The sequence below is a fragment of the Ureibacillus sp. GCM10028918 genome, from assembly GCF_042666115.1.
Taxonomy (GTDB): domain Bacteria; phylum Bacillota; class Bacilli; order Bacillales_A; family Planococcaceae; genus Ureibacillus.
In genome coordinates this window covers 173,015-288,357 of sequence record NZ_JBHTFK010000005.1, presented here as the reverse complement: position 1 = coordinate 288,357, position 115,343 = coordinate 173,015, and the positions used below count along the sequence as shown (strand labels likewise).

113 protein-coding genes and 2 riboswitches (1 of these 115 cut by a window edge) are annotated in these 115,343 nt (G+C 38.0%); of the genes, 86 read left to right on the top strand and 27 right to left on the bottom strand.

Annotated elements, in window-relative coordinates; translation table 11 throughout:
• Positions 1-27: 27 nt before the first annotated feature.
• Positions 28-294 carry a stage V sporulation protein S gene (locus ACFQU5_RS04710; protein ID WP_390285259.1) on the top strand — a complete coding sequence of 89 codons (267 nt, stop codon included), beginning with the start codon at positions 28-30 and terminating at the stop codon, positions 292-294.
• Between the two features lie 721 nt (positions 295-1,015).
• Here ACFQU5_RS04710 and ACFQU5_RS04705 read toward each other — a convergent pair.
• Positions 1,016-1,861: a nuclease-related domain-containing protein gene (locus tag ACFQU5_RS04705; RefSeq protein ID WP_390285257.1), complete on the bottom strand. Its 846-nt coding sequence runs from the start codon at positions 1,859-1,861 to the stop codon at positions 1,016-1,018.
• 410 nt (positions 1,862-2,271) lie between these two features.
• Here ACFQU5_RS04705 and ACFQU5_RS04700 point away from each other — a divergent pair, with 410 nt between their 5' ends.
• The 5 genes from ACFQU5_RS04700 to ACFQU5_RS04680 all read left to right on the top strand — a co-directional run bounded on the left by ACFQU5_RS04700 (position 2,272) and on the right by ACFQU5_RS04680 (position 8,266).
• Positions 2,272-4,011 carry a 2-oxoacid:acceptor oxidoreductase subunit alpha gene (locus ACFQU5_RS04700; protein WP_390285255.1) on the top strand — a complete coding sequence of 580 codons (1,740 nt, stop codon included), beginning with the start codon at positions 2,272-2,274 and terminating at the stop codon, positions 4,009-4,011.
• Positions 4,011-4,877: a 2-oxoacid:ferredoxin oxidoreductase subunit beta gene (locus tag ACFQU5_RS04695; protein WP_390285253.1), complete on the top strand. Its 867-nt coding sequence runs from the start codon at positions 4,011-4,013 to the stop codon at positions 4,875-4,877. The genes ACFQU5_RS04700 and ACFQU5_RS04695 overlap by 1 nt, the downstream gene beginning before the upstream one ends.
• Before the next feature lie 338 nt (positions 4,878-5,215).
• Entirely contained in the window at positions 5,216-5,914 is a 699-nt protein-coding gene (locus tag ACFQU5_RS04690) for an RraA family protein (protein WP_390285251.1), read from the top strand.
• Positions 5,915-5,930: 16 nt separating this feature from the next.
• Entirely contained in the window at positions 5,931-6,800 is an 870-nt protein-coding gene (locus tag ACFQU5_RS04685) for an NAD(P)-binding domain-containing protein (protein ID WP_390285249.1), read from the top strand.
• Positions 6,801-6,907: 107 nt separating this feature from the next.
• The gene (locus ACFQU5_RS04680; protein WP_390285247.1) at positions 6,908-8,266 is read left to right on the top strand and encodes a CitMHS family transporter; all 1,359 of its coding nucleotides are present in this window, start codon (positions 6,908-6,910) and stop codon (positions 8,264-8,266) included.
• Positions 8,267-8,380: 114 nt separating this feature from the next.
• Here ACFQU5_RS04680 and ACFQU5_RS04675 read toward each other — a convergent pair whose 3' ends face one another.
• On the bottom strand, positions 8,381-9,244 hold the full coding sequence (locus ACFQU5_RS04675) for a MurR/RpiR family transcriptional regulator (RefSeq protein WP_390285245.1): 864 nt from the start codon (positions 9,242-9,244) through the stop codon (positions 8,381-8,383).
• Between the two features lie 421 nt (positions 9,245-9,665).
• Between ACFQU5_RS04675 and ACFQU5_RS04670 the strand changes: the two genes are divergently transcribed.
• The 19 genes from ACFQU5_RS04670 (at position 9,666) to ACFQU5_RS04580 (ending at position 29,388) form a co-directional block, all read left to right on the top strand.
• Positions 9,666-10,340 carry a GntR family transcriptional regulator gene (locus ACFQU5_RS04670; protein WP_390285243.1) on the top strand — a complete coding sequence of 225 codons (675 nt, stop codon included), beginning with the start codon at positions 9,666-9,668 and terminating at the stop codon, positions 10,338-10,340.
• On the top strand, positions 10,337-11,512 hold the full coding sequence (locus ACFQU5_RS04665; protein WP_390285241.1) for an iron-containing alcohol dehydrogenase family protein: 1,176 nt from the start codon (positions 10,337-10,339) through the stop codon (positions 11,510-11,512). Before ACFQU5_RS04670 ends, ACFQU5_RS04665 begins: the two co-directional genes overlap by 4 nt.
• 4 nt (positions 11,513-11,516) lie before the next feature.
• On the top strand, positions 11,517-12,992 hold the full coding sequence (locus ACFQU5_RS04660) for an aldehyde dehydrogenase family protein (protein WP_390285239.1): 1,476 nt from the start codon (positions 11,517-11,519) through the stop codon (positions 12,990-12,992).
• Positions 12,993-13,027: 35 nt separating this feature from the next.
• Positions 13,028-14,179 carry a CaiB/BaiF CoA transferase family protein gene (locus ACFQU5_RS04655; protein ID WP_390285237.1) on the top strand — a complete coding sequence of 384 codons (1,152 nt, stop codon included), beginning with the start codon at positions 13,028-13,030 and terminating at the stop codon, positions 14,177-14,179.
• A gap of 13 nt (positions 14,180-14,192) precedes the next feature.
• Positions 14,193-15,206, top strand: a complete 1,014-nt coding sequence (locus tag ACFQU5_RS04650) for a DctP family TRAP transporter solute-binding subunit (RefSeq protein WP_390285234.1) — start codon at positions 14,193-14,195, stop codon at positions 15,204-15,206.
• A 61-nt stretch (positions 15,207-15,267) separates the two neighbouring features.
• Positions 15,268-15,783 carry a TRAP transporter small permease gene (locus tag ACFQU5_RS04645; protein WP_390285232.1) on the top strand — a complete coding sequence of 172 codons (516 nt, stop codon included), beginning with the start codon at positions 15,268-15,270 and terminating at the stop codon, positions 15,781-15,783.
• Positions 15,783-17,060 carry a TRAP transporter large permease gene (locus ACFQU5_RS04640; protein ID WP_390285230.1) on the top strand — a complete coding sequence of 426 codons (1,278 nt, stop codon included), beginning with the start codon at positions 15,783-15,785 and terminating at the stop codon, positions 17,058-17,060. The genes ACFQU5_RS04645 and ACFQU5_RS04640 overlap by 1 nt, the downstream gene beginning before the upstream one ends.
• Before the next feature lie 11 nt (positions 17,061-17,071).
• Positions 17,072-17,947, top strand: a complete 876-nt coding sequence (locus ACFQU5_RS04635) for a hydroxymethylglutaryl-CoA lyase (protein WP_390285228.1) — start codon at positions 17,072-17,074, stop codon at positions 17,945-17,947.
• A gap of 224 nt (positions 17,948-18,171) precedes the next feature.
• Positions 18,172-19,722, top strand: a complete 1,551-nt coding sequence (locus tag ACFQU5_RS04630; RefSeq protein ID WP_390285226.1) for a methyl-accepting chemotaxis protein — start codon at positions 18,172-18,174, stop codon at positions 19,720-19,722.
• Positions 19,723-19,871: 149 nt separating this feature from the next.
• Positions 19,872-20,486 (top strand): pyroglutamyl-peptidase I, encoded by a 615-nt coding sequence (locus ACFQU5_RS04625; protein WP_390285224.1) that lies wholly within the window; start codon positions 19,872-19,874, stop codon positions 20,484-20,486.
• Complete coding sequence (gene pxpB, locus ACFQU5_RS04620) at positions 20,479-21,183, top strand: 5-oxoprolinase subunit PxpB (protein WP_390285222.1); 705 nt, start codon at positions 20,479-20,481, stop codon at positions 21,181-21,183. Before ACFQU5_RS04625 ends, pxpB begins: the two co-directional genes overlap by 8 nt.
• On the top strand, positions 21,180-22,043 hold the full coding sequence (locus ACFQU5_RS04615) for a 5-oxoprolinase subunit C family protein (RefSeq protein WP_390286511.1): 864 nt from the start codon (positions 21,180-21,182) through the stop codon (positions 22,041-22,043). The genes pxpB and ACFQU5_RS04615 overlap by 4 nt, the downstream gene beginning before the upstream one ends.
• 2 nt (positions 22,044-22,045) lie before the next feature.
• Positions 22,046-22,768: a 5-oxoprolinase subunit PxpA gene (locus ACFQU5_RS04610; protein WP_390285220.1), complete on the top strand. Its 723-nt coding sequence runs from the start codon at positions 22,046-22,048 to the stop codon at positions 22,766-22,768.
• 228 nt (positions 22,769-22,996) lie between these two features.
• A complete protein-coding gene (locus tag ACFQU5_RS04605; RefSeq protein WP_390285218.1) occupies positions 22,997-23,743 on the top strand; it encodes a nuclease-related domain-containing protein in 747 nt (248 codons plus the stop codon).
• Between the two features lie 326 nt (positions 23,744-24,069).
• Complete coding sequence (locus ACFQU5_RS04600; protein WP_390285216.1) at positions 24,070-24,426, top strand: hypothetical protein; 357 nt, start codon at positions 24,070-24,072, stop codon at positions 24,424-24,426.
• A gap of 259 nt (positions 24,427-24,685) precedes the next feature.
• On the top strand, positions 24,686-26,233 hold the full coding sequence (miaB, locus tag ACFQU5_RS04595; RefSeq protein WP_390285214.1) for a tRNA (N6-isopentenyl adenosine(37)-C2)-methylthiotransferase MiaB: 1,548 nt from the start codon (positions 24,686-24,688) through the stop codon (positions 26,231-26,233).
• A complete protein-coding gene (locus ACFQU5_RS04590) occupies positions 26,233-26,670 on the top strand; it encodes a YlbF/YmcA family competence regulator (protein WP_390285212.1) in 438 nt (145 codons plus the stop codon). Before miaB ends, ACFQU5_RS04590 begins: the two co-directional genes overlap by 1 nt.
• A 280-nt stretch (positions 26,671-26,950) precedes the next feature.
• Complete coding sequence (locus tag ACFQU5_RS04585; protein ID WP_390285210.1) at positions 26,951-27,994, top strand: M14 family zinc carboxypeptidase; 1,044 nt, start codon at positions 26,951-26,953, stop codon at positions 27,992-27,994.
• 83 nt (positions 27,995-28,077) lie between these two features.
• On the top strand, positions 28,078-29,388 hold the full coding sequence (locus tag ACFQU5_RS04580) for a M14 family zinc carboxypeptidase (RefSeq protein ID WP_390285208.1): 1,311 nt from the start codon (positions 28,078-28,080) through the stop codon (positions 29,386-29,388).
• Between the two features lie 94 nt (positions 29,389-29,482).
• Here the strand turns inward: ACFQU5_RS04580 and ACFQU5_RS04575 are convergent, their stop codons facing one another.
• On the bottom strand, positions 29,483-30,037 hold the full coding sequence (locus ACFQU5_RS04575; RefSeq protein WP_390285206.1) for a hypothetical protein: 555 nt from the start codon (positions 30,035-30,037) through the stop codon (positions 29,483-29,485).
• Positions 30,038-30,386: 349 nt separating this feature from the next.
• On the opposite strand from ACFQU5_RS04575, the gene cotE reads away from it, so the two are divergent.
• From cotE to ACFQU5_RS04535, 8 genes are all read left to right on the top strand, one after another.
• Entirely contained in the window at positions 30,387-30,992 is a 606-nt protein-coding gene (gene cotE, locus ACFQU5_RS04570) for an outer spore coat protein CotE (RefSeq protein ID WP_390285204.1), read from the top strand.
• Positions 30,993-31,282: 290 nt separating this feature from the next.
• Entirely contained in the window at positions 31,283-33,895 is a 2,613-nt protein-coding gene (gene mutS, locus ACFQU5_RS04565; protein WP_390286509.1) for a DNA mismatch repair protein MutS, read from the top strand.
• A 159-nt stretch (positions 33,896-34,054) separates the two neighbouring features.
• Positions 34,055-35,944 (top strand): DNA mismatch repair endonuclease MutL, encoded by a 1,890-nt coding sequence (gene mutL / locus ACFQU5_RS04560; protein ID WP_390285202.1) that lies wholly within the window; start codon positions 34,055-34,057, stop codon positions 35,942-35,944.
• 236 nt (positions 35,945-36,180) lie between these two features.
• Complete coding sequence (locus tag ACFQU5_RS04555) at positions 36,181-37,818, top strand: glycerol-3-phosphate dehydrogenase/oxidase (protein ID WP_390285200.1); 1,638 nt, start codon at positions 36,181-36,183, stop codon at positions 37,816-37,818.
• Between the two features lie 38 nt (positions 37,819-37,856).
• Entirely contained in the window at positions 37,857-38,744 is an 888-nt protein-coding gene (locus ACFQU5_RS04550; protein ID WP_390285198.1) for an alpha/beta hydrolase, read from the top strand.
• Positions 38,741-39,658 carry a tRNA (adenosine(37)-N6)-dimethylallyltransferase MiaA gene (gene miaA, locus ACFQU5_RS04545; protein WP_390285196.1) on the top strand — a complete coding sequence of 306 codons (918 nt, stop codon included), beginning with the start codon at positions 38,741-38,743 and terminating at the stop codon, positions 39,656-39,658. Before ACFQU5_RS04550 ends, miaA begins: the two co-directional genes overlap by 4 nt.
• 65 nt (positions 39,659-39,723) lie before the next feature.
• Positions 39,724-39,957 carry an RNA chaperone Hfq gene (gene hfq / locus ACFQU5_RS04540; RefSeq protein ID WP_390285194.1) on the top strand — a complete coding sequence of 78 codons (234 nt, stop codon included), beginning with the start codon at positions 39,724-39,726 and terminating at the stop codon, positions 39,955-39,957.
• A 189-nt stretch (positions 39,958-40,146) separates the two neighbouring features.
• Positions 40,147-40,449, top strand: coding sequence for a rhodanese-like domain-containing protein (locus ACFQU5_RS04535; RefSeq protein WP_390285192.1), 303 nt, complete (start codon positions 40,147-40,149; stop codon positions 40,447-40,449).
• Between the two features lie 114 nt (positions 40,450-40,563).
• On the opposite strand, the gene ACFQU5_RS04530 is transcribed toward ACFQU5_RS04535, so the two are convergent.
• The gene (locus ACFQU5_RS04530; RefSeq protein WP_390285190.1) at positions 40,564-41,220 is read right to left on the bottom strand and encodes a trimeric intracellular cation channel family protein; all 657 of its coding nucleotides are present in this window, start codon (positions 41,218-41,220) and stop codon (positions 40,564-40,566) included.
• Between the two features lie 217 nt (positions 41,221-41,437).
• Here ACFQU5_RS04530 and ACFQU5_RS04525 point away from each other — a divergent pair, with 217 nt between their 5' ends.
• From ACFQU5_RS04525 to glnA (ACFQU5_RS04510), 4 genes are all read left to right on the top strand, one after another.
• Entirely contained in the window at positions 41,438-42,685 is a 1,248-nt protein-coding gene (locus ACFQU5_RS04525) for a methionine gamma-lyase family protein (protein WP_390285188.1), read from the top strand.
• 452 nt (positions 42,686-43,137) lie between these two features.
• On the top strand, positions 43,138-43,683 hold the full coding sequence (locus tag ACFQU5_RS04520) for a hypothetical protein (protein ID WP_390285186.1): 546 nt from the start codon (positions 43,138-43,140) through the stop codon (positions 43,681-43,683).
• Between the two features lie 364 nt (positions 43,684-44,047).
• A complete protein-coding gene (locus ACFQU5_RS04515; RefSeq protein WP_390285184.1) occupies positions 44,048-44,449 on the top strand; it encodes a MerR family transcriptional regulator in 402 nt (133 codons plus the stop codon).
• Positions 44,450-44,531: 82 nt separating this feature from the next.
• The gene (glnA, locus tag ACFQU5_RS04510; protein WP_390285182.1) at positions 44,532-45,866 is read left to right on the top strand and encodes a type I glutamate--ammonia ligase; all 1,335 of its coding nucleotides are present in this window, start codon (positions 44,532-44,534) and stop codon (positions 45,864-45,866) included.
• A gap of 86 nt (positions 45,867-45,952) precedes the next feature.
• Here glnA (ACFQU5_RS04510) and ACFQU5_RS04505 read toward each other — a convergent pair whose 3' ends face one another.
• The 4 genes from ACFQU5_RS04505 to ACFQU5_RS04490 all read right to left on the bottom strand — a co-directional run bounded on the left by ACFQU5_RS04505 (position 45,953) and on the right by ACFQU5_RS04490 (position 49,131).
• The gene (locus ACFQU5_RS04505) at positions 45,953-46,345 is read right to left on the bottom strand and encodes a coiled-coil domain-containing protein (RefSeq protein ID WP_390285180.1); all 393 of its coding nucleotides are present in this window, start codon (positions 46,343-46,345) and stop codon (positions 45,953-45,955) included.
• A 700-nt stretch (positions 46,346-47,045) separates the two neighbouring features.
• A complete protein-coding gene (locus tag ACFQU5_RS04500) occupies positions 47,046-48,170 on the bottom strand; it encodes a PulJ/GspJ family protein (RefSeq protein ID WP_390285178.1) in 1,125 nt (374 codons plus the stop codon).
• 8 nt (positions 48,171-48,178) lie between these two features.
• Positions 48,179-48,670 carry a PilW family protein gene (locus ACFQU5_RS04495; RefSeq protein WP_390285176.1) on the bottom strand — a complete coding sequence of 164 codons (492 nt, stop codon included), beginning with the start codon at positions 48,668-48,670 and terminating at the stop codon, positions 48,179-48,181.
• Entirely contained in the window at positions 48,670-49,131 is a 462-nt protein-coding gene (locus ACFQU5_RS04490; protein ID WP_390285174.1) for a type IV pilus modification PilV family protein, read from the bottom strand. The genes ACFQU5_RS04495 and ACFQU5_RS04490 overlap by 1 nt, the downstream gene beginning before the upstream one ends.
• 673 nt (positions 49,132-49,804) lie before the next feature.
• On the opposite strand from ACFQU5_RS04490, the gene ACFQU5_RS04485 reads away from it, so the two are divergent.
• The 10 genes from ACFQU5_RS04485 to ACFQU5_RS04440 all read left to right on the top strand — a co-directional run bounded on the left by ACFQU5_RS04485 (position 49,805) and on the right by ACFQU5_RS04440 (position 59,830).
• Positions 49,805-51,184, top strand: a complete 1,380-nt coding sequence (locus ACFQU5_RS04485) for a VanW family protein (protein ID WP_390285172.1) — start codon at positions 49,805-49,807, stop codon at positions 51,182-51,184.
• A gap of 16 nt (positions 51,185-51,200) precedes the next feature.
• Positions 51,201-52,865: a GspE/PulE family protein gene (locus tag ACFQU5_RS04480; RefSeq protein WP_390285170.1), complete on the top strand. Its 1,665-nt coding sequence runs from the start codon at positions 51,201-51,203 to the stop codon at positions 52,863-52,865.
• Positions 52,866-52,876: 11 nt separating this feature from the next.
• On the top strand, positions 52,877-53,920 hold the full coding sequence (locus ACFQU5_RS04475) for a type IV pilus twitching motility protein PilT (protein ID WP_390285168.1): 1,044 nt from the start codon (positions 52,877-52,879) through the stop codon (positions 53,918-53,920).
• Positions 53,921-53,935: 15 nt separating this feature from the next.
• A complete protein-coding gene (locus tag ACFQU5_RS04470; protein WP_390285166.1) occupies positions 53,936-55,144 on the top strand; it encodes a type II secretion system F family protein in 1,209 nt (402 codons plus the stop codon).
• 115 nt (positions 55,145-55,259) lie between these two features.
• The gene (locus ACFQU5_RS04465; RefSeq protein ID WP_390285164.1) at positions 55,260-55,691 is read left to right on the top strand and encodes a prepilin-type N-terminal cleavage/methylation domain-containing protein; all 432 of its coding nucleotides are present in this window, start codon (positions 55,260-55,262) and stop codon (positions 55,689-55,691) included.
• A gap of 111 nt (positions 55,692-55,802) precedes the next feature.
• A complete protein-coding gene (gene pilM, locus ACFQU5_RS04460) occupies positions 55,803-56,783 on the top strand; it encodes a type IV pilus biogenesis protein PilM (RefSeq protein ID WP_390285162.1) in 981 nt (326 codons plus the stop codon).
• Positions 56,780-57,367, top strand: a complete 588-nt coding sequence (locus tag ACFQU5_RS04455; RefSeq protein ID WP_390285160.1) for a malate synthase — start codon at positions 56,780-56,782, stop codon at positions 57,365-57,367. Before pilM ends, ACFQU5_RS04455 begins: the two co-directional genes overlap by 4 nt.
• Complete coding sequence (locus ACFQU5_RS04450) at positions 57,367-58,110, top strand: potassium transporter (protein WP_390285158.1); 744 nt, start codon at positions 57,367-57,369, stop codon at positions 58,108-58,110. Before ACFQU5_RS04455 ends, ACFQU5_RS04450 begins: the two co-directional genes overlap by 1 nt.
• Positions 58,111-58,212: 102 nt before the next feature.
• Positions 58,213-58,965 (top strand): prepilin peptidase, encoded by a 753-nt coding sequence (locus tag ACFQU5_RS04445; protein ID WP_390285156.1) that lies wholly within the window; start codon positions 58,213-58,215, stop codon positions 58,963-58,965.
• Positions 58,966-59,098: 133 nt separating this feature from the next.
• Positions 59,099-59,830, top strand: coding sequence for a gamma-glutamyl-gamma-aminobutyrate hydrolase family protein (locus ACFQU5_RS04440; RefSeq protein ID WP_390285154.1), 732 nt, complete (start codon positions 59,099-59,101; stop codon positions 59,828-59,830).
• A 131-nt stretch (positions 59,831-59,961) separates the two neighbouring features.
• On the opposite strand, the gene lexA is transcribed toward ACFQU5_RS04440, so the two are convergent.
• Positions 59,962-60,582, bottom strand: a complete 621-nt coding sequence (lexA, locus tag ACFQU5_RS04435) for a transcriptional repressor LexA (protein ID WP_390285152.1) — start codon at positions 60,580-60,582, stop codon at positions 59,962-59,964.
• Between the two features lie 170 nt (positions 60,583-60,752).
• Here lexA and yneA point away from each other — a divergent pair, with 170 nt between their 5' ends.
• Both yneA and ACFQU5_RS04425 read left to right on the top strand, forming a co-directional pair.
• On the top strand, positions 60,753-61,091 hold the full coding sequence (gene yneA, locus ACFQU5_RS04430) for a cell division suppressor protein YneA (protein ID WP_390285150.1): 339 nt from the start codon (positions 60,753-60,755) through the stop codon (positions 61,089-61,091).
• Positions 61,088-61,747, top strand: a complete 660-nt coding sequence (locus ACFQU5_RS04425) for a YneB family resolvase-like protein (RefSeq protein ID WP_390285148.1) — start codon at positions 61,088-61,090, stop codon at positions 61,745-61,747. Before yneA ends, ACFQU5_RS04425 begins: the two co-directional genes overlap by 4 nt.
• Before the next feature lie 72 nt (positions 61,748-61,819).
• On the opposite strand, the gene ACFQU5_RS04420 is transcribed toward ACFQU5_RS04425, so the two are convergent.
• Positions 61,820-62,224, bottom strand: coding sequence for a MerR family transcriptional regulator (locus tag ACFQU5_RS04420; RefSeq protein ID WP_390286507.1), 405 nt, complete (start codon positions 62,222-62,224; stop codon positions 61,820-61,822).
• Positions 62,225-62,567: 343 nt separating this feature from the next.
• On the opposite strand from ACFQU5_RS04420, the gene ACFQU5_RS04415 reads away from it, so the two are divergent.
• The 4 genes from ACFQU5_RS04415 (at position 62,568) to ACFQU5_RS04400 (ending at position 67,049) form a co-directional block, all read left to right on the top strand.
• Positions 62,568-63,608 (top strand): NAD(P)-dependent alcohol dehydrogenase, encoded by a 1,041-nt coding sequence (locus ACFQU5_RS04415; protein WP_390285146.1) that lies wholly within the window; start codon positions 62,568-62,570, stop codon positions 63,606-63,608.
• A gap of 250 nt (positions 63,609-63,858) precedes the next feature.
• Positions 63,859-64,089 carry a DUF896 domain-containing protein gene (locus ACFQU5_RS04410; RefSeq protein WP_390285144.1) on the top strand — a complete coding sequence of 77 codons (231 nt, stop codon included), beginning with the start codon at positions 63,859-63,861 and terminating at the stop codon, positions 64,087-64,089.
• A 126-nt stretch (positions 64,090-64,215) separates the two neighbouring features.
• On the top strand, positions 64,216-66,210 hold the full coding sequence (tkt, locus tag ACFQU5_RS04405) for a transketolase (protein ID WP_390285142.1): 1,995 nt from the start codon (positions 64,216-64,218) through the stop codon (positions 66,208-66,210).
• 620 nt (positions 66,211-66,830) lie between these two features.
• On the top strand, positions 66,831-67,049 hold the full coding sequence (locus ACFQU5_RS04400; protein ID WP_390285140.1) for a hypothetical protein: 219 nt from the start codon (positions 66,831-66,833) through the stop codon (positions 67,047-67,049).
• A 286-nt stretch (positions 67,050-67,335) separates the two neighbouring features.
• On the opposite strand, the gene ACFQU5_RS04395 is transcribed toward ACFQU5_RS04400, so the two are convergent.
• From ACFQU5_RS04395 to ACFQU5_RS04375, 5 genes are all read right to left on the bottom strand, one after another.
• Positions 67,336-67,968, bottom strand: coding sequence for a response regulator transcription factor (locus ACFQU5_RS04395; protein WP_390285138.1), 633 nt, complete (start codon positions 67,966-67,968; stop codon positions 67,336-67,338).
• A gap of 43 nt (positions 67,969-68,011) precedes the next feature.
• A complete protein-coding gene (locus ACFQU5_RS04390) occupies positions 68,012-69,100 on the bottom strand; it encodes a sensor histidine kinase (protein ID WP_390285136.1) in 1,089 nt (362 codons plus the stop codon).
• Complete coding sequence (liaF, locus tag ACFQU5_RS04385) at positions 69,097-69,777, bottom strand: cell wall-active antibiotics response protein LiaF (RefSeq protein ID WP_390285134.1); 681 nt, start codon at positions 69,775-69,777, stop codon at positions 69,097-69,099. Before liaF ends, ACFQU5_RS04390 begins: the two co-directional genes overlap by 4 nt.
• Before the next feature lie 155 nt (positions 69,778-69,932).
• The gene (locus tag ACFQU5_RS04380) at positions 69,933-70,586 is read right to left on the bottom strand and encodes a PspA/IM30 family protein (RefSeq protein ID WP_390285132.1); all 654 of its coding nucleotides are present in this window, start codon (positions 70,584-70,586) and stop codon (positions 69,933-69,935) included.
• Positions 70,587-70,681: 95 nt separating this feature from the next.
• The gene (locus tag ACFQU5_RS04375) at positions 70,682-71,047 is read right to left on the bottom strand and encodes a lmo0954 family membrane protein (RefSeq protein ID WP_390285130.1); all 366 of its coding nucleotides are present in this window, start codon (positions 71,045-71,047) and stop codon (positions 70,682-70,684) included.
• A gap of 229 nt (positions 71,048-71,276) precedes the next feature.
• On the opposite strand from ACFQU5_RS04375, the gene sirA reads away from it, so the two are divergent.
• Together sirA and ACFQU5_RS04365 are read left to right on the top strand one after the other, a co-directional pair.
• Positions 71,277-71,705 (top strand): sporulation inhibitor of replication protein SirA, encoded by a 429-nt coding sequence (gene sirA, locus ACFQU5_RS04370; protein WP_390285128.1) that lies wholly within the window; start codon positions 71,277-71,279, stop codon positions 71,703-71,705.
• Positions 71,706-71,848: 143 nt separating this feature from the next.
• Positions 71,849-72,070, top strand: coding sequence for a YneF family protein (locus tag ACFQU5_RS04365; RefSeq protein WP_390285126.1), 222 nt, complete (start codon positions 71,849-71,851; stop codon positions 72,068-72,070).
• 107 nt (positions 72,071-72,177) lie between these two features.
• Here ACFQU5_RS04365 and ACFQU5_RS04360 read toward each other — a convergent pair whose 3' ends face one another.
• From ACFQU5_RS04360 to ACFQU5_RS04335, 6 genes are all read right to left on the bottom strand, one after another.
• Positions 72,178-73,224 (bottom strand): alpha/beta hydrolase, encoded by a 1,047-nt coding sequence (locus tag ACFQU5_RS04360; protein ID WP_390285124.1) that lies wholly within the window; start codon positions 73,222-73,224, stop codon positions 72,178-72,180.
• Between the two features lie 615 nt (positions 73,225-73,839).
• A complete protein-coding gene (locus ACFQU5_RS04355) occupies positions 73,840-74,607 on the bottom strand; it encodes a 3-hydroxybutyrate dehydrogenase (protein ID WP_390285122.1) in 768 nt (255 codons plus the stop codon).
• A 55-nt stretch (positions 74,608-74,662) separates the two neighbouring features.
• On the bottom strand, positions 74,663-76,000 hold the full coding sequence (locus tag ACFQU5_RS04350) for a GntP family permease (RefSeq protein WP_390285120.1): 1,338 nt from the start codon (positions 75,998-76,000) through the stop codon (positions 74,663-74,665).
• A gap of 270 nt (positions 76,001-76,270) precedes the next feature.
• A complete protein-coding gene (locus ACFQU5_RS04345; protein ID WP_390285118.1) occupies positions 76,271-76,930 on the bottom strand; it encodes a 3-oxoacid CoA-transferase subunit B in 660 nt (219 codons plus the stop codon).
• Positions 76,931-76,943: 13 nt separating this feature from the next.
• Entirely contained in the window at positions 76,944-77,636 is a 693-nt protein-coding gene (locus ACFQU5_RS04340; protein WP_390285116.1) for a CoA transferase subunit A, read from the bottom strand.
• Between the two features lie 243 nt (positions 77,637-77,879).
• The gene (locus ACFQU5_RS04335) at positions 77,880-79,220 is read right to left on the bottom strand and encodes a sigma-54 interaction domain-containing protein (RefSeq protein WP_390285114.1); all 1,341 of its coding nucleotides are present in this window, start codon (positions 79,218-79,220) and stop codon (positions 77,880-77,882) included.
• Between the two features lie 248 nt (positions 79,221-79,468).
• Between ACFQU5_RS04335 and ACFQU5_RS04330 the strand changes: the two genes are divergently transcribed.
• A complete protein-coding gene (locus ACFQU5_RS04330; RefSeq protein ID WP_390285112.1) occupies positions 79,469-79,732 on the top strand; it encodes a YqkE family protein in 264 nt (87 codons plus the stop codon).
• Between the two features lie 405 nt (positions 79,733-80,137).
• Here ACFQU5_RS04330 and ACFQU5_RS04325 read toward each other — a convergent pair whose 3' ends face one another.
• The 3 genes from ACFQU5_RS04325 to ACFQU5_RS04315 form a co-directional block, all read right to left on the bottom strand.
• Complete coding sequence (locus ACFQU5_RS04325) at positions 80,138-81,478, bottom strand: amino acid permease (RefSeq protein WP_390285110.1); 1,341 nt, start codon at positions 81,476-81,478, stop codon at positions 80,138-80,140.
• A gap of 405 nt (positions 81,479-81,883) precedes the next feature.
• A riboswitch (glycine riboswitch) is annotated at positions 81,884-81,961 on the bottom strand.
• Between the two features lie 236 nt (positions 81,962-82,197).
• Complete coding sequence (locus ACFQU5_RS04320) at positions 82,198-82,704, bottom strand: VanZ family protein (protein WP_390285108.1); 507 nt, start codon at positions 82,702-82,704, stop codon at positions 82,198-82,200.
• Positions 82,701-83,600 carry an aldo/keto reductase gene (locus ACFQU5_RS04315; RefSeq protein WP_390285106.1) on the bottom strand — a complete coding sequence of 300 codons (900 nt, stop codon included), beginning with the start codon at positions 83,598-83,600 and terminating at the stop codon, positions 82,701-82,703. Before ACFQU5_RS04315 ends, ACFQU5_RS04320 begins: the two co-directional genes overlap by 4 nt.
• Positions 83,601-83,681: 81 nt before the next feature.
• Here ACFQU5_RS04315 and ACFQU5_RS04310 point away from each other — a divergent pair, with 81 nt between their 5' ends.
• The 12 genes from ACFQU5_RS04310 (at position 83,682) to ACFQU5_RS04255 (ending at position 95,774) form a co-directional block, all read left to right on the top strand.
• Positions 83,682-84,221, top strand: a complete 540-nt coding sequence (locus ACFQU5_RS04310; protein WP_390285104.1) for an NUDIX hydrolase — start codon at positions 83,682-83,684, stop codon at positions 84,219-84,221.
• A gap of 120 nt (positions 84,222-84,341) precedes the next feature.
• The gene (locus ACFQU5_RS04305; protein WP_390285101.1) at positions 84,342-84,860 is read left to right on the top strand and encodes a hypothetical protein; all 519 of its coding nucleotides are present in this window, start codon (positions 84,342-84,344) and stop codon (positions 84,858-84,860) included.
• Between the two features lie 156 nt (positions 84,861-85,016).
• The gene (gene fur / locus ACFQU5_RS04300) at positions 85,017-85,469 is read left to right on the top strand and encodes a ferric iron uptake transcriptional regulator (protein ID WP_390285098.1); all 453 of its coding nucleotides are present in this window, start codon (positions 85,017-85,019) and stop codon (positions 85,467-85,469) included.
• A gap of 210 nt (positions 85,470-85,679) precedes the next feature.
• Entirely contained in the window at positions 85,680-86,582 is a 903-nt protein-coding gene (gene xerD / locus ACFQU5_RS04295; RefSeq protein ID WP_390285095.1) for a site-specific tyrosine recombinase XerD, read from the top strand.
• A gap of 286 nt (positions 86,583-86,868) precedes the next feature.
• Positions 86,869-88,047 carry a phosphopentomutase gene (deoB, locus tag ACFQU5_RS04290; protein WP_390285093.1) on the top strand — a complete coding sequence of 393 codons (1,179 nt, stop codon included), beginning with the start codon at positions 86,869-86,871 and terminating at the stop codon, positions 88,045-88,047.
• A gap of 12 nt (positions 88,048-88,059) precedes the next feature.
• Entirely contained in the window at positions 88,060-89,364 is a 1,305-nt protein-coding gene (locus ACFQU5_RS04285) for a pyrimidine-nucleoside phosphorylase (RefSeq protein WP_390285091.1), read from the top strand.
• 1,221 nt (positions 89,365-90,585) lie between these two features.
• Positions 90,586-90,939, top strand: a complete 354-nt coding sequence (locus ACFQU5_RS04280; protein WP_390285088.1) for an STAS domain-containing protein — start codon at positions 90,586-90,588, stop codon at positions 90,937-90,939.
• Entirely contained in the window at positions 90,932-91,375 is a 444-nt protein-coding gene (gene spoIIAB / locus ACFQU5_RS04275; RefSeq protein ID WP_390285085.1) for an anti-sigma F factor, read from the top strand. The genes ACFQU5_RS04280 and spoIIAB overlap by 8 nt, the downstream gene beginning before the upstream one ends.
• Before the next feature lie 131 nt (positions 91,376-91,506).
• On the top strand, positions 91,507-92,298 hold the full coding sequence (locus ACFQU5_RS04270) for a SigF/SigG family RNA polymerase sporulation sigma factor (RefSeq protein ID WP_390285083.1): 792 nt from the start codon (positions 91,507-91,509) through the stop codon (positions 92,296-92,298).
• The gene (locus tag ACFQU5_RS04265) at positions 92,295-93,755 is read left to right on the top strand and encodes a spore germination protein (RefSeq protein WP_390285081.1); all 1,461 of its coding nucleotides are present in this window, start codon (positions 92,295-92,297) and stop codon (positions 93,753-93,755) included. Before ACFQU5_RS04270 ends, ACFQU5_RS04265 begins: the two co-directional genes overlap by 4 nt.
• Before the next feature lie 108 nt (positions 93,756-93,863).
• Positions 93,864-95,180, top strand: coding sequence for a diaminopimelate decarboxylase (gene lysA / locus ACFQU5_RS04260; RefSeq protein ID WP_390285078.1), 1,317 nt, complete (start codon positions 93,864-93,866; stop codon positions 95,178-95,180).
• 222 nt (positions 95,181-95,402) lie between these two features.
• Positions 95,403-95,774, top strand: a complete 372-nt coding sequence (locus tag ACFQU5_RS04255) for a GNAT family N-acetyltransferase (protein WP_390285076.1) — start codon at positions 95,403-95,405, stop codon at positions 95,772-95,774.
• Between the two features lie 232 nt (positions 95,775-96,006).
• Here the strand turns inward: ACFQU5_RS04255 and ACFQU5_RS04250 are convergent, their stop codons facing one another.
• Positions 96,007-96,531: a DUF309 domain-containing protein gene (locus tag ACFQU5_RS04250; protein ID WP_390285074.1), complete on the bottom strand. Its 525-nt coding sequence runs from the start codon at positions 96,529-96,531 to the stop codon at positions 96,007-96,009.
• A 102-nt stretch (positions 96,532-96,633) separates the two neighbouring features.
• On the opposite strand from ACFQU5_RS04250, the gene ACFQU5_RS04245 reads away from it, so the two are divergent.
• From ACFQU5_RS04245 to ACFQU5_RS04175, 15 genes are all read left to right on the top strand, one after another.
• A complete protein-coding gene (locus tag ACFQU5_RS04245) occupies positions 96,634-97,407 on the top strand; it encodes a segregation/condensation protein A (RefSeq protein ID WP_390285072.1) in 774 nt (257 codons plus the stop codon).
• Positions 97,382-97,972: an SMC-Scp complex subunit ScpB gene (gene scpB, locus ACFQU5_RS04240; RefSeq protein ID WP_390285070.1), complete on the top strand. Its 591-nt coding sequence runs from the start codon at positions 97,382-97,384 to the stop codon at positions 97,970-97,972. Before ACFQU5_RS04245 ends, scpB begins: the two co-directional genes overlap by 26 nt.
• 117 nt (positions 97,973-98,089) lie before the next feature.
• The gene (locus ACFQU5_RS04235; RefSeq protein ID WP_390286505.1) at positions 98,090-99,040 is read left to right on the top strand and encodes a D-alanyl-D-alanine carboxypeptidase family protein; all 951 of its coding nucleotides are present in this window, start codon (positions 98,090-98,092) and stop codon (positions 99,038-99,040) included.
• A gap of 439 nt (positions 99,041-99,479) precedes the next feature.
• Positions 99,480-100,214, top strand: coding sequence for a pseudouridine synthase (locus ACFQU5_RS04230; protein ID WP_390286503.1), 735 nt, complete (start codon positions 99,480-99,482; stop codon positions 100,212-100,214).
• Between the two features lie 108 nt (positions 100,215-100,322).
• Entirely contained in the window at positions 100,323-100,868 is a 546-nt protein-coding gene (resA, locus tag ACFQU5_RS04225; protein WP_390285068.1) for a thiol-disulfide oxidoreductase ResA, read from the top strand.
• 5 nt (positions 100,869-100,873) lie between these two features.
• Positions 100,874-102,529 (top strand): cytochrome c biogenesis ResB family protein, encoded by a 1,656-nt coding sequence (locus tag ACFQU5_RS04220; protein ID WP_390285066.1) that lies wholly within the window; start codon positions 100,874-100,876, stop codon positions 102,527-102,529.
• Entirely contained in the window at positions 102,526-103,716 is a 1,191-nt protein-coding gene (gene ccsB / locus ACFQU5_RS04215; RefSeq protein ID WP_390285064.1) for a c-type cytochrome biogenesis protein CcsB, read from the top strand. The genes ACFQU5_RS04220 and ccsB overlap by 4 nt, the downstream gene beginning before the upstream one ends.
• Before the next feature lie 187 nt (positions 103,717-103,903).
• Entirely contained in the window at positions 103,904-104,620 is a 717-nt protein-coding gene (locus tag ACFQU5_RS04210; RefSeq protein WP_390285062.1) for a response regulator transcription factor, read from the top strand.
• Complete coding sequence (locus ACFQU5_RS04205; RefSeq protein WP_390285060.1) at positions 104,613-106,391, top strand: ATP-binding protein; 1,779 nt, start codon at positions 104,613-104,615, stop codon at positions 106,389-106,391. Before ACFQU5_RS04210 ends, ACFQU5_RS04205 begins: the two co-directional genes overlap by 8 nt.
• 290 nt (positions 106,392-106,681) lie before the next feature.
• Complete coding sequence (locus tag ACFQU5_RS04200) at positions 106,682-107,218, top strand: RNA polymerase sigma factor SigX (RefSeq protein ID WP_390285058.1); 537 nt, start codon at positions 106,682-106,684, stop codon at positions 107,216-107,218.
• Positions 107,218-108,477, top strand: a complete 1,260-nt coding sequence (locus ACFQU5_RS04195) for a hypothetical protein (protein ID WP_390285056.1) — start codon at positions 107,218-107,220, stop codon at positions 108,475-108,477. The genes ACFQU5_RS04200 and ACFQU5_RS04195 overlap by 1 nt, the downstream gene beginning before the upstream one ends.
• A 112-nt stretch (positions 108,478-108,589) precedes the next feature.
• Positions 108,590-108,761: riboswitch (FMN riboswitch) on the top strand.
• 273 nt (positions 108,762-109,034) lie between these two features.
• Positions 109,035-109,613 carry an ECF transporter S component gene (locus tag ACFQU5_RS04190; RefSeq protein ID WP_390285054.1) on the top strand — a complete coding sequence of 193 codons (579 nt, stop codon included), beginning with the start codon at positions 109,035-109,037 and terminating at the stop codon, positions 109,611-109,613.
• A gap of 426 nt (positions 109,614-110,039) precedes the next feature.
• Positions 110,040-110,441 (top strand): MerR family transcriptional regulator, encoded by a 402-nt coding sequence (locus ACFQU5_RS04185; protein ID WP_390285052.1) that lies wholly within the window; start codon positions 110,040-110,042, stop codon positions 110,439-110,441.
• Positions 110,442-110,491: 50 nt separating this feature from the next.
• Positions 110,492-111,826, top strand: a complete 1,335-nt coding sequence (gene glnA / locus ACFQU5_RS04180; protein ID WP_390285050.1) for a type I glutamate--ammonia ligase — start codon at positions 110,492-110,494, stop codon at positions 111,824-111,826.
• A 150-nt stretch (positions 111,827-111,976) separates the two neighbouring features.
• The gene (locus tag ACFQU5_RS04175; RefSeq protein ID WP_390285048.1) at positions 111,977-112,678 is read left to right on the top strand and encodes a peroxiredoxin family protein; all 702 of its coding nucleotides are present in this window, start codon (positions 111,977-111,979) and stop codon (positions 112,676-112,678) included.
• A 71-nt stretch (positions 112,679-112,749) separates the two neighbouring features.
• Here the strand turns inward: ACFQU5_RS04175 and ACFQU5_RS04170 are convergent, their stop codons facing one another.
• Positions 112,750-113,526: an enoyl-ACP reductase FabI gene (locus ACFQU5_RS04170; RefSeq protein WP_390285046.1), complete on the bottom strand. Its 777-nt coding sequence runs from the start codon at positions 113,524-113,526 to the stop codon at positions 112,750-112,752.
• Between the two features lie 288 nt (positions 113,527-113,814).
• Between ACFQU5_RS04170 and ACFQU5_RS04165 the strand changes: the two genes are divergently transcribed.
• Complete coding sequence (locus ACFQU5_RS04165) at positions 113,815-114,156, top strand: PadR family transcriptional regulator (RefSeq protein WP_390285044.1); 342 nt, start codon at positions 113,815-113,817, stop codon at positions 114,154-114,156.
• Positions 114,140-114,811, top strand: a complete 672-nt coding sequence (locus ACFQU5_RS04160) for a DUF1129 family protein (RefSeq protein WP_390285042.1) — start codon at positions 114,140-114,142, stop codon at positions 114,809-114,811. Before ACFQU5_RS04165 ends, ACFQU5_RS04160 begins: the two co-directional genes overlap by 17 nt.
• A 38-nt stretch (positions 114,812-114,849) precedes the next feature.
• Here ACFQU5_RS04160 and ACFQU5_RS04155 read toward each other — a convergent pair whose 3' ends face one another.
• Complete coding sequence (locus ACFQU5_RS04155) at positions 114,850-115,098, bottom strand: ferredoxin (RefSeq protein ID WP_390285040.1); 249 nt, start codon at positions 115,096-115,098, stop codon at positions 114,850-114,852.
• Positions 115,099-115,203: 105 nt separating this feature from the next.
• Between ACFQU5_RS04155 and ACFQU5_RS04150 the strand changes: the two genes are divergently transcribed.
• On the top strand, positions 115,204-115,343 hold the beginning of the coding sequence (locus tag ACFQU5_RS04150; RefSeq protein WP_390285038.1) for a YpbB family protein. 904 nt of this gene lie beyond the right edge of the window; 140 of the gene's 1,044 nt are visible here — the first part of the coding sequence; its start codon is at positions 115,204-115,206; its stop codon lies off the right edge, out of view.

Here is a 115,343-nt window from a genome sequence, read left to right as displayed (position 1 = left end):
ATCTAGCAAATATGGGGAGGAATAAATGTGGATTCATTAAAAGTATCGTCTCGCTCTAATCCAAATTCTGTTGCAGGTGCACTGGTTGCTGTTATTCGGGAGCAAGGGTATGCAGAAATGCAAGCTGTAGGTGCAGGTGCATTAAATCAGGCAGTAAAGGCAGTTGCAATTGCACGCGGTTTCGTGGCACCAAGTGGCACGGACTTAATTTGTGCACCAGCGTTCGCAGATATTACCATCGCGGGTGAAGATCGTACGGCATTAAAGCTAGTCGTTGAAAAAAGAAGTCGATAATTGAGTTAAGCTCTTATTAACTGGCAGAGATGCCGGTTAGTAAGGGCTTTTTTTGGTTTGGTGTGGGTGGTTTTACGATATGGTGGTTGGTTCGGGAAAAGGATGAAAGACATTTGAGTTGAAGCTATGGAAGAAAATGTCTTTTGCAAGGTAAATGAAGGACGTTTCGGTGGAAGCAACGAAGGAAACTGTCTATTAGAAGGCGGATGAAGGACATTTCAGCAGGAGCAACCAAAGAAACTGTCTTTCATAAGGAGGATGAAGGACATTTCGGCAGAAGCAACGAAGGAAACTGTCTTTCATGAGGAGGATGAAGGACATTTTGGTAGAAGCAACGAAGGAAACTGTCTTTCATGAGGAGGATGAAGGACATTTTGGCAGAAGCAACGAAGGAAAATGTCTTTCAAAAAGCGGATGAAGGACGTTTCGGCAGGAGCAACGAAGGAAACTGTCTTTCATAAGGCGGATGAAGGACATTTCGGCAGAAGCAACGAAGGAAACTGTCTTTCATGAGGAGGATGAAGGACATTGCGGCAGAAGCAACGAAAGAAACTGTCTTTCATAAGACGGATGAAAGACGTTTCGGTGGAAGCAACAAAGGAAAATGTCTTTCATAAGACCAATGAAGGACATTTCAGAAAAAGCTACAAAGAAAATGTCTTTCAGCAGTATCCTCTACTTTATAGAGAATCCCCATTCTAAGTACTACTACGTGGAGTTTTTATTGATAATAAAGCCACTGACGAACACCAACTTTTGTGTAATGGTTGTCTAAAATTCGATGTATTCTCTTTTTAAAGTCTACTATTTTACACCATTCAGATATTTTGTTAGTTGTGATTTTTTCATTTGGAAAGAGTAGTTTAAATTCCTCAACACTTCGCAGTACGGCCGCTATTACCTTTTCCTCGTATTTGCAATTGGTACAGATACATTTATGGCGTTGGATGATGACTGAAAAAGAATGACACGTACCACAGGTAATACCTTTCCGTAAACTCTGATATTCATAAGATGGGAACTGTTGATAAGGATTTTCGTTGATATTTACGGATATTAATTGTTCTGCTAGCTTTTTATGTTTTTCATGAATTTTGCTTTGTACGTTATTAAGTTTTTCAATAAAACGATTAATCTGGTTTGGGAAAAGAAAGGGTTTATCTGGAGGGGCTTGAAACAAAGTGAATTCAGGGTTAATAAATACGACAAACGATTGAATCTGCATGGCATGATTAAATTTCTGTAAAAGTTGACGGAGCAAAGAATCCGTTCGAGCTAATTGGAGCAAGGGATTGGATATCTCTTTATCAGGTTTACTTTTCTGAACAAGACGATCATCTTTGAATATATAATCCCCTTCATAATTCTTTATCTCAAAAACATAAATTTGATTGTTCATAATTAAAAGAGAGTCAATTTGAAATGTTTGATTGTTTACCTTCAGAAGTAAATCATTCAAAACTAAACAATCACATTTGAGGGTTTCAAGCCACTTATCGAATAGTAACTCTCCTTCATATCCCTTTTTAAGGCTATAGTAAGTTTGATTCGTTTTGGGCAACTGCATCCGGTTGTTTAGATACTTTATGATCGTCAGCTCTTGAGGTTCCTCACGAGTTCTGTAAAACAGTTTTTCTCATGCTTTCATCTTCTCAATTTAATTATATTTTAATAGAAATAAATCTAAAAATCCTACATCGACTAGAAAATAAATTTTTGCCATTATCTTTCACTGTGAAATTATAAAATTATCACGTAAAGTAGTGTAGGATTGAAGATTTAAAATTGAAATCACGGAAACTTACTAGCATAGTGATTACATGACTGTTACTACAGTGTCAACAATCTCGTGAACAATGTTTCCGTCAAAGGTCTGATTTTCGAAGAAATCCAGTTTTTACAATAGTTTATGTAAAATGTTCGTGTTAAACTAATGAAGGAAAAATATATAAAAACCGTTTTTAAGGAGTTGTTATCATGTTACATCAGCTTTCATGGAAAGTCGGTGGGCAGCAAGGTGAGGGTATTGAGAGTACTGGTGAAATTTTCTCAATGGCCATGAATCGTTTAGGTTACCACCTTTACGGCTATCGTCATTTCTCTTCACGTATCAAAGGTGGCCATACGAATAATAAAATTACTGTCCGACCTACGGAAGTTCGTTCAATCGCGGACGATTTAGATATATTAGTAGCATTCGACCAAGAAACAATTGAAGTTAACTATAAAGAGCTTACTGGAAAAAGTATTATTCTAGCGGATGCGAAGTTCAATCCGGTACAGCCGGAAGATTCCAAAGCGCCTGTTTTCGTCGTTCCATTTACTGAAATTGCAACAGAATTAGGAACTTCCTTGATGAAAAACATGGTTGCCATTGGTGCAACTTCAGCTTTATTAAATTTAAATACGACTGTATTCCAAGGCGTGGTCGATGAAATTTTCGGCCGCAAAGGGGAAGAAGTCGTTAAGAAAAATATGGACGCAATCCAACAAGGATATAACGTGATGTGTGAGCTTTTGGGCGACCGCGTTGGTGAGTGGGAACTTGCTCCTGCTGATGGCAAACGCCGTATGTACATGATCGGGAACGATGCAATCGCTTTAGGTGCACTTGCAGCAGGTTCACGTTTCATGGCAGCTTACCCAATTACGCCAGCTTCTGAAATCATGGAGTATCTAATAAAAAAACTTCCGAAATTCGGTGGAGCGGTTATCCAAACAGAGGATGAAATTGCAGCAGCAACAATGGCAATCGGTGCTAACTACGGTGGTGTGCGTTCATTCACTGCTTCAGCCGGTCCTGGTTTATCGCTTATGATGGAAGCAATCGGCTTATCTGGTATGACCGAGCAGCCTTTAGTGATTGTGGATACGCAGCGTGGCGGGCCATCGACAGGTCTTCCAACAAAACAAGAGCAATCTGATTTAATGGCGATGTTGTACGGTACACATGGTGAAATTCCGAAAGTTGTGATCGCACCTTCGACTTTAGAAGAAGCATTCTTTGATACAATCCAAGCATTTAACATCGCTGAGGAATTACAATTACCTGTCATCATTATGACAGATTTACAATTATCACTTGGTAAACAAACGACTGAACCATTTGATTATAGTAAAATCGAGATTCGCCGCGGGAAAATCGCTTTCGATGACCTTGAACCAGCAGAAAATAAAGATTACTTCATGCGTTATGAAAACACAGAAGACGGTATTTCGACACGTGTGTTCCCGGGTACAGCAAACGGGATTCACCACGTGACAGGTGTTGAGCATGACGAGACAGGTAAGCCAAGTGAGGCTGCAGGAAATCGTGAAGTTCAAATGGACAAGCGTTTCCGCAAGCTGGAAAAGTTAAATTTCAATACGCCAGTTCACGTAAATGCGCCTCATGAGGAGCCAGACGTGTTACTAGTAGGATTTAACTCAACTCGCGGAGCACTTGAGGAAGTTCAAGAGCGTCTTCATAATGAAGGCGTGAAAGTGAACCATGCGCACATTCGTTTACTATTCCCATTCCCATCACAGGAAATGGCTTCATTAGTAGACAAAGCGAAAAAAGTAATTGTTGTGGAAAACAACAAAACATCTCAATTGGCTAATATCATGAAAATGAATATTGGCGGTCATAACAAAACGCACAGCATCACGAAATATGACGGTACACCGTTCTTGCCTCGTGAGCTAGAAAATAAAGTAAAGGAGCTGCTTGACTAATGGCAACTTTTAAAGATTTTCGTAACTCAGTGAAACCGAACTGGTGCCCAGGCTGTGGTGACTTCTCGGTGCAAGCGGCCATTCAACGCGCTTCAGCAAATGTTGGCATCGAGCCGCATGAATTAGCAGTAGTTGCTGGGATCGGCTGTTCAGGTCGTATCGCGGGTTACATTAATTCTTACGGATTCCACGGAATTCACGGCCGCGCGCTACCAATCGCACAGGGTCTTAAAATGGCAAACCGTGATTTAAACGTAATCGCGTCAGGTGGAGACGGAGATGGATTTGCCATTGGGATGGCCCATACAGTTCATGCCATCCGTCGCAACATCGATGTGACTTACGTTGTCATGGATAACCAAATCTATGGTTTAACGAAAGGGCAAACTTCACCGCGTTCAGCACAAGGTTTCATCACGAAATCAACTCCTGGTGGGGCAATCGAACCTTCATTAAAACCATTGGAAGTGGCATTATCGGCAGGTGCAACATTCGTGGCACAAGGTTTCTCAACTGACATCAAAGAGTTGACAGCTTTAATCGAAGCTGGGATCCAACACAAAGGATTCTCTTTCATCAACGTGTTTAGCCCATGTGTAACATATAACAAAATCAACACGTACGAATGGTTCAAAGAAAACTTAACAAAACTAGCTGATATCGAAGGCTACGATGCTCAAAATAGAGAGCTAGCAATGCAGACAGTAATGGAAAAAGAAGGCCTAGTAACAGGTATCATCTACCAAGATCTTGAAACAAAATCTTACCAAGAAAAAGTACCAGGCTACTCAGAACAACCATTATCAGAATTAGATATGAACCTTAGCGAAAATCAATTTAACGATTTAGTGAAAGAATTTATGTAAGAATAGAGGAGCTCCCATCGACTTTGATGGGAGTTTTTTTTGATTTTTTGTTGACTCGCGAGAATCTAGCCACTTTTTGTCGAAATTCAGCCACTTCCTTCCATTTTCCCGCCAACTCCCATTTTCATTTATACTACAGCCATAAAAAATTGAAACTACCAACAAAATCTATAACGAGTTGTCGGTATTACATGAGCAGCTCTAAATTTTCTGAATCTGAAGAAAATTAAAATAACAATATTGACATTATTATGTTCGGTGATATACTCTTAGAAAGTAATAAATTTTACTTTTTTACTAATAAAGTAAAAATATATACATTCAAGGAGGATTACAAGATGGAATTAGACATTAAAGAATATCCAGAGCTTCTGGCCGACGATGTAATTGTAAGGGCTTCCAAACTAGGGTCTGCTTTATTATGTGATGGTATGTTGGATTTAGGAATTCCTATGGAAGGTGCAATGGAAGCTGATATTCTCCCTGTAGCTCCCTCTATGGCTACTGTAGGAACTGCTTGCACTGTGGACACATCAAACGGTGATAACCTTCCGATACATCTAGCTTTATACACTGCAAAACCTGGATACGTCTTGGTGATAAGTGGAAAAGGACATAAAGATCACGCCTACATTGGAGATTTAATGATTTCAACAGGAAAGGCTATAGGTCTAAATGGAATTATTGTCGATGGTAATATCCGTGATCGGGAAGCAAGTATTAGTTTGGGATTTCCTGTATTTGCCAAAGGTTTTATGCAAAGAGGACCAATTAAACAGAATCCTGGTGAAATCAATTCTCCAGTTCACTGCGGTGGACTTCTAGTAAACCCTGGAGATTTAGTCGTTGGTGATGCAGATGGGGTTACGGTTGTACCAAGAGACAGAATTGAGGAAGTACTTGTTAAAGCAGAAAAGAAAAATGAATACGAAAAAGTGCGTAGAGAACAAATTTCTTCTTTTGAAAATGCACGCCTAAATGGAGAAACGTTACCTGAATTAGCTCCTGACTGGGTCAAAAAAATGTTAAATCAATAAAAAGGATGTGTACAAAATGATTGTAGGATTTCTAGGATTTGGAGAAGCTGGTTCAAACATTGCTACAGGATTAAAAGAGGAAGGTATTTCTGATATCTATGCTTTTGATGTTTTATATTCTAAGGAGGAATTCAGAGATAAATTAGAAGAAAAGGCAGAGCTTGCAGGAACAGTGTTTTTAGAAGAGGCAAAGGAAGTTGTTATAAAAGCACATATTATTTTTCTTGCTGTTCCAGCCAACTTTGCAATGGATTCAACTACTAATATCGTTGACTCCTTAAGTAAAGGGAAGATATTTGTTGATGTGACGACAGCAAGCCCGCAAGAAAAAAAGGAAATTTCTCAGCTTGTCGTTGAAAAAGGTGCATCTTACGTAGATTCAGCTATGTTGGGTGCATTACCTAAATACAAACATAAAGTACCAATGCTAATAAGTGGAAATGGTTGTGATCAATTAATCCAGGATATGAAAGCGTTTAACATGGATTTAACTAAGATTAATGAAATGCCTGGTGCTGCGACAAGCATCAAATATATTCGCAGTATCGTTACAAAGGGCTTACAAGCGCTCCTAGTAGAAGCATTGCAAACTGCACAGCATTTTTCAGTAGAAGATGTGGTTGTCGATTCTATCATTGAATCCATGGACCTACCATTTGAGGAAATTATTAACCGCTATGTGGGTAGTGTAATTATTCACTCAAACCGTCGAGTGCATGAAATGGAAAACGTGCTATATATGCTTAACCAAGCAGATCTGCCTTCAACTATGACCGAGGCCACAATGAAAAAAATACATTGGCTAGAACAAACGAATGCTAAAGAAAACTTAGGTGGCAACATGCCAAAGGATTGGAAGTATACAATAGAACATTGGGGATTATAAGTTCTTACAATTTTTTTATGAGAGGATACGGTTCTGGAAGCTCTAATACTTAATCGGCAAACTTTGTCTAATATAGAATCATTTGATAACGGGGGATGGGATACAAAATGCTAAGCCTTATTGCATATTTAATGATTATTATCTTTATGGTACTAGTTATCACTAAGAAATTAACTGCTTTCAATGGTTTAATCGTAAGTTCGATCGTAGCTGGTATTGCAGCTGCCTTGGTGAATGGGCAAGACATATCAATTATATTTGAATGGATAAAGGAAGGTTTGTTTGTATCAGTAGATGAATCAGGTGAAGTTAGCCTAGGTACGATTAACTCAGCTATTATGATTTTGTTCGCAATTCTCTATTTTAGTTTAATGATGAATGTGGGATTATTTGACCCTCTTTGTACCTACTTAATCAGGAAAGCAAAGGGTGACCCACTTAAAATTTTACTAGTTACAGTATTAACAGCATCTGTTGTTACATTGGATGGTGATGGGACGACTACAATTTTAATCATTACAGGTGCCTTTGTACCGTTATACAAGCGGATGGGGTTAAAGCTTTCGTATTTAGCGATGCTTATCATTATGCCAACAACGATTGGTAATATTCTACCTTGGGGTGGACCATTAGCAAGAGCTTCAGCCGTAATTAATGTTGAAGTAAATGAATTATTCGTGACATTCTTACCTGTCATGTTAATCGGCTTTGTATATTGTATATTCTTAGGCTACTTCTTTGGGATTAAAGAAAGAAAAAGATTGGGCTATGTTGCTGGTAAAACAGAAATTGTTACGAAAGAACAAATTGAGGAAATGTGCAATTCCATAACAAATACAGATAAAGAGTTTAAGAGACCGAAATTATTTATCTTTAATTTAATTTTAACACTTCTTATGATGTATGCATTGATTGAAGGAATTACAAGTGGTGCTATCATATTCTTAATTGGTACAGCGATTGCTCTAATAGTAAACTATAACGAAAAGGATCAAAAGGATAGATTAGTAGAAAATGCTGGCGATGCTTTATTTGTATCTTCTATTATTATTGCAGCCGGTGCATTTATTGGAATTTTCACAGGAAGTGGAATGGCCGATGCCATCGCGAATAGTTTAATTAGTATTATTCCCGAATCAATGGGTGGTCATTTACCAATATTCTTCGCATTTATTGGGGCGGTTGCTTGTTATGCATTACCAGTAGATGGATATTATTTTGGAATTCTTCCTGTTGTTGTACCAATTGCTGAAGGATTTGGTATTACACCTACAGAAATTACGATGTCAGCGCTTATGGGCCAAGCAATTCGATATGCAAGTCCGCTAGTTCCATGGTTATTCTTACTAATCGACAGAACAGAAATGACCTTTGGAGATTATCAAAAATTATTCTTTAAATGTGCAATCCCATTATTCTTTATTTTCCTGATTAGTTCATTATTGATAGGTCTATTCCCACTATAGTATAAATAGAAGAATTTGGGGCCAATGACAACTCAATTCTATAAAGAAAAGAGAGTTTAATATATTTTTACGCATTTAAGAAAGCTTGGAATTCTTCCTCTTCCAAGCTTTCTTTTATATATTATCATGCATCATACTATCCAATAGTTTCAAATTAAGCTCTGATTCTTGAAGATTTTCTTTTGCATAATCTTGATTTTGTATAGTGCAAACTCCAATAATGATTTCTGCAATTAAAGAAGAGGCCATCATTGAATTACGAAAATCAACACTTTCCCGGTCGGCGATAAAAAGGTAATCCGCATGCTTAGCAAATGGGGAATGATAACCATCAGTAATCACAACCACTTTTGTCCCTTTTTCATGCACAAGATTGCCAATTTTATATGTCGCTTTCGAGTAACGTGACATTCCAAATATAAATAACATATCCTCATGCGTAATACGGCGAATTTTTTCAGGTATATCCCCGCTATTTGAATCTAAAAAATTACAATTATTAAAGATTCTATCTAGATTAAAACTAAAATTGTGCGCTACTCCAAAGCTGCTTCTTGTTCCTACCACGTATATATTTCGGCAATATTTAATCTGTTCAACCACTTTTAACACCTGCTCATAATCAAGCTTATCATAGGTATTTGTGATATTTTTGAGAACTCTTTGCGTAATTTCCATCATTAAATTGCTTTTGGAAGAGGCTTCTAGCATATTAATTTCCATTTTAGTAGATGGCACAGTGGAACTTTTTAGAAAATTTTGCAAAGTATGCTGAAAATCAGTATATCCTGTATAGCCTAAAAAAAGAGTTAATCTCACAATCGTCGTAGTGCTTATATCTAATGTTTGAGCGATTTGTTCGATTGTAGAAAACGCAGCTTCCATTGGGTTTTTCAAAATATAATCTGCCGTTTTCTTTTGCAGATTGGTCAGATTATCCATTTTTTCTTCTAATTGTCTAAGAACATTTACCGTCATTTAGAAACCACCTTTAATAATCCCTTTCAATTTTCAAAACTTGTGAAGAGACATTGCGTTACATAAGTTGTATTTTGATTATTCTATCATATAAGTTTAGCCAATCTCTATCTATCGTAACCGAATCATAGTCCTTATCTGTTATTTATCTTCTAGTAAATAATAAATGTAAAAATTATAGATATCTAGATCAAATATTAAGTCAACACGTGAGAGAAATGGAAATTATAAATGGTGAAATCACAGTGAATACGAAGAGGTTACCGATTTAATATAATTTGTTATCCAACCGGTGTTTGTCTGTATTTTCTACATAGCGATATAAATATTGTACAAAATGTAAAAAAATACTTGTGTTGTTTCTTTATAGGTGTTAGCATAATAGTATGCTGTCGACAGTATATTGTAGGAGGAAAACAGTATGTGTGCACAATTAGAAAGAGTTCAGCCATTGTATGAGCAGTACTATGCCTTATTAAAGAATAGAATAATGACGAATGAGTATCCACCAAATGCGAGGCTAATAGATACTCAGTTAGCAAAAGAGTTTGGTACCAGTAGAAGTCCTATTAGAGAAGCTTTAAGAATGCTTGAACAAGAAGGTTTATTGGTTAATAATAAAGGAATTTTAACGGTCTATGAACCAACACTGATTGATTTAGTTGAACTGTATAAAGTACGTTCGGGTCTAGAGTATTCTGCTGTATATTGGGCAACTGAATATCAAACCGAAGAATTTATAGTAGCCTTAGATGATTGCTTAAAAAAAACCAAGGAAGCATTAAATGAAAAGGATTATGAAACTGTTATTCAACTTAATACGAAATATCATGATTTAATTTTATATGCCTCCAAAAATTCTAGGTTAATTGAAATGATGGAAAAAATTAGATCCTTAATTTTACTTTATAGAAACATTTTGTTTTTAGATTTTGATCTTGATTACAATTTTATAGAAGACCATGAGCGCGTTTGTAATTTTATCAAATCCAAAGATTCCAAGAAATCAGCGGAATTTATGGTAGACCATATCAATAACGATATTGCTTACTTTAAAAAGGTTTTTAATAAAAAAAATAGGAGTGAATTAGTATGAGTCATTTATCATGTTTTCCTACGAGGTTATTAATTGGAGAAAATGCTTTAAATCAAGTAAATGATGTATTAAAAGAATTTGGAACAAAAAATATTCTATTAGTTACAGATAAGGGACTTACAGCAGCCGGAATTGTTGATAAGGTCGTCGATTGTATTAAGAATTCGGGAGCTGATATTACTATTTTTAATGAAACTAAACCAGAGCCGACAATTAGTAACTTTAAATCCGCATTGGAACTTGCAAAAGGAATTGATATAGATTTAGTAATCGGCCTAGGTGGGGGAAGTGCCATCGATTTAGCAAAAGCAGTTGCTTTACTATTAAAGCACGATAAAGAGTTTTTAGAATTTGTAGGAATTAATAAAGTACCTTCACCAGGACTGCCAACTATTATGATTTCAACTACTTCCGGAACTGGATCTGAAGTATCTAAGTTTGCAGTATTGACGGATGAAGAAACACATTTGAAAAGTGTTATCGCAAGTCCAAACATTGTCCCAACAGTAGCGGTCGTGGATCCTGCTTTAACTTATACATTACCTCCAGTTATTACAGCGCATACTGGTTTAGATGCCTTGGTACACGTGATCGAAGGTTATCTTGCTCAAAGAAATTCCAACTTTAGTAATGAGTTGGCATTAGTAGGGTTGAAGAAAATTTGGAATCATATTGAGGCTGCATATGAGGACGGCTTAGATAAGGAAGCAAGATACGAGATGGCAATTGGAAGTATGATTGGTGGTTTAGTTCTTAACACGACGGACGGGGCTGGTATGGTACACGGTTTAGCATTTTCACTTGGTGTATATTGTAACTTGCCTCATGGATTATCCAATAGTTTGATGCTACCATACACATTGAAATACCTTGCTCCATATTGCGAAGAAGAATTGGTTACCCTGGCCAAAAATGTAAATATCGTAGGAGATTCAAATACGCAAACAATTGAACGATTTATTGAGGAAATTATTCAGTTACAGAAAAGATTAAATCTTCCGATTACATTAGAAGAATTGGGAATTGAAGAAAGCTTGCTAGAAACACTAGCAGAAAGTAGTTACACTCAGGAACGATTACAATCGAACTCTCCAAAGAGATTAGAAAAAGATGAACTCTTGGCGATTTTTAAACAAGCATATAATGGTCAAATAATTTTAAATGAGGGGTGATTCGATGAAGGTCTTATTTCAGGAAGCTACAGTGAACTTACTAAAAAATGTACAGGATGAGTTAGGGGCTGTACACCAGTTTATAGGTGGTGCGTATATTACTGGAGAAAAAACGGGTGATGTTATTTTCCCGTATGATGGTCAACCAATTTTTACATTTTATAAGTCTAGTACTCAAGATGTAGAAGAAGCAATTTCGCTTGCAGAGAAAGCGCTACCAAGTATGAAAAAGCTAACTCTATATGAGAGAGCTGAAATATTATCCAAAACAGCCAATATCCTTGAAGAACATATCGATTCCATTGCCAAAATTATAGTTTATGAAACAAGTAAAACTCTAAAAGATGCTATAGGTGAAGTTACTAGAGCGATTTCTACTTTTCGTTTCTCTGCAGAGGCTACAAAATCATTACACGGTGAGACGTTACCTTTAGATGCAATGTCGGGAGTTGGCAAACGTTTATCATTTATTGTTCATGAACCCATCGGAGTAGTCGGTGCCATTACAGGGTTTAATTTCCCGATTTTGTTGGCAGCACATAAATTAGGCCCTGCATTTGGAGCAGGAAATACGGTAGTTTTAAAACCTTCCCCTGGCACGCCAATCTCAAGTATAGTACTTGCTTGGGTATTGCAACAAGCAGGGTTGCCGATGGGTGCGTTATCAGTTGTAAATGGTGATGTTGAAGTTGGAGAGGCAATAGTAAAAGATCCGCGTATAGCTGTTATTTCATTTACTGGTAGTAGTTTAATTGGGCGTAAAATTAGCCAGCAAGCCGAATATAAAAAAGTATTACTAGAATTAGGCTCAAATGCAGCAACTATTATTGATTCTGTAGAGAATTTGGAAGAAGTGGCAGAAAAGTTAGTAACGGGCGGATACGGGGCAAATGGCCAATCCTGTATCTCAGTTCAAAGAATTATAGTAAACAAACAATTATCGTGTGAATTAACTGAAATATTAAAAAATAAAGTGTCGTTATTAAAAGTAGGTAACCCATTTGATAAAGAAACAAATGTATCCGCTTTATTTACTCAAAATGCTAACCAACGCATTACAGAGTGGATTGAAGAAGCACTGCATAGTGGAGCAAAACTTGAGGTTGGCGGTAAAATTGAAAACCAGATTTTCTTACCAACCCTATTATCAAATGTTTCTTCTGAAATGAGGGTTTTTAAAGAAGAAATCTTCGGTCCAGTCATTTTAGTTACTACGTACGAATCATTTGATGAAGCAATTGAATTGGTAAATGATTCAAGGTACGGGCTACAAGTTGGAGTATATACGACGAATTTACCGCATGCACTAAAAGCGATAGATGAGATTAAAGCCGGAAGTGTGCATATTAATGAGATTTCAAATTTCAGGCCGGATCATATGCCATATGGTGGTTATAAAGAGAGCGGTATTGGCAAAGAAGGACCACAATCGGTATTGGATGAGTTAACAAATAAAAAAGTCGTAAGTTTTAAACTATAAATGTATAAACAACTGAAAAGTCGAGGTGAAAGGGTTTGCAAAAGTCAGCGTTAGAAGGATTACGTGTACTTGAGTTAGGATCATTAATTGCTGGACCGTTTGCTGGGAGAATTTTTGCAGATTTCGGTGCAGAGGTTATTAAAGTTGAAAATGAAAAAGACGGTGATCCATTACGCGTATGGAGGGAAGTCGAGGATGGCACAAGTTTATGGTGGTATGTTCAGTCTCGAAATAAAAAATCAGTCGAAATTAATTTGAAGTCGGAACAAGGTCAGCGTTTTATTAAAGAAATTGTAAAGGATATCGATATTATCATTGAAAATTTTAGACCAGGTAAATTAGAAGAATGGGGCATTGGCTATGAGGATTTGAAGAAAATTAATCCAAAACTTATCATGGTCCGTATTTCAGGGTTTGGTCAAGACGGTCCCAAAAGTAAATATCCAGGTTTCGGTTCAATCGGTGAAGCGATGGGAGGATTAAGATATCTTACTGGATATCCAGACCGTCCACCTACACGAGTAGGTCTCAGTATAGGGGATTCCATTGCTGGACTATATGGAGTTATAGGTGCTTTAATGGCAGTTTACTATAGAGATAACAATTCTGATTTTGAAGGGCAATGTGTAGATGTTTCATTATATGAATCTATCTTCAGTTTAACTGAAAGTTTGGTGCCTGAGTATGATCGAAAAAAAGTAATCCGCGAAAGAAGCGGCAGTACTTTACCAGGCATTACCCCTTCAAATACCTATGAATGCAAAGATAATCAATATGTTGTAATAGGAGCAAATGGAGATTCAATTTTCAAGCGCTTAATGTTACTAATCGGAAAAGAGGAGATTGCAAATGATGAACGATTTAGTACAAATGCTTTAAGAAATTCACATGCGGAATACTTGGATGGCGTTATTGCTGAATGGACAGAATCTAAGGAAATTGACGCAGTCCTTGATTTACTAAATGAAAATGGTATCCCTGCTGGAAAAATTTATAGTGTAAAAGATATTATAGAAGATCCTCATTACAATGAAAGAGAAATGATTTTGGATGTTGAAACACCAATTGGACCATTAAAGATGCCTGGTATTGTACCGAAATTAAGCAATTCTCCTGGCAAGGTAAAATGGGCAGGTCCTGAACTAGGTGCAAATAACACGGAATTTTTGAAATTAAATAAAGTGTGAACAGGGGGATTCTATGAAAGCTAAAAGACTCTTTTTAATGTTATTTCTTCTTGTATTAGCTACAAGTTTAGCTGCTTGTAAGAACGATTCAGAAGCTTCTGCTGCGAAGAAAGATAGCAAAGTATATAACCTGCAAGTTGGCCATGTTGTAACTACAGATCATTCATATCACCTAGCTTTGGAAAAGTTTTCTAAAGAAGTATACGAAAAATCAGAGGGTCGTTTAGTTGTGGATATATTCCCAAGTGCTCAATTAGGAAACGAACGTGATTTAGTAGAAAGCTTAGCCATGGGCACAGTTGATATGGCATTGGCTAATTCTGGAAATCTAGCTTCGTTTACTGATGCGTATCAAAATTTTGATTTTCCATTTTTATTTAGAGATAGAGAGCATGCACACGCAGTTTTAGATAGTGAAATTGGAGAAAAAGCATTATCGAGTTTAGAAAAAGTAGATATTAAAGGTTTAGCAAACTGGGAAAATGGCTTTTTTAACACATGGAACTCTAAAAAATCTATTGAAGGTCCGGAAGATTTTAAGGGGATGAAGATTCGCGCAAACGATAACCCTATTCATATTGATTCTTATAAAGAAATCGGTGCAAGTGCAATTACGATGGGATGGAGTGAAGTGTACACGGCAATTCAAAATGGAACGATTGATGGGGTGAGTGTGTCAATTCCTTCAATGTATACTGCCAGAATCTACGAGGTTGCGCCTTATATCTCGAATAGCAGTGAATTTTATGTTACCGCTGTTTTTATGATGAATAAAGATTTATTTGAAAGGTTACCTAAAGATTTACAACAAATTATTAGTGAAACTGCAAAAGAGACTACTAAATATCAGAGAGATTTAAATAAAGAAATTGAAGATAAAGCACTTGCAGATCTAGCGTCAAAAGGATTTGAGATTACTAATCCAAATAAAGATGAGATGAAAAAAGCAGTTTGGGATAATATTTATAATCAGTATGCACCACAACTGGATAAGGAATTAATTGATTCAATCCAAAATGATTTTTAATATACCGAAATGTTAACGCTTACTTTCTGCTGAGTAACTATTAATAGAATGGAGGACTTTTATGATTGATAAAATTATCACTAAGTTTGAAAACTACTCAACTATTTTTTGTTTTACAGCGATGAGTATAATAACTTTGCTTGGTGTATTTTGCCGTTATGTACTCTCTAACCCGATCACTTGGGGGGAAGAGTTATCTCGCTACTTTATGATTTGGGGGATTTTGATCGGCATCAGTATTGTGACACGTAAGAAGTCTCATCTAGGAATTGATGTAATCTCTTCATTTGCTCCACCAAAATTGAATAAGTCAATGGCGGTTATTGCTAACGTTCTATTAATTTTAAGTTACGCCTTACTATTTTGTATTGCAGTAAAATTTGTTATTCAATCATATGCTTTAGGGCAGGTTACTCCAATTCTAAGAATTAAATTTTACTTGATCTATTTAGCGTTGCCAGTTGGATTTGCATTAAGTACTTATCGGGCGATTCAAGTATTTTGGATTGATTTTATTAAAGTAGCCGAGACAGAAGAAAGCGAAAAGCCGCTACAAGAGAGTGAGGTATATCTATAATGGGACTTTCCTTATTCGGTGGATTAGCTGGGATTCTAGTATTAGGAATGCCAATTGCCATTGCATTATTAATTGCAACAGGCATTAGTGTATTTTTCTTCACAGAAACTTCTTTAATCGTATTAGTACAGCGACTGTTTGTATCACTTGATTCTTTTTCCTTAATGGCTTTACCATTTTTTATGATAGCAGGCGGGCTTTTGGAAAAAGGAGGAGTTTCAAAGCGAATTGTAAACTTCGCTAATTCGATTGTTGGTGGATTACCAGGCGGATTAGCTATTGTAGCGTTTGTGGCAGCGGCATTTTTCGGCGCTATTTCTGGTTCCTCAACAGCAACCGTAATTGCAATTGGTGCAATTTTAGTACCAACAATGTTAAAAGAAGGCTATGATATTAGATTTTCTGTAACTACGCTTGCAGCAGCAGGTATTCTAGGGACAATTATTCCACCTAGTATTCCAATGGTAACTTTTGGCGTATCAACAGGAGCTTCAATTGGGGATCTATTTAGTGGGGGGATAATACCGGGAATTTTATTAACATTCCTAATGTCTGTATATGCATATCTTTATGGTAAAAAGAATATCAAAGTAGAATATGAATTTTCATTTGCTAAAATCTTACGCACTTTTAAAGAAGCAATTTGGGCATTATTGATGCCATTAATTATTATAGGTGGAATTTATTCAGGTATTTTCACAGCAACGGAAGCAGCAGCGGTTGCATGTTTGTACGGATTAATCGTTGGTATTTTTGTATATAAAGAATTAAAACCAAAAGTTGTAAAAGAGATCATGGAAGGTGCAGTCATTAACTCTGCGATGATTATGTTTATCGTGGGTGCAGCAGCAGCTTTTGGTTATGTTATGACAAAAGCAAGAATTCCAGCAGAATTATCTCAATTTATTGTTAGCCTTACAGATAATCCGTATGTTCTGTTACTGCTCATTAATGTAGTATTACTAATTATAGGTACTTTTATGGAGACAAATGCGGCGATTTTAATTGTTGCTCCAATATTTACACCGATTATTTTAGAATATGGCATTGATCCGATCCATTTTGGTGTAATGATGATCGTAAACCTTAGTATTGGAATGATTACACCTCCTTTGGGAGTGAATTTATTTGTTGCTGCCAAACTAAAAGATGGGTTAAAGGTGAATGATTTATTGAATAAGCATTTAGGGATGTATTTGCTCGTATGTTTAGTCGGCTTACTATTAATCACTTATGTTGAGGATCTAGTATTATTTATCCCTAATTTACTAAAATAAAGGAGAGTATAATGAGATATATTGAAGTATACGAAGTAGGGCCACGTGATGGCTTTCAAAATCTTGATGAATATATACCAATAGAAACCAAAGTCGGCATTATCGAAAAGATTGTTCAATCAGGTGTACAAAACATCCAACATACTTCTTTTGTGAGTCCAAAAGCGATTCCACAATTAAAAGATAGTCGGGAATTAACAGAAATTTGTTTGTCAAAGTTTCCAGGTATAAACTTCAGTGCACTAGTTCCAAATTTAAAGGGAGCGATTCTGGCAAGCGAAGCAGGAGTGAATGCTATTTCGTATGTGGTTTCATTGAGCAAGTCACACAACAAAGCAAATATTAATCGTACACATGAGGAATCATTTAATGAACTAGTAAAGATTAGAGATGCCTATCCAGATTTGGAAATTTGCTTAGATTTATCGACAACATTTGGTTGTCCATTTGAAATGAAAGAAAATAATAATAGAGTAGTTGAATTCTTGGAAAACTATATCAAACTTGGTATTAAAGAAATAAATTTATGTGACACGATTGGTGTAGCAAATCCGCAAGACGTGAAGAAAACAATAAACGATGTTAAGTCAGCCTATCCGAATTTAGAACTTCAAATTCATATTCACGATACTAGGAATATGGGGATGATCAATACGTTTACGGCAATTCAGCTGGGAGTAGCAAAAATCCAGTCAACTTTAGGTGGACTAGGAGGGTGTCCTTTTGCACCTGGAGCATCTGGAAACTTAGCTACTGAAGATATAGTTTATATGTTAAATGATATGAATTACGATACAGGAATCGAATTTTCATTACTCTTAGAGGCCGCGAAATATCAAAAAAAAGAAATCACTGGAAATTTTAGTGGACACCTTCAATTTATTTAACTACCACAGAAATTAACTAGCCTTCTAACTTAGTGTGAGTATGTAGACTTGATACTCATATCAATAGGTTAGAAGGTGATTTTAATTCATTCACTCTAATCTTAAAATACTTCTAACACTTCACATTAATACTATACATTTACAATAATTTAACAAAATCTCTATAGGTACTTTATAGTACTAAACTATGCTTAAAGAACTACAGCGTAGGGGAGATGCTTGAAGTGCGTTTGAAACGCTATATCCAGGTGAAAGACCGATTAATTGTATTAATGATTGTTTGTATACTATCCAATTGTATTTTTGCAATATTTAGTATGGATTATTTACGGAAGATGGAAAATAACACAGAAAAAATGTACAATGAAAAGCTTTTGGCGATTCAGGCAATTGCTGAAATGGAGACGTTTATACATACGGGAGATATGAATCAGGCGAAGGAAGTTCAAACCTCTTTAAACAATTATCAGTTTGATTCAAAAATGGAGTTTTACATAAATGAGTTAAGTACGACATTTGAGAACGGAAATGAGAGCAATCTTTTATCTTTATCTCAGGAAATCAAAGAATATGTCACTTCTAGAGCAGAAAGCCAATTAAGTGCCCATCAACAAGACATTTCATTTGGATACAAATTATTAACGGGTGTTTCAGTCATGATGATTATTATTATTCTATACTTTAGCATTGGGGCAACACGTTCCGTGAATTTGCCGACCCGTCAATTGAAGAAGCTGCTAAAGCAAGCACAGCAAGGGGACTTTACGCAGATTGCCAAGTACGACTCAAAGGATGAGTTGGGAGAAGTGATGTTAAGTTACAATCAAATGGCATCCGAAGTGAAAGAATTGCTAAAAACGGTTCAACGCAGTGCGGCATCGGTTCATGAAGCAAACGATCACTTGCAGGCTGCATCTGAAAAAACGACAAAAGCATCCATTCATATCTCACATGATGCATATGATTTAACAACTGCCACTACAAAATCAACGGAACAATTGAACCTTAACACAAATGCGTTGCAAGAAATTGCCAATGGTGTTGTCGTGATTGCTGAGCGGATTGATTTTATTGAACAAAATATTACGCAAACGGTGAAGGAAGCAAATGCTGGCGTTGAGTATGTAATCTTTAACAATGAACAAATGCATGAAATCGAACAAGCTGTTAAAAAGTCCTATGACATGATGCAAATTTTGGTGAAGCATTCCAAGGAAATCGAGCAAGTGATTCAAATCATCAACTCAATTGCTGAGCAAACGAACTTATTGGCTTTGAATGCAGCCATTGAAGCAGCTCGGGCTGGAGAATATGGCAAGGGATTCAGTGTAGTGGCCGGCGAAGTTCGAAAACTTTCCGAACAATCCGTTAATTCAACGAAAGTAATAGAAGAAATCATCAAGAAAATTCAAGACGATTCCAAGCAATCCGTTCAATTCATGAGCGGTGCGCTCCAGTCCGTACAAACTGGAATTGACACAACCAATCAAACGGCTTCGAAATTTCAGCAAATCGTGTCCGCTGTGAATGAAATCGGGCCTCACATCGGTGAAGTAGCATCAACCATTAGCGTCATCACGGAAAATACAAAAGAGGTTGCGAATAACTCCTTGCAATTGAGCAAAGTTTCAAAAGAAAATGCCAAAATGATTGAACAAGTGTCAGCTTCAACAACCGATCAACTGGAAGCAACAAAGGACATCCACGACGAAATCCAGAAAATCTCAAGAAATATCCAAACCCTAACGAACGCGATTAAGCGCTTTTCGGTATAGTACCGGATGGCTAGGTCACAAATGTTATAGCGAAAACTATTAATTTTCAGAAAACTATTGAAGTTAATAGTTTTTTTGTGTTAATTTTTAAAAAATGACTTTCTGTACTTTTTTTAAAAATTTATGCTAACAATTGAGGCGATGTTGATATGAAAAAGATCTTACTGACAGGATTCGAACCATTTCTAGATTTTAAATTAAATCCGACGATGCAGATTGTAGAAGCATTGAATGAAAAAGTAATAGAAGATTACGAGATTTACGGACGTATTATGAAAGTGGATTTTAATGAATCATCCAAACAATTAAAAGGATATATCCATGAGGTGCAGCCTGACATCATTATTTCGTTAGGCTTAGCTGGCGGGCGATTCAAAATTACGCCAGAACGAATAGCCATCAATATTAAGGATGGCGAGCCTGACAATAATGGATTTGCACCGATCGATGCGAAAATTCAAGAAGATAGTGTAGATGCCTATTTAACAAACTTGCCAATTCGGCAAATGGTGGATCGATTAAAAAAAGAAGGATACCCAGCGGAAATCTCCAATACAGCCGGCACGTATTTATGCAACAACATTATGTACGAAGGTCTCGCTTATGCAACGCAGCAGGGGAACTTGTTAGCTGGTTTTATCCACATTCCTGCTTCGTTTGAGTTAGCGATTCAACATGGAAAAATCCCGGGCTGGAATATACGAGACTTAATCAATGCCGTCGAGCTCTGTATTGAGGAAACGGTCAGTGCAGTGAATGATTGATTTTCCAAAAATGATGTGGATTAGTCAGCACACGATCCGCTTTGCATTTAACGAGGAGATTTCGCAGCAAAGTTTTCTGGCAGTCCAGCAGTTTAATACATTTATTTGTAAAAAATTACATCACTCGATTATGGAAAGCGTACCAAGCTACTATACGGTTACGGTATTTCTAAAAAAACGGCCATCTCTAAATTACGAGACTTTGGTTGAACAATGGCGTCTGTATCAAACGGCGCGAATGAACGAGCAACCTTCCATAAGGCGTGAGTTAAGCATTCCTATTTGCTATGATGAAGAATTTGCGCTAGATATGGAGCGGGTGATGGAGGTTACCCATTTATCTTACGACGAGATTATTTCATCTCATATTTCCAAGCCTTATTCAGTTCATTTAGTTGGTTTCTTGCCAGGGTTTCCTTATTTGGGGGAGCTTGACCAACCTCTACATGTTCCAAGATTAGAGAAGCCTAGAAAACTGGTGGAAGCCTCTTCGGTAGGAATCGGGGGTTATCAAACAGGCATATACCCAATTGATTCTCCTGGAGGTTGGAATATCATCGGAAAAACGCCATATACACTATTCGATGTAACGCAGGATGAGCCTACGTTATTTCAAGTAGGGGACAGAGTAACGTTTTACGAGATTACAAAACAGGAATTCTATAAATTCGTTCAAGAGAAAGCGTGTTGCAAATGAAGCCACTACTCAAAATTTTAAGACAAGGCGTGTATGCTAGCATTCAAGACAGAGGCAGGTTTGGATATCGTGCACAAGGTATTCCTGTTTCGGGTGCAATGGACAGATTTTCTTATGAAATGGGCAATCAAATTTTAAATAACCCCGCGAATGCTGCTTGTTTAGAAATTTTTAATGGTGGCTTCGAATTGGAAGCCTTGAGTGATCATACGTATGTACTCACTGGAGCAGAAGGAAATTTCTCTATTAATCATGTAAAGGTAGAATGTTGGAAGAGTTTTCGTCTGAAAAAAGGAGATATTTTATCGATAAAAGGGACTATAAAGGGCTCGATTCTTTATTTAATTCCACAAGGTGGCTTAAAGGTGGAATCGATTTTAAATAGTAGATCCAGCTACCATAAAGCTAATCTTGGGGAGTTGGTAACAGCCGGCAGTATTTTGTACGGCCAAGAGATAGAGCCACTTGCTTATACGCGCGGATTAATGCAAGAGCACAGGCCGCAGTTTGAAAATTTCATGCAGGTTCGAGTTTTTAAGGGGCCGCACTTTGAGTTATTTACACAAGAGAGTCGGATTAGTTTTCTTCACGATTCGTATCAATACACAGGCGGCAATCGAATGGGCTATTACTTTAAGGGTGAAAAACTTTCATTGCAGAAAAAGAAGAATATTATTTCGGAAGCTACTCAATTTGGTACGATTCAAGTTCCGGCAAATGGAGAGCCGATCATTTTGATGGCTGATGCACAAACTGTAGGCGGTTATCCGATTATCGCAACGGTGCACGAAGATGATCTTAACAAAATCGCACAACTGCGTACGTATAGTAAGGTAACGTTTTGTTTGGTGGAGGACTGATTATGGATATAAATTGCGATATGGGAGAAAGTTTTGGAGCTTACCGACTAGGAAATGATTACGAAATCCTAGATTATGTGACATCAATAAATATTGCCTGTGGTTTTCATGCAGGCGACCCAATGATCATGCGGCAAACCGTCCGACAGGCAATCGAAAAAAATGTGAAAATTGGTGCACATCCAGGATATGCCGACTTACAAGGATTTGGACGACGGAATATGGATTTCTCCCCAGAAGAGATTTATAACATGATCATTTATCAAGTCGGAGCGTTGCAGGCGTTTGTGGAGATTGAAAAGGGGCAGCTTCATCATGTAAAGCCACACGGAGCCCTATACAATCAAAGTGCAAATGATGCCGAAAAGGCGAAAGCCGTTATTGATGCTGTATTTGATTTAAATCGGGATTATGTACTTTATTGTTTATCCGGTAGTTTGATCGCTGAGATGGCCAAGGACAAAGGGTTGACCGTTTTTGAAGAGGCCTTTTCTGATCGGAATTATAACGAAGACGGCACTTTAGTGGATCGGTCACATGAACATGCGTTAATTGGAAATGAAGAGCAAATGCTTCAACATGTGCGTCGCATACTTTCATCAAATGAAGTGGTGACAATTCAAAAGAAAATCATCAAATTAAATGCACAAACATTATGCATCCATGGCGATGGGCCACATGCATTGCATTTTGCAAGAAAAATTAGTGAGTTGAATAAACTATAGGTAGTTTTCATCCCTTCTACAATTTAGGAGGGATTTTCGTTATTTCCCCCAATCAAATACACCAAATATTTATTTTCGATATTAACGGGTTTTGTAGTTGTGAGGTTTACCGAAAACAAGTTACCATTGTAGTAGTATAGTACTCCCCATCTTCCTCTATAAAATATCTCTATTATATTTTTACCCTCCAATCTATATTATTTTAAATTTTAGAAATGAGGACTATTTTTGCAAATTATCGACCGAACTTTATCTTCAAAAATAATTGTTTTGGAAGCAATGAAACGCAGGATTGATCCGAATCACCCGAGGCACGAGTATGTCGCTTCTTTATTGCGGCGGGCGGAAATCGGCTACCGAGGGGAATTGAAGGTGGATCGATTGTGGAAGGAACTCACCGTGCCGACCAACGCTCTTCTAATACATAATTATGAAACGACAAATGATATCGGCAATTCACATCAGATCGACACCATTTTTGTATGCCCCCACTTTATCTTCATCCTCGAAATTAAAAATATATCCGGCTCCATTTGGTATGAAAAGGACAAACATCAGTTGCTGCGAAGGAAGGGAACAGGGGAAGTTGAGAGTTTTCAGAGCCCTTTTGATCAAGTGCAGCGCCATGCAGAGAGGATTGAAAGGATCGTAGGGCGTTTAGGATACTCGCTTCCGGTTCTTAAAGCGGTGGTTATTGCCGAATCTTCCACCATTATTGGTGACGTGCCAAATGAATTTCCAATTTTCCATGCGATTGGTTTGCCTAGTGAGATAAAAAAGCTATTATTAAAGTATAACAACTTTGTGCTCTCGCAAGTACACTATGAAAAACTAAGGAACTACTTGCAAAGCATACATAAACCCAGTATCTATGTACCAGATTTGAAATTCCGCCTTTGCGTAAGGGAGCGATTTGTGCGTGTGGGAGAAGGATGGAGTACAATTATGGAAAGTTTTTATGTAAGTGCGGGATGAATTCTAAAGAGCCTCTCTATCAAGGCTTGCATGATTATCGGGTTTTGTTTGATGAGTGGATTACGAATCGAGCGTTTAGGGAGTTCTTTTTTATAGAAAGTGGAGATACTGCTAATAAATTATTAAAAAGAATGAAATTTTACTATGAAGGTAGCAACAAAGGGCGTCGTTATATTATCCCAAAGGATGTTTGGCGGAAATATTGAAGTAGTTGACGGATATATTTAAATTTTGGCGGAAATATCTATAAAACTGGCGGATATTTCACATAAGTTGGCGGATATACCGAAACCTATCACCACCTCCAAAGAAAAGAGGGTATCAACTTGAACAAAATCATTGATTTTATCTCAATCAAGCAGCGGAAGCAAGATGAAAAATTGGATAGAATGTTTCGAAAGGCGAATTCGTTACAGGATGTGCAGGAGATTGACAAACTTGTGGAGGAGAAGTCCCTAGTTGTGCAGGATCACAAGCTTTTTCTCGCTTTCTTGAAATATTTGGAGTTGAAAGAGTTGCAGCCGCAAGCAATTTTTAAGGAAGTTTTGGAATTGCCGAAATTTAAATTTGAAGAGCGGTATCAGATGAATTGGCAGTCGGTGGTGCAGTTGTGTTTTACGTTTCTTGCGATTTTAAAAGAGAATGATCCCGAGCAGTATTTGGAGTTTATTGTGTCTAATTAATTAATGTGTACCTGGAGTAGGAGGTTTACTTACAAGTAAACACCTCCTTGAACCATCAGCCTTTGTGTTGAATTAGTTAACATCTTAAAGATTCACTTTAGCTCGCAACTCTCATCCGAGTTCACCACTTATTCCTCCCATTTCTAAAATATTTTATAATTTTAACGCACCTTATTGTTCTTTCTACCTACTATTCGTTATAATATTTAAATGGGGTTCGAATGTACGAAACCAATCTTGAAAGGAGTTTCTGGATTCAATGAATGAGGAACAACGACTAGCAAGTCAGCAAGTGAATCAACCAAAACCTACAAATGCTAAGCCTGAAAAAGATTATAGTCAATATTTCGAACGTGTGATTACGGCACCGTCTTTAAAAGACGCAAAAAAGCGTGGGAAAGAGGAAGTGAAGTACCACAAGGATTTCAATATTGATGAAGAGTTTTTGGCTATGGGCAACGGGCGCAAATTTTTCATTCGCACTTATGGATGTCAAATGAACGAGCATGATTCAGAGGTTATGGCCGGGATTTTCATGCAGCTTGGGTATGAACCCACCGACAGAATCGAAGAAGCGGATGTTGTGCTGCTAAACACATGTGCAATCCGTGAAAATGCTGAAAATAAAGTATTTGGTGAGCTTGGCTACCTATTAAAATATAAACGTCAAAATCCTGAATTGTTAATCGGCGTTTGTGGCTGTATGTCGCAAGAAGAGTCGGTTGTCAATAAAATTTTAACAACATACCAGCATGTAGATATGGTTTTCGGTACACATAACATTCATCGCTTACCGCACATTCTAAAAGAAGCTTACATGTCCAAGGAAATGGTGATTGAAGTTTGGTCTAAAGAAGGGGACGTTATCGAGAACCTTCCAAAGCAGCGCAATGGTGCCATTAAAGCTTGGGTGAACATCATGTACGGCTGCGATAAATTCTGTACATACTGTATCGTTCCTTACACACGTGGGAAAGAACGCAGTCGTCGTCCTGATGAAATTATCCAGGAAGTTCGTGAGTTGGCAGCACAAGGCTATCAAGAAATCATGCTGTTAGGTCAAAATGTAAATGCTTACGGGAAAGACTTTGCTGATCTCGAATATCGACTGGGCGACTTAATGGACGAATTGCGCAAAATTGATATTCCGCGAATTCGTTTCACAACAAGTCATCCACGCGACTTCGATGATCATCTAATCGAAGTGTTGGCAAAAGGTGGCAACCTGGTAGAGCATATTCATTTACCTGTTCAATCGGGTTCGAATGATATCTTGAAAATCATGGCACGAAAATATACACGTGAGCACTTCCTTGAATTAGTTCGCAAAATTAAAGCAGCCATTCCGGATGTAGCATTAACAACAGATATCATTGTTGGTTATCCTAATGAAACAGAGGAACAATTCCAGGAAACACTTGATTTATATCGAGAAGTTGGATTTGAAATGGCCTTCACTTATATTTACTCACCACGTGAAGGGACACCGGCTGCGAAAATGAACGACAATGTACCTCCAGAAGTGAAGAAGGAACGCCTACACCGTTTAAATGCCGTGGTTGAAGAATTTTCAGCGGCTGCTCTAAAACAATTGGAAGGCCAAGTCGTTGAAGTGTTAGTTGAAGGCAGCAGTAAAAAACGTGATGACGTACTAGCTGGTTATACAAGAAAAAATAAATTAGTTAACTTTGATGGTCCGAAAGAATTAGTCGGTCATCTTGTGAAAGTAAAAATACTCGAGGCGAAATCTTACTCATTACGCGGTGAGTTTGTAGAGGTCGTTCATCGACATGGGGTGGAAGTATAATGACAACAAAAGTTTATACAAAAGACGAAATCGTAGAAAAAGCAAAAGAAATTGCACACATGATTGCCAACACGGAAGAAGTTGAGTTTTTCAAAAAAGCGGAAGAGCAAATCAATGAAAATCAATACATCCGCGAAAAAATTGCAAGTTTAAAAACATTGCAAAAACAAGCGGTTAATTTCCAGCACTTAGGTAAAGAAAAAGCGTTAAAATTAATCGAAGAAAAAATCGCAAAAATCGAAGAAGAAATCGATGAAACACCAATTGTTCAAGAGTTCAAACAATCCCAGATGGATGTTAACGGCTTATTGCAATTAGTATCGAATGCGATCGCTAATAATGTAACAGATGAAATCATCGAATCTACTGGTGGCGACATTCTTAAAGGCGAAACTGGCTCAAAAGTACGCAACAGCACGCCTGGAAGCTGTTCTTAATCGTAATTTTCTAACCCTCTACATGACCATTGTAGAGGGGTTTTTTTATTGAAATAACTCTGGCAACTCTCCTCTTAACAGATAGATTGCATCTTGATTTTTCGTTGCCAAAAAATTACTCATTATATAAATATGTCTATATCAAACTCGAAAAACTGTGATGTTTTGACTAACTATCATGGCGAATAAATGATAGTTTCCCTCTATATACATTCGAGAGGTTGATAGATATTCTTATAGTGTGAATTGTTTTAATATTCCGAATAAATGGAGGGGTCAAATGAAGAAGAAAATTATCGCGTTATCTGTGACAGGAATCTTGGCACTTGGAATGATTACACCAGCTGCATCAACTGCTTTGGCAGTAGGGAATGGGCCAAGCTATGGTGGAAATGAATCCATTCAAACTTCTAATCTTTATACTTACGAGGAAATGGTTCAATTCCTTAAAACGCAAGATGCAAAACAAGAAGCGTTGCAACTTGAGGTTATAGGACAAACGGTAAAAAATAGAGATATCTATTTGGCCAAATATATGACCAATCCGGATAATCCAACTGTGCTTTTCCTAACGCAGCAGCATGGAAACGAACAATTAACAACGGAAGGTGCACTGGAATTCATCAAACATCTTGGCACAAATAAAACAAATGGTGTGCTTGAAAATGTAAATATCCTTGTTGTGCCTATGCTCAATGCAGATGGGGCTATGGGGGATGTGAATTTCTCTCTTGAAGATTATATAGCAGATGGAGGACGTCATCTGACACGCTATAATGCAGTGGGAACGGATTTGAATCGTGACCATGTCGCTAAAATCCAGCCTGAAACGCAAGCACTTCATCAAAATGTGCTGCAAAAATATGATATTGACTATATGATTGATCTTCATCACCAAGGTACAAATTCAGAGCGAGATGGAAAACTAGTTTCTGGTTCTATGCTTTATCCGACAAATGAAAATGTAAAACCGGAAGTGCTGGAGAAATCGAAAAAGCTTGGTGCAGTTGTTTTCAATGCAGTGGATTCTACTGGATGGGGTCATCTTGGAAAATATAATGGCGGAAGTGGAGAAAATATTGGTCGCAACGGTGCTGCGGTTCAATATGATATTGCCACACTATTATTCGAAATGCGCGGCATGTCCGACCATGAAAATCCTTCAGCGGTAATTGGACAAAAAAGTAATGGTTACTTAGTAAAACAAACAGTTACTACACTCGATGCAACAGTACGTGCTATTGCTGATGGGTCGATTGAAACGGTGGATGCAAGCTTCTGGGATACATTGGCAACTCAAACCACACGTCAGTCTGAAGAGTAACATGCAGGGAGTGGAATAAATTTAGGGGTAATCTTTTGAATTTTATTTCGTTTCTCTAAAATAACGAAAATCGGAGGGATTTTATGAAAAAGAAGTTTTCAAAAATAATTTTACCAACAACCCTTGCGCTGACTTTAGGAGTTTCCACGGCAGCTTTTGCTGCTCCGCAATCGAACCCAAACGGACCTTACATTGAAGACAACCAAAATATTTCTTTATCAAGCTATTTGTCCAACGCTGAATTAGCTAAGAAGCTCCAAAATCTTGAGGCCTCTTCAAATGGAAAAATAAAGCTTGAAATCGCTGGATACTCCAATCTTTCGCCGGATGGCTATCAAACTGAAACGGAAAAAGGGGAGCCAATTTATGTCGCGAAGTTTGGGGATAATGATCCAAATAAGAAACGCATCTTAATTACTGCACAGATTCATGGAAATGAACAAATTGGTGCAGAAGCTGCAATCGATATTATTCAACAGCTTTCTTCTAATGGGCAGGATGTCAAAGAAATTTTAGATAAAGTATCAGTCTGGATCATGCCGCGTATCAACCCGGAAGGTGCCGATAATCTATATGAGGGCACATGGTATCCGACTCGCTATACGCACCAGACTTGGCTTCCTGAAAACATTGGCCTGCCAGCAGATACAGTGGCCCCATGGTACTATAATAGCGATGGCAGTGAAAGAGCGCAGAATAACGATGGCCGTGTTGTTTACGGTATCCCTGGCTACGATCAAAACAGGGATTATAACCCGAATCTTGACTTTAGAGTGAATGATCAGAATCTAAATGAAGTAGCGTCATTCCTGAATTCTAAATCTACAAACAACAGCAGATTTGGCGGTTTCTATGTAACGGCTGAAGCACGCACGGTAACAAACGTGTTTAAAGAATTCCAACCTGATGTCTATGTAGACGTTCATCACCGTGGATTCAATACGGTATCTGATGAAGATAATCGTTCCGTACCAGTTCAATTTGCGGCTGCCGTTGCAGATCCGTACACGGATCCATTCACAGGTCAACAGTATGAAGTGGATGAGGATGTGTTGAAACTTGCAAAACAAGTGAATGCTCTATCAGCTCTGACATTACAAAAAGGTAACTCTCACTTTGGGGCTGTTCAAAAATATCCTGATGTAAACTTGCCAGGGACGGCTCTTGGTGCATTCGCTCTTAATGATGCTTCAATTATGTTGATTGAAATAAAAGGCCAAAGCCAAACGCTTGGCCAAAAACAGTCAGGTATGTTGAAGGAAACTGTTACTCAGCCACTTATGGCAGTATTCAAAGGTTTAGCTGATGGCTCCGTTTACGACGTCGATACAACGATTTATGATGAAATCCCGGAAGCTTCAAACTCGATTAGTGATCCAACTACGAGGGATTAAAATCTATACTAGCTGATTTTTTCATGTTGCTTGCAAAACAGCTAGAAAATTGTAGGGAGGGTGACCACCAATCTAGGGTCACCCTCTCTATTTTTTATTCGATTTCCGCTAGCACCTTATCCATTTGCGCTTCATTCGATTTCACTGCATCACTATCAGGGGAGTCAACACCACGGTAAGCATATTTCAGATTTTGGTTGTAGTCGAAAGCAAATTCCTTGATGGCGCCCTCATTATTTTTTTCAACAAAATAGGATTTGAATATATTTGTCAACATACGGTCATGATTGTCTATTTCATCTAAATACGTACCTGATTGATAATCTTCCACGATGTCGGTTTTGAATTGATCCACTTCTTCTTCCGAAGCTTCATATTCTAGCAAGTATTGCTCCAGTTCATAAAATTTATCTGATGCGACTTCTTCATTTGATGCAATTTCGTATATTTTTCGAGCCCAGTTATCCGGCTCTATTTCTTCGCTTGCATTTTCCTCTGTTGGAGTATCTTCTGCAGCAGGTTCTGAAGCTTCATCAGTAGGCGATGGTTCAGTTATTTCCTCCTCATTTGTAGCAGTGTCCTCTCCGTTACAAGCTGCTAAACCAATACATATTATAAGTGTAGTACTAAAAATTCTTTTTTTGATCATCAAAATACTCCTAACCATTTTTTATACATTTATTATGACTGAGGATTATAAAGGGAATACCAGTTATTTAATTTTTAGTCACACTATTCGCCCACCTTTAATACTATAAATTGTCAGCAGCAACTGATTCGAAAATCTAAAGTACATTTACGCTTTTGTTTTCTTTTCTAGGGTGCGAGGCTTGATTAGCAGTAAGGTGCATGGAATCCAGGAAGTGTCACGATGTCTTAGCCCTAAGAGTAATGGAAAACAATCTGTAAAATCTACGAAAAACGAATCCGTGACATTTCACCAATTAGGCACATGCCGCATAGTATAGTTCGACTAGATGTTAAAGGAGGAAAAAGCGTTGAAACGTTTGCGTCAAATAGTGACAAAGGCGGTTGTCGCTAAAGGTAAGAAGAGAGTTGAAGCGAGTGAAGTCATTCGCCCATCGTCTACGCCGACTAGTATTTTAGGGTGTTGGGTAATTAACCATCACTATAATGCGAAAAAAGTAGGGAAATATGTTGAAATCACAGGAAAGTTCGATGTAAACGTGTGGTATGCGTACAATAATAATACAAAAACAGCTGTACACTCGGAAACAATTAACTACAAAGATCGCATCAAACTTCACTACCGTGATCAAGATGTGATTGAATCGAATGACTGCCACGTACGAGTAGTTCAACAACCAAACTGTATCGAAGCGGTTATTAACCAAAACGGAGACTGCTTCAATGTAGTGATCGAACGTGAATTTGTTGTAGAAATTATTGGCGAAACGAAAGTAGTCGTTTCTGTACACGAAGTGGACTACGAAGAAGACTGGAAGTATGAAGAAGATGAATCCTCATCAAGCTCAAGCTCTAGTTCAAGTTCTAGCTCTAGCTCAAGCTCATCATCCTCATCATCATCGTCCTCTTCAAGCAGTGGCTTTAAATTTATTGAAGACTCGTCATCATTTCGTTAATAAAGTGAGAGCGCCATCTACTAGCAAGAAGTAGACAAATAGGCGCTCTTCTTTATTGTTCCATCCCCTCAAAAACAGTGGTTTTCGCTTTTATTGGCGGAAATCCTGTTTTCCTAAATTTTCAGAGCATTCCCACTGTAAAATTGAAGCGTGAAAGACCACGTTTATCACCTGATTTTTGTTATACTGATTATAAATGTATTCATTTCGGAAAACACGCTTGCAATGGGATAGTACATCCGTGTTTTTCTTCTATAGAGTAAAGATAAGTTTAGAGAGGTACCATGAAAATGACAACATATACGCCAATGATGCAACAATATTTAGCCATCAAATCAGAATATGAAGATGCGTTTCTTTTTTATCGATTAGGAGACTTCTATGAAATGTTCTTTGATGATGCGATAAAAGCATCACAAATTTTAGAAATCACTTTAACAGGTCGCGATGCGGGAACGAAAGAGCGCATCCCGATGTGTGGTGTTCCTTTTCATTCCGCGAAAGGATATATCGAAACACTGGTATCAAAGGGATACAAAGTGGCAATTGCAGAGCAGACCGAGGACCCGAAACAAGCAAAAGGCGTTGTGAGACGAGAAGTCGTGCAGCTGATTACACCTGGAACGATTATGGAAGGGAAAACGATTGATGGAAAGACAAATCACTTCATCGCCTGTGCTGAGGAATTATCGAATAACACCTTCGCCCTTGCCTATCTAGACGTTTCCACTGGAGAAGCCAACACAGCCATCGTTGAAGGGGGAACAAAGGCGTTGCTTCAACAATTAATGGCCTTTACGATTCGCGAACTCGTTGTAACGGAGCAGCTTCAGCTTTTACTTGCTGATCATGCAAGCAATTTAGGAATCGTCCTCTCTCTTGAAAAAGATGAAATGCCTGAAGAAAAGTCAGTTAAATATATTTCGAATTTGCCAAATGAACTAAAAGGAGTTGCCAAGAGTCTACTTCAATATGTGGAAAGAACTCAAATGCGCAGCTTATCCCATATTCAAGACTTTACATATACCGAAACGAAGCAACTGTTACGCATTGATACGAACTCGAAACGGAATTTAGAACTGCTGGAGTCGATTCGCGGTGGCGATCAAAAGGGTACATTATTATGGCTGCTTGATGAAACCGTGACGGCTATGGGTGGCCGTAAACTGAAACAATGGCTGCATCAACCGTTAGCAACGCGTTCAGCCATCGAAAATCGCCTTGCCATTGTGACGGATTTATTGGATGAATTTTTTGTTCGTAATGAGCTAAAAGAATTACTGAAAAATGTCTATGATTTAGAGCGGTTGGCAGGTCGTGTTGCTTTTGGAAATGTGGGTGGACGCGATTTAGCGCAGCTGCGGGAATCGTTGCGCCAAGTGCCTTTCATTAAGCAACAGCTAATGAATACAGGTAAATCAACGCTTGTGGGGTTAGGTGAAAAGCTTGATGAGTGTTCGGATATTGAGGCGTTTTTATCGAAAGCCATCACGGATAACCCGCCGATTGCGATAAAAGAAGGAGACGTCATTCGTGAAGGCTATAATGACAGATTAGATGAATTACGTTTTGCTTCTCGAAACGGGAAGGACTGGATTGCCCAATTAGAGCAAAAAGAACGTGAACTAACAGGCATTAAAAACTTGAAAATCGGCTATAATCGCATTTTTGGCTACTATATCGAAATAACAAAATCGAATATTGCCAATGCAGATTTGACGCGCTATGAAAGAAAACAAACCTTGGCCAATGCAGAACGTTATATTACAGAAGAGTTAAAGGAAAAAGAAGCCATCATATTAAATGCAGAGGAACAAAGCTTAGCATTGGAATATGATTTATTCGTTGAATTGCGCAATCAGTTAAAAGCATTCATTCCGCGAGTTCAAGCATTGGCTTCCGAGATTAGTGAGCTCGATGTGTATATAAGTTTTGCGGTTGTTTCTGAGAAATATCGATTTGTGGAGCCTTCCTTCCACGAAGGGCGGGCATTGAAAATTGTGGGCGGTCGCCATCCAGTCGTTGAAAAAATGTTGAATAAACAAATGTATGTACCAAACGATTGTGTACTGCCGAATGATAAAAATATGATGCTTATAACAGGGCCGAATATGTCCGGGAAAAGTACGTATATGCGTCAAGTAGCTATTATTGTAGTATTAGCTCAAATGGGCTGCTACGTGCCGGCTGATGAAGCTGAACTTCCAATCATTGATCAGATTTTCACTCGAATTGGGGCGGCAGATGATTTAGTAGCCGGCCAGTCGACGTTTATGGTGGAAATGCTGGAATCCCAGAACGCGATTACGAATGCGACGGAAAAGAGTTTATTATTATTTGATGAAATCGGTCGTGGGACATCTACTTATGACGGCATGGCGTTAGCCCAATCGATGATGGAATATATTCATGATAAAATCGGTGCCAACACACTTTTTTCTACCCATTATCATGAGTTAACGGCACTTGAACAACAGTTGGGCCGTCTTCAAAATGTTCATGTCAGTGCAACTGAAAAAGATGGCAAAGTGGTATTTTTACATAAAGTACGCCAAGGCGCAGCGGATAAAAGCTACGGAGTTCACGTAGCAAGCCTAGCCGAAATGCCTGAAGAAATTATCGATCGTGCGAGAGTGTTGTTGGAACAGTTCGAATCGAAAGACCAAGGGATAGCGAGAGTTGCAGCTACGGTTGAAAGTGAACCGGCCGATGATGAGCTGCAATTATCACTTTTTGCAGAGGAAGCGATTGTTCCTCCGACTACTGATTCCGGCAAGAAATTGTCGGCGGTTGAATTAGAAGTGCTCGAACGCCTGGAAAAAATGAACATCATGGGGACAGCGCCAATCCAAGCGATTAACGTATTGTATGAGCTGCAGCAGGCTTTGTTAAGTAAGAAATAATAAAATTAAAGGGGAATTTTGTGGAGAGTGTCGGGATTATTTTAAAAACTGTCGGGATTTTTGCCAGAAGTGTCGGGATTATTTCAAAAACTGTCGGGATTCCGTATGCGAAACCACAAAATTTCCGATTCTCACTAATAAAAAAGGAGGTTGTTCAGCATGGGAAAAATTCAAATTATGGATGAATGGTTATCCAACAAAATTGCGGCGGGGGAAGTAGTTGAGCGCCCGTCGTCAGTTGTGAAAGAGCTCGTTGAAAACGCCATTGATGCAGGAAGTACATCAATTGAAGTTTTTCTCGAAGAAGCAGGGTTAACCTCCATTCAAGTAACAGATAATGGGAGTGGGATGGACGAAGAAGATGCGTTGAAATCTTTTTCCCGCCATGCCACATCCAAAATTTCAAAAGAACCGGACCTTTTCCGTATTCGAACACTAGGTTTCCGAGGGGAAGCATTGGCCTCGATTGCATCGGTGTCCAAAGTAACATTGAAAACATCTGATGGCGAACATAGTGGGCTTGAGATTCAAATGGACGGTGGGCACCTGATTACGAAGAAACCAACCGCTTTTCGAAGAGGAACGGATATTACGATTGCACAGTTGTTTTATAATACTCCGGCACGGTTAAAATATTTAAAAACGATACAGACGGAACTTGGACACTCGATTGATTATATGAACCGTCTAGCCCTGGCGTATCCCGAGATTGCTTTTAAACTTGTACATAATGGAGGAACCCTTCTTCAAACAAATGGTCGAGGGAATGTACAGCAAGTGATTTCTGCAATTTATGGGATGCAAAATGCGAAAAAAATGATCCCTTTTAGTGCAGAATCAAATGATTATAAAGTACACGGGTTTGTGAGCTTGCCAGAGGTTACACGTGCGAACAAAAACTATATTTCGATTTTTGTAAATGGGCGCTGGGTGAAGCATTATTTGGTGCAAAAAGCCATTGTAGATGCGTATCACACGTATCTGCCGATTGAACGCTATCCAATCGCTGTGCTATATATTGAGGGAGACCCTTATTTAACGGATGTCAATGTGCATCCTGCCAAATTGCAAATTCGTTTAAGTAAAGAGCAGGAATTATTGCCACTTGTTCAGAATGCCATTAATCAAGCAATTCGTTCTGCAATTCACGTCCCGGTTGCGGAAAAAAAAGAAAAGCCGGTACGCGTTCCAAGTGAGCAAATGAATATTTGGAAGCCGTATACACCAAAGTTTGATGAACATAAAATGAATGCGATTGTGGAGAGACTGTCATCCGAGAATTCTGTAGTGAGGGAACCGATTGTAAATCAGGGGGCTGGGGTAATTTCTTCGCAGCCTGTAGACCAGAAAGTGGAAGAGCTCCCGACTGAGTTGGATATTGGATGGGTCAATCCGGTAATTGAGGAAACGCCGGATGACGTGGTGGTGCCAGTTGTGGAGGAAGAAGTTGTCGAGAAAAAAGAGCCTTTCCCACAACTTGAAATCGTTGGCCAGATTCATGGAACGTATATTGTGGCACAAATGGAGGATGGTTTTTATTTAATCGATCAACATGCGGCGCAAGAACGGATCAAATATGAATATTTTCGCGAAAAAGTGGGTGAGGTGAATCCGAATGAACGGCAATCACTCCTCTTGCCATTAACTTTCCACTATTCTGCGGATGAAGCGTTGATATTAAAGGAAAATCTTCATGCTTTAGAGGAAGTTGGCGTCTTTTTGGAGGACTTTGGTCAATCCTCCTTTGTGGTCCGTGAACATCCGACCTGGTTTCCGAAAGGATTTGAGCAGGAGTTGATTGAAGAGCTAATCGAGCAAGTGTTAAAAACTCGCAGGGCCGACGTGAAAAAGCTCCGCGAAGAAGCCGCCATCATGATGAGCTGCAAAAAATCAATCAAGGCCAACTATTATTTAACGAAAGAGCAGATGGTTGTCTTGCTCGATGACCTGCGAAAAGCCGACAATCCGTTCACATGCCCACACGGCAGACCGGTTTTGGTCCATTTTTCTACGTATGAAGTGGAGAAAATGTTTAAACGCGTAATGTAGGTGGGAGTTAGTGCTAATAAGAGATTTACATGTGGATTTGGGTTGGATACTTGTAAAAATAAACGAATTAATGCCAGTTTCGAGCGTTTATTCAAAGATAACGAGCGAACCTATTCAAATTACGTGCGCTAATCCAAGTTTACGAGCGTTAACGCCCAATATACGAGCGAGCTCCACAAACTACTTCAAACCAAACCAAAGCTTTACCTAAATTATTATGTAAAGGGGAAATGCAAATGTTTTCATTCAAAGAGCGTCCGAACATACTTAATACGTTAGATAGTTATACATTCGATGTTCTCGTAATCGGAGGGGGCATTACGGGAGCGGGAATAGCGCTCGATGCTGCTTCGCGTGGGCTATCCGTGGCACTGGTGGAGATGCAGGATTTTGCTGCAGGGACATCTAGTCGCTCTACGAAGCTTGTGCATGGGGGACTTCGGTATTTAAAACAACTAGAGGTTGGACTTGTTGCTGAAGTGGGCAGGGAACGTGAGATTGTTTATGAAAATGCAGTTCATGTGACACAGCCTGAGTGGATGTTGCTGCCCCTTTATAAAGAAGGAACGCTAGGGAAAGTGACAACGCGAGCGGCACTAACAGTATATGACCGATTAGCACAAGTGAAAAAAGACGAGCGCCGTAAAATGCTTTCAAAGAAGGAAGCTCTTGAAAAAGTCCCTTTATTAAAAAAAGACGGTTTGCGTGGTGCGGGCTACTATGTTGAATACAAAACAGATGATGCACGTCTTACGATTGAAGTGCTGAAAAAAGCAGTTGAGTACCAGGCGGTTTGTCTAAACTATGCAAGAGTGATCGATTTCGTTTACAAAAAGAAAAAAATCGTTGCTGCCAATGTTCGAGATGAGATTTCCGGCGAAAACATTACCATTCATGCCCATCAAATTGTCAATGCGACAGGTCCTTGGGTTGATGAAGTTCGAAAAAAAGATAAAATCTATAACAAAAAAACGATTCGCCATACAAAAGGGGTCCACATTGTCATCGACCAATCAAGACTTCCATTGGAACAGGCGGTCTACTTCGATACAGAAGACGGACGTATGGTGTTTGCCATACCTCGTGAAGGGAAAACATATGTTGGAACAACGGATACATTTTATACTGATGATCCAATACAGCCGACTGCCACAAAAGAAGATGTGGACTATTTAATAAAAGCGACTCGTTTTATCTTCCCGGATGCAAACGTAACAGCTTATGATGTAGAGTCAACCTGGGCAGGGGTAAGACCATTAATTTCCCAGGAAGGAAAGGACCCTTCCGAGATTTCGCGTAAAGATGAACTATGGGTTGCACCAAGTGGTCTTCTTACGGTTGCAGGCGGTAAATTAACTGGTTATCGTCAAATGGCGGAAACGATAGTTGATAAGATCGTCAAATTGAAAAAATTCAAACATGCAACAGAATGTATCACAAAGGAATTATCTCTTTCGGGTGCGCGAGGGCTAAATTCATTGAATTTTGAAGACTATGTAGCAAACAAGTCAAAGGAAGGAAATGAATTAGGGATCAGCCATCATAATACAGAGAGACTCGTTCGAAGATATGGAACGAATGTTGATGAGGTTTTCCAGTATGTGAAGGCCGTCAATAGCAGTGAACTTGTCATTCCACTTTCCCTTTATGCCGAACTGCTTTACGCGATATATTATGAAATGGTGATGACACCTTGTGATTTCTTAATACGGAGAACGGGCTATCTATATTTCAATATTGCATTGGTTGAGCAATATAAAGAAGCGATTTTGGAAGTCATGTGCAATATTCTTGGGTATTCTGAAAGTGAAACGGTATTTTATCGAATGCAATTAGAGCAATTTATCGATGAGGCAAAAAATCCAATGAAATAGGGTGAATTCGATTGGTAGAACTTGCAGAGATCATAGAAATGGATGATGGACATCAAGTTTATATACGTATTTATAAACCTAAAGGTACACCAAAAGGAAATTTTCATATTTTACATGGAATGGCCGAACATGGCGGGCGCTATGAGGACTTTGCGAAAAACTTAGCAGAACAGGGTTATTTTGTAACGGCACATGATCATCGTGGCCATGGCAAAACAGCGGAGATAAATGGCATGCTCGGGTATTTTGGAGAAGAGAACGGCTTCCAGCGGGTAGTCGATGATGTTTTTGACATCATTCAGCATTATAGTGTGGATCCTAGTAACCAAGAAATCATCCTGTTTGGACATAGCATGGGCTCTTTTATCGCGCGTAGGTTCCTTCAGCTTTATAGCGGGATGATCGATAAATGTATTTTATGTGGGACGGGTGCAACGACTGCCCTGCATCAAGTAGGAAATGCAGTTGCCCGTTCGCTAGGTGCGTGGAGAGGGAAAAATATGCCAAGCCAGCTCATGAATGATTTAAGCTTCAATAGTTTCAGCAGAAGTGTGCTGAATCCCAGAACAATTTATGATTGGCTCTGCAGCAATGAAGAGGAAGTCGAAAAGTACATTCAAGATCCTTATTGCGGCTTTGTTCCAACGAATCAATTTTTTGTGGATCTAACGGATGGATTATTAGTTATTAACCAAAAAGAAGAACTCAAGAACATTCGGAAGGATTTGCCGATTTTATTGATTAGCGGCAGTGATGATCCAGTGGGCAGCAAGGGCTCTGGAGTTTTTAAAGTCGCCAAAGATATGAATGAAGCAAACCTTACGGATGTCGTCGTTTACCTTTTTGAAGGCATGCGGCATGAAATCCTGAAAGAAAAAAATCGAGAACATGTATATTCTGTAATTACACGGTGGTTAAATAGATGAATGAAAAGAAAATCGAAGTGGTCGCCATTGTAGGGCCGACCGCTTCAGGCAAGACAGCATTAAGTATTAAAATGGCAAAAGCATTCAATGGGGAAATTATCAACGGTGACTCGATGCAAATTTATAAAGGGCTTGATATTGGAACAGCCAAAATTACCAAAGAGGAAATGCAAGGTGTTCCCCATCATTTGTTAAGCTTTAAGGAACCGACAGAAAGCTTTTCGGTAGCTGAGTATCAAACACTAGTCCGGGAAAAAATTGCCGAGATTCAGGGCCGTGGGAAGCTTCCCATCATTGTAGGGGGGACTGGCCTCTATGTGCAAGCGGTGTTATATGATTTTCAATTCACAAAAGAAGATGTGGACGAAGAAGCGCGAAAAACATATTATGATGAATTAGCGAACATTGGTCCGGATGCCATGCATGCAAAGTTGATGGAGCTCGATCCGGAAACGGCTAAAACCATACATCCGAATAATACTCGCCGCGTCATTCGTGCGCTCGAAATGGTCGAGCTTCATGGTGTGTCAAAGGCAAATGAAGAGCACAATCGTGGAGATATCCCGTTATATAACCATCTAATTATCGGTTTGGAGATGGACCGGGAAAAGTTGTACGAACGCATCAATTTGCGCGTTGACATCATGATGGAACAAGGCTTGCTGGAAGAAGTAAAAGGCTTGTGGGAGCGCGGGATTCGTGATGTACAGTCTGTTTCGGCAATCGGATATAAAGAATTGTATGCCTATTTGGATGATAGGCTAACGCTTCCGGATGCAATCGATGCGCTGAAACAAAACTCACGCAGGTACGCCAAGCGACAACTAACTTACTTCCGCAACAAGATGGATGTCGAATGGATAGGCACTGATTGGAATAAAGTCGAAAAATATTCAAAATTATTCAATTATTAAGCAGGAAAATCTTTCTAAATGCCGAATACCTAACTATAGAAAACTATGGACGAGGTGTATACGGCGTGAAATCAATTAATCTACAAGATACATTCCTGAACAATCTACGAAAAAACAATACTTTTGTTACAGTATTCCTATTAAACGGTTTCCAATTAAAAGGGCTAGTGAAGTCTTATGATAATTTTACGGTTCTACTGGATGTAGACGGCAAACAGCATCTAATCTATAAACATGCTATCTCTACATTTTCTCCTTCAAAGCATGTAGCTATTACTGCAGAAAACAACGACCAATAATGCACAAATCGGCTAAGTGACCTTGCTTGCCGATTTTTTGTGGTTGAAATAGGCCATCTAGGCGAATTCTCGCTAATTGCGAAGAGCACATTTTTTCATTATACTGATGAAGAGTTGACTCAGGATCGAAAGTCCGAAGTCTGGACGTAAAAACTTGAGCCAAAATGGGACTTGATGGAGGTTTTAATAATGAAAACGATGACAACTGAAGAATTAATTAATCTATTAGATGCAAATGAAGACCTAAACATTATCGATGTACGCGAAGATTTTGAAGTGGAACAGGGCATGATTCCTGGTGCTGTCCACATTCCACTAGGTTCAATCCCAGAAAAAGCACCTGAATTAGACAAATCAAAAGAATACATCATGGTCTGTAAAGGTGGCGTTCGCAGTGCCAACGCTGGCGAATACCTAGAATCACAAGGCTTCCAAGTGACAAACTTAGAAGGCGGCATGATGGCTTATGATGGAGAGCTTGAGTTTAAGTAATTTAAGGTTTGAGAGATTTGAGTGGCAATTGCTGTCAAAATAAGAATATCCGCTGAATTAAGTTGGGATATCAACCAAAACTCAAAAAAAGCACATAGATGAGTAATACTCTACTCATCTATGTGCTCTTTTATTTGTATCTATTTTAATTGCTGTACTCGTAGTTTCGGTTCTTTTCAATGCTCTCACAGGCAATTTCCAATGTTTTGTATAAGAAAAAACACGCAATGCTGTAATGACTATGAATAGTGCGTATAAGAAAATATCTCCATCTAAAAACTGAAGACCGATGATTAAACCGGCACCTGCCGCCCACACGGCATATATCTCATCACGAAGTACCAATGGCTTTCTTCGTGCTAATAAATCGCGAATAATTCCTCCACCAGATCCCGTTAAAACGGCTGCTACAATGACAGCACTGATCGGAAGTTGGAGTGAAACAGCATAAATTGCCCCTTGAATAGCGAAGGCGGATAAGCCGATTGCATCCGTGAAATTCCCCCAGCGGTTCCAATGCTTGATTAAATGATGAGGAACAAGGAAAAATATAGTGATGGCGGCAATCGCAATTTGAAACATCATTTCTTGGCTCCACAACGTTGAAACAGGCAAGCCGATTAACAAGTTTCGCACAGCACCCCCACCAAAAGCAGTCACAATCCCTAATAAATAAACACCAAATAAGTCGTATTCTTCTTCCATGGCTACAATTGCACCTGATATTGCAAATGCGATTGTACCAATAATACTAAAGACTTCCCATGCCATTAACATTGCCTCCTTACATGAACATGCAATTTTGAGAATAGCAGTTTAAAAGGTTTTCGTAAAGTGAATTTTTTATTATAGAATAATATTTTGACTTCTCGAAAGCCAAGATACTGAAATAGTTGAAAAGATAACAAGAATTGTTAAGATAATAGAGGAAATAAATTAAGGTACACAAGATTCGCTTAGGCGATATGTATAGAACGGAGTAATAACGATGACATTTAAATCAACATTAAGCACTGAAACACTGCAACTAGCGAGTGAAGTGGAAGGAAAAATAAAAGCAATCCACGGCAGAGTAGACGAAATGGCGTTTTTCAATCAACAAAAAGTACTGGCAGCTTTTCGCAAGCATCAGGTCAGTGACTTTCATATGAATCCATCGAGCGGCTACGGCTATGACGATGAAGGACGCGATAATTTAGAGCGCGTCTATGCCGAAGTTTTCGGAGCGGAGGCTGCAATTGTGCGTGCTCAAATTATTTCCGGAACTCACGCCATTACGTTAAGCCTATTCGGAGTTTTAAGACCTGGTGATGAACTGCTGTATATTACTGGAAAACCTTACGACACACTTCAGTCAATTGTGAACGGAGGAGAAAAAGATACAGGTTCGTTAAAAGATTTCGGCATTGGCTATTCACATGTCGATTTAATCGATGATCGCGAAATTGATTGGGAAGGTGTTCGCGCTGCCATTAATGACCGAACGAAAATGGTAGCCATTCAACGTTCGAAAGGCTATGCAACGCGTCCTTCATATACCATTGAAGCCATTCAAGAGATGTGCGAAAAAATCCGTGAAATCAAGTCCGATGTCATCATTTTTGTCGATAATTGCTACGGTGAATTTGTTGAAGCGATGGAGCCAACAGAAGTAGGAGCTGATCTAATGGCCGGTTCATTAATTAAAAATCCTGGGGGCGGTCTAGCGAAAATCGGTGGCTATATCGCAGGTCGAGCGGAATTAGTTGAAAAGTGTGCCTACCGCATGACGTCACCGGGTATCGGAGCAGAGGCGGGAGCATCCTTAAATACGCTAGCTGACTTTTACCAGGGCTTCTTCTTAGCGCCTCACGTCGTGGCGCAAAGTTTGAAGGGGGCGATTTTCACTTCAGCTATGCTTGAGGAAGTCGGGATGACAACGTATCCACACTACGCGGACAAGCGAACAGATTTAATACAATCCGTTTCCTTCCAAACTGACGAGCAGATGATAGCTTTCTGTCAAGAAATCCAAGCCGCTTCGCCAGTTAATGCACAGTTTGCACCTGAACCTGCCTATATGCCAGGCTATGAGGATGACGTAATTATGGCAGCGGGTACCTTTGTCCAAGGGTCAAGCATAGAACTGACAGCGGACGGTCCAATTCGCCCGCCATATACTGCCTTTATCCAAGGTGGCTTAACTTACGAGCACGTCAAATATGCAATTTGCAGTGCAGTGCAAAAATTGAAATAGTTGTTAAATTTGCGGCTCAGTAAAATTACTGAGCCGTTGTTTTTTGTTTTGAGCAAGATCTTGCTCTTATTGAGGAATTCAGCTATTTTTCTAAAAAACCTCACCACTTTCCCCAAAAATCCTGGAACTTCCAAAAACGATATCAAAATAATGCTAATGTCATTAATTGCTGAGTCTGAGCGTGAAAAAGCTCCCACTTCCAAAATGTACTCTGTTCCAACACTTCATCTCCAAAAATAACAAAACCACTATCCAGTTAAGTTAGAGTAGCATCCAGCTAAAAAAATCCTAAAAAACTAGCAACACAAACAAAAAATTATTAATAACATATACTACTTAAAAATATAGTGTAAGTAAATCATCTATGATTGGGGTTTGATATGGGGCACTATAAAGGGAATAGAAATTACAACCTCATAATATTTTATTTCATGGGTATGTGGGTTCTGAGTGTGATTGGGCTTTTGGTCGCATTGTTGTTGCCGATTTCTGTTGTGATCATCTTAGCGTTGCTTGGGATTGCTTTGGCTGTCATTACATTTATGTGGCGTCTTGGCAATATGTTAATCTTCCTCATACCGATTTTATTTGGCGTGCTGCATTTTTCGATCCTGATTATCTTGATTGACTGGCTTGGTGCAGCTTTAATCATCTCGGTATTTATAGGCACAGTCATCATTTTCTTAACAATTGCGTTTCTGGGGATTAAGCTTATCGAATATAGCGTTTCAGAGGCATTAATGTACGCCTTTACGATTTTAATCGTATTTGTTGTCTTTGCATTCATCTATATTTTCGTTCCAGTTAGTAGTCCATTTTTCCTTGTAGTGGCAGGGATTTTTGTATTAGCGTTTGCTCTTTATACGGTGTATGAATTAGATTGTATTAAGAATGAATTTATACGTGAAAATGAAGTGCTATTTTTTGCCCTTAGATTGTACTTGAATCTTGCATTTATCGTCATCAACATCATTGCTTCTAATCGCAAAAAAAGATAGTAAGCGACATCTGATTTGGCTTTATCAAGTAGAAAATAGAACTTCTATAGACTGTGGATTAAATTGGGAAAACCGATTTAACTCTGCAGTCTTTTAATTTTCTGTAAATAGCAATATTAGGATTCGTTAAACTTGATATAACATCAAAACTACTAAATATGACAACAAACGTTAGTATTTATCAACTTTCAGACAAATGGTGTCATAATAAAAGGAATTATAAAACTATTGAAAAAGTTATCGCGAAGGGATATTCTTTTATCAATACATTTTTATTACCATTCCCCTTTATGTTAGTTTTTCTAACGTAAGATTGACATTCTATCTTACCGAGGTTAAGATAGACGTAAGGGAGGTGGATTAAATGGGTAGTGAAAGAAGATCAAGTGAATTAAGAAGATCCATGCCGCTTTTGCCAATTAGTACGGTTATGCAATTAACTGAACTATCAGCGCGACAAATTCGCTATTATGAAGAACATGATTTAATTCAGCCACACCGTACGGAAGGTAATAGAAGAATGTTTTCCTTAAATGACGTCGATACGCTATTAGATGTCAAGGACATGTTAGAGCAAGGCGTGAATATGGCAGGAATCAAAAAGGTATTTGATATGAGAAATAACCCTGCAGTTCAAGCAGCCAAAGCAAAAGAAGAGATTTCGGATGCTGAATTGCGCCGCATTTTACGTGAAGAAATGATCAATAGTGGACGTAATCAAAAAACGTCTTTACGACAAGGGGATTTATCGCGTTTTTATCAATAAACCGCGTGAATTATAAATAGAAAACAGCAAATAAATATAAAATAGATTTGCTAAATAGGGAAAAGTAGGAGTGTGGAATACTGTGGGTAAATACACAAAGGACGATATTAAACGTCTTGTTCAAGAAAAAGAAGTAAAATATATTCGACTACAATTTACAGACATTTTAGGAACAATCAAAAACGTAGAAATTCCAGTGAGTCAACTTGATAAAGCACTAGATAACAAAATGATGTTTGATGGTTCTTCTATTGAAGGATTTGTGCGTATTGAAGAATCTGATATGTACCTATATCCTGATCTTGACACATTCATGGTATTCCCGTGGACTACTGATAACGGTAAAGTTGCACGTTTTATTTGCGACATTTACACTGCTGAAGGCGAACCATTCTCTGGCGATCCACGCAACAACTTAAAACGTGTATTAAAAGGAATGGAAGAATTAGGTTTTACACATTTCAACCTTGGACCTGAGCCAGAGTTCTTCTTATTCAAATTGGATGCAAAAGGGGAGCCAACGCTGGAAGTAAATGACCATGGCGGTTATTTTGACTTAGCACCAACAGACTTAGGTGAAAACTGCCGTCGTGATATCGTGCTAGAGCTGGAAGAAATGGGCTTTGAAATCGAAGCTTCTCACCATGAGGTTGCACCTGGTCAACATGAAATCGACTTCAAGTATGCCAATGCGATTGAAGCATGTGATTATATTCAAACGTTTAAACTAGTTGTTAAAACGATTGCTCGTAAACATGGTTTACATGCAACATTCATGCCAAAACCATTATTCGGTGAAGCAGGTTCTGGAATGCACTGTAACGTATCATTATTTAAAGGCAAAGAAAATGCATTCTACGATCCAAGCACAGAACTTGGTTTATCTCAAACAGCGATGCAATTTATGGCAGGTGTATTAGAACACGTTCAAGGATTTACAGCGGTTACAAACCCAACTGTAAACTCTTACAAACGTCTAGTACCTGGCTATGAGGCACCTTGTTACGTGGCTTGGTCTGCTCAAAACCGTTCACCATTAATTCGTGTACCAGCTTCACGTGGTTTATCAACTCGTATCGAGGTGCGTTCAGTAGACCCTTCTGCTAACCCTTATTTAGCTTTAGCAGCGATTCTAGAGTCTGGTTTAGAAGGTATTCGCAACGGTTTGACTCCTCCACCGGCAATTAACCGCAACATCTACGTGATGAGTGAGGAAGAACGCAAAGCAAACGGTATCGATAACTTACCAGCATCACTTGACGATGCGCTTCTAGCTCTATCAAAAGATGAAGTGATTAAAAATGCATTAGGTAGCCACATCTATGCAAACTTCAAAGAAGCAAAAGAAATCGAGTTCGATATGTTCCGCACTGCTGTTCATCCATGGGAGCGCGAACAATATTTAAAAATGTATTAATTTATAAGAAGCCTGGCACATTGCGTGTCAGGTTTTTTTGTGTCTTAAATGAAATGGATAAAATTAGGGGATAAATGAGGTAGAGATTACGTAATAACTTTTTTAATCAGCCTTATATCTGATTCTATAACATCGACCCGTTCAGTGAGATCGTCTATTTGATGTAACTTCTTTGTATTTTCCAAAGTTTGTTGCTCAAGATTAGTGAGTTTTTCAGTATTTAAAACTACTTGGTGCGTAATTGTATCTAGTTTTGATTCGATTTTATCAATTTTGTTATCAATACTATTGATTCTGTTTTCAATATTGTCAATTCTGTTATCGATTGTATTTATTTTGTTATCAATTGTATTGATTCTATTATCAATATTGTCGATTCTGCAATCAATTTTATCGATTTTTTGATCAATATTATCAATTCTGATATCAATATTCTCTACTGAGGTTAAAATTCTTTCAAGTATTTGCTCGTTTGACATTTTTGTTGCTCCTTTCTGTTTTTATATTAAAAGGGGAAGCTGATATCGGAAATTAGCAGAAAGTACTGTAGTAGAATTTAACTTGATAATAGTATACCCAACGTCAACCCGCCAGTAAATGTGATTTTAGGTTTTGTATTAAACTTAATTTTCGAACCATTTAATACCCATCAAAAGCTAAATTTATACCCACCTCACAAAAAGTAGGGAGGTGGGTACCGTTCAATCTGCAGTTTTTGCCATGTTAAAACATTATAAAGCTCGGTATCATGGCACCATTTTCTTTATTAAATATTTGAGAATTAATACACGGGTTAGGTCTTCGTAGCTCTCGTGAGGCTGTAGTTTTAATAACACATAGACATCCGAATCATTATGTTTTTCAAAAGTCATTGAAGACTTCTCAATTTCAGGTTCGCTATACCCAATCGATTGAACGTTCTCTCCACGTTGTTCAAATGTGTAGCTTTCTTTAGTTAAAAAGGCAAGGTCCAACTCTTTTTTTGCAATTTTTGTAGCATCAGCATTTTCTTCCTCAGAAAATGTAATGCTCTGAGGAGTATAATCGTAATCCCGATAATTTTAGTCCTTTACGTACCCTGTTGATTAAGAATAGTTATAAGTATACCTTCTTTTTAAGTTAAAAGTATCTTCAACTTCAAGAAAATAGGGATACGGCTTGTTTTTAAAAAGGAGATCTTTAGTTATAGATTAATGTCATATTATCTACTTGTTTTGCAATTTCATCTAATATATCTGAGCCTCCAGGTGAACCGCCACCGAACAGCATGCAATTATATTGGCCATCTTTCCATTCTTCTATTGGTATAGGCAAATTATTTTTGCGATCAATAATGCTACCTCGCACACAAATTTTCGAGTCGGCAATCTCACCGATTTGATTATGAAATTCCAAATCGCCATTTATATAGAACACTGATTTTTTAATTGAAGCTTTAGTATTTTTAAAATAGGCATTTCCACCTACATAAATTTTATTATTCTCAAGATCTGTTTTCTGGTTATTTCCGAAGTCTGCATTACCAGTAATGTAAAGGAAAGAATTTTGTTTTATACGATTTCCGTTGTTGATATCTAATGAACCATTAATGACGGCAGTAATACCATCTATCGCAAATTTATAATTTTTTATGTTTATAGTATAGGAATATCCATTTTCTATACCCAGGTTCGTGTTGTAATTTTTTTCTGGTAGGTACGGTTTCTGAATCGTTACATTCCGAATATCACTTTTACTAGTTCCTTTACTGAAATAAGCATTAACAGAATCCTCTGTATTTAATGTAATTTCACCATCGATGATTGCTGTATCATTTCTACCTTGCCCGAAGCTCTTAAAAGATAAGACTACTTTAAATGCATCTTCTCCACTTATAGCGAAATGCTCAGTGATTTTATATGAATAGTTTGGGCTATTATTTACTGGAAAAGGTGTGTTTAAAGCTATATTAGGAAGAAAACTATTATAAATAACTTTTATACGAGCTAATACAGTAGTAGAATTAATCGCAATAGGTGGATCATTCTTGCTCTTTCTCGAATTTTCAGCTTCAATTTCTTTAATAGCTTCTTCAATTGCTTGTGTTAATACTTGGTCAGCTTGTAGGATGATTTGATTCTTGTAAAAGATAACACCCATTTCTGCTAGATCTACCGCTTGCATATCTTGTTCAATTTTATCAACTTGTTTTGAACTGGAAACAGTTATATTAAATAACACTATACCAATAATAGAAAAAAGGAACATCACAAGTAATACATATACTAATGCCATACCTTTTTCATTGAGATGATATTTTTTCATTCATTCACCTACATTCTCGATAAAATCGTTGTAATCTCATATGTTATTTCGCTGTTTTTCTTTGGAATTATTTTTATTTTCACATGAAAATCTTCTACTAATGGGTCGACGGATATTTTATTCCCAAACGATGCTGAATCTACTGTCTCTGTACAATCAATTGCTTCTTCCATACAAGAATTAATAATTTCAGAAATTACATAGGTAAAACTATCATTTCCAATTGTAGTAGTTTTATTTGTATTCAAGTTTGTAAGAATGATTTTTCCTTCCGCATTCAATCTAATCTCATATTTTTCACCATACTGATGTTGTTCTTTTAAAATAGTGGTAACATAATTTGCCTCTTGTTGAAGTTTGGCTTTGTTTTCTACTTTATTGCTTAGCTTCAATCCATTAAATAAAATACTTGATACTATTGCAACGACAATAGATAATACAACAACTGTAGCTAATAATTCGATGAGGGTAAGTCCTCTTTGATTTGAAATATGTTTCATTAAGGTGATACCACATTCCCTTCATGATAAGTAAAAGTTTCGGAAACTAATTTGCCTTCTTTTCGGACTTCTATATGAACTTCATGAAGTTCTCGATAAAATCTACCTAGCTCAGGATTTTTTTTTACATTAATAGTGATTTGATATTCACCATTGTTATTAATTGTAAATTGCTTTTTGTAATAACCAGGTTTCTTATCATGGTTGGTAAATCCATTCTCATTAGTAGAATCAGGTATTATTTCTCCCCAAGATAAATTGTGTATTAAGGATTCTTGTTCTCTTGCAATATTCATGGCTTGGGTACTATGATCGTTCATTGCATTGAAGTTGAACGAATTGGTTAATATAGTAAAAACTGAGAGTAATATTACTGTAATTAATACAATGGCAGCAATTACCTCAATTAGAGTCAGCCCTCTTTCGTCACCCAGTTCAATCAACTCCTTTTGTCGAGTCATAAAAAACTTATTTTTATTTATCAAAAGCCCTAATAAAGTAGTTAGCTGTTAACTACTCAAATCACTAAATGGTTCAAACATATAACAAGATTACACGAAGAACTATATTAGGACAATAGTTTCATCTGCAATTAATTTATTTGTTGAGAAAGTGATAAACATTGAAATTATCCTTCTATTGTTGAAAAAAAGGATTAGTTATCAATTTGTTAGAATGGTGTGAATACTAAAATCTTCTCGCTAACATCTATAGTGTTGAATTAAAAACAAGAAAACCTACTTAATATTATAACTAAAACACTATAAAAGTCATAGATGTAAAAGTTATAAATGAAAGTAAAATTTAATCTTAGTAAAATAGATATATACATCCTCGCGGAAATTGTGTATTTTAATATTTAGATAGATTTTTTTATAAGAAACTTTCTCATCTTGTAAGAACTTATAAATATTTTCACAATTATTACATTACTTTTAGAGTAATATAGTACAATAGATAGTATATATTTTGTAGGGAATTAGAGGGAATCCTCTACTATTATGGTTCAATTTTGCTGATTTATTAAATTGGTGATATTTGTTTGATTTAGATGAAGTTTCATTGAGAAGAAAATCAAATTTTGAAACATCCTACTATTATAATGTGTTTTCATGAAAACTTGAGGTGAATTACGTGCCATTAAAAATTAAACCGATTTTACTAGCTGCACTAAGTGTAATCATCGTTGTGGTTTTATTGATTCAAGGAAATCTTTTAAATACTGCGTCTGCTGATGAATCTGACAATGGATCAACCATAGCCGGAGTTAAGGTGTCGGGGTTAGATGAAAATGAAATGAAGGAAGCTTTACAGCAAGCTGTCAATACATGGGTTTCTGAGTCCATCGTAGTAAGTGATGGGGAGCAAGAAGTCCTGGTAGACCCTTCGCAGTTCATATTTAATTTAGAAAGTACAGTAGAACAATATCAAACAACTGTGGACAAACCTTGGTTCGCCTTTTGGGAATCTGATCAAGTTGTTCATTTACCAATACAAATAACGGTGCCGGAAGAATTAATAAACTCCCTTACTGTTGTTTCAAGCTGGGATGCCGAAGCGACATTGAATTCAATCATTACCCAAGCTTCCTATTTAAAAGAACATGAAATTGCTGCCGTACAAAATGATATGACTCAAATAGAGAATGAGCGTATTGCACTATCAATTGAAACAATTCCAAATCAAGCAGAAGATATTTCAGATATAGTTAATTTCTTAAATGAGACAGTAGTGTATCCAGGTGAGACGTTTTCATTCATCACAAAAGTGGGAGAAAGCAATGCGAACAACGAAGCCAAGAATTTTGTTGCCTCTCTTTTGTACGATGCCGTGTTGAACACCGAATTCCAAATTGTTGAACGTCATTCACAAGAAAAAATACCTACTTACTTAGAACCAGGAATTAACGCAAGGGTTAATATCCAATATAACGAAGACTTGCAGTTTTTAAACAGTTCGACGAATGCCGTAAAAATCAATGCTTCAGTAGAAGGTTCTGATTTGAAACTTGAAATCTATTCAAATGAAAAAAGCAAAGAAGTTCTCGTACAAACTCATAAGGAAGAAATCTCACCTCGCATTATCAATCGTTATTCGGAAGGTTTAGCGGTTGGACAAGAACAATTGGTCCAAGAGGGAGAAAAGGGAGAACGCGTAATCGTTACTCGAATTATCTCAGAAAGTGGCAATAGAACCGAAGAACAAATTAGCCGTGATTATTATGCACCAACGAATCGAATTGTTTTAATATCTGCACAACAGCCAGAGCAGACTGGTACAACAGATTTTACTGGAACTACAGACGAAAATGGAAAACAAATTGAAAATACTGAAACACCTGGTATAACTAATCCGGATGTAAACACTGATCTTAATGGTAATCAAAACCAAGATTCAGATACACAAATCGATTTAGACAATAATGGTTTACCTGACGTGCCGACTACCGATGGTGAAGAAGAGTTGCCAGAGGGTAGTTATTATGACAAGGGTGGTAACTTGATTACTCCATAGAAAGGAGAGTACGACAATGAGAATGCAGACTAGAAAGAGACTTGGAGACTTGTTAGTTGAAGCTGGTGTAATCACTAATGAGCAACTGAACTATGCTTTATCCAATAAAAGTCGGGATGAAAAACTAGGTGACTTTCTAATTCGAGAAAATTACCTAACCGAGCAACAGTTAATTGAAGTACTCGAATTTCAATTAGGTGTTCCACATATCAACTTAAACCAATACTCAATTGACCCGGAACTTTTACAACTAGTGCCGGTCGAACTTGCCAAAAGAGCAAATGTTATGCCGATTCGCCGGGATAAAAATAAATTATTTATTGCAATGGCAGACCCAATGGATTATTTTGCCATTGAAGAAGTGCGGATGGCAACAGGGTGTCAAATCGAAACAAGTATAGCAGCGAAAGACGACCTCTATCGAACGATTACAAAATATTATGATTTACAGGAGTCGATGGAAGCTGCACTTACTGATCTTGGGGTAACTGCTCCAGAAGCACAGCAGGAGATTACAGATGAAGAATCACCTATTGTACGTCTTGTAAATCAAATCATTGCCAATGGGGTAGCACAAAGAGCCAGCGACATTCACTTTGATCCACAGGAAACCGAATTTCGTGTTCGATACCGTATTGACGGTCAACTTAGAACAGAGCGTTCTTTACCAAAGCATATGCAAAACATGCTTGCAGCCCGTGTAAAGATTATGGGCGGGTTAAATATTACAGAAAATCGTGTGCCGCAAGATGGACGTATTAAAACAATAGTTAATTTTAAACCCATCGACATCCGTTTATCGACTTTGCCAACGATCTTTGGCGAGAAAATTGTAATGCGTATTCTTGACTTAAGTAATGCAGCAACGGATGTAGACAAGCTTGGTTTAAACTCTAAAAATGAACAGCTTTTTCGAAAAATGATTGCCCGCCCTAATGGTATTGTGTTAATTACAGGTCCAACCGGCTCGGGTAAATCAACAACGTTATATGCTGCACTTTCCCACTTGAACAAAGAAGGTGTCAACATTATTACCGTTGAAGACCCAGTGGAATACCAATTAGAAGGAATAAACCAAATCCAGGTGAAGGAAGAAGTAGGTTTGACGTTTGCTGCTGGACTACGTTCGATTCTTCGACAAGACCCTGATATCGTGATGATCGGGGAAATTAGGGATTTAGAAACGGCCGAAATTGCAACTCGTGCTTCGTTAACCGGGCACTTAGTACTAAGCACTTTGCATACAAATAGTGCAGTCGAATCGATTTCAAGGCTTCATGATATGGGAATTGAACCATTCCTAATTTCTTCTTCTTTAGTTGGTGTGGTAGCTCAACGTCTAGTTCGCCGAGTTTGTCGAGACTGTGGACAAACAGTACCTGCTACAGATCGTGAAAAAGAGATTTTCGCAGAGGTTGGCATGACGGTTGAAACAGTCAATCGCGGCCGTGGTTGCCCAGCTTGTAACCATACTGGCTATCGTGGGCGTCTTGCGATTCATGAGATACTACCAATTGACCGAACAATTAAAGACTTTATTCTGCAAAGAAGTAGTGTCAGTTTAATACGAAACTACATGAAAGAAGCAGGTTATCACACACTAGTGCAAGATGGTTTGTTAAAAGTTCTTGATGGCTATACAACAACTGAAGAAGTATTACATGTTGCCACAGTTGAATAGGAAGTGAAAAGATGTTTAGTATCCGTTCATTATTAGAGAGAGCCTATGAAGAAAAAGCATCAGATTTACACATAACAGTAGGAATTCCACCTGTTTACCGTATAAACGGAAAGCTTAGGCAATACGGAGACTATGCAGTCACACCTCAAGACGCACAAGCTCTTGTAAGGGAAGTATTACCTGAGTATAAAGCGGATGAGTATGCGGAAAAGGGGGAAACAGACTTTAATTTCTCGCTAGGGGAATTATGTCGTTTCCGTGTAAACGCCTATCATCAACGAAATGATAGTGCGATTGCATTCCGATTAATTCCGTCGAAGATTCCGACTATTGAATCTCTTGGCATGCCGAAAGTACTCTACGATTTGGCGGACAAGCCTCAAGGATTGATTCTAGTGACAGGTCCAACTGGTTCGGGGAAATCTACGACGCTCGCTGCAATGCTTGATTATATAAATGAAACAAAATCCAAGCACATTATTACACTTGAGGATCCGATAGAGTATTTGCATAATCATAAAAAATCGATTGTCAACCAGCGAGAAATTGGCATCGACACGCAAGATTTTGCAAGTGGACTACGTGCATCCCTTCGTCAAGATCCCGATGTTATTTTGGTCGGTGAGATGCGTGACCTAGAAACAATTTCAACGGCAATTACTGCTGCGGAAACCGGGCATTTAGTATTCGCGACATTGCATACATCGAGTGCACCAACAACAATTGATCGAATTATTGATGTGTTTCCACCACATCAGCAAGGGCAAATACGAATACAGCTTGCAAACGTATTGCAGGGGATTGTTTCTCAAAGACTGTTTGCTCGAAAAGACACAGTCGGTCGTATAGCTGCAACCGAAATACTAACAGCCCCACCTTCTGTCACAAACCTGATTCGAAATGAAAAAGTACACCAAATTCCAAGTGTCATGCAAACGAGTAGAGCGATGGGGATGCATACTTTGGAAACTTCGATTCAAACCCTTATGGCATCTGGTAAGGTGTCGATGGAAGAAGCGCGACCTTTTCTAAAGTTTGAAGACTATAGTAATTGAATGTTGGTGAGTTAATTGACTGTTTATAAATATATAGGTCGGACGAAGCAAGGGGCACAAAAAAAGGGCATTGTGGATGCAGTCAATAAACAGGCTGCCATTGCAAAACTTAGATCTCAAGGCATTAATCCTCGCGAAGTAACCGAATCAAATAGTATTTTTCATAAGGAATTAAATCTGGGTGGTAAAAAAGTTAAAAACCAAGACTTTGTTATCTACCTAAGACAATTTGCAACGTTGATAAGAGCCGGGGTTTCCATTGTAGAATCCACAAGAATTTTAGCAGATCAAACAAAAAGCAAGCCTTTGAAAAAAGCCTTACAAACTGTTGAAGAAGATATCCGGACAGGGGTTTCTTTTTCGGAAGCAACACTAAAGCATCCAAAAGTTTTCCCATTGCTGTTCTCAAACATGATGCGATCGGGTGAGGCAACAGGGAATATTGATGATACTTTAGAGCGATTAGCAAATACTTTTGAAAAACAATATAACCTGAAGAAAAAAGTACAATCAACAATGACTTATCCAGCAGTATTGTTTGTGTTAACGATTGTCGTGGCGATTTTTATGATGGTTGTGATTGTTCCCTCTTTTGTGGAGTCTTTTGAGAGTATGGGTGCCGAGTTACCTTGGATGACAGTTGTAACAATTGCAGTAAGCGAATGGCTGCAGAAGTTTTGGTGGTTGTTACTTCTATTAGTAATTGCGGCTGTAATCACTTTCCGAATGTTATTCAAAAGTAACAAACAATTTAATTATGCAGTGCATTACGCACTACTAAGAATGCCAATCTTTGGTCCACTACTACAAAAATCGGCAATCTCTCGTATGATGGGGACATTATCTTCCTTATTCAGCAGTGCCGTACCCATTCTACAATCACTAACAATTGTTGAACGAGTAGTCGGAAATCCTGTAATGAGTAAAGTTGTACTAGAAGCGAGAGATAATCTTGAAAGAGGGAATACACTTTCGGAGCCGCTTGAACAAAGCTGGCTGTTCCCACCACTTGTAACCTCGATGACAAGAATTGGAGAGTCAACAGGATCGCTTGATTATATGCTTGAAAAAGTAGCCGAGTTTTATGACGCAGAAGTAGAAAGATCTGTTGATACATTGAAATCATTAATTGAACCTTTAATGATTCTTTTCTTAGCCGCAATCGTAGGCGTTATCGTATCAGCAATCTTCCTGCCGATGTTTAGTCTATACGAGCAAATGTAATGAAAAATGGAAATAGGAATTCGGACGTTTTGCAGGGAGGTGAAAAAACATGCAACAAACGTCCATGCAAAAACAAAAACACAATCAAAACATAAAATTTAAAGGAGGATTTAATATGTTTAAAAATATGAAAAAACGTATTAAAAACGAAAAAGGTTTGACATTAATCGAATTATTAGCAGTAATCGTAATCTTAGCAATTATTGCGGCAATTGCAATCCCTGCTATTGGGAATATTATCCAAAACTCTAGAGATAAAGCTGTATTATCTGAAGCAGTAAATATTTTATCTGGTGCTAAAATTGCTCATACTGAAGGTGCGTGTGATGCTTCTTCAACAGATGGTTGTGGTTCGGCCGTACTAAATAATTATATTGATGGTGTTACACTTGGTGAAGGCGAAGGTGAAGCTTCAGCAACAGTTACTTTAGACGAGGATGTATGGTCAATTGAGTATAGTAGATTTGGTGAAATAGATGATGAATCTGCTTTTGATGTTGATGGAGATAGTATTGAAGAAGAAGATTTAACAGCTTTATTAGATTAAAAATAGTTAGTTCCTCACAGAACACCTAATTCTTTTAATTTTAATTAGGTGTTCTAATGAAAAACTAACTAAAGTATCTATCCATTTGAAATAAGTAAAGGAGCCCTGCGCATGTTCAACAAAAAGAAAAAGAATTTCCATGTTTCCATCGAGATTAATGATTATGTTCTTCGCGCGCTTGTTTCAAAGGGCCCAGATTTGTCGCAGGCTGAGGTATTTGAAGTGGCATTGCCTCATGAAATCATCGATGAAGATACCCTAAAAGATGAAATGGCGTTATTCGAGATATTTAAAGAGAATGCTTCCCAATGGGGTGGGAAAAAGCAGAATGTCCGATTTTTCGTTCCCGACCCGACTGTCTTATTAAAAGCTTTCGAACATCCCCGAGATGTTGAACCGAATAAACTAAAAGAGTATGTGCAAATGGAGCTTGGTCATAGCATTCATTTACCTTTCCATGATCCACTCATTGATGTTTATGATCCGACTGAAGGGGATGGACAGGCGATGATGTTTGCCGCAGCTTCTGAAGAAGTAAATAAATACATCAACCTGTTTTTAGACATTCATATGGATCCACAGGCTGCTGACATTCGCGCGTTATGCAATTTGAGGTTACTTGAAAGCATGCAAATGATTGATAACAAGAAAACATACTTAATTGCCAATTGGCTCATTAATGAGTTATCCATTTGTATTTATTCAAATGGGAATGTGGATTTCTTACGTTATCAACAGATTCCAACGACAATTTCCCAATGGCATGCAAAATCATTGAAGGAGAATGAGCTTCAGTTTACATACGATGGTGATATGGAAGATTATCGAATGACGATTATGGATCAGGTGCTAGAGCTTGACCGAATTATGAATTTCTTCCGTTTTTCTCTACATAAAGGAGAAAAGTCCGTTGATGAAATCATTGTGATGGGAGATAATCCATTGCTTGATCAAATTCATAATTACTTACAAGAGACTTTACCTATTACAGCAAAGATGGTAGATGATTCACTAATCGAAAGTTACTATCCAGGATTTAAAGCAAAACATGCATCATTACTTGGGCTGGCGTTAAAGGAGATTCAATCATGATACCAGATATTAACCTCATACCCAAACTTGAAAAAAGTCAACAGGGATCCAAATTTCTTTATATCCTACTAGGCATCATTACTTTATTGGCACTGACATTATTAATTTGGCAATACTTTACTGCCTGGGTAGAGATCGTTGAATTGCAAAGAGAAGAATCAAACCTTATTGCACAACGTGACCAATTAAATATAGACTTAGCTACTTTGCAACCAGGTAATGAAGGGTCTTTAGAACAGTCCTTACAATTTGTAGAAATGGTATCTTATCCAATTTCGCCATTAATCAATGAAATACAAGGACTGCAACCGAGTAATTCCTATTTACGTAACTATACTTTCAGTCCTGAGAGTGTTTCAATCTCCATTGATTTTGAGACGTTAAGTGATGTATCGACTTATGTTTCAAGGCTATCCAATAGCTCTTATTTCATTGATGGACAAGTCCTTTCCATTACAAGCTCTGGGCTAGGAGAAGAGCTTGGAACAGACGATGAAACGGATTTCGATGTCATTCCGAGACAATCTGTTGAAATCACGCTCTTAATCAATGAAACCTATTTAGCTACTGGAGGTGTTCAATAATGAAGCTCTCTGGTAATAAAAATTCTTCTTTATTATTACTTATTGCATTAATAGCCGCTTTATTATTTGCAATCTATTATTACATCCTGTTGCCAAAAAAGGATCACGTTGATTCACTGGAAGGCTCTATAAATGGTTTGCAGACGGAGATTAGTACACTTCAAGGTCAAATTGCTTCATTGGAAGAAGAAGGGACTTCGGAAGTATCTAATGTTTTTGAAATACGTCAAAAATTGCCACAATCTCGTGAAATAGATCAGTTATTGTTAAACTTGGAAGAGATTGAATTCGTGACTGAAACTCGTATTACATCGATTGGATTTAATAGCTATGATGCTCTCGTGTCAGAATCAAATATTGTCCCTGTTCCTGAAGAAGAGGCTGTAACAGACGAGGCTACGGAAGGTCAGACAGATGAAGCCGAAACAACTGAAAATGCAGAAGTAGTTGAAGGGGAGGAAACGGGTGAAACGGTGGAAACGCCTGTATCAGAAATTGCTGCTCAGACTCTTCCACCAGAACTAAAGCTCATCACGTTTAACTTAGAAATCGAGGCATCCGAGAACCAAAATATCCAGCAATTCATCGAGGAAATAGAAAATTTAAAACGGATTATGCATATTGATTCGATTAGCTATTCACTTCCAGGGGAAGAAGGCGAATTCGTGGAAGCCGAAGCTGAAACGTTAAATGCTTCCATCCAGGTAACGACCTTCTATTATGAAGGTGAAGGTGAGTCATAATTTGATTTGTGGCGATTAGTATTAAAAGTATTGGAAATAACAATCAACCTGTCGGGATTCTTTATAGAGTCCCGACCATTTATTTGTAGGAGGTGCGGTTAATTGGAGATTACTTATACTGTATTTGCGTTTATCTTTGGGCTTGTATTTGGTTCGTTTTTTAATGTAGTTGGCTTAAGGGTGCCTAAAAAGGAGTCCATCTCAACACCACCGTCACATTGCACAAATTGTCAGCGTCGTTTAACGCTGCCAGATTTGATTCCTGTTTTATCTTACATATTTTTACGAGGAAAATGCCGTACATGTCATGCGAAAGTAACACCGATTTATTTATTAACGGAACTTGTTACGGGGATTTTATTTTCGTTCTCAGTTTGGAAATTAGGCTTAACAATTGAAACGGCTGTAGCCCTGCTTTTCATTTCCTTGTTAATGATTACAGTAGTTTCTGACTTCGCTTATATGCTCATTCCAGATAAAGTGTTGTTGTTCTTCTTACCTTTATTAGCATTAGGACGCATTTTCTCGCCAATCGACCCATGGTGGGATAGTTTGCTAGGTGCAGTAGTTGGCTTTGGCATCCTTTACCTTATTGCCGTTGTCTCTAATGGGGGGATGGGTGGGGGAGATATTAAACTCTTCTTTTTAATTGGCCTTGTTTTAGGCACTCTGAATACGTTGCTAACACTATTCCTATCAGCATTCATTGGTATGATTGTCGGTATCATCGTCCTGAAGATTCGCAACCAAGGGAGAAAAACTCCTGTCCCATTTGGCCCCTCTATCGCTCTAGCAGCCATTATTGTGTATTTCTACGGAGAAGTAATACTTGACTGGTATGCAAATTTATTTTGATTAATATTTTTATTCACTTGGGCCGTCTCTCTCGTATGAGGCGACTCTTTTTTACATTTTAAAGGAAAAACAAAGTTAAGCTAGAATATTGTAAAGCAAGTTATTATTATAGGAATTATGGAGGTGGTTTTTAATGAAACCAATTATCGGTATTACGATGACAACGAACAACGGACAATATTGTATTAATGAAGCCTATGTGAAGTCTGTACTTCAAGCGGGAGGAATTCCGGTGAATATTCCTTTTGGTGTGGAAAGTGATGCTGAGCAGCTGTTGGAAGGAATCGATGGTTTACTGCTGACAGGCGGGGTAGACGTACATCCGCATTTCTTTGATGAAGAGCCGCACATTAACATTGGCGATATTATGCTGGAACGAGATGAAGTGGAACTTGAGCTGACTGAAGCGGCTCTTAAGAAAACGATGCCGATCTTCGGGATTTGTCGCGGGATTCAGCTATTGAATGTAGCTTTAGGCGGGACACTCTATCAAGATATCAATTCCCAGTATGAGCATACGCCAATCCTTCATAAACAAAATGCTCGCAGAAAAGAAGCATCCCACTATATCGAGATTACCAAGGGCAGTAAGCTACACGAAAGTATCGGAAAAGAGAAAATTGCCGTGAATTCATTCCATCATCAAGCATTGAAGAAAGTGCCTGATATTTTCGAAATTACCGCTAAGGCGAGTGACGGCATCATTGAAGCCTTTGAAATAAAAGATTACCCTTATTGTGTTGGGGTACAATGGCATCCAGAGGAGATGGCGATCGCGGGGGACGAACATGCGAAAAATCTGTTTAAGTCGTTTATCGACGCGTGTGTAGCTAATAAACAGCAAAATGCAACAGTGGTCTCATAGCTACTCTAATAGGCAGTTCTTACCTGAAAATCTTGTTATTTTAGAGTCCTTATGTAAATAAAGCGCACAAAAATATCCCGTTTAAACAAAAAGGTTGTCTCACAGTCTATTGACTAACGAGACAACTTTTTTTAATGAATATTGCGATATAACCCTACTACTTTACCTAAAATCGTTACTTGATTTACTAGGATTGGGTCCATACTTGAGTTTTCAGGTTGAAGACGGAAATGCGTTTTCTCTTTAAAGAAACGTTTTACCGTTGCTTCGTCATCTTCAGTCATTGCAACTACAATTTCCCCGTTATTGGCAGTGTTCGTATGTTTGACAACGACATAATCTCCATCTAATATCCCAGCCTCGATCATTGATTCTCCCATTACTTCAAGCATGAATAGATTTTCTTCACTTGTACCGTAAGCATCTGGTAGAGGGAAGTATTCTTCGATATTTTCGATTGCTGTAATAGGTAGACCTGCTGTAACTTTCCCTACTAAAGGAACATGTACAACGGATTGTTTTTGAATTGCTGCTTCTTCTTGATCTAATATTTCAATCGCGCGCGGCTTTGTTGGGTCTCGGCGAATTAAACCTTTGCTCTCTAAACGAGCTAAATGTCCATGTACCGTTGAACTAGAGGCAAGACCTACTGCTTCCCCGATTTCACGAACAGAAGGCGGATACCCTTTTGCACGAACCTCTTCTTTTATGAATGCTAAAATATCTTCTTGTCTTTTTGATATTTTTTTCAACTCTATCACCTCTTTTGTGAATATGTACCTCTATTAGTTACATATAGTATATCAGTGAATGAACAGAAATGCAAACATAGGTTCGAAATTGGTGTTGACAAAAACAAGTGTTCGTATTAAATTAGGAACATACATTCGCAAAACAATTATTCGAAAAGAGGTTTTAATTTATGAACTGGTTACAAAAAAATACTTATATTGTGGTGTTATTCGTTGCTTTCTTTGTGATGGGTGCATTTCTATTAATTACTGATAATGGCAAAAACACATACGAACAAATTGAGATTCAGCACGGCGATACATTATGGACATTAGCAGAACAATATCGTGGTAAAATGACAATACAAGAGTGGATCGAGCATGTGAAAGCTGAGAATAGTCTTACTGGAGAACATATTGTGGCAGGTCATGCCTTAACGGTTCCAGTTAATTCAAAGAGTATCCATATTGCAAAATTAAAGAGTGAAGAAGAGCTTCATTCGGTAGAGGTAGCGGTTAAGAATAAATGAGCAAACAAAACAAAGCAGTCATCTATACACGTGTAAGTACAGAAAAAAATACACAAGAGACATCCCTTGTGCGGCAAGAAGAGGAACTACGCCGCTATGCGGGCGAAATGAACTTTCAAGTTTTAGAGATTTTCCAAGATCAACATAGTGGTTATGAAGTGGAACGAGATGGACTCCTTGAAATGCTGGACTATATAAAGGAAAAAAATGTAACAGTATTATTTGTGCAAGACGAAACGCGTTTGGGACGCGGTAATGCACGAATGGCTGTCTTGCATTTGCTGCATAAAAATGGGACAACCGTTTATTCCTTAAATAATGCAGGACCCTTAACATTAAATGAGATGGATACAATGTTACTTGAGATTTTAGCAATTGTAGAAGAGTATCAACGAAAAATTCACAATGCCAAAATTAAAAGAGGAATGAGACGAGCTGTAGATAATGGCTATCGCCCCGAGTTGAATATTAAAAATCGGCATAATCATGAAGGGCGCGAACGAATAGAGGTACCAATCGAAGAAATTGTAAAACTCCGTGAAAAAGGACTAACCTTCCAAGAAATTGCTTCAACTTTAAGAGGACTAGATTTTCAAGTAAGTAAAGCAACCGTGCATCGTAGATATATAGAATATATGGAGGGACTTGAAGGCTGAACTCTGGGCCATTCGTCCTTTGCAAAGTAATTGGGCTAGAACAATAAGAACTAGCCCCATCATCTATAATATTTATATCAAAACTTTATGATCTTTATGAATCTCTTCCGTACCTGCTTCCAATGCAATTTTATAATATAAAGTTTTATGTTCAATTACCTCGAGTGTTTTCCTAAGTTCCTCCATTTGTGCTTCTACATTAGCTTTTCTGTCTAAAAACATATCATATCTTTGTTGTAGAGTAGAGTCGCCATCAAAGCACCAAGCAATAAATTCTCTAATATCCCTTATAGGCATTCCAGTTGATTTTAAACATTGTATGATTTTTAGAAATGCAATATCTTCTTCTTTGAATATTCTAGTCCCACTAGGTGTCCGTTCAACAAAAGGCATAAGTCCCTCTTTGTCGTAGTATCGCAAGGTGTATACTGTGAGATTTAATTCTTTTGCAACTTCACTAATAGAATATGTTGTCATCATTTATCACCTTTTCTTATAAAAGTATTTTTTAGGGGTTTATTCTATGAATTACGGAAAGTTTATCACTTTATAAAATTAATTTCAAAGTTGACTAAATAGTTTAATAGAATTAATTCTATTTGATTATTAATTAATTTTATTAAGTTTGTTTAAAATTTGCTCCTCGAAATGAGTTAAGACAAATACTTGACCTAGAGTTAACTATAGGGACTAAGATATTAGTACGGGGAATATTTGGGAGTGATTGAAGAAAAGGTATTCTCACCTTATAAGATTCAATTCAACAGTGCCAATAAATATTTATTCTCTTGTCGACATAATTATATCGGAGGGATTTTTAATGATTACTGCTAAAGCAAGAGCTATCGATGGTCCAAACAAAACGTTTCGTGCTGCTGAAATTACACGACGCGACCTAGATTTGCATGATGTTTTGATTGAAATTAAATATGCTGGTATTTGCCATTCTGATATCCACACTGCTCATGGTGAATGGGGTGCTGTAAACTATCCACTTGTTCCTGGCCACGAGATTGCTGGGATTGTAACAGATATAGGTGCGGAGGTTACAAAGTATCGTATAGGTGACCGTGTTGGGGTTGGATGTATGGTGGACTCTTGCGGAGATTGTGAAAATTGCTTTAAGGGAGAAGAACAATATTGTCTAAATGGACAAGTCCCTACTTATGCTGGAGTAGACAAATACGGTGAACCAACTCAAGGTGGCTATTCTACTCACATTGTAGTGACTGAGAATTTTGTAGTTAGAATTCCAGATAATATTGAGCTAGATAAAGCAGCCCCATTACTTTGTGCTGGTATTACGACATTTTCCCCATTAAAACGATGGGGGGCAGGACCAGGTAAAAAAGTAGCTGTTGTTGGTCTGGGTGGTCTTGGCCATATGGCAGTGCAGATTGCTCATGCAATGGGAGCTGAAGTTACTGTTCTGTCTCAAACATTGAGCAAGAAGGAAGACGGTTTGGAATTGGGAGCTGACCATTACTTTGCGACAAATGATTCTGAAACATTTAACAAACTTGCAGGTCATTTTGATTTGATCATTAACACGGTTAGTGCACAAATTGACATTAATGCGTACTTTAGATTACTTACATTAGACGGTACACTTGTTAATGTCGGTGCGCCCGGTGAGCCCCTATCAGTCAATGTACAATCTCTTATTGGTCAGCGTCGTTCATTTGCAGGTTCTATGATCGGAGGCATTCGTGAAACACAGGAAATGTTAGATTTCTGTGCACAACACAATATTGCTTCCAAAATTGAAATTATTTCAGCCGACCAAATTGACGAAGCCTATGAACGCGTTTTAGCGTCGGATGTCAAATATCGATTTGTCATTGATATTAGTACAATGTAGTATTTAATAATAGATAGGATAGGAGAGGACATTCAAACTGTTTTACTTTTTGAATGTCCTTTTTCTATTAAATATCCCAGGAAAATCTTAGGCATTACACAATACATATCTATCAATTGAGATGAATTACTTGCACTTCCTGCTATTTTTACTTACCTTTGAAGTATTGAATATCTTCATTTAGTATAGGTTATAGCACAATATCTAAATTCTTCCATATTAAATGATTGAAATAGAAAGGTGAGAAATTATGTTATCAGAACAAAAAATCAAACGAATTAATGAGCTATCAAAAAAAGCAAAAGAGGGACAGTTAACAGAAGCTGAGGCAAAGGAACGAACAAATCTTCGTAAAGAATACTTGGATTCATTCCGTTCTTCTTTCCGTAGTACAATCGAAAACGTACAAATTATCGATGCGACTGGAAATGACGTGACGCCAGATAAAATTAAAGAAATTCAGCGCAATAAATTAAACTAATAATGTGACATAATAAAGAAAAGTATGACACTATTCTAAAAATGTCTTGGAATAGGATTGTTTTCTTAGAAAATCTTGTCTAAACTGTAAAAGTACAATATTAAGCGCGAGAAAGGATATCACATAATGGCACACTCTGCTGATCTTTTAGCAATTAATGCAATCCGAACTTTATCAATTGACGCAATCGAAAAAGCGAACTCTGGTCACCCAGGTCTACCAATGGGAGCAGCACCAATGGCTTATACTTTGTGGACAAAACAATTACGTCACAATCCTCAAAATCCAAAATGGGTTAACCGCGATCGCTTTGTTCTTTCAGCTGGTCATGGTTCGATGTTGCTATATAGCTTACTTCACTTAGGTGGGTATGGACTAGATATCGAAGAAATTAAAAACTTCCGCCAATGGGGTTCTAAAACACCAGGACATCCTGAGTTTGGTCATACAGTAGGAGTGGAAGCAACAACTGGCCCTCTTGGTCAAGGGATTGCGATGTCCGTTGGTATGGCAATGGCTGAGCGTCATCTAGCAGCTACATATAATAAGCCAGGTCATGAAATCGTAGACCACTATACGTATGCACTTTGTGGAGACGGCGATTTAATGGAAGGTGTAGCAGCGGAAAGCATTTCATTAGCTGGGCACTTACAACTTGATAAATTAATCGTGTTATACGATTCAAATGATATTTCTTTAGATGGGGATTTAGCAAAATCTTTCTCTGAAAACGTTCAAAAACGTTTCGAATCATATGGCTGGAACTACATCCATGTAGCAGATGGGACTGAAGTAGAAGCAGTGAATGCTGCAATCGAGAAAGCGAAACAATCCGAAGGAAAACCAACATTAATTGAAGTGAAAACTGTTATTGGTTTTGGTTCTCCAAACAAATCCGGTAAAGCGGATTCTCATGGTGCTCCACTTGGTGCCGATGAAGTGGTCTTAACGAAAACAGCTTACGGTTGGGAACATGAGCCTTTCCAAGTACCAGAAGAAGTGTATTCAATTTTCAAAGAAGCTGCAGAAAAACAAGGTGTTCAATCAGAAGCAGAATGGAATGCGAAATTTGAAAGCTATAAAGCAGAATTCCCTGAACTAGCAAAACAATTCATTAATGCAATGAATAACGAACTTCCAGCAGACTTTGATGCAGAAGTACCTGTTTACGAAGCTGGAAAATCAGTTGCAACACGTTCTTCATCAGGTGATGTAATCAATGCTTTAGCGAAAAAAGTCCCTTCATTCTTTGGTGGTAGTGCGGACCTTGCTGGTTCTAACAAAACAACAATCAAAGGTGCTGGTGATTTCTTCCCGGACACTCCAGAAGGTCGCAACATTTGGTTTGGTGTTCGTGAATTCGCAATGGGTGCAGCATTAAACGGTATGGCTTTACACGGTGGTTTAAATGTATTTGGTGGAACATTTTTCGTGTTCTCCGACTACGTTCGTCCAGCTGTGCGTCTATCTGCATTAATGGGTCTACCTGTAACATACGTTTTCACTCATGATTCAATTGCAGTAGGGGAAGATGGTCCAACGCATGAACCAGTGGAGCACTTAGCTTCATTACGTGCAATGCCAAATCTTTCAATAATTCGTCCAGCTGATGCAAATGAATCAGCAGAAGCTTGGAAATTAGCTGTGTCATCTAAAAATGTACCAACTGTGCTCGTTCTTTCTCGTCAAAACTTACCAGTTCTTGATAAGTCTGCAGAACTTGCAAAAGATGGCGTAGCCAAAGGTGCTTATGTGGTATCTCCTGCAACAAAAGAAACACCAGATGCAATCTTAATTGCAACAGGATCAGAAGTTTCTCTTGCTGTAGAAGCACAAAAACAATTACTAGCTGATGGAATCGATGCTTCTGTAGTATCAATGCCATCAATGGATCGTTTCGAGCAACAATCAGCGGAGTATAAAGATTCAGTATTGCCAAAATCTGTTACAAAACGTTTAGCAATCGAGATGGGCTCTTCATTCGGCTGGCATAAATACACTGGGTTCGATGGAGATATCCTGGCAATCGACCAATTCGGTGCAAGTGCCCCAGGCGAAATCGTTATCGAACAATACGGCTTTACGGTTGAAAACGTTGTAGCGAAAGTTAAAGCTTTATAATAGTTCATATGAAGGGCTTTCTAATAAGTCTGTGAATGAGAAACCAGGTGGAGAAAAACGATATGTTTTTCCCACCTGGTTTTTATTTTCTGATAGACAGATGGAAGAGCTGTGCGTTCTAAAGTGACGCTCGATCGGATGATGAAGGACAATTTAGAGATTAGTATGGCTAAAAGTTACTTTCATATTGATAATGAAAGACAAATCGAAGTGCATTGAGATTAAAAGTGTCCTTCATGCGAGTGATGAAGGACAAAAAGGCCTGTGTTGAGTTCAAAAGTGTCCTTCATGCGAGTGATGAAGGACAAAAGGAGTATGTTGAGTTCAAAAATGTCTTTCATCCAAGTGATGAAGGACATAAGAGAGTATAGTGTGGGCAAAAGTGTCTTTCATATTGATGATGAAAGACAAATCGAATCGCATTTAGGTCAAAAAAGTCCTTCATCGGGATGATGAAGGACAAAAGGGAGTATGTTGAGTTCAAAAATGTCTTTCATCCAGGTGATGAAGGACAAAAGAGAGTAGTGTATGACCAAAAGTGTCTTTCATATTGATGATGAAAGACAAACCGATGTGCATTTAGATCACAAATGTCTTTCATCGGGTTGATGAGGACAAAAATGAGTGTTTTAAATTCAAAAATGTCTTTCATCCAAGTGATGAAGGACATAAGAGAGTATAGTGTGGCAAAAAGTGTCTTTCATAATGATGATGAAAGACAAAACGAATTGCAATTATATCAAAATGTCTTTCATCCGGGTGATGAAGGACAAACCGAAGCGCCTAGCCAAGCAAACTGTCCAATAGAAGCAGTCTATTGGATAAACCAAAGCACCTAAAATCGTTACTTTCCCAATACTAGCAAATTATCCAACCAACCATTCATTAAATCATCTATCTTAGAAAACTATACCCAAAATTTTAATAGAAAAAGGCATAATCTATTCTTGATTTCATATAATATATTGTTTTAGAATTTTCTTTTCAAAAATTCTAGTAAACCCCTATTTTACTACCACAGAATTTTTTTCTGTGGTAGCTTTTTTTCGTCGAATCTCAGACAGGATTCTCAGTTCGCCATTAAAAAAGGGAAAAAGAAAAACGTTGGAGCACAAAGCCCCACGTTTATTTTACAAGTCCATTTTGGAATGCATAGACTACTGCCTGCGTACGGTCTTGGACGTCAAGTTTTGCTAGGATATTGCTTACATGAGTCTTGACTGTTTTTAGGGCGATGAATAATTCATCGGCGATATCTTGATTCGTTTTTCCTTGGGCCACCAATAAAAGCACTTCCATTTCACGCTCAGTAAGCTGTTCGTAGAGGGGGGTATTGGCATTGCCTCGCATTTTCGTAATCATTTTAGTCGTCACTTCAGGTTCTAGTACCGTTTCACCATTGATTGTTTTGCGAATGGCCTCTGCAATTTGCTTGGCGTTGGACGTTTTTAGTATGTAGCTGACAGCACCGGCTTCTAAAGCAGGGTAGACTTTATCATCATCAAGGAAGCTTGTCACCATCATGACTTTGGCATGCGGCCATTGTTGCAAGATTTGTGCGGTAGCTTCAGCACCAGTCATGATCGGCATCACATTGTCCATCAGAATAATGTCGGGTTTTAGTTCTAGTGCTTTTTCAACTGCCTGCTGTCCATTTGCGGCCTCTCCGACAACTGTCATATCGGATTGGGCAGAAAGGTAAGCGGAAACCCCAATCCGTACCATTTCATGATCATCCGCAATTAAAATACGTATCATTCTTTCACCTCAATTTTCTTCAAATATCCAGCAATCTAACTTTCTACTCAGCTTTCTTTTCTTGCTTGGCAAGTTCAATCACTGGCGTACTTTCTGCTTCAGCTGTTACTACTTCGGCTTTATTTCCAAGTGGAACCTTTACTTCCACAATCGTTCCTTCACCTGGAACCGAAACAATTTTATAGGAGCAGCCGATTTCAACGGCACGTTCGGCAATGTTTCGTAGACCGTAAGAGGTGGATTTATCTTCTTCAATATTGAAGCCTTTTCCGTTATCCTGGATACGTAATATGCCAACAGTGTCTCGGGCAATTAACAGTAGCTCTACTTCTGAAGCCTTTGCATGGCGTAATGTGTTCGAAAGGGCTTCTTGGGCAATACGGAATAAATGATCCTCTTCGGCTTTAGACAATTCAATTTCTTCAATACGATAATCAATATCGAAATAGACCTTCTGTTGCAGCTCTTGAATTAAATCCGTCAACCCTTGTGCCAACGTACTGTTTTTCAATGCAATCGGCCGTAAATGGAGCAGTAAGGCACGCATTTCTAATTGGGCTTGCTGAACAATCTTTTCCACCTGTTGTAGAGTAGGTTTCGATGTGCCAAGTGCATCTTCCTGCTCAGTAACAGCAGATAATAGCATAGATGCAGCAAAAAGTTGCTGTGATACGGAATCATGCAATTCACGAGCCAAGCGTTGCCGTTCAGCAATAATCCGTTCTTGGATAATTTTGTCGTTCGCTTCCACTTTTTCATTGGTCATTCGCTGCAAACTAGTACGCTGGGTTTCAATTAAATCATTCGCTTGGGTTAATGCTTTCTTCAAAGTAAAAGAAACATTTTTCTTTTTTTTCATAGAAAAACCAGGTTCTACTAACTGTTTTACATAGCGTGTTGCAGAACTTTCTCTCGCTCTTGCAACTGCACTCATCCAAATACTAATAAAAAAGCTAATCAATCCAATTGTCATAACTATAAAAGCAATAATTGGCATTTCTGTTGATTCAGATTCCAGTAGAAATCCCCAATCCTCATCTGTTGGTGATCCGAAGAAGATAAATAAATAGCCAAAAATCGTGCTGCTTAATAAGAAGAATAATGTTACCATTCGAAATAGAAATGAAATCATTTACGGATCACCTCCACGTCCCCCAGCCAAGTCGCTACATGGATCACCAATTTGCGTTTAGCATCTTGAGCTTCTCCATCTTCGAACATGAGTTTTTCATTGATTAATCGTTTAGGATTATTTCCTAGTATTTTTGCTTCACCAAGAATTGTTGAATATTGAAGGCGGAAGGGAATTTCATAAGGCAACACAATCGTCACTTTCCCGATGAATTGGCGGATTGTAATGACTGAAGTTCCTGCTGGCAATATTGTATCCGTTAAATCGAGCGAAATGTCGCCAACAAATTTCTGCATCTGGATGTCTTCCCATTTGTAATTATCAAGTGGGGAAGAGATGTTTCCGATAAGATGATTTTTCATTATCTTTGCATCAAGCTCTAGTGTATTAATTGTTACAACTTTTTGTTCCTTTGTTACATGTTTATACAGTATGTAAATTAAAACGCCAACAATTAGCAGGCGTAAGCTCCATATAGATAGAATGGCAAGGAAGATAAGGAAACAACCGCTCCAAAATAAATATTTCTTATTTTTGGAAAAGCTTAAGTAAAGTAGAATTGCCCCAAGGATCATTAAAAAGGTGCTGCCATTGTTAAAAAGTGTGAGCTCTGCGAACACAATTAAAACAACAGCAATCGTGATAAAGGTTAATTGGTTCGTACTAAATCTGTTCAAAGTGGTTCCTCCTTTTTATTCTTGGTGAGTCATATTCTACCTATAACAAACCTTAGGAGAAGACCTTGTTTGCCTTCTCCCAACAATTGTCATTATAGCACGATTCATCTATTTCACAGTTGAATTTTTTGTGTGAATGACCAACATTATTCTTTTTATTTTGCTTCAGTAGGCTCTTTTTTCATTTCGATGCTAGGTATAGGGTGGTTTGTTTTTTCTAAGCTTGCAAGACGAGCTTCCAGCTGTGTTCTGTCATAATCTTGTTCAATTTTATCAGCCAGCGTTTCAATATAAGATGAAAGATCATCAAATTCTGATTCGTCCTTAGATTTTAATACTTCATCCATTTTGTGATGAGCACGTGTTACATTTTCTTTGCCCATCAGTTGTAACTGACGAACTTTCATATCTTTGATTTTGTGTTTCATTGTCTCGAATTTTTGTTCAAGTTCTACAAATTCTTTATTTGATTGTTCGAGCGAATTTAATAAAGTGAACTGACGAGTTTTGTACGATTCCACTTCTTGGTGAGCAAAGGCAACTAAATCTGTTTCGTTTGATTGCTGAGCTAGTTCCAGTTGTTTTGTTCTTTTTTCAAGCATCGTTGTTGTTTCTTTTAATTCATTTTGAAGTTGTTCTTTTAATTGAGCTTGACGCTGAAGTAATTTACCGGTTTGTTCTGTTTGTTTTTCGGCTTCGCGGATGTATTGATTTAACATCGCAATAGGATTTTTACTCTCCTTTTTATCGAACAATTGGTGTAAATCAGCCTCTAAAGTGTATCGAAATCTTTTTAATAAACCTACCATATTAAAATCTCTCCTTAAATTTTATTTTGAAGAAGAAAGTATGCAACTTTCTTCTTATCGATGCAACTAGCCCTATTCGCTATTAAGTCAGGCGATTAGTTAAGTTTGCTATTCAATTTTGCCCATTCAGTTTCAAAGTTCGTAAATGGATCATTTTCTTTCATTACAGTTGATTTGCTGAAGGAAACTTCTTCGTTGTTCCATTTTTTATATAGAACATAGATTAAAAAGATAGCAGCAAGACCAACCAATGCAGGGATGTTGGAAATCGCTGTAAAGATTCCAATTAAGCCAAGTGCCACCCAAAATACTTTCCCAAACCCTGAGTTTGATCTCACATAGTAGTGCAATCCTAAATAGACAAGCAACCCAGAGAAGGCAAACCCTACGAGTGGTCCTAACATACTAAGGGCAACAATTGCTGCGACAATGCCGACAGTTACGATGAATACTTTTTTCATTTTTTTAGCTCCTTTCGTGTTACCTTTATGTTACACTTGGGGCGATTTTCTTAAAACGGCCTCTGATTGCATTTTTCTGTAGGTCTCGAGGCTGAGTAAGTCTAGGTAAAGTGAACGAAATTAATGTTTCACTGTATTTTGACAAAAAAAGTAATAGAATTGGGACACCTTTTGACAAAATATTTGAAATCTTTCTTTTATAATGTGAATATAGAGAGGAGGACGAAAGATGAGAATCTATTCAATATTTCATATAAAAAAACAGTATCAGTCTTTTGTATTTGGAAGAGAAAGACAGCTTCTTGAAATGGTATCGACAAAAGAGCAAGCTCTCGAGTCCTCTGTTAGCAAGCAGCTAAGCTATCTCTGTGAACCAATTGAAGGAAGAATGGTACAAGGTGTACTCTATGAGCATTTAAAGAAAAGTTTTCCGACTATCCAATGGGTGAATGAATATATGAAATTTGAACACCAATTTAAAGGTGGTTTGAAAATAAAAGTATGTACGTATCATATAGAAGCAATTTGTGAAGGCTCCCGAATGTTGGATCTGGATTTATTCCACAGCCTAAGCCAAATGAATGATTCGTTCATTGCATTTAATGCAGAGGATTCCGAATGCGGTTGGTTGAAACCAATCAAGCATGCATCATATTAGCTATAGAGATTTGGTATAATCATGTAGGTAATCCCAACAGTAAAAAAATTATTGAAAAACTAGTAACGATGCGGTTAATAGTGTATAATCCTTCATGGAGAGTTTATCTCGGTATAAATGGTAGTGGAGGAGGTAGGCACAAAATGGCTACATGGATTTGGATTATTATTGTTATCGTCGCTCTAGCAGGGGGCGTAGCACTAGGTTTCTACTTTGCTCGTCAATACATGATGAAATACTTAAAAGAAAACCCACCGATCAACGAACAAATGATTCGTGTGATGATGGCTCAAATGGGACGTAAACCATCTGAAAAACAAGTGCGTCAAATGATGTCGCAAATGAATAAATTACAAGATAAATAATTGTAATCTAACAACAGTTTACTTATGTAAAACTGTTGTTTTGCTTTTTTAAAGGCTTTTTGACCAAAAAGGAAACCGTCTCAAGTATGAAGAGACGGTTTTCGTTGTTAGGATATTTCTTTCTCATCGAGCGGAATTTGTTCCGCTGTTCTTATCATTTCATCCAGTGGAATTTCATTTATTGCGTTTCTAATTTCATTTATTGGTGTAACAACCGTTTCGTTTGTCTTTTTATAGACATAATTCTCGATAAACTCTGAAACAATTTGTTCGTATTCTTGTTGATTTTCGTTAAATGACTCGGCATGGCCGCCTTTTTCAAATAACTTGATCATTTTCGGTCCTTGTTTTTCTTCATACAGTTCCTCTGTCATGTAAGGAAGAATGAAGTCATCCCCTAGGCTATGAATAAATAGAACAGGGGAGGAGATGTTTTTCACCGCTTCCTTTGGTGTGACGCTTTTAAATGTATAGCCATCGCGAATGCGAAGAAAAATATTGGCTAAGTGGATTGGGATTTTTGTACGAAGATATTTTGTTTTCATCATAATTTGCGAAATCAGCTCTGAAAAGTTCGAAAAGCCACAATCCGCAATATAAAAGTCTGCGCCATCTTCCAGTAAGCCAGCATATAAAATCATACTTGCGGCACCCATTGATTCTCCCTGGATCCCAATAAGAGCATCCTCGCCAACGATGGATTTCACAGTTTGTACAACAGCGGCCACATCAAATTTTTCATAGTAGCCATAGCTTGTTGTTTTTCCACCTGAGTCCCCATGTCGCCTGTGGTCAAAAACAAAGGTGTTGAATCCAAGTCTTTCGAACATGCGCGCATATTTGACCATGCTGATTTTATTTTCAGTTACACCGTGACATATGATTATTGTATTTTTTGTATTTAGGGGCTTTAAGAAAATACCTTTTATTGGATAACCATTGGGAGAATCAATACTTAATTCTTCCTTTGGACATTGATTAAACCATTTTTCATCAAAGCGTTGTGCTTTTAATTCACGATCATAGATAAAATCAACATCTTTCTTTTTAATATACATAAGTTGATTGGTCGCAATATATCCAAAGATCGCAGCACCGGTTGAAAGAATAGTTGTAATAATACTTGAAGCCCATAAGAGTTTTTTTCGTTTCATTAAAAACACCTCGATTCATTTATAGTATTTAACATAATCCTTACACTATTCCCGAATATGTTAATTGTAACACTATGTTCATATTTTTTATGTGATTGGTTTTTTGGATAATTAAGAATCCTGCTTTTTGTGGAGAATTTATTACGAAAATTTAGAAGGATTTAAAAAGTGAAGGCTCAAGAGCTATCTAACAGCCAAGTGATATTGCTATGAAAAAATAGAGTATCCTTTAGATAAATATGCTTTAAGGGAGTGTTTAGAAAGGGAAGGAGCGTTTATAATAATATATTTTCTTTTTTTATATTGTGTTCACTGTTATTATTATTTCACAAAAAATATTCAAATTTACAGTGAAGGTAGGTTTGTTTGAGTTAATTTTTCCTATACTGGCACGTAAAGTACTTCCATTTACTTTTTTAGTGTTTAGTTAAATATTGGAAGAGCTGAAGACGGAGATTTTTGTTTTCAAATGGTAAGTGGACTCGGAGAATTAATATGTAGTGTTTTGCTTAAAGAATCGACTCTTTAATGAATAAAAATCAATCGTTTTAGTATACCTAGACAATGAAAAAGCGCCTCCAAAATAGAGGCACTAAATGAAAGTAGCGTTTACTTTTATTGAATCGTATAACCGCCATCTAATACAACTGCTTGACCGGTCATTCCTTTTGATGCGTCGCTTGCGATAAAGAGGGCAAGATCTGCAATCTCTGAAACATCAAGTAGCCGTTTTTGTGGCACGAGAGGGTAAATAACTTCCTCAAGTACTTTTTCTAATGGCACGTTTCGCGTTGTGGCTAAATCTTGTAATTGGTTGCGTACAAGTGGTGTATCGACATAGCCTGGGCAAATGGCGTTTACCGTGATACCGTCTGTTGCCGTTTCGAGAGCTGCCACTTTTGTTAAGCCGATCACGCCATGTTTCGCGGAATTGTAGGCAGCCTTGCCGGCGAAACCGATCAGGCCGTTTATTGACGCCATGTTTATGATGCGGCCAAAGCTTTGTTTGCGCATAATTGGTAAAGCATGTTTGATTGCAATGAATGGTGCTGTCAGCATAATTTTAACAATCAGTTCAAAGCGATCTGTGGGAAAGTCATCAATCATGGCTACATGCTGCATACCTGCATTGTTGATGAGAATATCAAGACGTCCAAACTTGTCGGTTGCAGCTCCGATCACGCTTTGTATGTCATTTTCAAGAGTGACATCACACTTCAACCCGACTGCATCCTCGCCAAGTGAAAGTGCAGCTTCTATTACTTTTTCTTCATTAATATCTGTTAAGACTACTTTTGCGCCTTGGGCATAAAATACTTTCGCAAGTTCGAAGCCAATTCCTTGTGCAGAACCTGTAATGAGAACCACTTTATCTTTCAGCATAATCAAAAACCTCCTATATAAGGAGCCGCAAAGTGATTGCCAGCTCCCATATGCTTTAAATACCTATACCTAAAGAGAATAAAATAATCGCGATTGCCACACCAATTGCTGGGGTTGCAACGGTTGTTGCTGCAACAGACCAATAAGCGTCTTTATGTTTTTCGCCACAAACGGATTGAATCGTCGTTACAACATACCCATTATGTGGTAAAGAATCGAGTGCACCAGAAGAAATGGCTACAACTCGGTGGAGTGCTTCTTGGTTAACACCTGCGTCCACATAGCCAGGTGCAAGTAACGGCAAGGCGATTAACTGACCACCGGAAGCAGATCCTGTCATCCCGGCAATCACTGAAACAGCGACAGCAGCACCAATTAATGGTGAACCTGGAATGTGCGTCATTGCATCAACGGCTACGCCAAAGGCTGGTACCGCTTTTGCTACACCGCCAAAACCTACAACGGCAGCTGTATTTCCGATTGCAATAATCGCACCAACCGTGCCTTCAGAAACGGCCCCCCAAGCGTTTTTGAAGTATTTCCAGCTCACGATAAATGTTGCAATAATACCACCTAGTAAGGCTAAAATTAATGCAGATTGCTTCAGTGAATCATGGAAGATAAATGAAATGACTAATACCACCGCTAGTGGAATGAACGCCATTATCGGGTTTGGTAATGCACGTTCTGTATCGAATGATGGATCTGATTCCCGAGCCACAAAACGTTCGCCTTTATCAACGGCTTTTTTGATTATACGTTTTAACCACCAATAACCGAATATAGCCATGAATGCTGCAACGATTATACTAACTTCCCATCCTGCATAGGGAGTAGTGTCTAAATAATCCATCGGAATCCAGTTTTGAATCTCTGGTGAACCAGCTGAGGTCATTGTAAAAGTTACCGAACCTAATGCTAAAGTTGCCGGAATGAAACGGCGTGGTAAATCTGCCTGCTTGAATAGCGAAATAGCCATTGGATAAACAGCGAATGCTACAACAAAGAGTGAAACGCCTCCGTAAGTTAAAATCGCACAGGCGATAACAATTGCAAGGGTTGCGTATTTCATTCCCAATTTATCTACAACGAATTTCGCGACGGCATCGGCTGCACCACTATCCTCCATTACTTTACCGAATACTGCGCCGAGCAGGAACATCATATACCATGACATGATGAACCCTGTAAAGCCTATCATATAGTTTGACACAAAGTTTGCGGCTCCTTCTTCAGCAAGCTGCGGAAATAACGGCATGCCTGACATTACTGCCACAAATAGGGCAGATAAAGGTCCAACAATAATAATATTAATTCCTTTAAGCGTTAACCAAATAAGTAAAATAAGACCACCAATAAGACCAATCATACTCAATGTTACATTTCCATCCATCCCATGTACCCCCTTTAATTTCATTCAGCATAAAATCTTCCATTTTATATAAGTGGTGAGATAAATGCTAAAAGTTTTGCAATTCAGCTAGGTTATAACCCAGATTAAATTAATGAATTTAGTCGAAGTGCGCCACGTCCTGTGGCATCGTCTAAGTGACCAACATCCTATTGGCCTAAGCCTCCGGCGGATGCCACAGATTTTTAGAAGAATTACCCCACAAGTTCGGGTAAAATCCGGGCCCAAATACGCCAAGGCGAATTTGATTGTTTAAATTGATACATTCTCCAGAACATCCGCTAAAATTAATTTAGCCTCTGTCGACTGGACAACTTCTTCAATCGTAAATCCTTCAAATACTTCCTTTAATGCTAAGCCATTTGGTGTTACTTCAATGAATGCGCGTTCTGTTATAATTTGATTTACCACACCCTTTCCAGTTAAAGGTAATGAACACTGTTTTTTTATTTTGGGTGAACCGTCTTTTGAAACGTGCTCCATGATGACAATGATTTTTTTCGCTCCGTGCACTAAATCCATTGCGCCACCCATACCTTTAATCATCTTGCCAGGGATCATCCAATTCGATAAATCCCCGTTTTCGGAAACCTCCATGCCACCTAAAATGGCAACATCGATATGCCCGCCCCGAATCATGGCAAAGCTTTCAGCACTAGAGAAAAAGGCTGCTCCCGGAACCGTTGTGACCGTTTCTTTCCCGGCATTTATTAAATCCGGGTCGACTTCTGCTTTGGTAGGGTAGGGGCCAATGCCAAGTAAGCCGTTTTCGGATTGTAAAATGACCGTTTTATTTGCCGATATATGATTCGCTACTAATGTGGGCATCCCAATCCCCAGGTTGACGTAATCACCATGTTGAATTTCTCTTTCTGCACGTATGGCAATACGGTCTCTAAGTGATAATGACATGATGAATCCTCCTTTATCCTTGAAGTACTGTTAATCGTTCAATTCGTTTTTCTTGGTGTGCTTGTAGAAGCCCTTGCACGTAAATGCTTGGAGTTTGCACAACGTCTGGATTAATAGTGCCAACTTCAACGATCTCTTCCACTTCAGCAATCGTGAATTTTCCAGCTGCCGCCATCATTGGGTTAAAGTTTTGAGCTGTCTTGTTGTAAATTAAATTCCCGACAGTATCTGCTTTTGCTGCACGGATTAATGCGAAATCTGCTGTTAATGCCGTTTCTAACACGTATTCTTTATCATTGAATGTACGCGTTACTTTTCCCTTAGCTACCAATGTGCCTACCCCAGCTGGTGTATAGAAGGCAGGGATCCCGGCACCACCTGCACGTATTCGTTCTGCTAGTGTTCCTTGTGGTATTAATTCGACTTCGATTTCACCTGCGAGCACTTGCCGCTCAAAGTCCTTGTTTTCTCCTACATAGGAGCCTATCATTTTCTTAATCTGCTTATTTTTTAAGAGCAACCCTAGTCCCCACCCATCAATGCCGCAGTTATTCGAAATGATGGTTAAATCTTTCACCCCTTTATTGACAAGTGCAAGTATCAGTTGTTCTGGGATACCTACTAAGCCGAAACCGCCTACCATGATGGTTGATCCATCTTGAATGCTTTTGACTGCATCTTGTGCCGAATCGAATAATTGTTTCATAAAACAAAATCTCCTTTTAAAATACAAAACTAACAAAAAAATAGGTATGAAAGCGCTATAATTTGTATTAAAGCAGAATGGTTTAGTGTATGCAATAGGGTGTGTCTAAAATGTGACAAGGACAATGGGAGTAGAATTCCGGAAATTCGGAATTTTTGAAGTGAACTGATTGTAGTGTGTAGAATCTATTGGAATAAAAAATTCCGACATACTGGATAAGTGTCCAGAATATCGGAATTTAGGTCATAAGTTGTGTTTTTTAATTTTTTCATAAAGAGTTGAACGACTGATACCGAGCTTTTTTGCAATCTCCATTTTGTCCTTTTCGTTGTCTAAGTATTCTTGTAAGATTTGTCCTTCCACTTGAAAAAGCATTTCTTCCAACGTACTATTGCTCTTTGAGAAGGTTGTTTTTTGACGGCGAATATGGAGAGGCAGGACATCGAAGGTAATTTGATTGCCTTCTGCTAGATGTATAATAGCTTGTAACACATTCTGCAGTTCTCTGACATTGCCGGGCCAATCATATTGTTGGAGACTCCACCAAGCTTTCCGATCGATTTTGATGCCTCGTCGACCTGCTTCAACACTATATTTACTCAAAAATGTCTGAATCAGCTCGGGCAAATCTTCGATACGATCGCGTAGTGGGGGGATTTGCAATGTAATTGCCTGAATTTTGTAGAATAAATCTTCGCGAAAGTGTTTGGTTTTCACCATATCTGCTAGAGAAACGTTTGAGCTCAATATAAAACGTACATCAATTGTAATTTCTTCATCTGTCCCAAGCGGTTGAATTTTTTGGTCTTGCAATGCTTTTAATAGCTTTGCCTGTAAAGTAATGGGTAATTCGTTGATTTCTTCGATGAATAGCGTGCCGCCTTCTGCACGTTGAATCCGTCCTTTTTTAACATCTTGATAAACTTCCCATCTCCCGAAAATCTCTTCTTCGAGCAATTCTTTCGGGATGGTCGAGCAATTTATTTTAACAAAATAATTTTCCGCTCGATTTGATAAACCATGGATACTTTGTGCAAACATTTCTTTCCCTGTACCAATTTCCCCTTCGATTAAAACGGGTAATTTAGTGGGGGCAATGGTTGCAATCGTTTCTTTGATCTTTCGAATCGTTTGGGAAATTCCTTTAATATCGGCCAAGTTATAAAAGGATTCACGATATTGATTTATATTTGTTTCGATTTGATCCATCGTTTTACGCACATGTGAACTTAGCTTCTTCCAATCATTCATGTCACGGAAGATGACGCTTCCGAATGCACCAATAATTTCACCATCCATAACAATCGGCACACGGTTTGCCAGCATATAAGTGCCTTTAATATAATGCGGCGCGGCGATTTCCGCGGTACCTCGTTCCATAACCAGATGCATTTCACTATTTTCAATCACATCTGCCACATGTTTGCCAATGGCTTCCTCACGACTTACTTCAAGGAAATGACAATATTCATCGTTTATATAAATAATTTTCGAATCTCGATCGACAACAACAAACCATTGAAAGGCAGTTTCTAAAATTTGAGAAATAACATTAGCTGAAAGAAATTTTAACCAATCTTCCATCTCTACACCTCTTCTCTAAGTGACTCATTTCTTCTATTTTACACACAAAAAAGCACAGATTAGTAGAGTTGATGAAATTAAATTAGAAGATACAATTAAAATGGATTATGGATTTTTGTGTATGTCTTTTGATTATCGGAAAGTCGGATACATAGGAGCAGCAAATTTCGTTTACGAACAATCGTGTTTTCCTATAAATCATGTTAAACTATACTGTGAAATTTGAAAATTCAAGTAGGTGAATAGTCATGGGGAAAAAGAAAAAACAAGGCCATAATCAAGCGCCATCTTCACAATCGTCAAAAAAGGAAGAAGCGTTAACATTACAAGACCAATTAAATGGCGATGTTCTGGCAAAACTAAAACAAGCTAAGAAAAGCTTAGTTGAGGAAGAGCAAGCAAAAGAAGAAGAACGTCAAGCCCGATTAGCATTCGAACGCAAACAACGTGAGAAGAATATGAGTTTTGAAGAATTATTAGACAAATTCGGTGATCAAGGCTCAAAGTTTTAGAGTAGGGTAGCTGCTGGGGTGATTTGAGTTTTGTTTTACCACAAGGAACAAGCACTCGGTAACTTACATAAATGGCCTTCGGAATAATCTCGTTCTGAAGGTCTTTTATTTTGATTTATTTTAGGCAAATTGATTTTAGCTGTCTCGGAGTTCTATGCCGATTAATTAGAAGGGGAAAGTTCATCGCAAAGCAATCTCACAGAGCCTTAACCGGTTAAATCTAAGACGGGAGTCAATCGGGAAGCAAGCTCGGAGCCCCTATCTGATTAAATAGAAGGCTAAAGGTAATCGAGAACCATGCTCGCTAAATTTAGAAACAACTATCCCTAATACCTGAACTATATTTAAGAAGAAAAAGACAATAGCCAAGCTCGAAAATTCAAGTTTGGCTATTGTCTATAAACTCTATTTAATCCTTTTCATTACATAAGTAAAAATCAACAAGATGAACCAAATTGGTGTTAGCAATAAAGCGGAGCGCGTTTCTTCCGAAATAAAAATAATAACAAGAATAGCTGCAAACAGCGCTAACACTACATAGTTGATAAATGGTGTTAAAGGTGCTTTGAAAGTTGATCGCTTATGCAGATTTGGGCGATATTTTTTATAACGAATATGGGAGATTAAAATAATGCTCCACACCCAAATGAAACAAATGGCGCTAATTGTCGTAACGATACTGAATGCGGAGTCCGGAATCGCATAGCTTAGCAATGCCCCAATCGAGACAACGATGGAAGAAACAAAAAGAGCGTTTGACGGAACTGCATTTTTATTTAATTTCCCTAATAATTTTGCACCTTGCTTGTTTTTACTTAAGTTGAACATAATCCGACTTGTCGAAAATAATCCGCTATTTCCAGCAGAAGCTGCAGAAGTTAATACAACAAAGTTAATAATTCCAGCTGCCACAGGAATACCAACAAGTGCAAAGACTTGTACAAATGGACTGTTTTCTGCACTTAAAACCGTCCAAGGATTAATACATAGAATGACGAATAAAGCACCAACGTAAAACAGTAGAATGCGTACAGGTATTTTATTGATGGCAGATGGGATGTTCTTTCTTGGGTTTGCAGTTTCTGCAGCTGTTACTCCAACTAATTCAACCCCTACAAAGGAAAAGACAACCAACTGGAAGGAAAATAAAAATCCTGAGACGCCATTCGGGAAGAGACCGCCATGTTCCCACAAATTTTTTACAGACACAACGCCTGTCTTAGTTTCAAATCCAATCACTAATAGAACAATACCAATGATGATAAGTGCGATAATGGTGATGATTTTAATGATGGCAAACCAAAATTCTAACTCACCAAAGAGTTTGACCGTTAATAAATTTAAACCTAGTAAAAGGACTAAGCACGCTATAGCTGGCATCCATTGAGGAATGTCAAACCAATACCGTACATAGAGTCCAACAGCTATAATGTCGGCCATGGCAGTCATAATCCAGCAGAACCAATAAGTCCAGCCTGTTACATAGCCCGCCCAAGGACCCACATAATCTGTTGCAAAATCAGTAAAAGATTGATAACCAGAGTTTGAGAGCAGCAATTCTCCTAGAGCCCGCATGACGAAAAAGACTGCCGTTCCGATAATCAAATAAACAAAAAGTATGGATGGTCCTGCTTTTTCAATCGCTGCTCCAGATCCTAAAAATAGTCCAGTACCAATCGTTCCACCGATGGCAATTAATTGAACGTGCCGATTTTTTAAATCTCTTTTTAATTCTCGATGTTCCATTTGTATGCCCCCTGATTGTAAGCGGCCAGCTTTTGTTTTTTTATTGGAAGGGGATTTGTGGCTATAAACTAGTATAGTGTTGACTCTTTTTAGTTTATTCCCGTCAGACTAGTTAAAAATCTCGACATGATTTTCAATATCCACGGTCAGAATTTAATAGTCCCGACACTTCAACTGTATCCGTCAAATCTAGCAGATCACTGTCAATCCTTTCATTGATTTGTTAAATTCTGTCCAAATACCACCAAATCCAATTTCATAAAACCTGGTATAATCGCTGGAAATAAAAAAATGAGATAGGAAGCATTCCCATCTCATGACATAAAAAATAACAAAAATAAAATATCGAAAAAACATTATTCCTTCTGATTGAATATCAAAAAAAGAATAAATCTGTTTCTACATTGTTACTTTTCTGTCCTTTTGCCTGAGATTGTGAACCCTTCGGCGTCGCAAAAATGCGAACTCTCCAGAAATTGCTCCTGCTATAGTCATCCCATAGCAATCACCGCTATAAAATTTTTAAACGATTTCACATAGATGCAAAACGTTCTCATCAGCTTTTATTTGAAACTTTCGTTTGCTAAATGACTGATAAGTGTCATTATATCAAAAAAATGAAATGGGTCCAGGGTTTTTAAAAAAATAATAGTTAAGAAGAATAGCAAGGTAACGTGGCCATCAAAAAAAGAGAATATAACGTCGAAATGCTACATTCTCTAATCGCTTGCTCTATTAGGTTTGTACGTTGGATTTTTTATTTTCTGATAGAGAGTAACCCAAAGCTTAAAGAGTATGATGAACGTAACTGCCCCTGCTGTATCAAGGATGACATCGTCAAAAATACCAGTTCTCCCTGCCACAAAGCTTTGTCGAAATTCATCTAGTGAAGCCACTATAAAAGTTGTGAGAATGGCATAAATGACTGAAAATTTCATTTTGAATTTGCGATACATTAAATAAAACAGTATGGAGATAAATCCATAACCAACGAAATGCAATCCTTTTCGTACAAGAAACTCAATGAAATAGTAATATCCCCGAGTTTCGACTGAGATGGTTTGTCCCCAATAAGTTACTTCAATTTTGCTTAGTAAATGATAGAAAGGTTGACTGTCCAATTTTTCCTGTAAAGTAGGCACTATGGTTTGCTGTTGGTAGGTCATACTGGAAACACAAAACAATAAAATTAAAACTGCAATAATTAATACAATATATTTTTTCATCGATGCTCAGAATAAATATCCTTCTTTGTAATCTGTTGAATTGGTGAAAAGTCGTGAATGGATCGTGATTTTTCATATGCTTTAATGTTTTCTATCAGTTGTTGTTGTGAACTAGCTCCAATTACAGTTGAAGCAACCACTGGATGGCTGAGGTTATAAGCTAAACTCAGGGCATGGATGTCTTCATACTCATTTTGCAGCTCGGTGAGTGCTTTTGTTAATTCTTCTTTTGAGTAAGTTAAGTAGCCGTTTGAATTCTCGGCTCGTCTTGGCCATTCATTTGTTAATAAACCTTTAGCAATCGAACCTCGAGTGACAATAGAGGCATTCGATTCCGCAATATCATCAAACCATTCCTCGGGGCGGCGATCAAGCAGGCTATATTGCATCATATTCGAGACTGCATTACTTTGCTGTAAAAAGGACGTAAATACATTCGGGCGAATTGAAGAAATGCCGTACTGTCGAATATATCCTTCCTTTTTCAGACGTTCAAAGGTTTCAATAATGTCATCCCAAGGGTCGTCAATTGTCCCGCCATGTAATTGATAGACATCGATATAGTCTGTTTTCAATCGTTTTAAGCTCATCTTTAGTGCATTCTCAATGTGGGAAGGCGATGGATCCCAATGCCAGCCATCTTCACCCGGATTCCAGCGGTTTCCCACTTTCGTTGCAATTATCACGTCTTGGCGATGAGGTTTCAGCAACTCCCCAACGAGTTCTTCATTAATTCCTTTATCATAAAGGTCTGCTGTATCAAAATAATTCACCCCAGCATGAAGGGCTGTTTCAACAATTGGCTTTGCATCAGTTAAGGAGGTAGGAAGAGACATACAGCCTAAACTGATTTCTGAAATTTCAATTTCGCTATTTCCAAGTTTTCTTTTTTTCATTTTAGAACCTCTTTCCTTCAAACGAATTCCTCACTAATGGTACAATGAAAATAATAAATACGACAAGTGGGGGCATTTGAAATGAAGAAATTTGAGGAAAAGTCACTACGCTCTAATTCAATCTATAAAGGAAAAGTGATTTCGTTAAAGGTTGATGATGTACTATTACCGAATGGAAATGAGTCGAAAAGGGAAATTGTGAACCACCCAGGGGCTGTTGCCATCATTGCCATCACAGCAGAAGGCAAGCTAGTTCTAGTTGAGCAATACCGAAAGGCACTTGAGAGATCAATCATTGAGATTCCAGCTGGCAAATTAGAGCCAGGTGAGAAGCCTGAACATACTGCAAGACGTGAATTAGAGGAAGAAACAGGCTATGGATGTCATGAGCTGGAGTATTTACAATCTTTCGCAACCTCGCCTGGTTTTGCGGATGAAGTGATTCATTTGTTTGTTGCACAAGATTTATATAAAATAGAAGAAAAAGCAGATCTCGATGAGGATGAATTTGTAGAACTATTGGAAGTGACTATAGAAGAGGCTGAAGAAATGGTAAAAGAGCAAAGGATTTTCGATGCAAAAACTGCATTTGCAGTACTCTGGATGAAAGCAAACCAGTAAGAGTATAGTATAAAAGTTTAGTATAAAAATATGATAGATTTTTACGAAAAATCGGAACTAGTTTAAGAGTATTATTGATAGAGAACGAGCATAAGCTGTATCAACGAAAGGAGAATGCTTATGTTTCGTTCGATCTTATTTATCCAATATGCTATTATTCTAGCGATTAGCTTTGTCAGTGGCGTGATTTGTTTTCAAGTTTTTCCATTGGACAAGTCTATGAAATTAATAGGTTATATTGATCCAAGAGTGCTGGATGTAACAGATATTTCGATTTGGGGAACGGTACTGCCGCTTATTGCTTGGATGGTTTTAGTGTTATTTTTTGCAACGCATCCTTATTTACATGTCTTGGCAAAATTTGTTGTTGGTGTGAAGATTACTTTCTTTGGCTTTAGTTCTGTATTTCTTTTAACACAACAAGAATCTTTGCTTATATATAGTGTCTGGTGGTTTCCGTTTCAATTAATCTATTGTTTCCTGCTCTTTATGCTATGTTCTGTCTACTCTGCCAAAAAGGTTGGTCCAAATAAGAAATACGTCTTTTCACAAAGATTGTTTGTAACCCTTTTGATTGCATTATCCGTTATTTGTGTGGGTGAAATTGTGTCAATTACATATTTGCTCCCTCGCCTATAACTTGTACTTTAGCCCAAATCTTGGCAGTTTCACATAGAAAAGTGGGAAAAAATGTACGAAAATGCTCGTTTAGTTCGTTTCGCTTAATAATTCATCCCTCTCTTGTAATAGCTTTTACTCATTTGTTATAATAGAATGAGTTTAGGAGGGCGTCGTATGGAAAGCCGTATTGATCGTATAAAAAAGCAATTGCATAGTGCTGGCTATAAACTGACGCCACAGCGTGAAGCGACAGTTGCAGTGCTATTAGAACATGAAGAAGACCATTTAAGTGCTGAAGATGTCTACTTACTAGTAAAAGATAAAGCACCAGAAATCGGACTGGCAACAGTTTATCGAACTTTAGAATTATTAACTGAGTTGAAAATTGTCGATAAAATTAATTTTGGCGATGGCGTTTCCCGTTATGACCTTCGACAAGAAGGGGCAAAACACTTCCATCATCACCTTGTCTGTATTGAATGTGGAGCAGTAGATGAAATTCAAGAGGATTTGCTTGAAGATGTGGAAGGTATTGTCGAAAAACGATGGAACTTTATAATCAAGGACCACCGTCTAACATTCCATGGTATATGCCACAGATGTCATGATAAACAAGAAGAGCAATGATTAAAGGATGTACAATTCGTAGCAATAAGCGAATGTACATCCTTTTAATTTTTAGTGCAATTTAAGTGCCAGGCACCCAAACAATTTTGAAAATTTCCGGTGCCAGGCACACAAATAATTCTGACTTTTCCGCAGTCCGGTTAGGCGAATGATTGCTTGTGCACTATTCCAAAAATAACTATAGTTAGAATGGAAGGATAGGTGATTTCCATGAAAGACGCAAAAGAAGCGATATTAGATTATCTTCATTTTCTACAAGTTGAAAGACAATTATCAACGAACACATTATCATCTTATCGGCGTGATCTAGAGGGCTACATCGATTATTTACATAAAGAATTAGCTTTACCATCATTAAAAGAAGTTGAACGGACACATATCTTACTGCGTTTAGAAGCATTGCGGAATCAAGGGATTTCTGCTAGAACAATTGCACGACATATTTCCTCGATTCGATCATTCCACCAATTTTTATTGCGTGAGAAACTAGCAGATATCGATCCGACGATCCATTTGGAGATGCCTCAAATCGAACAAAAGCTTCCAAAGATATTATCAATTGAAGAGATTGAACTGTTAATTGGAGCCCCAAATCTTAGTAAGCCACAGGGAGTGAGAGATGTGGCAATGCTGGAGCTGCTGTATGGAACAGGAATGCGGATCAGTGAACTCATCGGCTTGAATCTTGAGGATGTTCACTTAACAATGGGATTCGTCCGTGTCTTCGGGAAAGGTGGGAAAGAGCGGATCATTCCACTTGGAAAAGGTGCAATTCAAGCAATTGATGATTATTTGCAAAATGCCCGAAAAGAATTACAAGGAACCTACCCTAAAACAGAAGCTTTTTTTATTAACCAGCGAGGAAAACGTTTAACGCGTCAAGGTTGTTGGAAATTATTAAAAGAGCATGCAACAAAAGCGGATATAAAGAAAGAAATCACGCCACATACTTTACGGCATAGCTTTGCAACGCATTTAATCGAAAATGGTGCAGACTTAAGAGCCGTACAAGAGATGCTTGGGCATGCAGATATTTCTACTACTCAAATCTATACGCATATCGGTAAAACAAGACTTTCTGAAGTTTATAAGCAATTTCATCCAAGAGCTTGATTGGCAGCCAAAGCATTCGCGTTCTCACTGGCGAAGTGGGCTTTGCCAAATTGAATAAAAAGATATGAAAATATATTTGTAAGATGTCTGACCTTTGTTTAATATATAGAGTGTGGAATTAACTTCTATAGATTAATATTCAAATGAATCTTAAGCATTCCGTGCAAATCGGTGCGAAAAAGCTTTATGAGACTAACACGTGTTGAGCTGAACTTATAGGGTAATAATGAGAAGGCGAGATACTGCCCAGGCACGATTCGGTTAGTTGAAAGAGGAGGACTTATTTATGAAACCGTTTAAAAAAATACATGTGGTTGTAATGGACTCAGTTGGGATCGGTGAAGCCCCTGATGCTCATAAATTTGGAGATCAAGGAGCAGATACGCTTGGTCATATCGCTGAAGAAATGAAAGGGCTAACAATGCCAAATATGGGGGCATTAGGACTTTCGAATATTCGTGAATTAAAGGGCATTGAAAAAGCAGCTCAACCTATGGGCTACTTTGGCATGATGCAAGAAGCTTCCGTAGGGAAAGACACAATGACTGGGCATTGGGAGATTATGGGGTTGAATATCGACCAACCATTTAAAGTTTACCCTGAGGGATTCCCTGCTGAACTAATCCGGAAATTGGAAGAAAAAACTGGCCGCAAAGTAATCGGGAATATCCCGGCAAGTGGGACGGGTATTATTGATGAATTAGGACCGGAGCATATGGAAACAGGTGCAATTATCGTTTACACTTCAGCCGACCCTGTTCTTCAAATTGCCGCACATGAAGAGATTGTTCCATTAGAAGAGCTTTATAAAATTTGTGAAATTGCACGTGAACTTACACTGGAGCCTGAATTTTTAGTAGGTCGTGTCATTGCTCGTCCTTTCGTTGGGACACCAGGCAACTTTACACGTACATCAAATCGTCATGACTATGCACTGAAACCTTTTGGTCGTACAACGATGAATGAATTGCAGGATGCGAAACTTGATGTGGTTGCCATCGGGAAAATTTCAGATATTTTCAATGGTGAAGGTGTAACGGAAAGTATCCGTACGAAAGATAACACGGATGGAATGGATAAATTTGCAGAAGTTGTACGCCGCGATTTCCAGGGCATCAGCTTTTTAAATCTTGTTGATTTTGATGCAAACTTCGGACACCGACGTGATCCATTAGGATACGGGGAAGCTTTGGAAGAGTTCGACCGCCGCTTGCCTGAAGTATTGGATGCTTTAACAGAAGATGATTTATTGGTAATTACTGCGGACCATGGCAATGATCCTACCTTCCCAGGGACAGATCATACACGTGAGTATGTGCCATTACTTGTTTATTCAAGAAGATTTGAAATGGCGAGCGAACTGCCATTGCGTAAAACTTTTGCAGATATTGCCGCTACAATTGCAGAAAACTTTAAAGTCGAAGCACCACAATTTGGCACAAGTTTCTTATCACACTTAAAGTAGGGGGACGTTCACATGAGAATGGTCGATATTATTGAAAAAAAACGTAACGGCGAAGAGTTGACAACTACAGAAATTCGTTACTTTGTTCAAGGGTATACAGAAGGTTCGATTCCGGATTACCAAGTAAGCAGCCTGATGATGGCGATTTATTTCCAAGATATGAATGATCGAGAACGAGCTGATTTAACAATGGCAATGGTTGAATCCGGCGATCAAATTGATTTATCGGGAATTGAAGGTATAAAAGTCGATAAGCACTCAACTGGCGGTGTAGGGGATACGACTACACTCTCATTGGCTGCGATGGTTGCAGCATGTGGTGTACCAGTTGCCAAAATGAGTGGACGCGGCTTGGGTCATACTGGTGGAACGATCGATAAACTGGAGGCAATTCAAGGTTTCCATGTTGAATTAACAACAGAACAATTTATGAAACAGGTAAATGACATCGGTACGGCTGTAATCGGACAAAGTGGGAATCTAACGCCAGCGGATAAAAAACTATATGCATTACGTGATGTAACTGGAACAGTACCAAGTATTCCATTAATCGCAAGCTCGATTATGTCGAAAAAAATCGCCGCTGGTGCAGATGCAATTGTACTAGACGTTAAAACGGGCGATGGTGCATTTATGAAAACCACTGAAGAGGCCGAAAGTTTGGCTCATGCGATGGTTCAAATCGGAAATAATGTTGGCCGCAATACGATGGCCATTATCTCCGATATGAGTCAACCGCTTGGTTTTGCCATCGGGAATGCCCTTGAGGTAAAAGAAGCAATCGATACATTGAAGGGTCAAGGTCCGGAAGATTTAATGGAATTATGTTATACGCTAGGCTCTCAAATGGTCGTGTTGGGAGGCAAAGCAAGAACAATTGAAGAAGCACGAAAACAGCTTCAAGAAGTGATTGCGAACGGTCAAGCACTGGAAGTATTTAAGAAGTTCATTGTCGCTCAAGGTGGAGACGCATCGGTTGTAGAAAATCCTGCCTTACTGCCTCAAGCAAAATATCAAATTGAATTACCAGCGCTGGAGTCAGGATTTGTTGCAAAAATCGAAGCTGATGATGTAGGGGTAGCGGCGATGCTTCTAGGAGCAGGTCGTGCAACGAAAGAATCTACAATTGATTTATCAGTTGGTCTTGTCCTTCAGAAAAAAGTGGGCGATCAAGTTGAAGAGGGCGAATCTCTTGTTACGATTCACACCAATTCCGAAGATATTACAGAAGTAAAAGAAAAATTATATCAACATATCGTGATCTCAAAAGAAAAAGTAGAAGCACCAACGTTAATTAAACAAGTCATTACAAATTAACAGTTAGTTGGGTTGCTCTTGAAATAAAGCTAGCAGCATAAGTATTTGCTGCTAGCTTTTTTTTTTTGAAGTTTTTGTCTGTTTAGATGAAGTGCGAATGAATCACCTTGTTCAAGGCGCCGAAAAGTTGAATTGAAGACAACAATATAAGAGGGTGTTAACAAAAATGTTTACAAGGCTGGCAGAGATAGAACTAAAATGACATAGCGCAAGGCAGTAGAAGCAAAACTGTCACAATAACTGGGCTAAAAGGACAAAACAGAAGGGAGTAGGAGTATAACTGGCACAATACTAGAGCTAACAAGACAAAACAGAAAAAAGTTGTAGTAAAACTGGCACAATAACTGAGCTTACAGGATAAAACAAAAGGGAGTAGAAGCGCAACTGTCCCAAATGAGGGGTACAGTCGTAATGAAAATTTTCTTAAACACCCCGCCCATATGAACCAGCATCATCAAGCGTATGAGGTGCTTCTCTATCCGCCATAGTCTACCAAAGTGCATAACAGCCAGTATGAAGAACTACTCGAGTAATCCCCCCCAGAAACTTCATCTAATAACCATATGAAGTACTTTTCATGCCAAACCAGCCTCCTACAAAGTTCACCCTTAAAATCAACAAAATTCTTCCACTAAATTGAATAATTCCCCAGCAACTTGTCCAGAATTGTATTTATGTGATTTTAACCTTATCTATAGAAGAAAACGTATAATCATAACGTTTCCTTAGTAAAAAACAAAGCCTGACTACACAAAAAAAATACCATAATTCCTGGCTGTGACAAAAGTTGGTTTTGCAGCCATATTTTACGTTTAAATAGCTACTTATTTACCCATACTTAATATTGGTAAAGCAATTTTTTTAGCAAATCAAAAAGTCTCTAACTTTTCATTTTGCACTAAAGCTATTATGGCTTATCACTGTTGAACCAGCAGATTAGCCAGATTGCAAATTTTACTGACTACTTACTTGCAACATTTTTAACTCCACCGAAAGCTTGCGAAAGATATACCTCCATCTACATCTATAACAACTGATAATAATAAAGACCGAGAGAACACCTGGTGAGAAAGAAACAAATCGAATAAAGGTCGCAAACTGCTTATCGATTTTGTCGTATTTTCTCTAGTTTCAGCGAAATTCTTCTAGTCTTGTCAGCAAAGAAGGATATGACAAGGAAATGTGGAATTTAGGAATCTTAAGAGGAGGCGAATTAACAAAATGAACTACGAAATTAATATGCACTTAAACGATATAGCAGTCATCAGACTCTTCGGAGAACTGGATCACCACGAAACTGAAAAAATTCGCACGCATATTTCAAAAACGATTTTACAAGGAAATTTGAGTACGATTATTTGGAACCTAGAAAGATTGAACTTTATGGATAGCTCTGGAATAGGGTTAATATTAGGGCGTATGCGGGAGCTGAATGCGGTTAATGGACAAACCATCATTTTAAACCCATCTAATACAATGAAAAAAATCTTTCAATTTTCAGGTTTAGCTTCTTTCATGATGGAGGGTACAGAAGCAGATGCAATTTTACACGCAAGGGGGATTGTGAATGGATAACGAAATGACGCTTTCATTTGTAGCAAATAGTGAAAATGAAAGTCTGGCGAGAATAGCAATTACTAGTTTTGTTGCTCAACTTGACCCAACCATTGACGAGCTTTCGGAATTTAAAACAATCGTTTCAGAAGCTGTATCCAATGCAATTATTCATGGGTATGACGAAGATGGAAAAGGAATCGTTACTGTTCATGCAGTGCGAGATGGAGATTTAGTTTCTGTCGCCGTGAAAGATAACGGTAAAGGAATCTTTGATGTGAAAAAAGCGATGGAGCCACTATTTACATCAAAGGCTGAAATGGAACGTTCTGGCATGGGCTTTACCATTATGGAAAGTTTTGCAGACAATCTACAAGTTGAATCAGAACCGAATGTAGGGACTGTGATCACGTTTTCAAAAAAATTTTATTCAGTAAAGATGCCTCAGATCTCATAGAGTAGCTTTTAATCTCATTAAATAGTCGTCACTTAAATGGTGTATAACAGCTTACATGAGTTTTAACGATGCAATGAACAATCAATTTTATGTGGACGCAAATACGGAGGTATTTGATAGATGTTAGGGGGATGAGGACAATCGAACAGCCGTCCAATAATGTTTTGTTGACACAAGAGGAAATGCGCGGGCTAATTGAAAAGGCGCAGACGGGTGATGTTGAAGCTAGAAAACAAATGATTGAAGGCAATACACGGCTCGTATGGTCGATTGTTCAACGCTTTGCTTCGCGGGGAGTAGAGCTTGAAGATTTATTTCAAATTGGCTGTATCGGATTGATGAAATCCGTCGACAAATTTGATTTATCCTATGACGTGAAATTTTCTACCTATGCTGTTCCGATGATTATTGGCGAAATCCAACGATTTTTACGCGATGATGGCATGGTGAAAGTAAGTAGGTCGATACGCGAGTTAAACTATAAAATTCGTCATGCAACAGATGAATTTTTAAAAACAAATGAAAAACCTCCTTCCATTTCGGAACTTGCTGAAATATTAGGTGTAACCCAGGACGAAGTACTGGTCGCAACGGATGCAATGCGTGACCCGGCTTCTTTACATGAACAGCTGTTTGAAAGTGAAGGCGACTCCATCACATTGATGGATCAGATGAAAGATGAAAAGTCGGAGCTCCCTTTCCAATATATTCCGTTGAAGGAAGTTCTGACGAAGCTTGATAAGCGAGAACAGGCCATTATTTATTTAAGGTATTACTTAGATTTAACTCAAACCGATATTGCAGAAAGGTTAGGGATATCACAAGTTCAAGTTTCGCGTTTAGAAAAGAAGATTTTGGCGCAACTTAAATCTTGGATGGAAACCAATTCATCACGAACTACTAAAAAGACGGTGAGTAAATGAGTAATCAAGTTTTTGCATCAATTGATGAAGCAAAAGACTTTTTGTACAGTAAATTTGGAAAAGACGTATCCTTTGATGTATGTATCAAGGATCTTCATGTCAGAACCTTGCCTATCCTTTGTGTTTATATAAGTGGACTTGTTGATGCAGCTACACTTACGGTTCAACTGACGCCTCTCTTCACTCATACTTTTGATAATGAAAAGCATGAGATTGCGATTGAAGATGAGGCGCAATATTTTGATGACCATTTTAATTTTTATGGGAAATCTGAACCGAAAGACAAAGATGAATTTATTCTAGGTGTACTCAGTGGACAAGTCGGCATTTTAACGGCACATGGTTTTGGCTATTTATTGGAGTTAAGGAATTATCCTGGTCGTCAGCCTGAAGAACCAGAAAATGAAAAAGTAATTCGAGGTTCACGTGATGGATTTGCAGAAAATATTATGTTAAACACTGCTTTAATCCGTCGAAGAATACGTGATCCTCAATTACGATTCGAGCTTCATAAAGTTTCCACTCTTGGTCAAACTGATGTGGCGATTTCTTATATGAAGGATATCGTAAATCCCAAGCATTTAGAATGGTTGCATAAAAGGCTGAAGGAAATAAAACATGACGGACTCACTATGTCGGATAAATCCCTGGAGGAATGGCTGTTTAAACAGAAGTTCCATCCGTTGCCATTTGTTCGCTATTCTGAAAGACCCGATATCGTTGCAGCACACTTACTTGAAGGTCATATTGCACTTGTCGTGGACACTTCTCCTTCAGTTATAATTATGCCGGTTTCAATGTTCCATTTATTGCAGCACGCTGAAGAATATCGTCAATCACCGCTTATTGGTACAACCTTTCGCTTCTTAAGATATTTTGCAGCATTTTTCAGTCTGACATTGTTGCCCATTTGGTATTTACTAGCCACTAATGAACAATATTTGCCTGCAGGTCTGGACTTTATAGGGGCAAAAGAGAAATCTGAAATCCCGTTATATTTACAAATCATCATTGCTCATTTAGGACTGGAATATCTGCGAATAGCAGCTATCCATACACCCACACCACTATCGACCGCCATGGGGTTGGTTGCCGGGATTATTATCGGGCAAATCGCAATTGACGTAGGATTATTCTCTCCGGAAGTTGTCCTCTATTCTGCTGTAACAGCGATTTTCTCATTTTCTATTCCTACCCCCGAGCTAAGTACCGCAGTTAAATATTTCCAATTCTTTATATTGCTTGCGACCGTAGCAGCGGGACCAAGTGGGTTCTTTATATCAATATGGATAATTTTCTCCTACTTGTGTTCATTAAAGCCTATGACTGTACCGTACATGTGGCCATTTGTACCTTTCTTCCCTAAAGCATTTAGTCGTATATTTATTCGTTTCCCGATGGCGGATGATGCGCTTAGACCTTATATTGTCGGCGCGAAGCAACGAAAACGTGCATAAAAGTGCCGTTGCGTTAAAATTCTACCTATGATAAAGTTCATCATAAGGTATTACAAAAGCGGAAATGGGGATATAAACCCTTTTTCGCATGCAACGGAGGAGAGTATAATGCATTTATATGGGACACAAAAAGTGAATGAAAACGGTCATTTAACGATTGGTGGAGTTGATACGACAGTGCTTGCAGAAGAGTATGGCACTCCACTTTTCGTTTATGATTTACAATTGATCAGAGAGCGTGCCCGTGGATTTATTGAAACATTCCACCAATTAGGGGTAAAAGCCGAAGTAGCCTATGCTTCAAAAGCATTTTCATGTATTGCCATTTATCAACTAGCCAAAGAAGAAAATCTTTCATTAGATGTTGTTTCTGGCGGAGAACTATATACTGCTATCCAAGCTGGTTTCCCATCAGAAAGAATTCATTTTCATGGGAATAATAAATCCTCTTTTGAATTGGAACTTGCCTTTGATTCAAATGTGGGCTGTATTGTTGTTGATAATTTCTATGAGATTGAACTATTAAAAGAGATTTCTGAGCGAAAGCAACAATCAATGCGTATCTTGCTTCGTGTAACACCTGGGGTAGAAGCACATACACATGACTTCATCACTACAGGGCAAGCAGATTCGAAATTTGGATTTGATTTGAATAATGGACAAGCTGATGAGGCATTTCTAAAAGTAAAAGACCATGAGTACCTGAATGTCTTAGGTTTACATTGTCATATAGGCTCTCAAATCTTCGAGACAGATGGTTTTAGCTTAGCTGCCGAAAAGCTAATGAACAAAATTAGTGCGTGGAAAAAGCAATTTGATTTCAATTGTACAGTGTTAAATTTAGGCGGCGGATTCGGAATTCGATATACAGAAGAGGACACACCCCTGGAACCTCAAGATTATGTGAAAGAGATGATCGAAACAGTTCAAACTTTTGCGAGTAAGTTAAACTTATCGATGCCTGAGATTTGGATTGAACCAGGACGTTCACTCGTTGGCGATGCTGGTACATCTCTTTACACAGTTGGTTCACACAAGACTGTTCCGAATATTCGCGAGTACATAGCAGTGGATGGTGGTATGAGTGATAACATCCGACCAGCACTTTATGATGCAAAATATGAGGCGGTTATCGCAAATAAAGCAAATGAAGAAAAATCGCATACTTATACTGTAGCAGGTAAACTTTGTGAGTCTGGTGATAAATTGATTGTTGATGCATTGTTGCAACGTACAGAACCTGGTGATCTTTTAGCCATTTTCTGCACAGGTGCCTATGGGTATTCCATGGCGTCAAATTATAATCGTATCCCTAGACCGGCAGTAGTTTTTGTAGAAGAAGGGCAACATCAATTGGCAATCCATCGAGAAAGCTACGAAAATATTATTCAAAACGATCTTGCGCTATCTCTAAAAAGAGGGTGAGTTCGTTTATGAAAATATCAAAATGGTGGCTTCTTGGATTGCTAATTGTGGCAAGTATTATTTGGGCATTGATTTATATTTTTCTCATTATTCCAAATGTCTCGATTGATTAAAAGAAATATGGATTTTTGGTAGTAAATGGTAATATAGTTGCTTCCTTTCTTCAAATCATGTAGTATATTTAAAGATGTTGTACTGATAGAAAACGAGGGAATGTTATTCATGTTAATGCGCTATAAAAAATCTTTTGAAAAAATAGCAATGGGTTTGCTTTCGTTCATGCCTTCCGAGAAGGACGTAAAGCATTTAATGGAAACAATTCATTCATATGAAGAAAAAAACAATTGGCATTTATTTTTATGGAAAAAAGATGAAGAATATATTGGCATTGTTGGAGTAATTGAAGAGGATTCGGTTGCAACTGTCCAACATATCACTGTTGTTCCTTCTTATAGAGGAGAAGGTATAGCGATTACGATGCTGAAAGAATTACTAAATACAGGGCAATTCAAAAAGTTAAATGCAAGTGCGTATACGAAACCTTTTATAGAAAAATGTTTACCAATAGTAGAAGAGGCGGACGACTCTAAGTAACGTCTGCCTCTTTTTCTTTTTACATAATAGGACTTTTCTTATTGCCAGACTGTTGACAAACGCTCGCATGCAGCAACGGTTGCCTAGTACGGCCAATCATGAACGATTTGTTCAAAACGGGTATTCACTTGGCTTCTCGCATTGTCTGGGAAGTGTTTTCAAGTCAGTCTGGGTATATTTCTTTTTTGAGAAACACCTAAAAACCGTAAAACATTTCTAAATGCTTTTGATCCTATGGTTTCTTGTTCAGTCTTTCTTGCGACAATGCAAGTTTTCGATTGTTGCGTGCTTCAAGAATATCTGAGCGATCGCGTAGCATATGTTTATGAAGGAGGTAGTCTTTTGGTAATGAAGGAAGCTCTTCGATTTTCTTATTTACTAGGGAAGCGAGTTTTTCATTCTTCAATTCGAGCAAAAATGCTTTGAACGGTTCACCTTTCTCGATAGCCTTCATGCTGATTTCGCAGTTTTTACATAATTCATCAAATGCAATAAAATCAAAAAACGGTGATGATTGATTCATAGTAAAATTCTTATACGCCTTATTTAATATTTTCATAGCACCAATAAAATTGTTTCGCCGCCAATGATACATGCCCGTTGCAAGTTGGACATATCCTACCAGAGGGTGAGCTTTTTCGCCAGGAGCTCTACTTTTCCAATATTCCTCAAGAACTTCATGACATTCAAAATAATCTTGATTGCCGTTAAAATATGTACAAAAATCTACATATAATGGATGAAATAATGGATGCATAACAATCCTCTTTCCTTATTGCTAAAATTTGATTTAAAATACTTAAGGTACACATACTCTTAATATATAAAAGAAAACGAACAAACGTCAGGTGGTTGACACATGTATGAAGTAAAATTAGAAGCCTTTACAGGACCTCTTGATTTATTATTGCACTTAATTCATCGTTTGGAAATTGATATATATGATATACCAATGGCCGAACTTACTGCACAATATATCGATCATATCCATGCAATGAAAGAAGTAGAGTTAAACGAAGCAAGTGAGTATCTAGTAATGGCTGCAACGCTCCTTGCGATTAAAAGTCGTATGCTTCTCCCTATTCATGAGGGTGAAATGGAAGATGCTGAATTTGAAGTAGATGGTCCTGATCCTCGTGAAGAGCTCGTAACAAAATTAATCGAATATAAAAAGTATAAAGAAGCAGCCGTGGAGTTTAAGGAGCTTGAAGAAAATCGTGCCCAAGTCTTTACACGACCTCCTAGTGATCTATCAGGCTATGTTCCCGATGAACAGCTTGCTCTTTTTGATTTGAATGTCAATGTATACGATATGTTAAGTGCATTTCAGAAGCTGCTTCGTCGTAAACAGTTAAAAAAACCGTTATCAACTAGAGTGGCAAGACAGGAAATTTCGGTTAAAGACCAAATGATTGCAGTTATTGATTCTTTAAAACTTAATGGTGGTAAATCTAATTTCTCCGACCTTTTTCCATATGAAGATAAATCTACAATTATTGTAACTTTTTTATCGCTACTCGAGCTAATGAAACGACATGTCGTTTTTGTAGAGCAAAGAAATAACTTCGAAGACTTAACAGTGACTTTACAAAAGGAGGCTACCTACGATGAACTTGAACAGTTTGATGGGTAAAATAGAGGCATTACTCTTCGTAGTAGGGGATGACGGCTTGACAGCAAAACAACTTTCTCAATTATTAGAAGTAGAAATGATGGAAATTGAGGCTGCTTTAAGTGAGCTGGAAACATACTACAGCGAAGCAGAAGAACGTGGTTTAGCATTAAAAACGTTGGCTGGTACATACCAACTGACAACGAAACCGGATTTTGCAGAGACAATTAAAAAACTGGTGGAAAATCCAAATAGCCAGGTCCTAACTACTGCATCACTGGAAGTATTGGCAATCATTGCGTACAAGCAACCGATTACACGAACCGAAATTGAAGATTTACGGGGCGTGAAAAGTGAGAGACCTATTCAAACACTTGTTTCACGTGCACTTGTACAAGAAGTCGGGAGAGCAGAAGGAACCGGGCGTGCAATTCTATATGGAACAACGAAGGAATTTCTAAATTATTTTGGTCTAAAAGATTTAAATGAACTTCCGCCATTACCTGAAGGAAGTACGGTGGATGAAGAAGAAGAAACAGATTTATTTATGACAAAGTTCCAAGAAGCGTTCAATTCCCAAGAATAACAACTCATTTATCAAATGTCTCAAATATTTGAGATGTCTTGATGAAAATTGCATTGATTTTAAAAAAGGAGTGGCTTGTTGAAAAAAGTTGCAAAAGTCTTTTTTGCGTTTGTCTGTATGATGGTAGTATTCTTTTCTGTAACACAGGCAGCAAGTGCTTCCTATGCTGTTATTGATGCAGAAACAGGAAGACTATTAGAGGGCAGTAACCCGCATGGTCGTATGCCAATAGCTAGTTTGACGAAAATTTGGACAGCTCTTATTGCGATTGAAAATAGTAACTTGGATGATGAAGTCACAATCTCACAAAAAGCAGCATTAAGTGAGGGGTCTTCGATCTATTTAGAGCCAGGGGAGAAAATTGCGGTCGAAACGTTGCTTTATGGATTAATGCTTAGGTCCGGAAATGATGCAGCTTTTGCGTTAGCAGAGCATGCTGGAGGTTCGCTAGAGGGTTTTGTTGATTTAATGAATGAAAAGGCGGATTTATATGGGTTAAATAATACTGATTTTACAAATCCATCTGGTTTGCATAATGATATTCACCTTTCTTCTGCCTATGATACTGCACAAATGCTAAGAATAGCCTTGCAAAATGAATCATTTAAAAAAATCTCCTCAACAATTAACTATAAGAGTCCTTCTAAAGGTGTGACATGGCAAAATAAACACCGGTTGCTTCGTCAGCAAGTCGGAGCAGTTGCAGGGAAAACTGGTTTTACTAAAGTCGCAGGCCGAACTTTAGCTACGTATTTTGAAGAGGAGAACAAAAAGGTAATCGTCGTAACCTTAAGTGAATCAAATGATTGGCAAGTACATAAAGGGCTTGCAAATAAAATTTTTGATAACTATGAATATGTCACTGTCGCAGATAAAGGAAGCTATCAAGCAACAGAAGATAAATCAGTTGAGTTATCAGAACCAATTTCGATCCTGCTTAATAAAGAGGAAGAAAAAGAAGTACGAAATGTCCTCCATTTGTCGAGAAAACAAGGGCAATTTGGAATATGGCACGTTATGTTAAATGATGAAAGCATTTATGCAACAAGAGTGAATGTAAAAGAATAAATTTGAAATGCTATAAAACTGATTAAGTTGCCAGGCTGTTGGAAAACGTTCGCATACTGTGTTTGTGTCTCGCTCGTCTCCCTTATGAACGAATTGTTTTATTGGGGTCTTCGCTTGGCTATCCGTCTTGTCTGACAAGCGTTTTCCAAGCAGTTTGGATTTTTTCTCTTTATAGCATAGCCTTAAAAAAGTGTAGACAAATTCGACTTTGTCTACACGCTCGGACTGCGAATAAAGCAGTCTTATTTTTTGTATGTTGCGAGAAATTTGTCGAAAATACTTAAACGATAAAGTAATATTATTGCAAAATATATGTATAGTCCTGTCAAAATAGTTAAATAACTTTGGAAATAAGCTGTTTTTCTTTAATATTACAGCAGAATATGACATAATTTTTAGGCAGACTTTATGTGCTTACACGGATGAATGAGGTGGAATGATGGAAAGATTACAGAAAGTAATTGCATATGCAGGTGTCGCGTCAAGGCGAAAGGCAGAGCAATTGATTCTAGAAGGTAAAGTAAAAGTAAACGGTAAAGTGGTAAAAGAACTTGGAACGAAAGTGTCGAATTCAGACACAATTGAAGTGAATGGTGTCAAGCTTGAAAAAGAGGATAAAGTTTACTTCTTACTCTATAAACCAAGAGGTATTATTTCGGCTGTTACAGACGACAAAGGAAGGAAAACGGTAACAGACTTATTTAAAAAACATGTTCACCAACGTATTTTTCCTGTTGGACGACTAGATTATGATACTTCCGGCTTATTATTATTAACGAATGACGGCGAATTTGCTTATCAAATGACACACCCTAAATTCAAGATTGATAAAACATACATTGCTCGAGTAAAAGGTGTACCCACAATTGATGGACTGAAAAAACTGCAGCGCGGCATTAAATTAGAGGATGGTAAAACCGCTCCTGCAAAAGTAAGTATGACTTCTTTTGATGAAAGTGCTGGGAAGGCTATTTGTGAGATTACGATCCATGAGGGCAGAAATCGCCAGGTTCGTCGTATGTTTGAAGCCATTGGAACACCAGTTGTAAAACTTAAACGTGAACGCTTTGCTTTCTTGGATTTAGCAGGTTTAATGCCGGGCGAATATAGAGAACTGACAAAGCATGAAGTGAAATTGCTTCGTGTACTTTCAGACACAGGGAAGATTGAATAACAAGGGTCTGTGAAACGTTCATAAATCATTCAAAAACTAATACAAATGCTTTTTTTCAGTTTGCTATAATGAAAAGGATTGTATAGTTTTCGGGGGAGGAAACGACAGATGGATAAAAAAAAGAAACGTTCAATAACTCGTGGTGCTATTCTTGTTGTTCTTTTAGCAGCAATCGTATATACAGTTTATACCTCTGCGACTAATGATAAAGTTAAAGTTCTGCAAGTTGGCGATAAAGCACCCGATTTTGAACTAGTGGATTTATATGATAACGGTTTAAAGCATCGACTTTCCGATTATGAAGGAAAAGGGATTTTCTTGAATTTCTGGGGAACTTGGTGTGAACCATGCAAAAAAGAAATGCCGGCTATGTCCAATCAGTATGCTCTTTATAAAGAGCAGGGCGTTGAAGTACTAACAGTTAACATTGCTCAAACAGAATTTGAAGTAAAAAAGTTCATTGAAAGCTTAAATGTTGATTTTCCTGTAGCTATTGATAAAACAAAAGCTGTTATGACGGCTTATAATGTTGATTTGTTGCCAGCGACAATCTTGATTAATCCTGAAGGTGAAGTTGAAAAAGTAATTACAGGTGAAATGAACGAAACGCAAATCGCCTCATATATGGAATCAATCAAACCGGAACAGGAGTAATTTATATGGAAAAAATTATTTGTGTTTGTGGTCATGAAAATCCAGTAGGTACCAAACTTTGCGGGAAGTGTGGTCGACCACTAACAGACGAAGCTAAGATGAGCAAAATCGTTGATATGAAATATGACGGTGCTGCGATTCGTTCAAAAACTCGCAATAAATCAATTATTGATAAGATATGGAACTTCTTTTCAAGTGTAAAAGTAGGAATTGCCTTAATTATCATTAATCTTGTTGCATCATCTATCGGAACCATTTTCCCGCAAGAGTTTTATATCAGTGTTTCGACAGAACCTGAAAAAGCTGCTTATTATGAAAAAACATACGGCTCTTTAGGAAAACTATATTATGAACTTGGCCTTTCCGATATATATAGTTCATGGTGGTTCCAAATATTAGTGGGGATGCTTGCGATTTCAATTATTGTTGCAAGTATTGACCGTGGAATTCCGTTGCACCGTTCTCTAAAAAATCAGCGTGTGAAGCGACATGAAAGCTTTATGAAGCGTCAGCGCATTATATCTGAGGGACCGATCACAGAGGGCGATTCAGCGAACACATTAAACTTAATTGAAGAAAAAATGAAGAAGCTAAAATATAAGGTTCGACGGGATGGAAATGCTCTCCTTGCTGAACGTGGCCGATTCTCACGTTATGGTCCATACATAAACCACGTTGGTTTAATTATCTTCCTAGCTGCCGTAATGCTTCGACTCCTTCCTGGGTTCTATGTAGACGAATCTATGTGGGTTCGTGAAGGTGAGATTCGTGCAGTTCCTGGTATGGAAGGTTATTTTATAGAAAATGAAAAATTCATTTTAGAAATGCATGATAATCAAAAGACTGAAAACCAAGAGCTGCAGGGAGTAAACGTTGTTGCTAAAAACTATCAAACTAACGCTAAATTATATAAACAAGCTGATGATGCAGTACCAGGTAAAGCAGATGATTTAGAATTAGTGAAAGAGTATTCAATACGAGTAAATCATCCATTACAACATAATGGCTATTCATTCTATCAAATGGATTTCCGTTTAAATGAAATTAAAGCAATGAACTTCGAACTGACAAACAAGGAAACAGGTGAAGCCTTAGGGGCAGTGAACGTTGACTTAACAAATCCTCAAGATGAGTATGTCATTGACGATCAAACGAAAGTTCAATTGCTAGGTTACTATCCTGACTTCTCTGGATTTGAGGATGGTGAGCCGCAAACAGCAACACCAACACCAAACAATCCAGCATTTATCTTTAAAATGACGACAGCGGAAAAACCAGAGGGCGAAGTAAGCTTTGTGGCTATCCAGCAAACGATTGAACCAAATGGTGATAATGCATACAAAATGGAATTCCAGAGTGTTGAAACAAGAAATATGACTGGATTAACAGTTCATAAAGACAGTTCCATACCATTCCTTGCAATTGGTGGAGCAATCTTCATGATTGGAGTAGCAATTGGTTCTTATTGGAATCATCGTCGTCTATGGGTAGAACAATTAGAAGATGGGTCGATTCGTCTTGCTGCGCATACAAACAAAAATTGGTTTGGTATCAAGAAAGATATAGACGGAGTGGTTGAATTCGCACATCTTCCACAATATATTGATCAGTCTGAAGATGATGAGAGAGAAAAGGAAAAGGAAGGTGACAGCACCTTATGAGTTTAATTAGTTTAAGTGGCAACTTACTGTTTGTAGCATTTATTGCCTACTTGGTTGGGACATTACTATTTGGTGGTGCAATTAAAGGTACTAAGCCAGATGGAGCAGAAAAGCGTGCTGACAAATGGGGGAAATTAGCCTTAATTGTTACGATTATTGGATTCTTAGCTCATTTAGGCTATTTTATCACCCGCTGGATTTATAAAGGACATGCTCCTGTAAGTAATATGTTTGAATTTACTACTGCATTCGGTATGTTCATCATTGCTGCGTTTATTTTAATTTACTATATGTATCGTTTAACAGCACTTGGTCTAGTTGCACTACCGGTTGCTTTATTAATCATCGGTTATGCCGCGATGTTCCCAAATAGTGTGGATCCACTAGTTCCATCACTTCAAAGCTATTGGTTGACAATCCACGTTATTACAGCTGCTATGGGACAATCTATTTTAGCAATTAGTGCTGTAGCGGGATTATTATATTTATTAAAATCCATTGATCCTAAAATAAACTCTAAAAGTCGTTTTTGGATGGAAGCAGTACTCTACTTTGGTGTCTTGGTAGTAGGATTTATTCTTGCAACGGTCATCTTTAAAGGTATTGGGTATGAAGCGAGCTTTACTTATATTGATACGCAAGATGCTGAACAAGAAATAACTTATAGTATGCCAGCTATCTTCGGTATGAATGACTATACACTGCTAACTGAAAATAGTATGGAACCATTGGTTGAAATGCCGGCCGTGATTAATGCCCAAAAGTTAACAACAGTGTTCTGGTCATTTGTCATTGGTACTGCCATCTATCTATTAGTTCGATTAATCACTCGCAGAAGTATTTTGAGCATGCTACATCCTTTGGTACAAAAAGTTAACTTAAACATATTAGATGAAGTTGGATATCGTTCTGTTTTAATCGGGTTCCCTGTATTTACATTGGGGGCACTTGTATTCGCGATGATTTGGGCACAGGAAGCATGGGGCCGTTATTGGGGCTGGGATCCAAAAGAGGTTTGGGCGCTGATCACATGGTTGTTCTATGCTGCATACCTACATTTACGTTTATCAAAAGGGTGGGAAGGGAAAAAATCTGCATGGCTTGCCGTAGTAGGCTTTGCGATTATTCTGTTTAACCTAATTGTCGTAAACTTGGTAATTGCTGGCTTACACTCTTATGCTGCATAAAGGAATTGACAAAGTTCTTCTCATTATTGGGAAGAACTTTCCTTTTTAGAAAGAATATTAACTAACATCATTATTCTGCCTTTATTGCTATAACCTTGGCGTCTAGCCAAGTTTTCTAATATATCCTTTAAATTTATTACATGAAATTGTACAATAGGAAAGAGAAAGAATGAGAGGGGTAAAACCTATGTCTGAAAATATTTCTGTATTAGTAGTAGATGATGAAGACCGTATTCGCCGCTTATTAAAAATGTACCTTGAACGTGAAGGTTATGAAGTAGATGAAGCTGAAAATGGTGAAATGGCCCTTGCTATGGCGTTAGAGAAAGATTACCATTGTATTCTTTTAGATATAATGATGCCAGAAAAAGATGGCCTGCAAGTTTGTGAAGAACTTCGTGAAAACAAAACAACACCAATCATCTTATTAACTGCGAAGGGTGAGGAAGCAAACCGTGTACAAGGGTTTGAACTTGGTGCGGATGATTATATAGTGAAACCATTCAGTCCTCGAGAAGTTATTCTGCGAGTGAAAGCCATTTTACGCCGTTCTTCAGCATTTTCACCCGTTTCAAGTCCGTCTACTTCAAAAGATCTAGTGGTATTCCCACATTTAACAATTGACCATGATGCACACAGAGTATCTGCAGACGGAACAGAAGTGAACTTAACGCCAAAAGAATATGAGTTATTATATTTCTTAGCCAAAGCTCCAGACAAAGTATTTGATCGTGAGCAACTATTAAAAGAAGTATGGCATTACGATTTCTTCGGAGATTTACGTACAGTTGATACACACGTCAAGAGATTGCGCGAAAAGCTAAATCGTGTATCAGAAGATGCAGCAAGTATGATTGTTACTGTTTGGGGCGTAGGTTACAAATTTGAGGTTGTGAATGAATAGGATAATAAGCAGTATTGTCGGGAAGCTATGGTTAACCATATTGCTTCTCGTTTCGTTTGTATTATTCGTCTTTACTGTATTGATGCTGGAGTTTCTGGAAGATTACCACCAAGAACAAGCAGATATTTCCTTAAGGCAAACTGCCTCAACAATTGCCAGTATCGTTGATAATTACGACTTGGAACAGTTAACCGATGAAATTATTAATGAAATGATTACGGAAGATACGAATGCTTTTATCGTTTCACAGGAGAGAGACGTCGTATCTGCCTTTCAAACCGGTTTAAATAGTACAGAGATTCAAAATAATATATTAAAGAATAAAAATTTCAATGAAATTTTCGAATCTACGGAACCGATTTTGGATCGCATGATTTTACCGTCACAGTTGGAAGAAGGTAAAATGGAAACTTATATTGTATTAAGCTATCCTTTAAAAAGCGATGATAAAGTACATGGTGCAATCTTTATCTACCAAAATCCAAGTGCGCTCCATCAAACATCTCAAGAAACAACAAAAATTGTCTTTCTTTCAGCTTTTATCGCGTTTGTATTAACAACATTTTTTGCCTTTTTCCTTTCTTCACGCATCACATGGCCACTTCGAAAAATGCGTGAGCATGCCTTTGAACTGGCGAAAGGAAAATTCGATGAAACCCTGCCTACAACACAAAATGATGAAATTGGGCAATTAGCCGTTGCTTTTAACCAAATGGGACGTCAATTAAAGCATCATTTGGAAGTAATCAATCAAGAAAAAGAGCAATTAGCTAGTGTATTAACATCCATGACAGATAGTGTGATTACATTTAACCGTGATCGAACAATTCTCCTGAGCAATCCACCAGCGGATAAATTACTTCAAAAATGGTTTATCGGAAAAAAAGATGAAAATACTCACCCGATTCCTCAAGAAATTGTTGAAATGTTGGAGCACGTTCTAAGTTTTGAAGATAAGCTAGATGAAGACATTGAAATCGATGGTTCCTATTACCGCATTACAATTAGTCCTTTGAAAAATAGCGAACAATCAATACGAGGAGCCATTGCCGTTATTCGAGACATGACGGAGCGATTACGTTTAGAAAAGTTGCGTTCAGATTTTATCGCCAATGTATCCCATGAGCTTCGTACACCAATTGCAATGCTGCAGGGATATTCGGAAGCTTTACTGGATGATGTTGTTTCTGATGAAGAAGAACGTAATGAAATAACACGAATTATTTATGATGAATCGCAGCGAATGGGCCGACTAGTGAATGATTTACTTGATTTAGCTAGAATGGAGAATGGCCACACAACGCTTTATAAAGATGAAGTTCAAGTAGTTCCCGTGATTGAACGGATTACTCAGAAGTTCACTCAAGTGGCGAAAGAAAAAAAAGTCGAATTGCAATTTAAGACAGGTCTTGCTGAAAATGTACAAATTAGTATGGATGAGGATCGAATTGAACAAGTGCTTACGAATTTGATTGATAACGCGATACGACATACGCCTACAGAGGGTAGTGTAACCGTCTCTTTAGAACAAGAACTATCATCCTTTGCGAAAATCCAGGTAGCGGATACTGGCGAAGGAATTCCGCGCGAGGATTTACCTTATGTTTTTGAACGCTTTTATAAAGCGGACAAAGCGAGGACACGCTCTAAAGGTGGAACTGGCCTGGGACTTGCCATTGCAAAAAATATTGTGGAAGCGCACAAAGGAAATATTCGTGTGGATAGTGAAGTGGGACACGGAACAACCTTTACTTTCTATCTGCCTTTATAAAAATATTATCAGTAATCTTGCCTTATTACAGTTGCCCTTATGAGATAAGTGGAAGTTGCATTTATGCATTTAGGAAATTTAAAACCTTGCTTGGCTGTAAAGTTGGGGTATCTCTAAAGTAGTATGTGAATATGACTTTAGGGATACCCTTTTTGTATAAACTCCATTTTTTGATAATAATTTCAATTAGTACCGTCATGCTAATGCTTTTTGAAATAGTGGAAGAGGGCACAATTTTCCTGAAACTATTTTACTTCGAATACGACAAATTTTATAAGAACGGGGGTGGCATGGTGAAAGAATCCATATTCCATCGTTTGTATGATTTATACCATCAGGATGTGTTCCAATTTTTAATTTATATGGTCAAAAATCGTTCGGTTGCAGAAGATTTATCCCATGAGGTTTATGTGAGGGTATTAAAATCTTATGAGCGATTTGAAGGGAAAAGCTCTGAAAAAACATGGCTATTTGCCATTGCCAAAAATGTAGCAATAGACTATTTCAGGAAAAGTGCGGTCCGTTCCTCACATGCTTTTGATGCGTTCGATTGGGAGACGGACAATCTGGTTTCTCCTATAAAATCTCCGGATATATTAACCGAGTTGAATGATGAAATGCGTGAATTATTAGAGGCATTGGAAAAATGTACAGGGGATCAAAAAATGGTCATTATTATGCGATATTTTCAGGAATTATCGATTGCTGAAACAGCTACAATTTTAAATTGGACAGAAGGCAAGGTTAAAACAACACAGCATCGAGCCATCAATAAGCTACGTGAAATATTGGTAAATACGTCTGAAGCAAAGGAGGCAAATCACTGATGAATCATGATAAATGGGAAGATGGCAAAATAGAAGACTTACTGGGAAAAGTACCAAAGATTCATGATCAACGTTCTAAAGAAGACGTTTTTAAACGTTTAAAAGAGGACGGTCTTTTTGATGAGGAGCCTTTACGTACTAATACTAATACTAATACTAATACTAATACACAAAAACCGAAACAACGGAAAAAGTTGACTTGGGTGCCAATTGCCGTTTCAATCGCTGCTGTCTTATTACTGGCTATCCTGGTACCTTCATTTATGAATCTACCTTCTTCATCCGATTCTGCTGAGGAAAGTGCAGTTACATCTGAATCTAGTGATATGAGCGGTATGCAAAAAGAAATGAAGATTACTGAATCGACAACAGAAGAGTCGGCAATGAGTATGATGAATACGGAGGGGGGAGATCTTCGTACGGCTGCTTACCCTGAAGAGATTGAGGGGAAAACAGTGTTTAAATTAGGATTGGCTAGTGATGCTGCGGATAGCTTGCCCATCACTGTATTAATTCCAGATGACATAATTCAAAAGGATTTTGGCAATGTTACGCCAACAGGAGTGGAACTCTATAATCGTTACGCACCTCTGTTTAACGAAAGTGCAATAGGTTTTACGGAATATCATCCGTATGCCGGGACAATTACTGAATTAGGTGATGGAGTAATCCATACTTTACCACACGATCAACAATATGATATGGCATCCGGAACGCTAACAACGTATTTCGCATCATTAATTGATACTTTTAGTTATTCATATGATGAAGTTGCTTTATTAAATGAAGAAGGTTCTGCTTTTGTTTTTAGTGAAGTGGGGGAACCCAGTACGCCGATTGCTCTAAATAGCGAGACAACTCAATATAATTACTTTAGGCATACACAAAGTGACGGTACAACCTATTTGGCTCCAAATTTTAGAGAAGCCTTCTCTGCTGTAGATGAAGCAATTATTGCTATGAAAGAAGAAACGAATGATATATACAAGTCCGTCATTTTACCGGGAATAGATTATGAAGTAACGGTTGAAAATCAATTAGTGACCGTCAGATTCACTGAAGAAGTTGATCTGGATAGTTTTGATGGCGTGCAAGCGATGCAAATGATTGAGGGGATTTTGTTGACTGCAGCGAGTTTTGATATGAATGTACAATTTGAAAATGTAGTACAAACCGAATGGCAAGGGTTTGATTTTTCAACAGTACTTCCTAAGCCGATTGGAGCAAATGAAATTTCTTATTGGACAGTTTATCGATAATAGTTACCATACCGAAAAATGTCTAGTAGTTGAGTAGGATTAACTTATTTTCCATCTTTACATCATCTCAAAATCAAGATATAATGAGACTGTAACATAAAATTTAATATTGATTCATCTTCGGGGCAGGGTGAAATTCCCGATCGGCGGTAATAGAAGCTGCAATTTCTGACCATTAACTTGGAGGATTTTGCATAAAGTTTCTTCAGCCCGCGAGCTTATTATGAGCAGGATTTGGTGCGATTCCAAAGCCGACAGTATAGTCTGGATGGGAGAAGGTGAAGGTACGGTCTCTTTTCGTTATTTAAAGGAAGCTGTGCGTAAAAAAAGTATTGCAAATGCGATAATTACGTATTTACTATACTATTTTTTGAGTATCTTTTTTTAGCTTAGAATGCGATGCTCATTTAACGTGCAATTTCTCTTTTTTTCAATGTGCCTAAACTCTCCCTTATGCTAATTTGCGTAGGGGATTTTATTATGTTCATTGAAAATGAATAATTGAAAGGCTGTCCTTTCTTCTAGCTTAGTTGAATCAGCAAAGAGGAGAGATTATGATGGTAAATCAAAAGCTCAAGTTGCGTTCATTCGTCACAGTCGCAATGTTAAGTAGTATCTCATTCATACTAATGCTACTTAATTTTCCGTTGCCGTGGTTTCCGGTATTTTTACAAATTGATTTCAGTGATGTTCCTGCATTAATTGCTACAATTACAATGGGACCGGTTGCTGGTATTTTAGTAGAATTATTCAAAAACATTTTAGACTGGATTTTTTCCGGTACACCAACAGGAGTTCCGGTAGGGCATATGGCAAACTTTGCAACAGGTCTTTTATTCATTCTGCCTGTCTACTATATCTATAAAAAGTTCCCTACAATTAAAGGGTTAAGCTTTGGTCTAGTGGCTGGTACAGTAATCATGTCAGTAGGTATGAGTCTATTAAATTATGTAGCGTTTTTACCTATGTATACTTACTTCCTTGGATGGGGTAGTTTTGATATGAAAGAAACGATTGTATTAGGGATTCTGCCATTTAATATGATTAAAGGTATTATGCTCATGGTTATTGTGATTTTGCTGTTCCGTACCATGAAAGTATGGATCGAAAATCAAAGAGCACAATATTTATTATAAATAGATTTCGAAGCTGTTCATTAAGTCGACTAAAACGACTTAATGAGCGGCTTTTTTGTTGTTAAATTAGGGATAGAGTTTGTGAAAAGCAGTCTGTAGTAGTTTTGGAACCAAATTATGAGATGAATATAGAAAAAAAGGTATCGAGGTGTGTCTTGGTGCTTCGGATAGCTTGAAAATAAGAGAAAAAACATTTCTAACACCAAATGAAAGCTCCTTGTAAACTTACATATGGCAAAACAACTACTTAGAAAAATCAGTAAACTCATCGATCGGACCTTGTAAACCTTACAGTCTGTAGGTTTTCTGTTTCATCTAAAAATTAGATGAATAAAATCTAATTTTTGTATGTTATTTTTTCTAACATAGTATTGATATTATAAATAACATAGATTAGAATAAACGTATGAAAGGGAGGCGATGTGGATGAGTCGAGAGTTTCGAAGAGCAATGCCGTTACTCCCTATTAGCATGGTTATGCAATTAACGGAGTTAACTGCGAGGCAAATTCGGTATTACGAAGAACATAAGCTAATTGAACCTGCAAGATCCGAGGGTAATCGTAGAATGTTCTCACTTGACGATGTAGATGCATTATTAGAAATTCGAGAACTTCTTGACCAGGGAATTAACATGGCAGGAATAAAAAAAGTATTCGATATGAGAAAAAACAATAACAACCATGTTAAATCCTCCAATAAAATGGCAATTTCAGATTCAGAGCTTCGCGCGATATTGCGTGAAGAGATGCAGCAAGCACAAATTATGCAAAAGGCTTCATTAAGACAAGGAGATTTATCTCGCTTTTTCCAAGCGAAGGGTGAGTAAATTATATTTTGAATTTTTTAATAATTTATAATATTAGGAGAGTGGATTAATTGGTTAAGTACACAAAAGAAGACATTAAACAAATCGTTAAAGATGAGGGTGTAAAATACATTCGTCTACAATTTACCGACATCCTGGGTACTATTAAAAACGTAGAAATTCCATTAAGCCAATTAGACAAAGCATTAGATGACAAAATGATGTTCGATGGTTCATCAATTGAAGGTTTCGTACGTATTGAAGAATCTGATATGTACTTAAAGCCAGACTTAGATACATTTGTAATCTTCCCATGGACTGCTGAAAAAGGGAAAGTAGCTCGACTAATCTGTGACATTACAAATCCAGATGGCACACCATTCGCAGGAGATCCACGAGCAAACTTAAAACGCGTATTAGCTAACATGGAAGAGTTAGGCTTCACTAGCTTTAACTTAGGACCTGAGCCAGAATTCTTCTTATTTAAATTAGATGAAAAAGGCGAGCCAACATTGGAATTGAATGATGATGGTGGTTACTTCGACTTAGCGCCAACTGACCTTGGCGAAAACTGCCGTCGTGATATCGTGTTGGAACTAGAGGAAATGGGCTTTGAAATCGAAGCATCTCATCATGAGGTAGCTCCTGGTCAACACGAAATTGACTTCAAATATGCAAACGCAGTAGAAGCTTGCGACAACATTCAAACATTCAAGTTAGTTGTTAAAACAATTGCCCGTAAACATGGTTTACATGCAACATTCATGCCAAAACCATTATTTGGTGTCAACGGATCTGGAATGCACGCGAATCTTTCATTATTTAGTGGCGACAAAAACGTGTTCTTCGATGAAGATGCAGAGTTGCAATTATCAGATACTGCACGTTCGTTCATGGCTGGAATCATGAAACACGCAAAAGCATTCACAGCGGTAACCAACCCATTAGTAAACTCTTATAAACGTTTGGTACCAGGATACGAAGCGCCATGTTACATCGCTTGGTCAGCCCGCAATCGTTCACCATTAATCCGTATCCCGGCATCTCGTGGTCTATCTACACGTGTTGAATTGCGTTCAGTAGACCCAGCAGCTAACCCATACTTGGCTTTAGCCGTTCTTCTAGAAGCAGGTTTAGATGGAATCCGTAATGGTTTAACACCACCGGCACCAGTAGATCGCAATATCTATGTGATGAATTCTGCCGAGTTAAAAGAAAACGGAATTGAGAGCTTGCCAGGTTCTCTACATGAAGCTCTTTCTTACTTAGAAGAAGATGAAGTAATCAAATCAGCACTTGGAGAGCACATCTATTCTAACTTCAAAGAAGCAAAAGAAATTGAATTCGATATGTTCCGTACTGCCGTTCATCCTTGGGAACGCGATCAATATTTAAAAATGTATTAATATGATCATGCATGGAAACCGTCTCTTTCTCTGAGGCGGTTTTTTTGCATCTCCAATACAATTAAGGGAAACGTCACTTAAACTTCTCTCATTTTACAAGACTTCACTCATATACTTGTAGAAGTATAAGTTTGAAAGTAGGTGAATAGTTTGCCCTCAAAGAAAATCGTAACGATATGCATCTCATTACTCATTTTGGCAGGGGTGATTTATACAATTGCAACAAATATATATATTGTAAAAGAGAGACAAATGGTAGGTGAAGAATTGGAAACTTCTTCACTTGTTGAACAAGGACAGCCCCTTGACCAAAGTGTATCCGTCAATACCGAAAAGGGGACGGATGAGTACCAATCAGTTGAAGAACCAGAAGTTTCTGATTCTGCTACAGATGAAGAACATAACCAACAATTTGAACAAGACACAGGAACCCGTACTATAAGTGTTGCAGCACCTAATTTCGAACTGAGAAGTTTAGCTGAAGATAAAGTGAGATTGTCGGACTTTAAAGGGAAAAAGGTTGTGATCAACTTTTGGGCTACGTGGTGTATACCGTGTGTAGAGGAAATGCCTGCTATGCAAAATTTCTATGACGAACATGCAGCTATGGGGAATGTAGAGATTCTTGCTGTTAATGCTACTGATAAAGAGTCGAATACGGATATAGTCAAGCAGTTTGTCCAGGAATTCGGTATCAGTTTCCCTATTTTATTAGATGAAAAAGGGGATGTTTTATTTAACTACGAGGTCCTTACTCTTCCAACAAGTCTGATCATTGATGAACAGGGAATGGTCGTTGAGCAAATTTTAGGACCGGTCACGGAGGAATTATTAGTTGAGAAACTGCTTTAGCAATACTAATCATTATTAGTTGCCAAAAAATAGGACTAGCTTTTGCGTACTGCAATCGCTAGTCCTAAAAATTAACCTAAAATATTGTAACCAGAATCCACGAATATTGTTTCGCCTGTAACCCCACGTGATAGGGCACTCAGCATTACAAGAGTCATATCTGCTACTTCTTCCTGGTTGGTATTGCGTTTTAGTGGTGATGTCTCTTCGATTTTATGAAGAATCGTGTTGAAGCTTGGTACACCTTTTGCAGCTAAAGTACGAATTGCCCCTGCTGAAATGGCATTTACACGAATTCCTTCTGCTCCAAGATCCGCTGCAAGGTAACGCATAGCTGCTTCAAGTGCTGCCTTCGCAACCCCCATTACATTATATCCATCAAGAACGCGTTGACCTCCTAAGTAACTCATTGTTACAATCGAGCCACCTTCAGTCATAAATGGACGTGCGGCATTGGCTACTGCCACTAATGAGTAGGCACTTGTATCCTGTGCGAATGCATAGCCCTCACGAGTTGTTTCTACAAAGCGATTTTTCAGGTCCTCTGCATGGGCAAAAGCAACTGAATGTACAATCCCGTGTATTGTACCAAACTGTTCTCCGATTTGCGAAAATGCTTTTTCAATGCTTTCATCGCTATTAACATCACATTCAATTACTGCTGTGTTATAGTCTGTATAATTTTCTAATACCTTTTCAATTTTCCCTTTTGAACGCTCTTTACGGTAAGTGAAAATAACGTTTGCTCCAACTTCAAGAAGTTTTTTTGCAATTCCCCATGCAATGCTTCGTTCATTGGCAACGCCCATTACAACAATATTCTTGTCTTTCAATTGTAATAAATCCATCCGAGGATCCCCTTTGCTAAATAAATTTTACATCAGTTATTAGTACCAACTACTAATGTTGAGTTTAACAGTTCAATAGACAAAAATCAAGAAGAGAGTAGTAACTTGTAATACAAAGTAGTTGATCGCTATGTTGCATTGCAATATACTGTACTTAACTACTTTATATAGCAAGATAGCTTGTGTCAGATAAAATAACGTAAAGCTTTCTAAATTGATCTAGGGAAACGATAAAGGGCTTGGCGCTAAACTAGTTATTTGAAAAAGTGGGACAGTGAGGTGAATGATTTGTCCATTCGAAGCCAGCTATTAAAGGGAATCTTGGATGGTTGCGTATTAGCCATCATCGAAAAAGAAGAGATATATGGGTACGAATTATCCCAGAAATTGCAGGCTTACGGTTTAAAAGATATCAGTGAAGGAACGATATATCCCGTATTATTAAGGTTGCAAAAGAGTAAGTGGATTATAGGTACGATGCGTCCATCAGATAGTGGACCAAATAGAAAATATTATTCCTTAACAAAAGAAGGGAAGGAAAACCTGGATTTAATTCGAAATGAATGGTTTCTATTAAACGCCCCGATTACAAAAATATTAAGAGGTGATGAGGATGCAAGTAACCGTTAAAGAACTCGTTCAGCAAAATAATGAGAAACGTAAAATCTTAACGCCCGAAAATCAAGAGTATTACGAAAATATGCTTGTCTATATTCGAACAAATGCATTGAAAGGTGAACGAGCGACAGAAGAAGTACTGCTTGAAATGTTGGATCATTTATTAGAGGCACAAAGGGAAGGAAAGAAGGCAGAGGATGTCTTTGGTAAATCACCAAAGGAGCTGGCAGAAGAAATTATTAAAACTCTGCCAAAAGAATCTTTTAAGGATATGCTCGATTTTATACTTGAAATGGTATTTACATTATTTGGCTGGTACTTGGCAATTGGAGGTCTATTCCCATTAATCACAAAGCAGAATCAAACGATTCATTCAGGATCTCTACTGCTTGCGGGAGTGCTCTTAATTTCTAGTGTGGTCGTATTGCTTTACTTTCTATTTGGCATTATTAAAAGAAATGCGTTTGAAGAGAAAAGGAAGAAAAATAAAGTTAATTGGTTGCTTGGGTTGCTTTTTGCTCTATTGTTCGTAAGTGGAGTTAGTGTGAATTTCATTGTAGAACCATTTGGACCAACCATTACAATATCTTACTTAGTTCAATTTGGTCTAGGCTGTTTCTTTTTATTAGCTGCATTTTTGTATAAAAAATCACGAGAATCGAAGTAAAAAAAAGAGGTTGGACTCAGCTTGCCAACCTCTTTTCATTATTCATATTTTAATGGGTCGCCTTCGAATGATTCTTCAGCAACTTTGATTGAATCAGTAGGGCAGCCTTCAAATGCATCCTGCATGTCTTCTAGTAAATCTTCTGGTACTTCGGTTGTACCCATGTTATCATCAATAATAACGAAGGCGATTCCTTCATCATCATAATCATAAATATCTGGGGCTGCAGCACCACAAGCGCCACAAGCAATACATGTATCTTTATCTACGATTGTAAATTTTGGCATGTTTTTCTCTCCTTTTTCACGTGCGCTTCCAATTAAAGCTTCTCATCTATTCTAAATCTGTTTAATTTACTTTTCAACCTAATAGTTTGAAATGGGGGGTTGATTTTGATTTTCCATCAAATTCTTTTACAAATTTTCTACAATTTTAACCAGGAACGGTCCATCTCTGCACCATTCCATTTACTTAGAGGAAAACGCTCTGGTCAAACCGTGCAGGATGTTGGGATTTATCATTTACATAATTA

Bases quoted from the DNA above. Each gene is read 5' to 3' on its own strand.
- ACFQU5_RS04245 (WP_390285072.1), top strand. From the start codon at position 96,634: ATGTATGAAGTAAAATTAGAAGCCTTTACAGGACCTCTTGATTTATTA.
- ACFQU5_RS04185 (WP_390285052.1), top strand. From the start codon at position 110,040: ATGAGTCGAGAGTTTCGAAGAGCAATGCCGTTACTCCCTATTAGCATG.
- ACFQU5_RS04475 (WP_390285168.1), top strand. From the start codon at position 52,877: ATGTTTAGTATCCGTTCATTATTAGAGAGAGCCTATGAAGAAAAAGCA.
- ACFQU5_RS04665 (WP_390285241.1), top strand. From the start codon at position 10,337: ATGAGTCATTTATCATGTTTTCCTACGAGGTTATTAATTGGAGAAAAT.
- ACFQU5_RS04315 (WP_390285106.1), bottom strand. From the start codon at position 83,600: ATGAAAAAAAGAAAACTTGGAAATAGCGAAATTGAAATTTCAGAAATC.
- ACFQU5_RS04335 (WP_390285114.1), bottom strand. From the start codon at position 79,220: ATGGAAGATTGGTTAAAATTTCTTTCAGCTAATGTTATTTCTCAAATT.
- ACFQU5_RS04170 (WP_390285046.1), bottom strand. From the start codon at position 113,526: ATGGATTTATTACAATTGAAAGACAAGAATATTGTTGTAATGGGCGTT.
- pilM (WP_390285162.1), top strand. From the start codon at position 55,803: ATGTTCAACAAAAAGAAAAAGAATTTCCATGTTTCCATCGAGATTAAT.
- ACFQU5_RS04230 (WP_390286503.1), top strand. From the start codon at position 99,480: ATGGAAAGATTACAGAAAGTAATTGCATATGCAGGTGTCGCGTCAAGG.
- ACFQU5_RS04635 (WP_390285228.1), top strand. From the start codon at position 17,072: ATGAGATATATTGAAGTATACGAAGTAGGGCCACGTGATGGCTTTCAA.
- deoB (WP_390285093.1), top strand. From the start codon at position 86,869: ATGAAACCGTTTAAAAAAATACATGTGGTTGTAATGGACTCAGTTGGG.
- ACFQU5_RS04255 (WP_390285076.1), top strand. From the start codon at position 95,403: ATGTTAATGCGCTATAAAAAATCTTTTGAAAAAATAGCAATGGGTTTG.
- ACFQU5_RS04705 (WP_390285257.1), bottom strand. From the start codon at position 1,861: ATGCAGTTGCCCAAAACGAATCAAACTTACTATAGCCTTAAAAAGGGA.
- ACFQU5_RS04590 (WP_390285212.1), top strand. From the start codon at position 26,233: ATGACAACAAAAGTTTATACAAAAGACGAAATCGTAGAAAAAGCAAAA.
- sirA (WP_390285128.1), top strand. From the start codon at position 71,277: ATGAGAATCTATTCAATATTTCATATAAAAAAACAGTATCAGTCTTTT.
- ACFQU5_RS04210 (WP_390285062.1), top strand. From the start codon at position 103,904: ATGTCTGAAAATATTTCTGTATTAGTAGTAGATGATGAAGACCGTATT.
- ACFQU5_RS04250 (WP_390285074.1), bottom strand. From the start codon at position 96,531: ATGCATCCATTATTTCATCCATTATATGTAGATTTTTGTACATATTTT.
- ACFQU5_RS04330 (WP_390285112.1), top strand. From the start codon at position 79,469: ATGGGGAAAAAGAAAAAACAAGGCCATAATCAAGCGCCATCTTCACAA.
- ACFQU5_RS04270 (WP_390285083.1), top strand. From the start codon at position 91,507: ATGAGGACAATCGAACAGCCGTCCAATAATGTTTTGTTGACACAAGAG.
- xerD (WP_390285095.1), top strand. From the start codon at position 85,680: ATGAAAGACGCAAAAGAAGCGATATTAGATTATCTTCATTTTCTACAA.
- ACFQU5_RS04190 (WP_390285054.1), top strand. From the start codon at position 109,035: ATGGTAAATCAAAAGCTCAAGTTGCGTTCATTCGTCACAGTCGCAATG.
- spoIIAB (WP_390285085.1), top strand. From the start codon at position 90,932: ATGGATAACGAAATGACGCTTTCATTTGTAGCAAATAGTGAAAATGAA.
- yneA (WP_390285150.1), top strand. From the start codon at position 60,753: ATGAACTGGTTACAAAAAAATACTTATATTGTGGTGTTATTCGTTGCT.
- ccsB (WP_390285064.1), top strand. From the start codon at position 102,526: ATGAGTTTAATTAGTTTAAGTGGCAACTTACTGTTTGTAGCATTTATT.
- ACFQU5_RS04425 (WP_390285148.1), top strand. From the start codon at position 61,088: ATGAGCAAACAAAACAAAGCAGTCATCTATACACGTGTAAGTACAGAA.
- ACFQU5_RS04500 (WP_390285178.1), bottom strand. From the start codon at position 48,170: ATGAAAAAATATCATCTCAATGAAAAAGGTATGGCATTAGTATATGTA.
- ACFQU5_RS04420 (WP_390286507.1), bottom strand. From the start codon at position 62,224: ATGACAACATATTCTATTAGTGAAGTTGCAAAAGAATTAAATCTCACA.
- miaB (WP_390285214.1), top strand. From the start codon at position 24,686: ATGAATGAGGAACAACGACTAGCAAGTCAGCAAGTGAATCAACCAAAA.
- mutL (WP_390285202.1), top strand. From the start codon at position 34,055: ATGGGAAAAATTCAAATTATGGATGAATGGTTATCCAACAAAATTGCG.
- fur (WP_390285098.1), top strand. From the start codon at position 85,017: ATGGAAAGCCGTATTGATCGTATAAAAAAGCAATTGCATAGTGCTGGC.
- ACFQU5_RS04695 (WP_390285253.1), top strand. From the start codon at position 4,011: ATGGCAACTTTTAAAGATTTTCGTAACTCAGTGAAACCGAACTGGTGC.
- ACFQU5_RS04400 (WP_390285140.1), top strand. From the start codon at position 66,831: ATGAGTGTTTTAAATTCAAAAATGTCTTTCATCCAAGTGATGAAGGAC.
- ACFQU5_RS04200 (WP_390285058.1), top strand. From the start codon at position 106,682: ATGGTGAAAGAATCCATATTCCATCGTTTGTATGATTTATACCATCAG.
- ACFQU5_RS04525 (WP_390285188.1), top strand. From the start codon at position 41,438: ATGACATTTAAATCAACATTAAGCACTGAAACACTGCAACTAGCGAGT.
- ACFQU5_RS04160 (WP_390285042.1), top strand. From the start codon at position 114,140: ATGCAAGTAACCGTTAAAGAACTCGTTCAGCAAAATAATGAGAAACGT.
- ACFQU5_RS04380 (WP_390285132.1), bottom strand. From the start codon at position 70,586: ATGGTAGGTTTATTAAAAAGATTTCGATACACTTTAGAGGCTGATTTA.
- ACFQU5_RS04340 (WP_390285116.1), bottom strand. From the start codon at position 77,636: ATGAAACAATTATTCGATTCGGCACAAGATGCAGTCAAAAGCATTCAA.
- ACFQU5_RS04355 (WP_390285122.1), bottom strand. From the start codon at position 74,607: ATGCTGAAAGATAAAGTGGTTCTCATTACAGGTTCTGCACAAGGAATT.
- ACFQU5_RS04155 (WP_390285040.1), bottom strand. From the start codon at position 115,098: ATGCCAAAATTTACAATCGTAGATAAAGATACATGTATTGCTTGTGGC.
- ACFQU5_RS04410 (WP_390285144.1), top strand. From the start codon at position 63,859: ATGTTATCAGAACAAAAAATCAAACGAATTAATGAGCTATCAAAAAAA.
- ACFQU5_RS04645 (WP_390285232.1), top strand. From the start codon at position 15,268: ATGATTGATAAAATTATCACTAAGTTTGAAAACTACTCAACTATTTTT.
- pxpB (WP_390285222.1), top strand. From the start codon at position 20,479: ATGATTGATTTTCCAAAAATGATGTGGATTAGTCAGCACACGATCCGC.
- ACFQU5_RS04325 (WP_390285110.1), bottom strand. From the start codon at position 81,478: ATGGAACATCGAGAATTAAAAAGAGATTTAAAAAATCGGCACGTTCAA.
- ACFQU5_RS04650 (WP_390285234.1), top strand. From the start codon at position 14,193: ATGAAAGCTAAAAGACTCTTTTTAATGTTATTTCTTCTTGTATTAGCT.
- ACFQU5_RS04455 (WP_390285160.1), top strand. From the start codon at position 56,780: ATGATACCAGATATTAACCTCATACCCAAACTTGAAAAAAGTCAACAG.
- ACFQU5_RS04390 (WP_390285136.1), bottom strand. From the start codon at position 69,100: ATGATTTCATTTCTATTTCGAATGGTAACATTATTCTTCTTATTAAGC.
- ACFQU5_RS04395 (WP_390285138.1), bottom strand. From the start codon at position 67,968: ATGATACGTATTTTAATTGCGGATGATCATGAAATGGTACGGATTGGG.
- ACFQU5_RS04490 (WP_390285174.1), bottom strand. From the start codon at position 49,131: ATGACTCGACAAAAGGAGTTGATTGAACTGGGTGACGAAAGAGGGCTG.
- ACFQU5_RS04585 (WP_390285210.1), top strand. From the start codon at position 26,951: ATGAAGAAGAAAATTATCGCGTTATCTGTGACAGGAATCTTGGCACTT.
- ACFQU5_RS04345 (WP_390285118.1), bottom strand. From the start codon at position 76,930: ATGTCATTATCACTTAGAGACCGTATTGCCATACGTGCAGAAAGAGAA.
- ACFQU5_RS04610 (WP_390285220.1), top strand. From the start codon at position 22,046: ATGGATATAAATTGCGATATGGGAGAAAGTTTTGGAGCTTACCGACTA.
- ACFQU5_RS04365 (WP_390285126.1), top strand. From the start codon at position 71,849: ATGGCTACATGGATTTGGATTATTATTGTTATCGTCGCTCTAGCAGGG.
- mutS (WP_390286509.1), top strand. From the start codon at position 31,283: ATGACAACATATACGCCAATGATGCAACAATATTTAGCCATCAAATCA.
- ACFQU5_RS04440 (WP_390285154.1), top strand. From the start codon at position 59,099: ATGAAACCAATTATCGGTATTACGATGACAACGAACAACGGACAATAT.
- ACFQU5_RS04615 (WP_390286511.1), top strand. From the start codon at position 21,180: ATGAAGCCACTACTCAAAATTTTAAGACAAGGCGTGTATGCTAGCATT.
- ACFQU5_RS04555 (WP_390285200.1), top strand. From the start codon at position 36,181: ATGTTTTCATTCAAAGAGCGTCCGAACATACTTAATACGTTAGATAGT.
- ACFQU5_RS04625 (WP_390285224.1), top strand. From the start codon at position 19,872: ATGAAAAAGATCTTACTGACAGGATTCGAACCATTTCTAGATTTTAAA.
- miaA (WP_390285196.1), top strand. From the start codon at position 38,741: ATGAATGAAAAGAAAATCGAAGTGGTCGCCATTGTAGGGCCGACCGCT.
- ACFQU5_RS04680 (WP_390285247.1), top strand. From the start codon at position 6,908: ATGCTAAGCCTTATTGCATATTTAATGATTATTATCTTTATGGTACTA.
- ACFQU5_RS04550 (WP_390285198.1), top strand. From the start codon at position 37,857: ATGGATGATGGACATCAAGTTTATATACGTATTTATAAACCTAAAGGT.
- ACFQU5_RS04205 (WP_390285060.1), top strand. From the start codon at position 104,613: ATGAATAGGATAATAAGCAGTATTGTCGGGAAGCTATGGTTAACCATA.
- ACFQU5_RS04450 (WP_390285158.1), top strand. From the start codon at position 57,367: ATGAAGCTCTCTGGTAATAAAAATTCTTCTTTATTATTACTTATTGCA.
- ACFQU5_RS04310 (WP_390285104.1), top strand. From the start codon at position 83,682: ATGAAGAAATTTGAGGAAAAGTCACTACGCTCTAATTCAATCTATAAA.
- ACFQU5_RS04360 (WP_390285124.1), bottom strand. From the start codon at position 73,224: ATGAAACGAAAAAAACTCTTATGGGCTTCAAGTATTATTACAACTATT.
- ACFQU5_RS04280 (WP_390285088.1), top strand. From the start codon at position 90,586: ATGAACTACGAAATTAATATGCACTTAAACGATATAGCAGTCATCAGA.
- ACFQU5_RS04350 (WP_390285120.1), bottom strand. From the start codon at position 76,000: ATGGATGGAAATGTAACATTGAGTATGATTGGTCTTATTGGTGGTCTT.
- ACFQU5_RS04320 (WP_390285108.1), bottom strand. From the start codon at position 82,704: ATGAAAAAATATATTGTATTAATTATTGCAGTTTTAATTTTATTGTTT.
- tkt (WP_390285142.1), top strand. From the start codon at position 64,216: ATGGCACACTCTGCTGATCTTTTAGCAATTAATGCAATCCGAACTTTA.
- ACFQU5_RS04660 (WP_390285239.1), top strand. From the start codon at position 11,517: ATGAAGGTCTTATTTCAGGAAGCTACAGTGAACTTACTAAAAAATGTA.
- ACFQU5_RS04580 (WP_390285208.1), top strand. From the start codon at position 28,078: ATGAAAAAGAAGTTTTCAAAAATAATTTTACCAACAACCCTTGCGCTG.
- ACFQU5_RS04480 (WP_390285170.1), top strand. From the start codon at position 51,201: ATGAGAATGCAGACTAGAAAGAGACTTGGAGACTTGTTAGTTGAAGCT.
- ACFQU5_RS04530 (WP_390285190.1), bottom strand. From the start codon at position 41,220: ATGGCATGGGAAGTCTTTAGTATTATTGGTACAATCGCATTTGCAATA.
- ACFQU5_RS04670 (WP_390285243.1), top strand. From the start codon at position 9,666: ATGTGTGCACAATTAGAAAGAGTTCAGCCATTGTATGAGCAGTACTAT.
- ACFQU5_RS04220 (WP_390285066.1), top strand. From the start codon at position 100,874: ATGGAAAAAATTATTTGTGTTTGTGGTCATGAAAATCCAGTAGGTACC.
- ACFQU5_RS04675 (WP_390285245.1), bottom strand. From the start codon at position 9,244: ATGACGGTAAATGTTCTTAGACAATTAGAAGAAAAAATGGATAATCTG.
- resA (WP_390285068.1), top strand. From the start codon at position 100,323: ATGGATAAAAAAAAGAAACGTTCAATAACTCGTGGTGCTATTCTTGTT.
- scpB (WP_390285070.1), top strand. From the start codon at position 97,382: ATGAACTTGAACAGTTTGATGGGTAAAATAGAGGCATTACTCTTCGTA.
- ACFQU5_RS04515 (WP_390285184.1), top strand. From the start codon at position 44,048: ATGGGTAGTGAAAGAAGATCAAGTGAATTAAGAAGATCCATGCCGCTT.
- ACFQU5_RS04195 (WP_390285056.1), top strand. From the start codon at position 107,218: ATGAATCATGATAAATGGGAAGATGGCAAAATAGAAGACTTACTGGGA.
- ACFQU5_RS04535 (WP_390285192.1), top strand. From the start codon at position 40,147: ATGAAAACGATGACAACTGAAGAATTAATTAATCTATTAGATGCAAAT.
- ACFQU5_RS04690 (WP_390285251.1), top strand. From the start codon at position 5,216: ATGGAATTAGACATTAAAGAATATCCAGAGCTTCTGGCCGACGATGTA.
- ACFQU5_RS04235 (WP_390286505.1), top strand. From the start codon at position 98,090: ATGATGGTAGTATTCTTTTCTGTAACACAGGCAGCAAGTGCTTCCTAT.
- ACFQU5_RS04465 (WP_390285164.1), top strand. From the start codon at position 55,260: ATGTTTAAAAATATGAAAAAACGTATTAAAAACGAAAAAGGTTTGACA.
- ACFQU5_RS04505 (WP_390285180.1), bottom strand. From the start codon at position 46,345: ATGTCAAACGAGCAAATACTTGAAAGAATTTTAACCTCAGTAGAGAAT.
- ACFQU5_RS04285 (WP_390285091.1), top strand. From the start codon at position 88,060: ATGAGAATGGTCGATATTATTGAAAAAAAACGTAACGGCGAAGAGTTG.
- ACFQU5_RS04415 (WP_390285146.1), top strand. From the start codon at position 62,568: ATGATTACTGCTAAAGCAAGAGCTATCGATGGTCCAAACAAAACGTTT.
- ACFQU5_RS04700 (WP_390285255.1), top strand. From the start codon at position 2,272: ATGTTACATCAGCTTTCATGGAAAGTCGGTGGGCAGCAAGGTGAGGGT.
- ACFQU5_RS04640 (WP_390285230.1), top strand. From the start codon at position 15,783: ATGGGACTTTCCTTATTCGGTGGATTAGCTGGGATTCTAGTATTAGGA.
- ACFQU5_RS04305 (WP_390285101.1), top strand. From the start codon at position 84,342: ATGTTTCGTTCGATCTTATTTATCCAATATGCTATTATTCTAGCGATT.
- lysA (WP_390285078.1), top strand. From the start codon at position 93,864: ATGCATTTATATGGGACACAAAAAGTGAATGAAAACGGTCATTTAACG.
- ACFQU5_RS04265 (WP_390285081.1), top strand. From the start codon at position 92,295: ATGAGTAATCAAGTTTTTGCATCAATTGATGAAGCAAAAGACTTTTTG.
- ACFQU5_RS04575 (WP_390285206.1), bottom strand. From the start codon at position 30,037: ATGATCAAAAAAAGAATTTTTAGTACTACACTTATAATATGTATTGGT.
- ACFQU5_RS04685 (WP_390285249.1), top strand. From the start codon at position 5,931: ATGATTGTAGGATTTCTAGGATTTGGAGAAGCTGGTTCAAACATTGCT.
- ACFQU5_RS04375 (WP_390285130.1), bottom strand. From the start codon at position 71,047: ATGAAAAAAGTATTCATCGTAACTGTCGGCATTGTCGCAGCAATTGTT.
- ACFQU5_RS04495 (WP_390285176.1), bottom strand. From the start codon at position 48,670: ATGAAACATATTTCAAATCAAAGAGGACTTACCCTCATCGAATTATTA.